The sequence below is a fragment of the Amycolatopsis sp. SB7-3 genome (assembly GCF_041021335.1).
Classification (GTDB): domain Bacteria; phylum Actinomycetota; class Actinomycetes; order Mycobacteriales; family Pseudonocardiaceae; genus Amycolatopsis; species Amycolatopsis japonica.
Map to the genome: position 1 here is coordinate 399,414 of NZ_JBFPJQ010000005.1, position 114,201 is coordinate 513,614.

At 68.7% G+C, this 114,201-nt stretch carries 105 protein-coding genes and 1 pseudogene (2 of these 106 running past the window's edge); 48 read left to right on the forward strand and 58 right to left on the reverse strand.

Going from position 1 to position 114,201, the window contains the following annotated elements:
• Positions 1–436, forward strand: the 3' portion of a protein-coding gene (locus AB8M46_RS32080) for an alpha/beta fold hydrolase (protein WP_394362649.1). 377 nt of this gene lie to the left of the window's left edge; only the last 436 of its 813 coding nucleotides appear in the window; its start codon lies off the left edge, out of view; its stop codon occupies positions 434–436.
• Here AB8M46_RS32080 and AB8M46_RS32085 read toward each other — a convergent pair.
• Positions 402–1,370 (reverse strand): LysR family transcriptional regulator, encoded by a 969-nt coding sequence (locus AB8M46_RS32085; RefSeq protein WP_394362650.1) that lies wholly within the window; start codon positions 1,368–1,370, stop codon positions 402–404. The genes AB8M46_RS32080 and AB8M46_RS32085 overlap by 35 nt on opposite strands.
• 161 nt (positions 1,371–1,531) lie before the next feature.
• Positions 1,532–1,960, reverse strand: a complete 429-nt coding sequence (locus AB8M46_RS32090) for a PaaI family thioesterase (RefSeq protein WP_037345470.1) — start codon at positions 1,958–1,960, stop codon at positions 1,532–1,534.
• Positions 1,961–2,022: 62 nt separating this feature from the next.
• Here AB8M46_RS32090 and polA point away from each other — a divergent pair, with 62 nt between their 5' ends.
• The 7 genes from polA (at position 2,023) to AB8M46_RS32125 (ending at position 12,806) form a co-directional block, all read left to right on the forward strand.
• On the forward strand, positions 2,023–4,764 hold the full coding sequence (polA, locus tag AB8M46_RS32095) for a DNA polymerase I (protein ID WP_394362651.1): 2,742 nt from the start codon (positions 2,023–2,025) through the stop codon (positions 4,762–4,764).
• A 70-nt stretch (positions 4,765–4,834) separates the two neighbouring features.
• The gene (locus AB8M46_RS32100) at positions 4,835–6,439 is read left to right on the forward strand and encodes a serine protease (protein WP_394362652.1); all 1,605 of its coding nucleotides are present in this window, start codon (positions 4,835–4,837) and stop codon (positions 6,437–6,439) included.
• Positions 6,436–8,673 carry a tetratricopeptide repeat protein gene (locus AB8M46_RS32105; RefSeq protein ID WP_394362653.1) on the forward strand — a complete coding sequence of 746 codons (2,238 nt, stop codon included), beginning with the start codon at positions 6,436–6,438 and terminating at the stop codon, positions 8,671–8,673. Before AB8M46_RS32100 ends, AB8M46_RS32105 begins: the two co-directional genes overlap by 4 nt.
• A 10-nt stretch (positions 8,674–8,683) precedes the next feature.
• The gene (locus AB8M46_RS32110; RefSeq protein WP_394362654.1) at positions 8,684–10,099 is read left to right on the forward strand and encodes a VWA domain-containing protein; all 1,416 of its coding nucleotides are present in this window, start codon (positions 8,684–8,686) and stop codon (positions 10,097–10,099) included.
• Positions 10,096–11,184: a hypothetical protein gene (locus AB8M46_RS32115; RefSeq protein WP_394362655.1), complete on the forward strand. Its 1,089-nt coding sequence runs from the start codon at positions 10,096–10,098 to the stop codon at positions 11,182–11,184. The genes AB8M46_RS32110 and AB8M46_RS32115 overlap by 4 nt, the downstream gene beginning before the upstream one ends.
• On the forward strand, positions 11,181–12,470 hold the full coding sequence (locus AB8M46_RS32120) for an ABC transporter substrate-binding protein (RefSeq protein WP_394362656.1): 1,290 nt from the start codon (positions 11,181–11,183) through the stop codon (positions 12,468–12,470). Before AB8M46_RS32115 ends, AB8M46_RS32120 begins: the two co-directional genes overlap by 4 nt.
• Before the next feature lie 9 nt (positions 12,471–12,479).
• Positions 12,480–12,806, forward strand: coding sequence for a CU044_2847 family protein (locus tag AB8M46_RS32125; protein WP_394362657.1), 327 nt, complete (start codon positions 12,480–12,482; stop codon positions 12,804–12,806).
• Positions 12,807–12,927: 121 nt separating this feature from the next.
• On the opposite strand, the gene AB8M46_RS32130 is transcribed toward AB8M46_RS32125, so the two are convergent.
• From AB8M46_RS32130 to AB8M46_RS32155, 6 genes are all read right to left on the reverse strand, one after another.
• Positions 12,928–13,506 carry a TetR/AcrR family transcriptional regulator gene (locus tag AB8M46_RS32130; RefSeq protein ID WP_037345486.1) on the reverse strand — a complete coding sequence of 193 codons (579 nt, stop codon included), beginning with the start codon at positions 13,504–13,506 and terminating at the stop codon, positions 12,928–12,930.
• Positions 13,503–15,398: a YhgE/Pip domain-containing protein gene (locus AB8M46_RS32135; protein ID WP_037345487.1), complete on the reverse strand. Its 1,896-nt coding sequence runs from the start codon at positions 15,396–15,398 to the stop codon at positions 13,503–13,505. Before AB8M46_RS32135 ends, AB8M46_RS32130 begins: the two co-directional genes overlap by 4 nt.
• Positions 15,395–16,069 carry an ABC transporter ATP-binding protein gene (locus AB8M46_RS32140; protein WP_394362658.1) on the reverse strand — a complete coding sequence of 225 codons (675 nt, stop codon included), beginning with the start codon at positions 16,067–16,069 and terminating at the stop codon, positions 15,395–15,397. Before AB8M46_RS32140 ends, AB8M46_RS32135 begins: the two co-directional genes overlap by 4 nt.
• A 139-nt stretch (positions 16,070–16,208) precedes the next feature.
• Entirely contained in the window at positions 16,209–17,138 is a 930-nt protein-coding gene (locus tag AB8M46_RS32145; RefSeq protein ID WP_394362718.1) for a GNAT family N-acetyltransferase, read from the reverse strand.
• Positions 17,139–17,170: 32 nt separating this feature from the next.
• Positions 17,171–18,073 (reverse strand): GNAT family N-acetyltransferase, encoded by a 903-nt coding sequence (locus AB8M46_RS32150; RefSeq protein ID WP_394362659.1) that lies wholly within the window; start codon positions 18,071–18,073, stop codon positions 17,171–17,173.
• Positions 18,070–18,921: a class I SAM-dependent methyltransferase gene (locus AB8M46_RS32155; RefSeq protein ID WP_394362661.1), complete on the reverse strand. Its 852-nt coding sequence runs from the start codon at positions 18,919–18,921 to the stop codon at positions 18,070–18,072. Before AB8M46_RS32155 ends, AB8M46_RS32150 begins: the two co-directional genes overlap by 4 nt.
• Before the next feature lie 302 nt (positions 18,922–19,223).
• Between AB8M46_RS32155 and rpsA the strand changes: the two genes are divergently transcribed.
• Positions 19,224–20,723 carry a 30S ribosomal protein S1 gene (rpsA, locus tag AB8M46_RS32160; protein ID WP_037345493.1) on the forward strand — a complete coding sequence of 500 codons (1,500 nt, stop codon included), beginning with the start codon at positions 19,224–19,226 and terminating at the stop codon, positions 20,721–20,723.
• Positions 20,724–20,876: 153 nt separating this feature from the next.
• Here rpsA and AB8M46_RS32165 read toward each other — a convergent pair whose 3' ends face one another.
• On the reverse strand, positions 20,877–21,101 hold the full coding sequence (locus AB8M46_RS32165; protein WP_037345494.1) for a hypothetical protein: 225 nt from the start codon (positions 21,099–21,101) through the stop codon (positions 20,877–20,879).
• A 207-nt stretch (positions 21,102–21,308) separates the two neighbouring features.
• Here AB8M46_RS32165 and AB8M46_RS32170 point away from each other — a divergent pair, with 207 nt between their 5' ends.
• Genes AB8M46_RS32170 through coaE form a run of 3 tightly spaced genes read left to right on the forward strand, consistent with a single transcriptional unit; the run spans position 21,309 to position 24,564 of the window.
• Positions 21,309–22,811, forward strand: a complete 1,503-nt coding sequence (locus tag AB8M46_RS32170; RefSeq protein WP_378423500.1) for an FAD-dependent monooxygenase — start codon at positions 21,309–21,311, stop codon at positions 22,809–22,811.
• A complete protein-coding gene (locus AB8M46_RS32175) occupies positions 22,781–23,374 on the forward strand; it encodes a TetR/AcrR family transcriptional regulator (RefSeq protein WP_350593340.1) in 594 nt (197 codons plus the stop codon). Before AB8M46_RS32170 ends, AB8M46_RS32175 begins: the two co-directional genes overlap by 31 nt.
• Before the next feature lie 5 nt (positions 23,375–23,379).
• The gene (gene coaE / locus AB8M46_RS32180; RefSeq protein ID WP_394362662.1) at positions 23,380–24,564 is read left to right on the forward strand and encodes a dephospho-CoA kinase; all 1,185 of its coding nucleotides are present in this window, start codon (positions 23,380–23,382) and stop codon (positions 24,562–24,564) included.
• A 12-nt stretch (positions 24,565–24,576) separates the two neighbouring features.
• On the opposite strand, the gene AB8M46_RS32185 is transcribed toward coaE, so the two are convergent.
• The 3 genes from AB8M46_RS32185 to AB8M46_RS32195 all read right to left on the reverse strand — a co-directional run bounded on the left by AB8M46_RS32185 (position 24,577) and on the right by AB8M46_RS32195 (position 28,357).
• Positions 24,577–26,097, reverse strand: a complete 1,521-nt coding sequence (locus AB8M46_RS32185; RefSeq protein WP_394362663.1) for an ArnT family glycosyltransferase — start codon at positions 26,095–26,097, stop codon at positions 24,577–24,579.
• 90 nt (positions 26,098–26,187) lie between these two features.
• Positions 26,188–27,702 carry an ArnT family glycosyltransferase gene (locus tag AB8M46_RS32190; protein WP_394362664.1) on the reverse strand — a complete coding sequence of 505 codons (1,515 nt, stop codon included), beginning with the start codon at positions 27,700–27,702 and terminating at the stop codon, positions 26,188–26,190.
• Between the two features lie 139 nt (positions 27,703–27,841).
• On the reverse strand, positions 27,842–28,357 hold the full coding sequence (locus AB8M46_RS32195) for a DUF402 domain-containing protein (protein ID WP_394362665.1): 516 nt from the start codon (positions 28,355–28,357) through the stop codon (positions 27,842–27,844).
• A gap of 144 nt (positions 28,358–28,501) precedes the next feature.
• Here AB8M46_RS32195 and AB8M46_RS32200 point away from each other — a divergent pair, with 144 nt between their 5' ends.
• Together AB8M46_RS32200 and uvrB are read left to right on the forward strand one after the other, a co-directional pair.
• Positions 28,502–29,812 (forward strand): DUF5685 family protein, encoded by a 1,311-nt coding sequence (locus AB8M46_RS32200; protein WP_394362666.1) that lies wholly within the window; start codon positions 28,502–28,504, stop codon positions 29,810–29,812.
• Positions 29,813–29,864: 52 nt separating this feature from the next.
• On the forward strand, positions 29,865–32,021 hold the full coding sequence (gene uvrB, locus AB8M46_RS32205) for an excinuclease ABC subunit UvrB (protein ID WP_037345502.1): 2,157 nt from the start codon (positions 29,865–29,867) through the stop codon (positions 32,019–32,021).
• 75 nt (positions 32,022–32,096) lie between these two features.
• On the opposite strand, the gene AB8M46_RS32210 is transcribed toward uvrB, so the two are convergent.
• From AB8M46_RS32210 to AB8M46_RS32230, 5 genes are all read right to left on the reverse strand, one after another.
• Entirely contained in the window at positions 32,097–33,506 is a 1,410-nt protein-coding gene (locus tag AB8M46_RS32210) for a S28 family serine protease (RefSeq protein WP_037345505.1), read from the reverse strand.
• Between the two features lie 69 nt (positions 33,507–33,575).
• Positions 33,576–34,349: an enoyl-CoA hydratase/isomerase family protein gene (locus AB8M46_RS32215; RefSeq protein WP_378423513.1), complete on the reverse strand. Its 774-nt coding sequence runs from the start codon at positions 34,347–34,349 to the stop codon at positions 33,576–33,578.
• A 42-nt stretch (positions 34,350–34,391) separates the two neighbouring features.
• The gene (locus AB8M46_RS32220; RefSeq protein ID WP_037345510.1) at positions 34,392–34,814 is read right to left on the reverse strand and encodes a hypothetical protein; all 423 of its coding nucleotides are present in this window, start codon (positions 34,812–34,814) and stop codon (positions 34,392–34,394) included.
• 259 nt (positions 34,815–35,073) lie between these two features.
• Positions 35,074–36,033, reverse strand: a complete 960-nt coding sequence (locus AB8M46_RS32225; protein WP_052121043.1) for an ABC transporter permease — start codon at positions 36,031–36,033, stop codon at positions 35,074–35,076.
• Positions 36,026–38,935, reverse strand: a complete 2,910-nt coding sequence (locus tag AB8M46_RS32230) for an alpha/beta fold hydrolase (RefSeq protein WP_394362667.1) — start codon at positions 38,933–38,935, stop codon at positions 36,026–36,028. The genes AB8M46_RS32225 and AB8M46_RS32230 overlap by 8 nt, the downstream gene beginning before the upstream one ends.
• A 274-nt stretch (positions 38,936–39,209) precedes the next feature.
• Between AB8M46_RS32230 and AB8M46_RS32235 the strand changes: the two genes are divergently transcribed.
• Positions 39,210–40,184 (forward strand): TerC/Alx family metal homeostasis membrane protein, encoded by a 975-nt coding sequence (locus AB8M46_RS32235; protein WP_037345515.1) that lies wholly within the window; start codon positions 39,210–39,212, stop codon positions 40,182–40,184.
• 30 nt (positions 40,185–40,214) lie between these two features.
• Entirely contained in the window at positions 40,215–42,176 is a 1,962-nt protein-coding gene (locus AB8M46_RS32240; protein ID WP_394362668.1) for a S9 family peptidase, read from the forward strand.
• Between the two features lie 78 nt (positions 42,177–42,254).
• Here the strand turns inward: AB8M46_RS32240 and AB8M46_RS32245 are convergent, their stop codons facing one another.
• The 3 genes from AB8M46_RS32245 to AB8M46_RS32255 all read right to left on the reverse strand — a co-directional run bounded on the left by AB8M46_RS32245 (position 42,255) and on the right by AB8M46_RS32255 (position 44,893).
• A complete protein-coding gene (locus tag AB8M46_RS32245) occupies positions 42,255–42,911 on the reverse strand; it encodes an RES family NAD+ phosphorylase (RefSeq protein WP_007028108.1) in 657 nt (218 codons plus the stop codon).
• 95 nt (positions 42,912–43,006) lie between these two features.
• Positions 43,007–43,588 carry a hypothetical protein gene (locus AB8M46_RS32250; protein ID WP_037345518.1) on the reverse strand — a complete coding sequence of 194 codons (582 nt, stop codon included), beginning with the start codon at positions 43,586–43,588 and terminating at the stop codon, positions 43,007–43,009.
• A gap of 324 nt (positions 43,589–43,912) precedes the next feature.
• Positions 43,913–44,893, reverse strand: coding sequence for a LacI family DNA-binding transcriptional regulator (locus AB8M46_RS32255; protein WP_037345520.1), 981 nt, complete (start codon positions 44,891–44,893; stop codon positions 43,913–43,915).
• A gap of 114 nt (positions 44,894–45,007) precedes the next feature.
• Between AB8M46_RS32255 and AB8M46_RS32260 the strand changes: the two genes are divergently transcribed.
• Positions 45,008–46,531, forward strand: coding sequence for an FGGY-family carbohydrate kinase (locus AB8M46_RS32260; protein ID WP_394362669.1), 1,524 nt, complete (start codon positions 45,008–45,010; stop codon positions 46,529–46,531).
• On the opposite strand, the gene AB8M46_RS32265 is transcribed toward AB8M46_RS32260, so the two are convergent.
• Complete coding sequence (locus tag AB8M46_RS32265) at positions 46,462–47,145, reverse strand: helix-turn-helix domain-containing protein (protein WP_394362670.1); 684 nt, start codon at positions 47,143–47,145, stop codon at positions 46,462–46,464. The genes AB8M46_RS32260 and AB8M46_RS32265 overlap by 70 nt on opposite strands.
• A gap of 258 nt (positions 47,146–47,403) precedes the next feature.
• Between AB8M46_RS32265 and AB8M46_RS32270 the strand changes: the two genes are divergently transcribed.
• Both AB8M46_RS32270 and AB8M46_RS32275 read left to right on the forward strand, forming a co-directional pair.
• Complete coding sequence (locus tag AB8M46_RS32270) at positions 47,404–47,889, forward strand: MmpS family transport accessory protein (RefSeq protein WP_394362671.1); 486 nt, start codon at positions 47,404–47,406, stop codon at positions 47,887–47,889.
• 15 nt (positions 47,890–47,904) lie between these two features.
• Positions 47,905–48,672, forward strand: a complete 768-nt coding sequence (locus AB8M46_RS32275) for an ABC transporter permease (RefSeq protein ID WP_394362672.1) — start codon at positions 47,905–47,907, stop codon at positions 48,670–48,672.
• On the opposite strand, the gene AB8M46_RS32280 is transcribed toward AB8M46_RS32275, so the two are convergent.
• From AB8M46_RS32280 to AB8M46_RS32325, 10 genes are all read right to left on the reverse strand, one after another.
• Positions 48,635–49,321: a histidine phosphatase family protein gene (locus AB8M46_RS32280; RefSeq protein ID WP_394362673.1), complete on the reverse strand. Its 687-nt coding sequence runs from the start codon at positions 49,319–49,321 to the stop codon at positions 48,635–48,637. The genes AB8M46_RS32275 and AB8M46_RS32280 overlap by 38 nt on opposite strands.
• Positions 49,322–49,339: 18 nt before the next feature.
• On the reverse strand, positions 49,340–51,208 hold the full coding sequence (locus AB8M46_RS32285) for a Na+/H+ antiporter (protein WP_394362719.1): 1,869 nt from the start codon (positions 51,206–51,208) through the stop codon (positions 49,340–49,342).
• Between the two features lie 40 nt (positions 51,209–51,248).
• A complete protein-coding gene (locus AB8M46_RS32290) occupies positions 51,249–51,644 on the reverse strand; it encodes a VOC family protein (RefSeq protein WP_037345529.1) in 396 nt (131 codons plus the stop codon).
• A 5-nt stretch (positions 51,645–51,649) separates the two neighbouring features.
• A complete protein-coding gene (locus AB8M46_RS32295; RefSeq protein WP_198941864.1) occupies positions 51,650–52,054 on the reverse strand; it encodes a helix-turn-helix transcriptional regulator in 405 nt (134 codons plus the stop codon).
• Between the two features lie 120 nt (positions 52,055–52,174).
• On the reverse strand, positions 52,175–55,264 hold the full coding sequence (locus AB8M46_RS32300; protein ID WP_394362674.1) for a glycosyl hydrolase 2 galactose-binding domain-containing protein: 3,090 nt from the start codon (positions 55,262–55,264) through the stop codon (positions 52,175–52,177).
• A 122-nt stretch (positions 55,265–55,386) separates the two neighbouring features.
• Positions 55,387–55,773, reverse strand: a complete 387-nt coding sequence (locus tag AB8M46_RS32305; RefSeq protein ID WP_394362720.1) for a YchJ family protein — start codon at positions 55,771–55,773, stop codon at positions 55,387–55,389.
• Positions 55,774–55,792: 19 nt separating this feature from the next.
• On the reverse strand, positions 55,793–56,170 hold the full coding sequence (locus AB8M46_RS32310; protein ID WP_394362675.1) for a DUF1801 domain-containing protein: 378 nt from the start codon (positions 56,168–56,170) through the stop codon (positions 55,793–55,795).
• 72 nt (positions 56,171–56,242) lie between these two features.
• Entirely contained in the window at positions 56,243–56,446 is a 204-nt protein-coding gene (locus AB8M46_RS32315) for a DNA-binding protein (RefSeq protein ID WP_038511380.1), read from the reverse strand.
• A gap of 60 nt (positions 56,447–56,506) precedes the next feature.
• Entirely contained in the window at positions 56,507–57,136 is a 630-nt protein-coding gene (locus AB8M46_RS32320) for a hypothetical protein (protein ID WP_394362676.1), read from the reverse strand.
• 217 nt (positions 57,137–57,353) lie between these two features.
• Positions 57,354–58,607, reverse strand: a complete 1,254-nt coding sequence (locus AB8M46_RS32325; protein WP_394362677.1) for a DUF222 domain-containing protein — start codon at positions 58,605–58,607, stop codon at positions 57,354–57,356.
• 206 nt (positions 58,608–58,813) lie between these two features.
• On the opposite strand from AB8M46_RS32325, the gene AB8M46_RS32330 reads away from it, so the two are divergent.
• On the forward strand, positions 58,814–59,155 hold the full coding sequence (locus AB8M46_RS32330; RefSeq protein WP_394362678.1) for an antibiotic biosynthesis monooxygenase family protein: 342 nt from the start codon (positions 58,814–58,816) through the stop codon (positions 59,153–59,155).
• Between the two features lie 37 nt (positions 59,156–59,192).
• Positions 59,193–59,990 carry a DUF1684 domain-containing protein gene (locus AB8M46_RS32335; RefSeq protein ID WP_394362679.1) on the forward strand — a complete coding sequence of 266 codons (798 nt, stop codon included), beginning with the start codon at positions 59,193–59,195 and terminating at the stop codon, positions 59,988–59,990.
• Here AB8M46_RS32335 and AB8M46_RS32340 read toward each other — a convergent pair.
• From AB8M46_RS32340 to AB8M46_RS32375, 8 genes and pseudogenes are all read right to left on the reverse strand, one after another.
• Entirely contained in the window at positions 59,972–60,967 is a 996-nt protein-coding gene (locus tag AB8M46_RS32340) for a BtrH N-terminal domain-containing protein (RefSeq protein WP_394362680.1), read from the reverse strand. The genes AB8M46_RS32335 and AB8M46_RS32340 overlap by 19 nt on opposite strands.
• Complete coding sequence (locus AB8M46_RS32345) at positions 60,964–61,767, reverse strand: MerR family transcriptional regulator (protein ID WP_394362681.1); 804 nt, start codon at positions 61,765–61,767, stop codon at positions 60,964–60,966. The genes AB8M46_RS32340 and AB8M46_RS32345 overlap by 4 nt, the downstream gene beginning before the upstream one ends.
• Positions 61,768–61,813: 46 nt before the next feature.
• A pseudogene (locus tag AB8M46_RS32350) lies at positions 61,814–64,713 on the reverse strand (alpha-L-fucosidase).
• A 155-nt stretch (positions 64,714–64,868) separates the two neighbouring features.
• Entirely contained in the window at positions 64,869–65,555 is a 687-nt protein-coding gene (locus AB8M46_RS32355; protein WP_007028085.1) for a hypothetical protein, read from the reverse strand.
• Between the two features lie 37 nt (positions 65,556–65,592).
• Positions 65,593–66,318: a HEAT repeat domain-containing protein gene (locus AB8M46_RS32360; RefSeq protein ID WP_037345557.1), complete on the reverse strand. Its 726-nt coding sequence runs from the start codon at positions 66,316–66,318 to the stop codon at positions 65,593–65,595.
• A 190-nt stretch (positions 66,319–66,508) separates the two neighbouring features.
• Positions 66,509–67,003 (reverse strand): hypothetical protein, encoded by a 495-nt coding sequence (locus AB8M46_RS32365; RefSeq protein ID WP_394362682.1) that lies wholly within the window; start codon positions 67,001–67,003, stop codon positions 66,509–66,511.
• Between the two features lie 79 nt (positions 67,004–67,082).
• Positions 67,083–68,102: a DUF6734 family protein gene (locus AB8M46_RS32370; RefSeq protein WP_394362683.1), complete on the reverse strand. Its 1,020-nt coding sequence runs from the start codon at positions 68,100–68,102 to the stop codon at positions 67,083–67,085.
• Positions 68,103–68,134: 32 nt separating this feature from the next.
• The gene (locus tag AB8M46_RS32375) at positions 68,135–68,308 is read right to left on the reverse strand and encodes a hypothetical protein (RefSeq protein ID WP_199755044.1); all 174 of its coding nucleotides are present in this window, start codon (positions 68,306–68,308) and stop codon (positions 68,135–68,137) included.
• Between the two features lie 176 nt (positions 68,309–68,484).
• Between AB8M46_RS32375 and AB8M46_RS32380 the strand changes: the two genes are divergently transcribed.
• From AB8M46_RS32380 to AB8M46_RS32395, 4 genes are all read left to right on the forward strand, one after another.
• Complete coding sequence (locus AB8M46_RS32380) at positions 68,485–69,678, forward strand: hypothetical protein (protein WP_394362684.1); 1,194 nt, start codon at positions 68,485–68,487, stop codon at positions 69,676–69,678.
• Between the two features lie 251 nt (positions 69,679–69,929).
• Positions 69,930–70,277: a hypothetical protein gene (locus AB8M46_RS32385; protein WP_394362685.1), complete on the forward strand. Its 348-nt coding sequence runs from the start codon at positions 69,930–69,932 to the stop codon at positions 70,275–70,277.
• A 33-nt stretch (positions 70,278–70,310) separates the two neighbouring features.
• Positions 70,311–70,589 (forward strand): type II toxin-antitoxin system Phd/YefM family antitoxin, encoded by a 279-nt coding sequence (locus AB8M46_RS32390; protein WP_038511408.1) that lies wholly within the window; start codon positions 70,311–70,313, stop codon positions 70,587–70,589.
• A gap of 16 nt (positions 70,590–70,605) precedes the next feature.
• Positions 70,606–70,986, forward strand: coding sequence for a type II toxin-antitoxin system VapC family toxin (locus AB8M46_RS32395; protein WP_394362686.1), 381 nt, complete (start codon positions 70,606–70,608; stop codon positions 70,984–70,986).
• Positions 70,987–71,037: 51 nt separating this feature from the next.
• On the opposite strand, the gene AB8M46_RS32400 is transcribed toward AB8M46_RS32395, so the two are convergent.
• On the reverse strand, positions 71,038–71,277 hold the full coding sequence (locus AB8M46_RS32400; RefSeq protein WP_394362687.1) for a DUF3892 domain-containing protein: 240 nt from the start codon (positions 71,275–71,277) through the stop codon (positions 71,038–71,040).
• Positions 71,278–71,425: 148 nt separating this feature from the next.
• On the reverse strand, positions 71,426–72,103 hold the full coding sequence (locus AB8M46_RS32405) for an MBL fold metallo-hydrolase (protein WP_360087676.1): 678 nt from the start codon (positions 72,101–72,103) through the stop codon (positions 71,426–71,428).
• A gap of 107 nt (positions 72,104–72,210) precedes the next feature.
• Here AB8M46_RS32405 and AB8M46_RS32410 point away from each other — a divergent pair, with 107 nt between their 5' ends.
• Entirely contained in the window at positions 72,211–73,434 is a 1,224-nt protein-coding gene (locus AB8M46_RS32410) for an acyltransferase family protein (protein WP_394362688.1), read from the forward strand.
• Positions 73,435–73,511: 77 nt separating this feature from the next.
• Positions 73,512–76,367: an excinuclease ABC subunit UvrA gene (gene uvrA, locus AB8M46_RS32415; RefSeq protein ID WP_394362689.1), complete on the forward strand. Its 2,856-nt coding sequence runs from the start codon at positions 73,512–73,514 to the stop codon at positions 76,365–76,367.
• A 24-nt stretch (positions 76,368–76,391) separates the two neighbouring features.
• Here uvrA and AB8M46_RS32420 read toward each other — a convergent pair whose 3' ends face one another.
• Complete coding sequence (locus tag AB8M46_RS32420; protein WP_394362690.1) at positions 76,392–77,030, reverse strand: fibronectin type III domain-containing protein; 639 nt, start codon at positions 77,028–77,030, stop codon at positions 76,392–76,394.
• A gap of 260 nt (positions 77,031–77,290) precedes the next feature.
• Here AB8M46_RS32420 and AB8M46_RS32425 point away from each other — a divergent pair, with 260 nt between their 5' ends.
• Genes AB8M46_RS32425 through AB8M46_RS32440 form a run of 4 tightly spaced genes read left to right on the forward strand, consistent with a single transcriptional unit; the run spans position 77,291 to position 79,724 of the window.
• Complete coding sequence (locus tag AB8M46_RS32425) at positions 77,291–77,842, forward strand: sigma-70 family RNA polymerase sigma factor (protein WP_161791131.1); 552 nt, start codon at positions 77,291–77,293, stop codon at positions 77,840–77,842.
• Positions 77,839–78,549 carry an anti-sigma factor family protein gene (locus tag AB8M46_RS32430; protein ID WP_394362691.1) on the forward strand — a complete coding sequence of 237 codons (711 nt, stop codon included), beginning with the start codon at positions 77,839–77,841 and terminating at the stop codon, positions 78,547–78,549. The genes AB8M46_RS32425 and AB8M46_RS32430 overlap by 4 nt, the downstream gene beginning before the upstream one ends.
• On the forward strand, positions 78,546–79,010 hold the full coding sequence (locus tag AB8M46_RS32435; protein ID WP_037345581.1) for an SRPBCC family protein: 465 nt from the start codon (positions 78,546–78,548) through the stop codon (positions 79,008–79,010). The genes AB8M46_RS32430 and AB8M46_RS32435 overlap by 4 nt, the downstream gene beginning before the upstream one ends.
• 9 nt (positions 79,011–79,019) lie before the next feature.
• The gene (locus tag AB8M46_RS32440) at positions 79,020–79,724 is read left to right on the forward strand and encodes a carbon-nitrogen hydrolase family protein (protein WP_394362692.1); all 705 of its coding nucleotides are present in this window, start codon (positions 79,020–79,022) and stop codon (positions 79,722–79,724) included.
• Here the strand turns inward: AB8M46_RS32440 and AB8M46_RS32445 are convergent.
• Positions 79,703–81,112: an MFS transporter gene (locus AB8M46_RS32445; protein WP_394362693.1), complete on the reverse strand. Its 1,410-nt coding sequence runs from the start codon at positions 81,110–81,112 to the stop codon at positions 79,703–79,705. The two genes, AB8M46_RS32440 and AB8M46_RS32445, sit on opposite strands and share 22 nt — an antisense overlap.
• A gap of 95 nt (positions 81,113–81,207) precedes the next feature.
• On the opposite strand from AB8M46_RS32445, the gene AB8M46_RS32450 reads away from it, so the two are divergent.
• Positions 81,208–81,609, forward strand: a complete 402-nt coding sequence (locus tag AB8M46_RS32450) for a helix-turn-helix domain-containing protein (RefSeq protein WP_016335422.1) — start codon at positions 81,208–81,210, stop codon at positions 81,607–81,609.
• Here AB8M46_RS32450 and AB8M46_RS32455 read toward each other — a convergent pair.
• Complete coding sequence (locus tag AB8M46_RS32455) at positions 81,599–82,180, reverse strand: DUF6000 family protein (protein WP_125734884.1); 582 nt, start codon at positions 82,178–82,180, stop codon at positions 81,599–81,601. The two genes, AB8M46_RS32450 and AB8M46_RS32455, sit on opposite strands and share 11 nt — an antisense overlap.
• Positions 82,181–82,262: 82 nt before the next feature.
• Entirely contained in the window at positions 82,263–83,582 is a 1,320-nt protein-coding gene (locus AB8M46_RS32460; RefSeq protein WP_394362721.1) for a cation:dicarboxylate symporter family transporter, read from the reverse strand.
• A 204-nt stretch (positions 83,583–83,786) separates the two neighbouring features.
• Between AB8M46_RS32460 and AB8M46_RS32465 the strand changes: the two genes are divergently transcribed.
• The 5 genes from AB8M46_RS32465 to AB8M46_RS32485 all read left to right on the forward strand — a co-directional run bounded on the left by AB8M46_RS32465 (position 83,787) and on the right by AB8M46_RS32485 (position 88,126).
• Positions 83,787–85,391: an ATP-binding protein gene (locus AB8M46_RS32465; protein ID WP_394362722.1), complete on the forward strand. Its 1,605-nt coding sequence runs from the start codon at positions 83,787–83,789 to the stop codon at positions 85,389–85,391.
• On the forward strand, positions 85,388–86,056 hold the full coding sequence (locus tag AB8M46_RS32470; RefSeq protein WP_394362694.1) for a response regulator: 669 nt from the start codon (positions 85,388–85,390) through the stop codon (positions 86,054–86,056). Before AB8M46_RS32465 ends, AB8M46_RS32470 begins: the two co-directional genes overlap by 4 nt.
• 36 nt (positions 86,057–86,092) lie before the next feature.
• Positions 86,093–86,458: a MerR family transcriptional regulator gene (locus AB8M46_RS32475; RefSeq protein WP_037345593.1), complete on the forward strand. Its 366-nt coding sequence runs from the start codon at positions 86,093–86,095 to the stop codon at positions 86,456–86,458.
• 18 nt (positions 86,459–86,476) lie between these two features.
• A complete protein-coding gene (locus AB8M46_RS32480) occupies positions 86,477–87,424 on the forward strand; it encodes an alcohol dehydrogenase catalytic domain-containing protein (protein ID WP_394362695.1) in 948 nt (315 codons plus the stop codon).
• A gap of 153 nt (positions 87,425–87,577) precedes the next feature.
• Positions 87,578–88,126: a snapalysin family zinc-dependent metalloprotease gene (locus tag AB8M46_RS32485; RefSeq protein ID WP_016335415.1), complete on the forward strand. Its 549-nt coding sequence runs from the start codon at positions 87,578–87,580 to the stop codon at positions 88,124–88,126.
• Positions 88,127–88,192: 66 nt separating this feature from the next.
• On the opposite strand, the gene AB8M46_RS32490 is transcribed toward AB8M46_RS32485, so the two are convergent.
• Positions 88,193–89,446 (reverse strand): choice-of-anchor Q domain-containing protein, encoded by a 1,254-nt coding sequence (locus AB8M46_RS32490; protein ID WP_394362696.1) that lies wholly within the window; start codon positions 89,444–89,446, stop codon positions 88,193–88,195.
• Between the two features lie 67 nt (positions 89,447–89,513).
• On the opposite strand from AB8M46_RS32490, the gene AB8M46_RS32495 reads away from it, so the two are divergent.
• Entirely contained in the window at positions 89,514–90,587 is a 1,074-nt protein-coding gene (locus AB8M46_RS32495; RefSeq protein WP_394362697.1) for a DUF5005 domain-containing protein, read from the forward strand.
• Between the two features lie 8 nt (positions 90,588–90,595).
• Here AB8M46_RS32495 and AB8M46_RS32500 read toward each other — a convergent pair whose 3' ends face one another.
• The 9 genes from AB8M46_RS32500 to AB8M46_RS32540 are packed head-to-tail and all read right to left on the reverse strand — an operon-like array spanning position 90,596 to position 101,198.
• The gene (locus AB8M46_RS32500; RefSeq protein ID WP_394362698.1) at positions 90,596–91,171 is read right to left on the reverse strand and encodes a hypothetical protein; all 576 of its coding nucleotides are present in this window, start codon (positions 91,169–91,171) and stop codon (positions 90,596–90,598) included.
• A 21-nt stretch (positions 91,172–91,192) separates the two neighbouring features.
• Entirely contained in the window at positions 91,193–92,599 is a 1,407-nt protein-coding gene (locus AB8M46_RS32505) for a beta-N-acetylhexosaminidase (RefSeq protein ID WP_394362699.1), read from the reverse strand.
• Between the two features lies 1 nt (position 92,600).
• Complete coding sequence (locus tag AB8M46_RS32510; protein ID WP_037345608.1) at positions 92,601–93,476, reverse strand: carbohydrate ABC transporter permease; 876 nt, start codon at positions 93,474–93,476, stop codon at positions 92,601–92,603.
• The gene (locus tag AB8M46_RS32515) at positions 93,467–94,426 is read right to left on the reverse strand and encodes a carbohydrate ABC transporter permease (RefSeq protein ID WP_073849265.1); all 960 of its coding nucleotides are present in this window, start codon (positions 94,424–94,426) and stop codon (positions 93,467–93,469) included. The genes AB8M46_RS32510 and AB8M46_RS32515 overlap by 10 nt, the downstream gene beginning before the upstream one ends.
• Positions 94,427–95,710 (reverse strand): extracellular solute-binding protein, encoded by a 1,284-nt coding sequence (locus AB8M46_RS32520; protein WP_037345614.1) that lies wholly within the window; start codon positions 95,708–95,710, stop codon positions 94,427–94,429.
• Between the two features lie 11 nt (positions 95,711–95,721).
• A complete protein-coding gene (locus tag AB8M46_RS32525) occupies positions 95,722–96,852 on the reverse strand; it encodes a lactonase family protein (RefSeq protein ID WP_037345616.1) in 1,131 nt (376 codons plus the stop codon).
• Positions 96,853–96,879: 27 nt separating this feature from the next.
• Complete coding sequence (locus tag AB8M46_RS32530; RefSeq protein WP_038511464.1) at positions 96,880–98,268, reverse strand: GntP family permease; 1,389 nt, start codon at positions 98,266–98,268, stop codon at positions 96,880–96,882.
• Complete coding sequence (locus AB8M46_RS32535; protein ID WP_394362700.1) at positions 98,265–99,860, reverse strand: amidohydrolase family protein; 1,596 nt, start codon at positions 99,858–99,860, stop codon at positions 98,265–98,267. The genes AB8M46_RS32530 and AB8M46_RS32535 overlap by 4 nt, the downstream gene beginning before the upstream one ends.
• 33 nt (positions 99,861–99,893) lie before the next feature.
• Entirely contained in the window at positions 99,894–101,198 is a 1,305-nt protein-coding gene (locus AB8M46_RS32540) for an amino acid deaminase (protein WP_394362701.1), read from the reverse strand.
• A gap of 150 nt (positions 101,199–101,348) precedes the next feature.
• Here AB8M46_RS32540 and AB8M46_RS32545 point away from each other — a divergent pair, with 150 nt between their 5' ends.
• Genes AB8M46_RS32545 through AB8M46_RS32555 form a run of 3 tightly spaced genes read left to right on the forward strand, consistent with a single transcriptional unit; the run spans position 101,349 to position 103,431 of the window.
• Positions 101,349–102,290, forward strand: coding sequence for a sugar kinase (locus AB8M46_RS32545; RefSeq protein ID WP_394362723.1), 942 nt, complete (start codon positions 101,349–101,351; stop codon positions 102,288–102,290).
• Complete coding sequence (locus AB8M46_RS32550) at positions 102,287–103,051, forward strand: IclR family transcriptional regulator (protein ID WP_394362702.1); 765 nt, start codon at positions 102,287–102,289, stop codon at positions 103,049–103,051. Before AB8M46_RS32545 ends, AB8M46_RS32550 begins: the two co-directional genes overlap by 4 nt.
• A complete protein-coding gene (locus AB8M46_RS32555) occupies positions 103,048–103,431 on the forward strand; it encodes a RidA family protein (protein WP_007028047.1) in 384 nt (127 codons plus the stop codon). The genes AB8M46_RS32550 and AB8M46_RS32555 overlap by 4 nt, the downstream gene beginning before the upstream one ends.
• Positions 103,432–103,500: 69 nt before the next feature.
• Here AB8M46_RS32555 and AB8M46_RS32560 read toward each other — a convergent pair whose 3' ends face one another.
• From AB8M46_RS32560 to AB8M46_RS32570, 3 genes are all read right to left on the reverse strand, one after another.
• Positions 103,501–104,496: a 1-aminocyclopropane-1-carboxylate deaminase gene (locus tag AB8M46_RS32560; RefSeq protein WP_394362703.1), complete on the reverse strand. Its 996-nt coding sequence runs from the start codon at positions 104,494–104,496 to the stop codon at positions 103,501–103,503.
• Positions 104,493–105,140: a GntR family transcriptional regulator gene (locus AB8M46_RS32565; protein ID WP_394362704.1), complete on the reverse strand. Its 648-nt coding sequence runs from the start codon at positions 105,138–105,140 to the stop codon at positions 104,493–104,495. The genes AB8M46_RS32560 and AB8M46_RS32565 overlap by 4 nt, the downstream gene beginning before the upstream one ends.
• Before the next feature lie 117 nt (positions 105,141–105,257).
• Positions 105,258–105,617: a DUF1844 domain-containing protein gene (locus AB8M46_RS32570; RefSeq protein WP_005163289.1), complete on the reverse strand. Its 360-nt coding sequence runs from the start codon at positions 105,615–105,617 to the stop codon at positions 105,258–105,260.
• Positions 105,618–105,885: 268 nt separating this feature from the next.
• On the opposite strand from AB8M46_RS32570, the gene infC reads away from it, so the two are divergent.
• The 7 genes from infC to AB8M46_RS32605 form a co-directional block, all read left to right on the forward strand.
• A complete protein-coding gene (infC, locus tag AB8M46_RS32575) occupies positions 105,886–106,461 on the forward strand; it encodes a translation initiation factor IF-3 (protein WP_051071860.1) in 576 nt (191 codons plus the stop codon).
• 70 nt (positions 106,462–106,531) lie between these two features.
• Positions 106,532–106,726 (forward strand): 50S ribosomal protein L35, encoded by a 195-nt coding sequence (gene rpmI, locus AB8M46_RS32580; protein ID WP_007028043.1) that lies wholly within the window; start codon positions 106,532–106,534, stop codon positions 106,724–106,726.
• 62 nt (positions 106,727–106,788) lie between these two features.
• Complete coding sequence (rplT, locus tag AB8M46_RS32585) at positions 106,789–107,166, forward strand: 50S ribosomal protein L20 (RefSeq protein WP_005163284.1); 378 nt, start codon at positions 106,789–106,791, stop codon at positions 107,164–107,166.
• A complete protein-coding gene (locus AB8M46_RS32590) occupies positions 107,163–107,996 on the forward strand; it encodes a TrmH family RNA methyltransferase (RefSeq protein WP_394362724.1) in 834 nt (277 codons plus the stop codon). The genes rplT and AB8M46_RS32590 overlap by 4 nt, the downstream gene beginning before the upstream one ends.
• 236 nt (positions 107,997–108,232) lie before the next feature.
• Positions 108,233–109,297: a phenylalanine--tRNA ligase subunit alpha gene (gene pheS / locus AB8M46_RS32595; RefSeq protein ID WP_037345633.1), complete on the forward strand. Its 1,065-nt coding sequence runs from the start codon at positions 108,233–108,235 to the stop codon at positions 109,295–109,297.
• Positions 109,298–111,868, forward strand: a complete 2,571-nt coding sequence (gene pheT, locus AB8M46_RS32600) for a phenylalanine--tRNA ligase subunit beta (RefSeq protein ID WP_350593292.1) — start codon at positions 109,298–109,300, stop codon at positions 111,866–111,868.
• A gap of 88 nt (positions 111,869–111,956) precedes the next feature.
• Positions 111,957–114,201 carry the 5' portion of a tetratricopeptide repeat protein gene (locus AB8M46_RS32605; protein ID WP_394362705.1) on the forward strand. The gene runs 1,142 nt beyond the window's last position, so the window shows 2,245 of its 3,387 coding nt (coding positions 1–2,245); it begins with the start codon at positions 111,957–111,959; the stop codon falls past the right edge of the window.

Below are 114,201 nucleotides of genomic sequence, written 5' to 3' on the forward strand. Positions count from 1 at the left end.
CGGTTCGCAGGGCGGCGGGGTCGCGCTGCAGATGCTGACCCATCCCGAGATCGCGGTGGCGGCCGCCGCGCTGGTGAACCCGGTGACCCAGCTGGCGCCGGTGATCGCGGCGAACGAGCGGGTCTACGACGTGACTTATCCCTGGTCGGACCGGTCCCGCGCGGTCGCGAACGAGTACGACTACGTGCGGCGGGCGGACGAACTGACCGCGCCGGTCCTGCTCGTCATCGGCGAGGAGGACGACGTGTCGATCACCGAACCGGCCGAAGCCCTGCACAAGGCGCTGGGGGAGCGGCGATCCGAGCTCGTCACGATCCCGGGGATGGCGCACGAATTCGCCGAGGCCCCTGGTCTCGAACCCGCTCCGCAGACCGAACACGCGAAGCTGGTCGACGCCGAGCTCACGCGCTGGTTCGCCCGGCACCTAGCTGTTTGAGGTCGTCGTCCGGCAGCCACGATCGGTCGGGATCGTAGGCGCACCAACCTTCTTCGTGGCTGGTCCGGCCCGCGAGCGCCAGCAGGCGCCGCAGGGCCGGGCCTTCGCCGCGGCGCCACACCACCGACCACGGGAACAGCGGCGACGGCTCGAACGGCAGAACCCGCAGATTCAGGTCGGACGCGAGGTCCATGTCCGCGCCGGCGAGAGTGACCCGCTGCTTTCCGTAGCGCGTCTGTTCCAGTGTGTGCCGGAGGTCGTAGCTGACCCCGGAGTCGTCGATCGGGACGTCGAATTCTTTGCATAGGCGTTGCAAATAAGAAAGCCATTCGACCGGGCCGCCCAATTGCGGAATCCAGATGCCCTCGTGCCGGAGATCGGACAATTTCAGGACATCGTTGTCCGCGAGCGGGTGTTCGGGCGCGAGAAGGGCGACCAGTGGTTCGAGCCGGACGAGCCGGTGTTCGAGTTCGGCGGGCACTTCGCGGCCGAGGTCCGCGACGCGGCCGAACGCGAGGTCGATCTCGCCGCGGACCAGCGGGTCGAGGGCGTTGGCCAGCCCCCGTCCGGCGACGCGCTCGACCGCCAGCGCCGGATCCCGCTGCGCGATGCGGCGCAACATGTACATGGGGGAGAGGCGCGGATCGATGACGTCGAGGCGGGGCGGACGGTCCTGCAGGCCCATCGCGGCGACGGCGGCGTCGGCCGCGCGGATCAGCTCGCGCGCGTGCGGGAGGAAACGGTCGCCGTCGACGGTGAGCTCGACGGATCGGTTGGTGCGCCGGAAGAGCTGGACCGACAGGGCGTCCTCGAGCTTCCGGACCCGCTTCGACAGCGCTTGCTGGGTGAGGAACAGGGATTCTGCCGCGCGACCGAAATGGCCGTGGTCGGCGGTCGCGACGAACGCGCGCACCTGGGCAGTGTCGAGATCCACGTCCCTGAAGGTACGTGAAGGCCCCCTTAACTACCCTCAAGGTAGTGAAGGGGGCCTTCACGGACTTCCGGTGTCCACCCGCGGCGGTCGCCTATGTCATGAAAGGGCCGTTCAGGACGTTTTTCGTCCTGAACGGCCCTTTCATGACACTTCGGGACGGGTCAGGCGCCCGGCGGCCGCTCCCGCACCACACAGGTCAGCCGCGCCGTGCACGACCGGCGCCCCTGGTCGTCGGTCAGCACGATCTCGGCGGTCACCGTCCCGCGTCCGACGTGCACCGGCGTCGCGACACCGGTCACCCGCCCGGACCGGACCGCCCGGTGGTGCGTGCACGAAAGCTCCAGCCCCATCGTCGCCTTGTCGGTGCCGGCGTTGAGCGCGCAGACCATCGAACCGAGCGCTTCCGCGACGACGGCGTTCGCGCCGCCGTGGAGGAGGCCGTAGGGCTGGAGGTTGCCCTCTACCGGGATGCTGCCCACGACGCGTTCGGGACCGAATTCGCTGATCTCGAGCCCGAGCTTGTCGTTGAGCTGCTGTCCGGCGAAGGCCGGGTCGATCCCGGCGAAGGTTTCGAGGGCTTGTTCGGTCACGCAGAGCTCCTTAAACGACACGACAGGTAGGACTGTCAGACCCTCACCCTAGACTCGCTCCCGTGAGCCCGAGTGAGAACACGACCGTTGCCAACGCCACACCCGCCACCGCACAGGCCGAGCGGCCCAAACTGCTGCTGATCGACGGCCATTCGATGGCGTATCGCGCCTTCTTCGCGCTGCCCGCGGAGAACTTCAAGACGAAGACCGGGCAGACGACGAACGCGGTCTTCGGGTTCACCTCGATGCTCATCAACCTGCTGCGCGACGAGGCGCCGACCCATCTGGCGGTGGCGTTCGACCTCTCCCGCAAGACGTTCCGGTCGGAGACGTTCGCGGAGTACAAGGCCAACCGCAGCAGCACCCCGGACGAGTTCAAGGGCCAGGTCGGGCTGGTCGAGGACGTGCTCAAGGTCCTCGGCATCCCGGCGCTGACCAAGGAGAACTACGAAGCCGACGACATCATCGCCACGCTCACGACACAGGCGACCGCCGAAGGTTTCGACGTCCTCATCTGTACGGGCGACCGTGACGCGCTCCAGCTGGTGACCGACCAGGTCACCGTGCTGTACCCGAAGCGCGGCGTGTCGGAGATGACCCGGTTCACCCCGGAGGCGGTCGAGGAGAAGTACGGCCTCACGCCGGCGCAGTACCCGGACTTCGCCGCGCTGCGTGGCGACCCCTCGGACAACCTGCCCAGCATCCCCGGGGTGGGGGAGAAGACGGCCGCGAAGTGGATCCGGCAGTTCGGCTCCTTCAACGAGCTGATCGACCGGGTCGACGAGGTCAAGGGCAAGGTCGGCGACGCGCTGCGCGAGCACCTCGGCGCGGTCATGCTGAACCGCCAGCTCACCGAGCTGATCCGCGACGTCGAGCTGGAGCTCGGCCCGACGATGCTCGAGCTGCGCCCGTGGGATCGTGAGGCCGTGCACGCGCTGTTCGACGAGCTCGAGTTCCGCGTCCTGCGAGACCGGCTCTTCGCCACCCTGCAGAGCGCCGAACCCGAGGCCGAGGAAGGGTTCGAGGTCAGCGGCTCCAAGCTCGCGCCGGGCGCCCTCACGGAATGGCTGTCCACGCACACCGGCACGGACAAGCCGGTCGGCCTGGCGTTCCGCACCACCGGCGCCTCGGTCCGCTCGGACCTGAAGGCCATCACCTTCGCTGCCGCGGACGGCGAAGGCGCGTACGTCGACGTCACCGCGATGGACGCCGAGGACGACAAGGCGCTCACGGCGTGGCTCGCCGACGAGAAGATCCAGAAGATCGGCCACGAGCTCAAGGTCCCCCTGCACGCCGTCAAGGCACGCGGCTGGACCTTCGCCGGGCTCGTCATGGACACCGCGCTCGCGGCGTACCTCGTCCGCCCCGGCCAGCGCACCTTCGAACTCGACGACCTCGCCCTGCGGTACCTGCACCGTGAGCTGCGGTCCGAGGCCGACACCGGGGACGGGCAGCTTTCGCTGCTCGACGGTGGCGCCGAGGACATGGAGCAGAAGGAGATCCAGGCCGAGCTGGTCAAGGCCCGCGCGGTCGCCGAGCTCGCCGGCGCGCTGACCAAGGAGCTCGAAGAACTGGGCGGCGCGCAGCTGCTCGCCGAGCTCGAACTGCCGTTGCTGCAGGTGATCACCGGGCTCGAAGCGGCGGGTATCGCGGTCGACATCGAGCACCTGACCGACCTGGAAGCGCATTACCTCAGCCGGGTGACGCAGGCCGCGGAGGAGGCGTACGCGGTCATCGGCAAGCAGGTCAACCTCGGCTCGCCGAAGCAGCTGCAGGTCATCCTGTTCGACGAGCTCGGCATGCCGAAGACCAAACGCACCAAGACCGGCTACACCACCGACGCCGAGGCGCTGCAGAGCCTCTTCGAGAAGACCGAGCACCCGTTCCTGCAGCATCTGCTGGAGCACCGGGACGCGACCCGTCTGCGCACCACGGTCGAGGGCCTGATCAAGTCGGTCGCCGACGACGGCCGTATCCACACCACGCTGCTGCAGACGATCGCCGCCACCGGACGGCTCTCGTCGGTCGACCCGAACCTCCAGAACATCCCGATCCGCACCGAAGAAGGACGCCGCATCCGCGACGCGTTCGTCGTCGGCGACGGGTACGCCGAGCTGATGACGGCGGACTACAGCCAGATCGAAATGCGGATCATGGCGCACCTTTCGCAGGACGAGGGCCTGATCCAGGCCTTCAACAGCGGCGAGGATCTGCACACTTTCGTGGCGTCGCGGGCGTTCTCGCTGCCGCCGGAGGAGATCACGCCGGAGCTGCGGTTCCGGGTCAAGGCCATGTCGTACGGCCTGGCGTACGGGCTTTCGGCGTACGGCCTTTCGCAGCAGCTGCGGATCTCCACCGAAGAAGCCAAAGAGCAGATGGAGGCGTACTTCTCCCGTTTCGGCGGCGTGCGCGATTACCTCCATTCGGTCGTGGGCGACGCGGCGAAAGTCGGCTACACCGAGACGATCTTCGGCCGCCGCCGTTATCTGCCGGACCTCAACAGCGACAACCGGCAGCGCCGGGAAATGGCCGAACGGATGGCGCTCAACGCGCCCATCCAGGGCAGCGCGGCCGACATCATCAAGGTCGCCATGCTCAACGTGCACAAGGCGCTGACCGAGGCGAAATTGAAGAGCCGCGTGCTGCTGCAGGTCCACGACGAGCTCGTCCTCGAGGTCGCCGACGGCGAACGCGAGCAGCTGGAAGCGTTGGTGCGCCAGGGAATGGGTTCGGCGTACGAGCTGGCCGTCCCGCTCGAGGTCTCCGTCGGATACGGGCGGTCCTGGAACGACGCCGCGCATTAGCATTACGCCTCGTGAGTGGTAATGACGGTTCCGACCGTCATTACCACTCACGATCGGTAGGGTCTTTCGCGTGACTTCCGAGCGCAGACGCTGGCGGGTGCGGCTGCGCGATCGTCGTGGGCGGATCCTGGGCGCCGGGACCATGCTCGACGGTGAACACCTCCTCACCTGCGCTCACGTGATCGAAGGCCTCGACGGTGTCACGGTGGATTTCGTGGCGCTTCCCGGTGTGGAGTCCGGAATCGCCACGATCGTCGCGCAGGCGGCGCCCATCGGCGACGACGGCGGGGATATCGCGTTGCTCCGGTTGCGTGAACCCGAGGAACAGATCTCCGGCGCCCCGCTTCACCGGACAGCCCTCGAAGACGACCAGCGCGTCCGGGCGTACGGCTTCCCCTGCGGTTCGGACGGCATGTGGTCGCTGGCGACCGTCGTCGGCGACGGGGGCCACGGCCTCGAACGCGTCCAGTTGCACCGCGATCCCGACGCCGAGCCGATCACCCACGGCTTCAGCGGTTCGGCGGTGATCGCCGACGAGACCGGCCATGTCGTCGGCATGGTCGCGACCCGGTACGCGACCGAGGCCGCCCGTGTCTCCTGGATGATCCCGGTCGAGACCATGCTCGGTTACCTGCCGGAACTGCGCCGCTGGGCCGAAGGCAGCCCCGCCATCGACCCGGGTTTCGTGAGGTATCCGGAGCCGCCCGCACTCGATCCTCGGTTCGCGCGCGAATTCGCCCGCTGGCTCGGCGGGCACGGCCGGGCCGACGTCCGGGTGATCATCATGGGGCAGGACGATTCCGCCGTCGCCGCCTCGTTGCGGCGCGCCGTCGTGCTCGCCGACCGGGAACGCGGCGCCGGCCGGACCGCGACGGGACCGACGGTGCCGCCGGTGGGAAGTGTCGCGCTCGCCGTGGACGCGATCGGCAAGACCGCCGACGAAGTGCGCCGCCGCATCTCCGACCGGCTCGACGTCGCCGCGGATTCGCCGGCCGGCCGTCACGGTTCCGGCCGCACCGTGGTCGTCTACGGGGTCGACGAAGCCGCCGAACCCGACGAACTCGTCGGTGAGGTACTCGTGCCGCTGGCCCAGCGCGCGCACGAACTCGGGCTGCGGCTCGCGCTGGCGTTCCGCGAGGCGACCTCACCGGGGGTGAGCGTGGTCCGGTCGAGCACGGACGTGCTGCCCGCGGACGAGGACGACATCGAGGGCCGGCTAGCCCTCCTGGAAACCCGGTTGGGTGAACTCGCCAAGCTGGAGAAGGACAATGCGAGCGACGCGCCCCGCTTCTCCGCCGCCCCGCACGTTCATCCGAAGGAGCGGCGGCTGCGCGGCGCGTTGACGCAACTGCGTTCGGCGGAGCGCGACGGTGACACGGAGTGGGTGAAACGGCAGCTTCCGGTCTGTGAGCGTGCCGTGGCCAAGACCGTCGACCGTGCTCGCGACCTGCGCCGCCTCCTCGACGAAAACCTCGCCCGGCGCGCGGAACTGCGTGCCCGGCTCGACGCGTACGGGGAGATGGCCCGTAACGGCGGGCTCGTCGAGGACGTCGAACTGGATGCCGCCTACGCCCCCGCTTGGCGGATGCTCTTCGAAGGACCGTGCGACCTGACGGCCGCGGCGGCCGCCGTCGAGCGGTACGCGGACACCGTACGGAAACGGATCGACGGATGACGGCCTGCGGACAGGACGGCTGCCCCGGTGTGCTCGGCAAGACCGGCTTCTGCAAGATCTGCGGATTGCCGCCCGGCACTCCGGAAGAGCCACGGGAGAAACCCACCCTGGTGATCCCCGGCCCCGGTGAGCTGCCGACCAGGATCACCAGCACGGTGGTCACGCGCGCCCAGCGGATCGCGGGTCACGCCGCCGCGGACGATCGGGTGCCGCTGCCGGTCGTCGAACTCCCGGAGGTCGCGGGCCGCCTGCTCACCGAGCCGCATGTCCCGGAGGAGGAACGGTTCTGCGGCAAGCACGGGTGCACGTCCACCCCGGTCGGCCGTTCGGTCGGTGGCGGGCCCGCGCCCGCCGAGGGGTTCTGCCCGGTCTGCCGGACGCCGTTCTCCTTCTCGCCCAAGCTCGCGGCGGGCGACGTGGTCGACGGCCGCTATCACGTGCTCGGCTGTGTCGCCCGCGGCGGGCTCGGGTTCGTCTATCTGGCAACGGATTCCGGGCTCGGCGACCGGTACGTCGCGCTCAAGGGCCTGATCAACACGAACAACACCGCCGCCGTCCGGATCGCGGAGACCGAGAGCCAGGTGCTCACCGCGCTGGACCATCCGAACATCGTCCGGATCCTCGACGTCGTGGAGCACGACGACTTCCGCTACATCGTGATGGAGTTCGTCGACGGCCTTTCCCTGCGGGAGGTCAAGAACCGCGGCCGGGCCGGGCTGGACTCCAGCGAGGGACGGCTGCTGGTCGAGCACGTCGTGGCGTACGGGCGCGAGATCCTGACCGCGCTCGACTACCTGCACGGCGAAGGCCTGCTGTACTGCGACATGAAGCCGGACAACGTGATCCACGGCGAGAAGCGGATCAAGCTCATCGATTTCGGCGCCATCCGCAAGATCGACGACGACGAAAGCCCGATCGTCGGCACCGAGCACTATCAGGTGACCCCGCGGGAACGGGCGACCCACGGTCTCACCGTCCGGTCCGACATCCACACCGTCGGCGTGACCTTGCGGGAACTCTTCCAGGCCAGCGACGGCTGGTCGGTCACCACCGACGCGCGCGGCGTCCGGTTCGGTATCGAGTCGTTCCTCCGCGTCCTCGACCGGGCGACCGCGCCGTTCGAACAGCGGTTCGCGACCGCGCGCGAAATGCTGGTCCAGCTCGACGGCGTACTCGGTGAGATCCTTTCCTTGCGGGACAAGCAGTCCCGGCCCGGAGCGTCGACGTTGTTCGCCGAAGGGGCGGTGCTTCTCGACGCTGGACTCGGTCAGGCGCCGCCGCTGGAGCACTGGACGCGGGGCACCCCCGTCTCGCTCGGCGCGCGGCCGTCCGCCGAGGAGATCGCCCTCGGGCTGCCGGTGCCGCGTGAGGATCCGGACGACCCGCAGGCGAACTTCCTCCGTGCCGTCCGCGCGCCCGACGCGGCGCGGCTGCTGAAGAAACTCGACAAGGTGCCCGGTTCGCCGGAGGTCGGCTTCCGCCGGTGCCGGGCACAGCTGGAACTCGGCGCCGTCATCGAGGGCACGCTGGCGGTGGCGGAGGCCGAACGGCTGCTGGGGGAGCGCGCCGCCCACGACTGGCGGGTGGCGTGGCATCGAGGTCTGCTCGCGCTCGGCGAGGGCGATTTCGCCGCGGCCAAGGAGAAGTTCACCGCCGTGTACCGCGACATCCCCGGCGAGGAGCCGCCGAAACTCGCACTGGGGCTCTGCGAGGAGCACCTCAACGGCGCGGCCGCCGCCGAGCGGTACTACGACGCTCTGTGGGTGCGGGACCGGGCGCAGGTCAGCGCGGCGTTCGGGCTCGCGCGGGTCCGCCTGTCACGAGGCAACCGTGCGGCCGCCGTCGGGATTCTCGACCAGGTCCCGGAATTCTCGCGCTACGACGAGGCGGCGCGGATCGCCGGCGTGCGGGTGCTGTCCGCGCCGATGCCGGGAACGGGTGACCTCCCGTCATCCGCGGAACTCGACGACGCGGTCGTGCGGCTGACCGCGTTGGACCTCGACGGCGACGCACTCGACCGGCTCGTGACGGCGGTGCGGGAAACCGGGCTGGCGGGGGTGCTGCTCGGGCAGGACGGGATCACCGACGGCGAGATCCTGCGCGCGGACGAGACGGGCGCCCGCACCGTGCTGGACAGGTCGTACCGGCGGCTCGCCCATCACGCGCCCTCGCCGGAAGCGCACGACGTGCTGATCGATCTCGCGAACTCGGTGAGACCGGTGACCTTGGTGTGAAAGGGGAGAGATGAGCGGGGAGCCGGGTCTGGGCCTCGAAGTGCACCAGAACAAGTTCCTGGCCGAGGGGGACCGGGCGATGACCGCGATCGTCCGGGTCGTCTCCCGCGGCGGTGAAGCGTCCGCCGCCAGGACGGCCGCCGAGGTCCTGATGATCGACTGCTCCAGTTCGATGCGCTTTCCCAGCACCAAGATCGGCGAGGCCCGGCGCGCGGCCGCGGCGGCCATCGACGTCCTCCCCGACGGCGTGCGGTTCGCCGTCATCCAAGGAACCGACCGCGCGAAGATGATCTACCCGGCCGAGGACGGCCTGGTGACCGCTTCCGACCGGACCAGGGCGGAGGCGCGTGCCGCCGTCGAGCATCTCGCGGCCGTCGGCGGTACCGCGATGGGTGCCTGGCTGGCCAAGGCACGCGACCTCTTCGACGGCGTGCCCGACGCCGTCCGCCACGCGATCCTCCTCACCGACGGCCGCAACGATTCCCAGACCAGGGCCGATCTGATGACCGTGCTGAACAGCTGCGAAGGCCGCTTCGTCTGTGACGCCAGGGGGATCGGCGACGGCTGGGAGCCCGCCGAACTCACCCAGATCGGCAGGGTCCTGCGCGGGAACGTCGATTCCGTCGTCGAGGACGACAAACTGGCCGACGATTTCCGGCAGCTGGTCGAGAGCGCGATGACGAAGGTGCTGCCCGAGGTGCGGCTGCGGATCGGCACCATGCCGTTCAGCAGGCTGCGGTCGATCAAGCAGGTGTTCCCCGACGAGTACGACCTCACCGACCGGTGCCGGGAGGTCGGCGTCCGCGAGCAGGAGCTGTCGCTCGGTTCGTTCGCGAGCGACGAGACGCGCGACTACCAGCTGATCCTGGATCTCGACCCGGACCTCGAACCCAGCCACGGTCAGGACCGCCAGCTGGCGTGGACGGAACTCGTCCCGGTGCCGGGAGCCGCGGTCGAGGAGGACGCGCTGGCCATCGCGGGGCGGTGGACACGCGATCCGATCCCGCCGACCCTGATTCACCCGATGGTCTCGAAGTACGCCGCGCAGGCCGATCTCGGCGAGGCGCTGACCGCGGGCGGCGACGCCTACGCGGCGGGCGACCGGGCCGGAGCCGAACGGGGCTGGGGGCGCGCGGTCGCCCTGGCCACCGCGGCGGGTGACGAAGAGACCCTCAGCCGTCTCTCCGGGGTCGTGGAGATCGTCGACGCGGAGAAAGGCGTGGTGCGGTTGCGCCCCGACGCGACCCGCAGCCACGCGTTGCACGTCGTCATCCCGTCGAGGGTTTCGGAAATCGCCCTTCCGCAGGAAGATCGGCCGATGCCCGACGGAACACCGGTCGCCTGCCCGGCCTGCCCCGCGCTCTCACCCGCCGGGGCGAACTTCTGCGTCGGCTGTGGAAGACCGTTCGGCGAGGTCGTTTCGTGACGGCCACCCGGGTACGGCTGGTCCGGCTCCGCACCGCGTTGCTGGCGCTCACCCTCGCGGTACTGGTGGTCTCGCTGTGGGCTTTTCAGAACGTCCAGAACACGGCGGAGACCGTCCGCGACCGCACCGCGCAGGCGGTGCTCGAAGTGACCGCCGCACGGGCCGCGCTGGTGGCCGCCGACGCCGCCGCGATCGCGAGTTTCGCCTCCGGTGAGGCGAAACTCGCCGGGCCGGGGCAGGAGTACGCGAACCAGTTGGCGCTGGCGAGCCAGAGCCTCGCGCGGGTCGCGGAGTTCAACCAGGCGGGTGAGGCGGGCGGCAACGCGCTGCAGGTGATCGAAAGCCAGGTCGCGGCCTACTCGGGCTCCATCGGACAGGCCGACGTGCACTTCCGCCAGCCGGACGCCGCCGTGCTGGGCGCGGTCGATCTCTGGCACGCCTCGCGGCTGCTGCACGCTTCGGGCGGGGTCCTGGAAGAGCTGGAACTGTTGCAGGGCAGGCAACGTGAGGCGCTGGACCGGCAGCTGTCGGACACCGGGATGAGCCTCGCGATGCTCCCGCTGTGGCTGCTGCCGGTGCTGGCCCTGCTGGTGCTGCTGGTCTTCACCCAGCTGTACCTGCGGAAGCGTTTCCGGCGGGTGGCGAACCTCCCGCTGCTCGCGGCGACCGTGCTGATCGCCGCCATCGGCGTCGCCCTGGTGCTCACCCTGATCAGCCGCGACAGGCTGGATTCGGTCGGGGAGCGGCTCGACGGTGTCGCCGCCGCGCGGTCTCAGCAGATCAAGGCGGCCGACGACGCCGGTCAGCGGCAGCTCGCCGACCTGCTGACCGGGTACTGCGACGAGGGGCAGGGATGCGGGGTGACCGTCGACGAGTTCCGCGTGCGGGCACGGCAGTCCACGACGGTGGCGACGGACAACACCCGGGTGGCCACGGCGGGCGCGAAGGCGGTGGCGGCCGACGCCTCCGCCGCGGCCGAATCCGGCGGACGGGAGTTCCTGATCCCGGCGGGCACCCTGCTCGCGGGCGGGCTCGTTCTGCTCGGGCTGCACGCCCGGATCGACGAATACCGGTACCGCCCGTGAAGCGCCTGATCGCCGTGCTGACGGCGCTGTCACTGGTCGCGGGCGGCTGTTCGGCGTCGGCGGAGGACGAACCGGTCGTCGTCCTCGCGTCCTGGACCGGCGGCGAGGAAACGGCCTTCCGCCAGGTGCTGGACGCGTTCAAGGCCGACACCGGGATCGGATACCTCTACGAAGGCACCCGGGCCGTCGATCAGGTGCTCGCTTCGGACGTCCAGCGCGGCACGCCGCCGGACGTGGCCGTCCTGCCGAACGCCGGGGTGCTGGCGAAATACCGGAAGTCGGGCGACCTGCTGCCGCTCGACGACGACCTTTCCGCCGCCGTGACGCGGTCTTTCAGCTCGCAGTGGGTCACCCTGCAGAAAATCGGCACCGAGAAGCTGTACGCGGTCGCGGTGAAGGCCGATCTCAAGAGCCTGATCTGGTACGACCCGGCGCGGATGACCGGGATCCGCCCGACGACGTTCGCCGCGCTCCGCGAATACTCCGCCGGGGTGACGGCGGCCGGCGGCACGCCGTGGTGTGTCGGGATGGGTGCGCCGCCCACCTCGGGCTGGCCGGGAACCGACTGGATCGAAGACATCCTGCTGCATTCGGCGGGGCCGGAGAAGTACCGGCAGTGGGCGTCCGGCGGGCTGCCGTGGACCTCACCCGAGGTCAAACAGGCTTGGCTGGACTGGGGTTCCGTGCTCGAACCCACCGCGATCCGCGGCGGTACCGCGGCCGCGCTGCTGACCGATTTCGGCGACGCGGGCAAGGCCATGTTCACCGACCCGCCGGGCTGCGCGCTCGAACACCAGGCGTCGTTCATCATGAGCCGCTACCAGAACTTCAAACGCCCCGACGGGACCTTTCCCAAGCCGGGCACCGATTTCGACTTCCTCTCCTTCCCCGGCCGCGACGTTTCCGAGGTCGCGGCCGACCTCGCCGGGATGTTCCAGGACACCCCGCAGGCGCGCAAGCTGATGGAGTTCCTCGCTTCGGAGAAGGCACAGCGGATCTGGCCGTCGATCCCGCGCGCGAACGCCTTTTCCGCCAACCGGAAGCTCGGTCTCGACGTCTATCCGGATCAGGTGAGCCGGAGGGTCGCGGACACGATCACTTCGGCGTCCGCGCTGTGCTTCGACGCCTCGGACCTGATGCCCGCGACGATGACCGGCGCGTTCCACCGTGCCGTCCTGGAATACCTGAGCAACCGGGACCGGCTGGAAATCCTGCTGAAACAACTCGACGACGTCCGGGAAAACATCCAGCAGGGCGAATGGTTCGAAATCCCCTGTGGACAGTGAGGAGTATCGGTGAACGACCTGGCACGATTCCCGCTCGAAGGCGGTGGTTCGGTGATCGTCGAGATCGACCCGGTCCCCGGCACCGCCCGGGTCTCCCGGCGTGACGACCTGATCGAGGACACCAAGGGGTCCTTCGAAGCGGCACTCGCGAACGTCAAGGACGCGGCCGCGGCGGCACTGGACACGTTCCGGTCGATGACCAGGGGACCGGACGAGGTCGAACTCAAGTTCGGCGTCAAGCTGACCGCGCAAGCGGGTGCCGTCATCGCGAAAACGGGACTGGAGGGGAACTTCGAGGTCAAGCTGAAGTGGGTCCGGGAGACGGAAGACGCGTGATCGGGGCCGGAACTCGCGTGATCGGAGCCGGAACACGCTCCGTCACGCGAGATCCGCCTTCAATCACGCGAAATCCGCCTTCAATCACGCGAAGTCCGGGTTCAATCACGCGAGATCCGGATTAACGCCCGAGGCCCCGGATCAGCACCATCACCGATTCCCGCACATCGGCCCTGGTCCGTTTCGGCTGGAAGACCTGCCAGTCGAGCGCGACCACCAGCATCGTGCCGAACAGCCCCGCCGCGGCGGTCTGGATCTGGACGCCGTCGGGCAGCCGCCCGGCGGCGTCCAGCCGGTGGAGTTGTTCGCGCACGATCGAAATGATCTCCTCGCGCAGCAGCGTCAGCGTCTCGTGCCAGGTGCCGGGCGTACGCCACATCTCGCTCACCAGGATCTGCGAGAAACCGGGGTATTCGGCGATGAACTCCAGCGCACCGTCCACTTGCGACTCGATGACGTCCATCGGGTCGCCGTCGCCGGTCGCCGCGCGCAGCCGGTCCGCGAGCACGCCGACGCCGTAGCGCAGCAGTGCGTCGACAAGACCGTCCTTGCTGCCGAAGTTGTAGTAGACGGTGCCCTTCGCGACCTTCGCCTCGGCCGCGATGTCGTCCACCGTCAGCCCCACGAGGCCACGGCTGGCGGACAACCGCAGCGTCGCTTCGAACAGCTTCTGCTTCGTCGCCTCACCCCGGGGACTCACAACGCCAGCTCGGGTTTCAGCGCCGAAACCGTCCAGGTGCGCCGTTTCCGCGCCGCCAGTGTCGAGACCAGGATCCCGCCGACGAGATACGCGACAAGGACACCGATGTCACCGAGGATCTCCATCGAGGCGCCACTGTAGAGCAGGTGCCGGAATCCGTCGATCGCGTAACCCATCGGCAGCACGATGTGCAACGGGTACAACGCGTCCGGGATCGTCTGCCACGGGAACGTGCCGCCCGCGCTCACCAGCTGGAGCACCAGCAACACCAGGCCGAGGAACTTCCCGACGGCGCCGAAGAACGCGTTGAGCGCGTGCACCACCGACGTGAAGGTCAGCGACACCAGCACCGCGAACCCGATCGCGCCGAGCGGATGCGCGACGTCGATGCCCACCAGCCAGGTCACCGCGCCGAACAGCACGATCACCTGCGCGATCCCGAGCAGCGCCGAGGACAGCCAGCCGCCGAGCGCGACCTTGAACGGTGACGCGCCGGCGGTCAGCGCGCGGGTCGAGAGCGGGCGCAGCAACAGGAACAGCACGAACGCGCCGATCCAGGTCGCGAGCGAGATGAAGAACGGGGCGAGACCCGCGCCGTAGGTCCCGGCCGAGGCGACGCCGGACGAGTTGACCGCCACCGGATCCGCGATGGTGTTGGCGGTCGCCGCCCGGGTGGGGTCGTCCGGGTTCGGGATCTCCTTGAGGCCGGCCGCGAGCCCGTCGCGCAGCTGCACCGCGCCGTCGGCGAGCTGGTTCGTGCCGTTGACCGCGGTCTTCTCGCCGTCGTTCAGCTTCGCGGCGCCGTCGCGGATCTGCGCCGACGCGTCGGCCGCCTGCGCGATGCCGCTGGTGAGCTGAGGGGTGGCCGAGGCCAGCTGGTGCGCGCCGTCGGACACCTGCCGGGCGCCGGACGCGAGCTGGATCAGCTGGCTGTTCGCGCCCTGGATCTTCGTGTTCGCCTGGTCGACCGGCGACCGGAGGGTGTCGAGGCGGCTCAGGATCTCCTGCACCTTCGCCTCGGGGACTTCGGCGGCACGCAGATCCTGCGCGAGCTGGGTGCGGTAACCGTCGAGTTTGGTCTGGATGTCGCCGGAAGCCGTCGCCGCGAGCGAGGCGGCGTCGGCGACCTTCTGGTTCCCGTCGGCGACCTGACCGGCGCCGTCGGCGAGCTTCTGGGTCTGCGCGGGGAGCTGGGCGGTACTGGATTTCAGGGTGCCGAGGCCGGTCGCCAGCTGGGAGCTGCCCGACGCGAGCTGGTTGGCGCCGTCGGCCAGCTGCTGCTGTCCGGTCTTGAGTTTGCCGGCGCCGTCGGCGAGCTGCGAAGCACCCGTCGAAGCCTCCTGGATCTTGCCGTAGATCGTGGAGAAGCCGACCAGGAACTTGTCCGCCGCCTCGCTGCCGACCTTCTCCGCGATCGTCTTGCGGACCTGCTCGGCGACCTGTTTCGCGATGGTGCCGGACAGATAGTTGTTCGCGTCGTTGGTGGTCAGCGTGATCGTTGCCTGCTGGGGCTGGAAGTTGCCCGAGGACAGCAGCGCCGTGGAGAAGTCGCGCGGGATGCCGATCGCGAACGAGTACTTGTCGTCGCGGACGCCCTTCGCGGCCTCGTCCTGGGATACCTCGTGCCACTGGAACGTGCCGGATTTGACCAGTTCGTCGGTGACCTCACGGCCGACGTTGCGTTCCACGCCGGCCGAGTCCTTCGCGCCGGTGTCGGAGGTGAAGACGGCGGCGGGCAGCTTGTCCAGGCGCGAGTACGGGTCGTAGTTCGCGTAGAGGTAGAAGGACGCGTAGAGCAGCGGCACCAGGACGAGCGCGGCCATGGCGAGCTTCGGCAGGGTGCCACTGCTCAGCCGGCGCAGCTCGTTGGCGGCGATCCGGACGGGATTCATTCCTGGTCTCCTGAAGTCTCTTCGATCTCAGCGGTTTCGACCGGCGCGCAGCGCACAGGGTCGGGCTGCTCGAGGGCACCGCAGCGCGCGGGCTTCTCCGGCAGGGCCGAAACCGGGGTGGTGGCGGTCAGCACGATGACGGCGAGGCCGCGCTCGGCGTGCTCGCGGGCGAGCCGCGCCCAGCTGTCGACGTCGCTGGTGTGCCGGTCCGGGGTGTCGAGCACGAGGACGCCGACGCCCTCACGGCTCGCGGCGAGCGCGGTGAGCAGCCGGGTGCGCATCACGGGTTCGATGTTCTCGAAGCGGGTGGTGGCGAAGGCGGCGGCGTCGTGCTCGGCCAGCCAGCTCGCGACGGCGGCCTTGTTCGCCGGGCGCTTCGCGAGTTCGAGTTCCTCCCCGACGACGACCTGCAGTGACAACGCGCCGTCCGGCTCGCTCACGCCGGGGGAGTCGACGATCGCCACGACCTTGTGCGGATCCCCGCCCTCGACGGTCACCGTCCCGGTGGCGGGCTTCAGCCTGCCTGCCAGCGCCAGCCCGAAGGCGGTGACGCCGACCCCTGGCTCGCCGTGCACTATCGCCAGCTCACCACCCGAAACGGTGAGCGAAGTGGGCGACAGCAACGTGCCGTGGGGTCCGGTCACGGACACCCTGTCGGCTTGAACCCGCACGAAGAACTCCCAGGTCGGTGACTCGCGGAACTTTTAAACTGACTGGTCAGTTCAAAAGTTAGCCCTGACCTGGGAGGTGCACAACCTTGGGGGGCTCACGTCACACACAAGAGTGACGAAACCTCCGCAAACCGGACGTCTATCGCAGGGCCGACGCCGGATGGACCTCCCAGGACGTCCACAGTGGACGATAACCCTGCCGGTGCCAGAACACCGAGGAGAGCGGGTTGGTCGGGTTGTAGTAGAGGTAGGTGCCGTCCGCGCCGTCGGCGGCGAACTCCTTGTGCACCACCGACATCAGTGTGCGGCCGAGCCCGCTTCCGCGCAGGCCGGGCCGGGTGACGACGTTGTTGACGTAGCCCCAGCGGCCGTGGGGGAGCAGTTCGGCTTCGGCCGAACCGGGTGAGGAGGTGATCCACGCGCCGTGTGCGAACGCCGCGATGCGGGCGTCCCGTTCGGCCAGCCACAGCAGCGGGAGATCCTTGTCGAGCGCGCGTTCCAGCGCGGGGGCGAGCAGTTCCGCGGCATTCGGGCGGTGCCGGGTGGCGACCTGGCCGATGTAGTCGTGGGTCGACACGGCCATCGCGAGCACGGTGTCGAAGTCGTCGCGCCGGGCCCGGCGGACGGCGACACCCTCGGCGTCCGGGGTGTCCCGGTGGCGTCCCGTGCGCACCGCGAGCGCGGACATCGGCACCAGTCCGTGGTCGAGGAAGGCGCGGATCGCCTCGGCGTCGCGGCTCGGCCAGTTGACCACGCAGGACGAGTCCTCGCCGGGGGATTCGGCGTCCATCCACGTCCGCCACGCGCGCAGGAGCACGTCCATGCCCTCGGTGCCGGTGTCCCCGATGAACGGGAACAGCTGGCGCACGTCGGCGGCCGACCACAGCAGGGGGACGTCGTCCGGACCGTGCAGCTGACGTTGCACCACTCCGGTGACCTGGACGCCGGCCGCGGTGGCCGCGTCCACGCGTTCGCCGACGACCGGGGCCGGTGCCGCCTCGGGCAGGAACCCGTCGATCGACGCGAACCGGGCGCGGTGCGCGTCGAACAAGGTCTTCTCGATTTCCATCCCGTCCCCAGGGTCGGCCGCGCCGGGATCCGCTACCGAAGGGCCGCGGCCGGGGCGGCCGCCCACGTCGTCCACAGAGGACGATAACCCTGCCGGTGCCAGAACACCGGGGACAGCGGATTCGCCGGATTGTACGAGACGAAGGTACCGCGCAGCGACGGCGAGAACAGCTCGTCGTGCACGACGGCGGTCAGCGCGCGCCCGATCCCGCGTCCCCGCGCGGCCGCGGTGACCGCGAGCGTTCCGACGTAGCCCCATTCGCCCGGCGGCAAGCGTCCGGCGAGCGCGTCTCCGGGGATCGGGGAGCGCTTTCCGCCGGTCACCATCCCGACCGTGAGACCTTCCTCCTCGGCGATCCAGACCCGGCCGCCGAACTGCAGGCCGCGCCGGACCTCTTCGGCGAGTAGGGCTTTGGCGCCGGGCCGGACGACACCGTGGCCGACGAGCGAGGTGTAGCGAAGTTCTTCGAACCGAAGCCCGACGATCTCCTCCAGATCGCCCCGCGTCGACGCGCGGATGGTGACGCCGGGTACGGAATGGGCTTCCCCCGCCGCGGGTGCGCGGACGGCCAGCGCCAGTTGCGGCGCGAGCCCGTGGTCGAGCAGGGCCCGTGAGACCGCGACGTCACGGCTGGGCCAGGTGACCGTGCACGACGAATCCGGTTCGGCGTCGGCGAGCGCGATTCGTTCGCGCCAGGCGGAAAGCAACGCGCTCATGCCCGCGACGGCGTCGAGGGGGAGGACGGCGGAGAGGATCTGCAGATGCGCGGGGCTCCAGAGCCGTTGCCAGGAACCCGCCGCGAACCGCACGTGCGTGATCGTCCCGCTGGCGCCGCCTGCTTCGAGCGGATCGCCCGGTGGGAGCGGGGGAGGCGGCGGAAGCAACGGGTCGAGCGCGGCGAACCGCGCCCGCTGTCGTTCCGCCGCCGGGGTCATCCCCGTTGGGTGCAGAAGATCGCGGTGCCGGGGAAGAGCTTGCCGCGCAACGGGCTCCACTGTCCCCAGGTGCGGGTGTGCCCTTCCGGCCAAGCGGGCTCGATGAGATCAGTGAGCGCGAAGCCGGCGTCGGAGAGCGCGCGGACGTAGTCGCCGAGGGTGCGGTGGTACTCGACGTACGTCGCGACGCCCTCTTCGTCGACCTCGACGTAAGGCGTGCGGTCGAAATACGGCTGGGTGACCGTGAGGCCCTGCGGGCCGGGGTCGTCGGGGAAGATCCAGCGCATCGGATGGGTCACCGAGAACACCCAGCGGGCACCCGGCCGGAGCACCCGGCGCACTTCGGCGAAGACGACGTCCACCGACGCCACGAACGGCACCGCGCCGAAGGCGGAACAGGCCGCGTCGAAACTCGCGTCGGCGAACGGGAGCGACTCGGCCGTCGCCTGCACGAGTGGGACGGGGGTGCCGGTCCGCTCGTTGCCTTCCCGCGCGTGCCGCAGCATGCCGGCCGACAGATCGGTCGCCACCGCCTCGGCGCCCTGCGCGGCGAGCCAGCGCGAGCAGGCGGCCTGCCCGCAGCCGACTTCGAGGATCCGCTTGCCGTCGACTTCACCCAGAAGCGCGACGTCGGCCTCGCGGACGCCTTCCGGGCACCAGACGAAGTCCGCGTCGCCGAGGAACCCGCCGTGGGTCGCCTGATAGTCGTCGGCGTCGGCGTCCCACCACGCCAGGTTCGCGGCGGTCGCTTCCGGCGCCGAGACCGCCCGGTAGGCGACCCCCGCGGTGCCGAGCCGCTCCTCGGCCTGTGCGTGCCGATCGGGCTCGGTGACGGACTGCTGGCTCAAACCGATATCCTTTCCCCAGGTCAGGGCTTCACGGCACAGCTTATCCGCCCGCCGTGATCGTGGGGGCGACCCTGATTGTGCCGTGTACAGGGGGCCGCGTAGGATATCTGTTAGCGCAGTGGGTTCGCGCTACTCTTTCCCCCGGTTCGCTCAGCGTCCGGGTCAGGGGGTCGCGTACCGGATGCGGTGATGCTCGCGGTCGTTCCCTGTGGACGTTTGCTTATGCGGTCGCCTCATGTCGGAAGCCCATGGTGCCCTAACTGCAAACCCACTACTTCCCATCCACCGGAGCAACCCGCCTAATGACGACCGACACCGCCACCGCCCCGACCGCCCCCACCGGGCCCCAGCAAGTCGCTATCAACGACATCGGGTCGGAGGAAGACTTCCTCGCTGCGATCGACAAGACGATCAAGTACTTCAACGATGGCGACATCGTCGAAGGAACCATCGTCAAGGTCGACCGTGACGAGGTCCTGCTCGACATCGGCTACAAGACCGAGGGTGTCATCCCCTCGCGCGAGCTCTCCATCAAGCACGATGTCGACCCGGCTGAGGTTGTCACCGTCGGCGATGAGGTCGAAGCCCTGGTTCTCCAGAAGGAGGACAAGGAAGGCCGTCTGATCCTGTCCAAGAAGCGTGCGCAGTACGAGCGCGCCTGGGGCACGATCGAGGAGCTCAAGGAGAAGGACGAGCCCGTCAAGGGCACCGTCATCGAGGTCGTCAAGGGCGGCCTCATCCTGGACATCGGCCTCCGCGGCTTCCTGCCCGCGTCGCTGGTCGAGATGCGCCGCGTGCGCGACCTGCAGCCGTACGTCGGCCGCGAGCTCGAGGCGAAGATCATCGAGCTGGACAAGAACCGCAACAACGTGGTCCTGTCCCGCCGCGCCTACCTGGAGCAGACCCAGTCCGAGGTGCGCAGCGAGTTCCTCAACGCGCTCGCCAAGGGCCAGGTCCGCAAGGGCGTCGTGTCGTCCATCGTCAACTTCGGTGCCTTCGTGGACCTGGGTGGCGTCGACGGCCTGGTGCACGTCTCCGAGCTGTCCTGGAAGCACATCGACCACCCGTCCGAGGTCGTCGAGGTCGGCCAGGAGGTCACGGTCGAGGTTCTGGACGTCGACATGGACCGCGAGCGCGTCTCGCTGTCGCTGAAGGCGACCCAGGAAGACCCGTGGCGTCAGTTCGCCCGCACCCACGCGATCGGCCAGATCGTGCCGGGCAAGGTCACCAAGCTCGTCCCGTTCGGTGCGTTCGTGCGCGTCGAGGAGGGCATCGAGGGCCTGGTGCACATCTCCGAGCTGGCCGAGCGCCACGTGGAGATCCCGGAGCAGGTCGTCCAGGTCAACGGCGACGTGATGGTCAAGGTCATCGACATCGACCTCGAGCGTCGTCGCATCTCGCTGTCGCTGAAGCAGGCGAACGAGGGCGTCACGCCGGAGACCGAGTTCGACCCGACTCAGTACGGCATGGCCGCCGAGTACGACGCCGAGGGCAACTACATCTACCCCGAAGGCTTCGACCCGGACACCCAGGAGTGGCAGGAAGGCTTCGACAAGCAGCGTGAGGAGTGGGAGCGTCAGTACGCCGAGGCTCACACCCGCTACGAGGCTCACATGAAGCAGGTCGTCAAGGCCGCCGAGGCCGACGCGGAAGCCGCGGCCGACGCCGCGACCGGTGTCACCTCCGGCGACTCGGGCGAGCAGAGCTACACCTCCGCTCCGGCCGAGGCCAAGAGCGGTGGCACGCTCGCCAGCGACGAGCAGCTCGCGGCTCTCCGCGAGAAGCTGTCGGGCGGCGCGTGATCCAGGCGCTCAGCCAGTAGCTGACAGACAGCGGCCCCGGTCCACACGGACCGGGGCCGCTTTCTTTTGCCCGCGTTTCGTCCTCTGGATGCGATCCTTGCACGCGCAACTACCGCATCCAGAGGACTGAATGCGGTAGGGGGAGAAGAAACGTCAGGAAGTGGCGGGCCGGACGGCCGGCACCCAGATGCGTTCGAGCGCCGCGGCGCGGGCCTTGCGGCGGAGGCCGGCGAAGCTGTGCTTGGCCGGGACCAGGAGCGCGCTCAGCCACGTGCGCCGATATTCGGCGAGGGCCTCGGCCACGGGACGATGGAGGACACAGTGCACCAGGCCCGGCGTACCGAGCCGGTGCCTTCCGACGTGCTTGCCGTCTGCCATCTTTCCTCCGTGTGGGCGACCTTCGCCGCGCACGGTACGCAATCAGGCGCCTGATGCGGCGTAACCGCGCGGCGTGTCACCCATAAAGGTTGAGTCTCGCGTCACTATCAACTTGCCTTTTGCACCCTTCTGTGCCGGATGTGCCTCTCTCGTCACCCTGTGCGAAGTGTGGACAGGTTAGTAAACGAGACGGTATCGTTTACAAACATGAGCGAACCTCTTGTCATCGTGGGAGCGGGCCCGACCGGCCTCGCGCTCGCCGTTCATCTGTTCATGCATGACGTCGACGTCCGGCTGGTGGACGCCGCCCCCGGGCCGGTCACCACGTCCCGCGCCCTCGGCCTGCAGCCCCGTGGCGTCGAAGTGCTGGAACGGATCGGCGCGCTGGGCGATCTGCGCAGCCGGTCCCGGTCGCTGCTCAACATGTACTACAACGACGGCCCGCGCACAGTGCTGAAACTGCAGGTCGGCAAGGCCGCCGCGATGCTGCCGAAACCCACGTTGCTGATCTCCCAGGCCGAGGTCGAAGGCGCGTTGCGGGCGCGGCTCGCCGAGGTGGGCGGCAAGGTCGAATGGGGCACCAAGGTGACCGGCGCCCGGCAGCGCGCGGACGGGGTGACCGTCGTCGTGGACACCGACGAGCGCGAGATCGAAGCCTCGTGGCTCATCGGCTGTGACGGCGCGCACAGCGCGGTCCGCCGGATCGCCGGTATCGGCTTCTCCGGGCGAAAACTGATCGAGCGGCTGCTGATGGCCGATGTACGCGCGAACTGGCCCTTCGACCACGACGGCAGCGTCACCTGGATGGACACCGGGAGGATGTTGTCGGTGACCGCGTTGCCGGACAACGCCTGGCGGGTGTTCACCGAGCCGCTTCCCGGCCTGCCGGAAGGGCTCTCGACCGACCAGATCGGCGAGGAGGTGCTGAGCGAGTTCTGCCGCCGGAGCGGGCTGTCGCGGGACACCGTCACCGAGGTGCGGTGGAGTTCTGAGTTCCGCATCCACCGCAGGCTCGCGGACCGGTACCGGCAAGGCAGGCTTCTGCTCGCGGGCGACGCGGCGCATATCCAGAGCCCGACCGGCGGGCAGGGGCAGAACACCGGTCTGGGGGACGCGGAGAACCTGGCCTGGAAGCTCACCCTGGTCGCTCGCGGTCTGGCTGGGGAGGAACTGATCGACACCTACGAGGGCGAGCGGCGGCCCCTCGCCCGCAAGGTGCTGGCCGCGACCAGCGGCGCGGTGGACATCATGCTGCCCGACCGGCCGTGGAAACGACTGGTGCGCGACCGGCTGGTGATGCCGGCGATCCGGTCGACCGCGGTGCAGCGCCGGCTGTGGCTGGTCGCGTCCCAGTTGGACACCACCTACCGAGGCGGGCCGCTGGCGCCGGGCGCGAGCCGGTGGGCCCGCAAACCCCGGCCGGGGGACCGGGTGCCGGACCTGAGGTGCCGACGGACGGACGGCGTCGAGACGACGTTGCACGCGGCGATATCCGGGCGCTGGACGGTCGTGGCAGGCGACGCCGGACAGGCGGCCCGGCACACCGAGGCGGTCGCCGGGCAACTCGGTGCCGATCTGGTCGGCACCTTGGTGTGCAAGGGATCGCGCGACGTGCTGCTGGTCAGGCCGGACGGGCACCTGGCTTGGCGCGGGCTTCCGGCACCGGACAAGATGGCCGCGTGGCTGAACGACATGCGGTGGACAGGGTAGGCGGGCGCCCCCGTGATCCGGGCAACGACGTGGCGATCTTGGACGCCGCGCTGGATCTGCTGATCGAGGACGGGTTCGGCGGCGCCAGCATCGAGGCGATCGCCAAACGGGCCGGTGTCGCGAAGATGACCGTGTACCGGCGGTGGAAGTCCAAGGAGGACTTGTTCCTGGCGGCACTGGAGCACGCGCGTCCACCCGAGGGCGCGAACGCGGAGTCGATCGGCGAACTCGTCGTCACGGTCGCGCGCTTGTTGAGCCAGAACAGGTTCCGGATGTTGATGGCCAGGGTCGTCGGCGCGTCGGTGGATCATCCGAACCTGGTCGGCGCCTACGTCGAGCGGTACCTCCGGCCGCGGTTGTCCGGTCTCGCCGAGCTCGCCAGGGACGCGGTCGGGAAGGGCGAGTTCCCCGAGGGCACCGATCCGGCCGTGATCGAGGACGTGTTCGCCGGGGCGATCGGATTCGTGCTGCTGCGCGGGGAAGTGGCCGAAGCCGAGATCGCCGGCAGGCTGCGGGGCATGTTGCGGCACCTCGGCCGCCGGGAGGACCTTCATCTAGGCTGATCGACATGCTGCGTGTGGGCCTGACCGGCGGGATCGGCGCCGGAAAATCGACGGTGGCGAACCGGCTTTCCGAGCACGGCGCCGTCCTCATCGACTCCGACAAGATCGCCAGGGAGGTCGTCGAACCGGGGACGCCGGGGCTCGCCGAACTCGTGGAGGCGTTCGGGGAAGACATCCTGGCCTCCGACGGTGCGCTCGATCGGCCCGCGCTCGCCGCGAAGGCGTTCGCCGACGAGGACTCGCGCAAGCGGCTGAACTCGATCGTCCATCCGAGGGTCGGCGCCAGGACGGCCGAGCTGATGGCGGCCGCCGCGCCGGACGCGATCATCGTCCACGACATCCCGCTGCTGGTCGAAGGCGGGCTGGCGCCGATGTACCACCTCGTCGTCATGGTCGACGCGCCGGAGGAGGTCCGGGTCCGCCGCCTGGTCGAGGCACGGGGCATGGCCGAACCGGACGCGCGCGCCAGGATCAAGGCGCAGGCCACGACCGATCAGCGCCGGGCGGTGGCCGACGTGTGGTTCGACAACAGCGGAGCGCCGGACATCGTGCTCGCCGAAGTCGACGCACTGTGGGCGGACCGGCTGACCCCGTTCGAGGCGAATGTGCGGCTCCGCAAGCCGCGGGCGCCGATGTCGCCGAAGATCGCGCCGTACGACGAGACGTGGCCCGTGCAGGCCGAGCGGGCGCTCGCGCGGATCCGCGTGGTGGCGGGCGACAACGCCGTGCGGATCGATCACATCGGCTCGACGTCCGTGCCGGGGCTGCCCGCCAAGGACATCCTCGATCTGCAGCTGACCGTGTCCACTTTGGACAAGGCCGACGAGCTGGCCCAGGCACTTTCCGACGCGGGGTTCCCGCGCGCGGAAGGGGAGTGGTACGACGACGCGCACGGTGAAGAGGGCACCTGGCCCAAGCGGTTCCACTTCGGCGGCGATCCCCGGCGCCCGGTCAACCTGCACGTCCGCTCGCAGGAGACCCCGGCCTGGCGGCTCGCGCTGCTGTTCCCGGAATGGCTCCGGCAGAACCCCGACGAACGCGACGCCTATGCGGCCGTCAAGAACGCCATGGCCGCGAAGCACGCCGGCGACGGGACCGTCGAGCAGTACACCGACGAGAAGCAGGTCTGGGTCGATGCCGCCTTCACTCGCGCCGACGCCTGGGCGAAGTCGACCGGCTGGACCCCGTAGGCGCCGGCTCGGTCAGACCCGGAATTCCCGTAGCGCGGGCCAGGCCTCGGCCCAGGTTGCGGTGTGATCGGTGACCAGCCAGATCGGCATCCCTCGGCTCACGTTGCGCACACCGGTCGCGTTGTCCACGCGCGAGACGATCCTGGCGTCGGTGAAGGACCGGAGCAGCCGCGCCGGATCCGGCCCGACGAACAGGACGCTGTCCGCGGTCTCGGGTGGATGCCCGAAGTACCAGAACCCGCGGCTCGGGCTGTACACGGCGGGCAGCCCGTAGTCGGCGCCGTACCGGTCCAGCGCTCCGGCCTGCCAATAGCCGGCCGTGACGAGGGTGGTGCGCTCCCGCTGGTCCGGCGGGAGCCGGTGATAGGCGTCGGCGACCGAACGGGCGAGGTCCGGCCAGCCGATCTCCTCCAGCGCGTACGCCGGGCGCGGTACGTCACGCCCTTCCGCGAGCCAGGCGGACGGCCACACCGGCAGCGCGTACGGGAGGGTGTACAACGCGGAAAGCAGGAACACCGGCCAGGTCGGGATCCAGCGGGACCACAGCGACGGTTTCAACTGTCCGAAGTGGACGGCAGCACCAGCCCACAGGACGCCGAACATACCCGCCGCGTAGTAGTACCGGCCGTTGGACAGGATGAACAGCGCGATCACGCCGACGGCCGTCCAGCCGAGGAATCGGTAGGGGCGCAGCCTGGACGAGAACAGCAGGACCCAGAGTCCGTAAAGGACGCCGACGACACCGATGCCGAGCCCGGCCCCCGTGAGCAGGGCGGGCAGGAACCCGGCCCGCCCGCTCCAGCCGCCGGTGGTCTCGTGCGCGATGACGTCGCCCATCTCCAGCTGCGGCCAGCCGTTCGCGGCCTGCCACCAGAGCGTCGGCACCATCGACAGCGCGGCGATCCCCGCGCCTGCCCAGAGTTTGGGCCTGCGCAAGAGATCTCGCGGCCCGAAGAGCAGGATCGCGATCCCGGCGGCGACCCAGAACGTCGCGATGAGGAGCTTGACGTTCAGCGCGACGGCGGTCGCCACGCCCAGCCACAGCAGCAGGTTGTCGTCACGCGTCCGCATCCACCGGACGAGCAGCCACGCGATGAGCGTCCACAGCGCCGGGTCGATCGTCGACGTGGCCAGGTAGTGCCCGCTGCCGAGGAACTGCCCGCAGATCGCGTACGCGGCGGCGGCGCGGGTCTGCGCCCGGCGGTCCCCGCCCATCTCGTAGGCGATGAGCCCGGTGAACACGACACCGGCGGCCGTCGCGAGGACGGCGGGCAGGCGGAACACGAAGACGTTGCCCGGCGCGAGCGTGTCCATCGCCAGCGCCAGGAAGGGCAGCACCGGCGGCTGATCCGCGTAACCCCAGGCCAGCCGCTTGCCCGCGGAGAGGAAGTACAGTTCGTCGCCGAAGTAGCCGTAGCGCCACGCCGTCGCCAGCAGGACCGCCGCGGCCGCGGCGGCGAGCAGCGCCACCGGGAGCCGGGCGAACGCCGCACTGGACACGGTCGGTGTTTCGGCCGCGTGGGCGGCTTCCATCCATTCCTCGCAGATCTTTCGGGTGCCGGTCCTCTCGCACCTTACGTGCCGACGGCGTGGCGCGTCGGTCGTGAGAGGACCGCTGGAGCATCAGAACCCCCAGTCCGTGAGTTTCGGCCATACCGTGTCCCAGCTCCCGTTCCGGCCGGTGGCCAACCAGATCTTCATGCCCTGACTCGTGTTCGTGATCCCGGCCCGGTTGTCGAGCACACCGACCTCACGGATCCGCGTGAAGTACGGCACAAGCCCCGAAGGGTCGTTCCCGACGAACAGGACGTCCCGTGCCGATTCCGAGGGTCTCGGCAGCGTGGCGTAGCCGCGGTTGGGACTGGACGGCGACGGGAGCCCGAGCTCCGGTCCGTAGTGGTCGATCGCGCTCGCCTGCCAGTACTTCGCCGCCACGATCCCGGTCCGGGCCGGATCGGGCACGGTCCGGTACGCCCTCGCCACCGACTCCGTGATCTCCCGCCAGCCGATCTCTTCGACGGCGAACACCGGACGGGCCCACTCCGGGGCACTCGCCAGCTCCGCCCTCGGGAGGACCGGGAGCGATTGCGGGATCGCGATCAGCGCGGCGACGACGTACACCGGCCACGTGGCCAGCCAACGCCAGTACTTTGACGCCTGCCCCGCCTCGATCTCCACCGCCGCGGCCGCGAACAGCGGGGCGAACATCCCCGCCGCGTAGTAGTAGCGCCCGTTCGCCAGCAGGAACAGGGCGAGCACGCCGAGCGCGGTCCAGCCGAGGAAACGGTACGGCCGCAGCCGTTCGGACCGCAGCAGCCGCCACAGGCCGTAGCCGAGCAGGATCATCCCCACCGGAACCCCGGCGCTGAGCACCAGTGTCGGGATGAACGTGGCCCGCCCACCCCAGCCCGCCGAGACCTCTTGGGAGATCGCCGCGCCCATGGTCAGTTGCGGCCATCCGTTCGCCGCCTGCCAGACGAGCGTCGGCGCGATCATCGCGGCGGCGATCAACGCGCCGAACCACAGTGCCGGACGGCGGACGAGGTCTCGGGGGCCGAATATCGCCGCGGCGACCAGCGCGACGGCCCAGAAGCCCCCGATGAGGAACTTCGTGTTCAGCGCGAATCCGGTGACCACCCCGCTCCAGAGCAGAAGCCCGTCCTCGCGGGTCCACGTCCACCGGACGAGCAGCCACACCAGGAGTGTCCACAGGAACGGGTCGATCGTGCTGGTCGCCAGGTAATGCCCGCTGCCCAGCATCTGGAGGGATACCGCGAAGGTCGCCGCCGCGATCGTCTGCGCTTTGCGGCCACCGCCCAGTTCCCTGGCGATGAGTGCGGTCAGCACGACACCGGCGACCATCGCCAGCATCGCCGGGATCCGCAGGACGAACGGCGAATCGGCGCCGAACCCGTCCATCAGCCGGGCCAGCAGCGGCAACAACGGCGGCTGGTCGGCATACCCCCAGTCCAGATGCCGACCGGCCGCCAGGAAGTACAACTCGTCGCCGAAATAGCCGTAGCGACCGGCCGTCGCCGCGAGCACCGCCCCCATCGCCCCGGCGACCGCCAGCACCGGTGCCCTCGCGAACGGCGCGACTTCCGCGTGTGCTCGGAGCCCCTCGGTCTTGATGACCACGGGTATCCGCCCCCTCTCGATCGGTTACTCCGTGATCGAGAGTTCCGCAAAGGCGCCCTTCCGGGTATCCATCAGCCGGTCGGAATCCGCCTCGCCCAAGGGATGAGTGAAGATCAATCGAACGATGGATGCCGGCCGCTCAGTGCCGCCGCCAGCCGAGTGTGATGTCCTTTGTGGACAGCCATCCGCGCAGGTCGTGGCCGTGGGTGGCCAGTCCGTCGACGGTCGTGTGACTGACATCGAGCGCGCGTTCGCCGTCGGCGGGGGAGAGCAGCCCGGCGGTGACCGCGGCGAGGAGTTCGTCGGTGTCGATCACCTGGACGGACTTCTTGTCCCGCAGCACGAGATCGAGATAGAGGTCGGTGGCCACCCAGACGCCGCCCTCGCGGCGGATGTCGACGACGTCGAGGTAGAAGTCCTGATCGCGTTCGTGACCGGGGTTGAACCAGAAATCGGTGATCCGCAGGCCGAGATCCGGCAACAGCCAGGACTCGAGGTAGTGGAACTGCGCCCGCCCCGGCGTCGGCCGCGCCATGTAGAGGCCGAAGGGCTCTTCGCGGTATTCGTCGACGTCCCTCACGACGCCTTTGGGGTCGGTGTTGGTCTTCGCGGCCGGGTCGAAGTACTCGACCTTCGGCGGATGCAGCGCGGTCATGCGCCCATCTTGGAAGGAGCCGACCCCCCGCGAACACCGCCCAACCGGGTGGACGATCACCGGTTTCGCGGTTCCGGGGGAGTGGAGCCGCCTGGCCGGATAAGGTGCGCTGGTTCCGCCATAAGGGTGAGTGGGAGTCGACGTATGTTCGGGATCATCAGGCCGTGCCGCCACCGGCTTTCCGCGGGTCTGCACGCGGATTGGCTCGCCCATCTCTGCGGTCTTTGCCTGGCGCTGCGCGACGAACACGGACATCTCGCCCGAATGGTGACGAACTACGACGGTCTGATCATCTCGGCACTCGTCGAAGCGCAGTCACCCCGTGCGGAGGGGCGGCGCGACGCCGGCCCTTGCCCGCTTCGGGCGATGAAGGGGACGTCGGTCGCGAAGGGCGGCGGAGCCCAGCTCGCGGCCGCTGTCTCCTTGGTGCTCGCGTCGGCCAAGATCAGCGACCACGTCGAGGACCGCGACGGCGCCTTCGCGCGGCGTTCCGTCGCTCTCGCCGCGAGGCGGGTCGCGACGCGCTGGGCGGACCAGGGGAGCCGCACGGGCAGCCGGATCGGCTTCGACACGGCGGTCTTGACCGAGGCCGTCGACCGGCAGGGCGAGATCGAACGTGCCCTCCACCTGGGCGATTCGGCCGTGCTCGCGACCGAACCGGCCGAATTGGCGACGGCGGCCGCGTTCGCGCACACCGCGGTCATCGCGGGCCGTCCGGAGAACGCCGCGCCGCTGGCCGAGGCCGGGCGCCTGTTCGGCAGGGCCGCTCACCTGCTCGACGCCGTCGAAGACCTCGCCGAGGACGAGGCCGCCGGCGCGTGGAACCCGCTGACCGCCACCGGCACCGACCTCGCCGAAGCACGACGGTTGTGCGACGACGCCGTGCTCGGTGTCGAACTCGCCCTTCGCGAAGTGAAGTTCGACCAGCCGAAGCTGGTTCACGCCCTGCTGGTGCACGAACTGCGGCAGGCGGTGCGCCGGTCCTTCGGGCACAACCTCACCGGTCACGGGCACGGCCCCCAGCAGCCGCCGCCGGGCTGGATCGGCCCCGGGCCCCGGCCGCAACAGCATCCCCACCAGCCGTACCAGCAGCAGCCCTATCCCCAGCCGCCCTACCCGCAGGGTGGGCACCAGGCGCCGCCACCGAGGCCGGTCCCGCCGCAGGGCGCGCCCGGTGGCGGAGGGCCGCCGCAGGAGCCGCCGAAGAAGAAGCGGAAGCACGGCGACGGGCCTGTCGATGGCCAGGGTGGTTGCTGCTGGACGCCGAAGTTCCGGGTGCCCGCCCAGCCGAGGGGGTTCTTCCTCGGTTGCACGGTGGCCACCTACATGTGCTGTTCGTGCCAGTTCTGCTGCCGGGACCCGTTCCCCGGGGCGTGGAGCGGGAAGCCGCACGAGGCAGTGTGCAACAACTGTGACGGTTGTGACTGCTGTAACTGTTGTGACTGCTCCTGCTGATCCCGACCAGGCGAAACGGAAACTGTCGGACCCTGCGCCTACTCTGGTTCACGTGGCTTTCGCATCCGAACACCCCGTGCTCGCCCAGTCGGACTTCCGCCCCGTCACGGACATCCCCCGGACGGGCGGCCGGTTCGAGGTGGTCAGCGAGTACAAGCCCGCCGGTGACCAGCCGGCGGCCATCGACGAGCTCGAACGCCGGATCAACGCGGGCGAGAAGGACGTCGTGCTGCTCGGTGCCACGGGTACCGGCAAGTCGGCGACGACGGCTTGGCTGATCGAGCGCGTCCAGCGCCCGACGCTGGTGATGGCGCCGAACAAGACGCTCGCCGCGCAGCTGGCGAACGAGCTGAGGGAGCTGTTCCCGAACAACGCGGTCGAATACTTCGTCAGCTACTACGACTACTACCAGCCCGAGGCGTACATCGCGCAGACGGACACCTACATCGAGAAGGACTCGTCGATCAACGACGACGTCGAGCGGCTGCGGCACTCGGCGACGATGAACCTGCTGTCCCGGCGCGACGTCATCGTGGTCGCGAGTGTCTCGTGCATCTACGGCCTCGGCACGCCGCAGTCGTACCTGGACCGGTCGACGAAGCTGAAGGTCGGCGAGCAGCTCGATCGTGACGTCTTCCTCCGCGCGCTGGTGGACGTGCAGTACACCCGCAATGACATCGCCTTCGCGCGCGGCACCTTCCGCGCCCGCGGCGACACGGTCGAGATCATCCCGGCGTACGAAGAGCTGGCGATCCGCGTCGAGTTCTTCGGCGACGAGATCGAGAAGCTGTACTACCTGCACCCGCTCACCGGCGACATCGTGAAAGAGGTCGACGAGGTCCGCATCTTCCCGGCCACGCACTACGTCGCGGGCCCGGAGCGGATGGAGAAGGCCATCCGCGGTATCGAGGCCGAGCTGGAGGAGCGGCTGGCCGAGCTGGAGAAGCAGGGCAAGCTGCTCGAGGCACAGCGGCTGCGGATGCGCACCGCGTACGACATCGAGATGATGCGCCAGGTCGGGTTCTGCTCCGGTATCGAGAACTACTCGCGGCATATCGACGGCCGTTCCGCGGGCTCCGCGCCCGCCACGCTCATCGACTACTTCCCGGACGACTTCCTGCTGGTCATCGACGAGTCGCACCAGACCGTCCCGCAGATCGGCGGCATGTTCGAAGGCGACATGTCGCGGAAGCGGAACCTGGTCGACTTCGGGTTCCGGCTGCCCAGCGCGGTCGACAACCGGCCGCTGACCTGGGAGGAGTTCAGCGACCGGATCGGGCAGACGGTGTACCTGTCGGCGACGCCGGGGCCGTACGAGATGGGGCAGGCGGGCGGCGAGTTCGTCGAGCAGGTCATCCGGCCCACCGGCCTGGTCGACCCGAAGGTCGTCGTGAAGCCGACCGAGGGCCAGATCGACGACCTGGTGCACGAGATCCGCGAGCGGGCCGAGAAGGACGAGCGCGTCCTGGTCACCACGCTGACCAAGAAGATGGCCGAGGACCTCACCGACTATCTGCTGGAGCTGGGCATCCGGGTGCGGTACCTGCACTCCGAGGTGGACACGCTGCGCCGGGTCGAGCTGCTGCGGCAGCTGCGTGCGGGCGATTTCGACGTACTGGTCGGCATCAACCTGCTCCGTGAGGGTCTCGACCTGCCCGAGGTTTCGCTGGTCGCGATCCTCGACGCGGACAAGGAGGGCTTCCTCCGCAGTGGCACGTCGCTGATCCAGACGATCGGCCGCGCGGCGCGAAACGTGTCGGGCGAGGTGCACATGTACGCGGACAAGATCACGGACTCGATGCAGCACGCCATCGACGAGACCGATCGCCGCCGCGCCAAGCAGGTCGCCTACAACGAGGAGCGGGGCGTCGATCCGCAGCCGCTGCGGAAGAAGATCGCCGACATCCTGGACCGCGTCTACAGCGAGGCCGAGGACACGGAGTCCGTCGCCGTCGGTGGTTCGGGCCGGAACTCCTCGCGGGGCAAGAAGCCCGAGCAGGGCGACCGCGTCCGCAGCTCCGGGATGCTCGCGGACAAGGACGTCGCCGGGATGCCGCGCGCCGAACTGGCCGACCTCATCCAGCAGATGACCGACCAGATGATGCAGGCCGCGCGCGACCTGCAGTTCGAGCTGGCGGCCCGGCTGCGCGACGAGGTGTCGGACCTCAAGAAGGAGCTCCGGGGAATGGACGCGGCCGGTATCAAGTAACCCCGCGTTTCGTCCTCTGAACGCGATCCTTGCGTATGCAAGTACCGCATTCAGAGGACGAAACGCGTGACGGGGTCAGAGGCGACGGCGTTCGAGCATGGTCAGGTCGGCGTCGAAGTCCGGGAAACCGGCGGGCACCGAACGTGTGCTGACACCCGGTGAGACCGGCGGCAGGCCGGCCCATCGCCGCACGGTGTTCGTCGCTTCGGCGGCCTGCTCCGGGGGAAGCTGCGCGATCCGGGCGCCGTGGTTACCGCCCGGCACCGTGTAGCTGTAGGAGTCCTTCGTGCCGAAGCCGAGCTTGAACGGCTCGGCACCCCACGGGTCGTTGCCGCCGTAGACGAACATCAGCCGCTTCCCGCGCGACTTCACCCAGAAGTCGATGTCCGGCATCGCGAGATGGTCGAACCGCGGGATGTCGACCGACTTCGGCACGAACGTCCGTGACACGTTGGAGCCCGGGTAGCGGAGCAGATCCCGGAGATAGCCTTCGTAGGACTCGGGCGCGCCAAGCTGGTAGGCGGCCTGGAAGTAGTACGGGACGTAGACCTCGAGGTTCTGGTCGGAGTAGGTGTTGAGGCTCTCGACGCGTTCGAACCAGGCGTAGACCTCGGACGCGGGGGCGCCCGCCTTCGGGATCGTCGCGCAGTCCGACTGCCGCTGGTACTGCCAGAAGGCGAAGTACGAGTCGATCACCGAGATCTCCAGCGACACGTCGGCCGAGCCGACGGTCTTGAACGTGTAGCCGTTCTTGGCCGCGTCGGCGGCGGCGAGCGCCGCGAACTCGGAACGCCGGGTCAGCACGTCACGCTGGATCGCCTTCAAGGCCGAACGGCAGGCCGGATCGTTGCCGACGTTCGCCAGGAACCGGTTGTAGCGGTCGTGCTCGTTGATGACGTCGTTGGGCGCGACGTACGGGATCGTCGCGTCGACGTCGTCCGGGAAAAACCTACGGAAGTAGGTCGCCGTCATACCGCCCTTGCTGCCGCCGGTGGCGAGCCACTTGCCCGGGTAGAGCCGCTTGAACGCCTCGACGGCGCGGTGCTGATCGGCGGCGGCCTGCCAGATCGTCAGCTGCTTGCCCCAGTTCGGTTGCTCCGGTCGAGACGGGGTGAAGAAGCGGTATTCCATCGACAGCTGGTTGCCGTCGACGATCTGTGTCGGCTCCGAGCGGTTGGGCGATTGCGACACGTTGTACCCGCTCGTGTACACCACGGTCGGCGAGCGGAATTCCTTGTGCAGCAACGTGAAACGCTGCTGGAAGGTGCCGCCCTCCGGCCTGCGGTGGTCGACGGGCTGGGTGTAGGTGAGTTTGAAGAACCGGTAGCCGGTCGGCGCCGGATTCTCCGAGACGACGGTCAGCCCGGGGATCCGCCCGAGCGCCTCCTTGATGTCTTCGGGTGCCGCCTGCGCGGCCGGGGTCAGCCCGGCCAGTGCGAGAACGGTGATCGCCAGAACCGACCACGCGGCCGTGAGCTTCCGCATCCATGCCCTCCCCATCGGGACCTGTTGAGCGGTCGGATACTCACAGAGTCACCGCCGGTGGGCAATCGCCTATCCGGTCGAGCCGCGCAGCACCCGGTCGACATAGGCCTTGATGGCCGCGCGGGCTTCGGGCGAGCTCCACAGTTCGAGGACGTGGGCGTCGTCGCCGGTGCGGTGTTCGGCGATCCGCTCGTGGAACGGCCGGTGCAGCTGCGCCTTCGTGTGCGCGTACGCGGCCGCCGGGATCTCGGCGAGTTTCCCGGCGACCTCCAGCGCCCGCTCGACGACGTCCCCGGGCGCGGTCACCTCGTTCACCAGGCCGAGCCGGAGCGCGTCCGCCGGAAGATGGGTCTCGCCGAGGAACGCGAGTTCGGCCAAGACGTCCGCGCCGAACCCGGACCGCAGGATCTCCAACGCCGCCAACGGGAACGGCACGCCGACGAGCAGTTCGGTGATCCCGATCCGGCCGGGGCCGTCGGCGAGGACACGGCGGTCGCAGGCGGCGGCGAGTACCGCCCCGCCGGCGATCGCGTGTCCGTTGACGGCCGCGACCACCGGACCGGGGAAACCGAACACCGAGAGGAACGCGTCCGACAGCGCGGGCAGGAAGTCCTCGAGATAGCCCGTGCCGCCGTCGTGCACCCGCCGCAGGTCGACACCCGCGGAGAAGATGCCGCCGGTGCCGGTCAGCACGACCCCGCGATAGCCGCCGAGCTGCACGTCTTCGAGCCGGAGGGTCAGTTCCTGGCAGAACTCCGTGTCGAGGGTGTTCGCCTTGCCGTGCTGCAGGGTGACGACGGCGATCCCGCCTTCGTCGTCCACGCGGATCGAGGAGGTGGCCATGGGCCGACCGTACCGGAGCCCGCGGGGATCTACAGTGGACCTTCAGTCCTTGAGGCGCACGGTGACCGTCGGGCTGAAGGACCGTTTGCGGTTCCAGCCGGTCTCGGCGCCGATGCTCAGCTGGATGGCGCGGTCGGCGGGCGCCCAGTAGCCGGTGCGGACGAAGTAGGCGTCCATCGAGCACAGCCTGCTGCACGACTTGCGGTTGCAGATGGTCTCCCAGCCCCACTGCCTGCCGCTCTCCTCGACGCCGTTGCGCCGGACGAACAGATGCGGATTGCCGATCTCGCGGCAGTAGGCGCTGCCTTCGGAGATGTAGAGGACCCCGTCGATCTTGTAGAACCGATTGTTGTCGAGAAGTGTCACCTGGCCCGAGACGGCGAATCCGACCCGGCCGCCCTTGCCGGCGTTCATGGTCCAATCGAGAGCGAATTCTTGGACCGGAGTCTCGACTGACTGGGTCATGGTGACGTCCCCGCTTTCTTCTCGCGTCGGCACCTTCGCACTGAAGATAAGGATTTCCCGAAGGTCCGGCGAAGGTGAATGGAAACTTTTCACCCAATGAGTCGATGATCGGAAAACCGATGTTCTCATGCGCATGAAACACCGGTTACCGGCGCTAATGGGTGAAGGTCGCCACGGCCAGTGAAAACCGGGGTCCACCAGGGACGAGGATTTCGTCTTCCCGGTGGACCCCGGTCGTTTGTTCAGTGCGAAAACGCTCTCAGCTGGTGATGTCCTTCGTCGCGAACCGGCGGCCGGCGAGAAGGAAGAACACCGTGCCGTACAACGCCGCCGACAACATGCCGTTGGCCATGTTCGTCCAGTCGATGTCGGTCGAGATCAGATCCATCCACGAGAACGCGAAATGCGTCGGCAGATAGTCCCGCAGCCCTTCGAGCGCGGTGATCTGGTCGAGGATCTGCGAGACGATCGCGACGATCACCGCACCGCCGACGGCACCCAGCGGGGCGTCGGTGGCGACCGAGAGCAGCATCGCCAGCCCGGCCACCCACGCCAGCTGCAGGATGATGTAGATCGTCGCCAGCCCCATCGCGACGAGGCTGTCGCCGAACGACACCGCGTCCCCGGTCGGGCTGATCGCGTCGCCCGCGCCGTACCAGATGACGCCGACCACCAGCGACACCAGTGGCAACAGGATCAGCGCGACCGCGGAGAGGATGCCGGAGACGATCGCCTTCTGCCGCAGCACCCGATGCCGGGGGACCGGCATCGCGAGCAGGTATTTCAGGCTCGACCACGACGCCTCGCTCGCGATCGTGTCGCCGTAGAACAACGCCACGATCATCGGCAGCAGGAACGTCCCGGACACGAACAGCGCGAGCACCACGAAGTTCGGCGCGCTCGCGGTGGCGAGGTCGACGAACCCGCCGCTGCGGCGGTTCGGGTTGGCCTGCCCGATCTCGAACGCGATCACCAGGATGAACGGCAGCAGCGCGACGAACCCCAGCATCAGCTGGGTCCGCCGCCGTTTGAGCTGCCGCTTCAGTTCGACGCCCAGCCGCAGCGTCCGGTCGGCGCGGTAGCCCGCCACCGCCCCGTCCGGGCCGACCTCGGTCGGTTCGTGCGACGCGACCTCGGTCAGCTCCAGCAGTGCCGCCGGATCGGTGTGCACGCCGTGATCCGCCCGGGTCGCCGGGCCGGAACCATTGGTCTTACTCACCCTTCGAGTCCTCTCCGACCAGCTGCAGGAACGCGTCTTCCAGCCGCCGCCGCGGCCCGGCCTGCTCGACCGCGACCCCGGCACGCACCAGGACGGCGACCGCCTCGGCGCGCGCGAGACCGTCGAGATCCGCGTGGACCAGTTCCCCGTCGATGTCGACGCCGGAAACGCCGCCGACCTTTCGCAGCGCTTCGGCCGCTTCGGCGGGCTTGTCGACGCGGAACGTCGCCTCGCCGCTGGACGCGGCCAGTTCGCCGACCTCACCCGAGGCGACCAGCATGCCGCGGTGCATCACGACCACGTGCGTACAGGTCTGCTCGACCTCGGCCAGCAGATGGCTCGACACCACCACGGTGCGCCCGGTCGCCGCATAGCGCTGGAGCACCTCGCGCATCTGGTGGATCTGTGGCGGGTCGAGCCCGTTGGTCGGTTCGTCGAGCACCATGAGCTCCGGCAGGCCGAGCATCGCCTGGGCGATCGCGAGCCGCTGCCGCATGCCCTGGCTGTAGGTGCGGACCCGCCGGTTCACCGCATCGCCGAGCCCGGCGATCTCCAGTGCTTCGGCGAAATGCGCCTTGTCCTTCGGGCGGCCCGTGCTCGCCCAGTACAGCTCCAGGTTCTCCTTGCCGGACAGATGCGGAAGGAAGCCCGAACCCTCCACAAAGGACCCGATCCGGGACAGCACCGGCGCGCCCGGTGCGATCAGATGGCCGAACACACGGATGGTGCCCGCGGTCGGTGTGATGAGCCCCATCAGCATGCGCAGGGTCGTCGTCTTGCCCGCGCCGTTCGGTCCGAGCAGGCCGAGCACCTGGCCGGGTTCGACCCGGAACGACAGATCCTTCACCGCGACGAACCCACCCGCGTAGGCCTTTCGCAGCCCTTCGATCACCAGCGGCGTCTTCGCCAGGCTCTCGTCGACGTCGTGCGCGCGACGGCGGCGGAACGCGGCGATCACCGTGATCGCGATACCGGCGAGCAGTGTCCCGGCGATCCCGAGCAGCTGCGCGGTGGGCGCGCCCGCGCCGACGGAGTTGCCGTGGACGACCGGGACGGCGAGCCGTCCACCGTCGGCCAGTCCGATGCGGAACACCGCGGGTTCGACCGGCGTCGCGAACGCCTGGTCCGTCGTGCCGACGACCAGCCGCAGCGTGTGCCCGGCCTCCAGCGGCCGCACGATGCCCGGCAGGGTCACCGTCACCTCGACCGGGCTGCCGTCGGCGGGCAGGCCGGAGACGCGGAACGGGGCGACGGCGTTGGCCGGAAGCGTGCGGACACCTTCCGAGTTGACGTCGTAGAGCTTCGCGAACAGGACCGCTTCCTTCTGCGGAGCGGCGGCGGACGGATCCGCGGAGACCTGCAGCCGGACCGTCGAGGAACCGGCCGCGATCGTCTGCGCGTCGAGCGGCGGCGTCGCGAACTGCGCGGCCTGCCCCGGCGGGTCCAGGCTGAACAGCCCGGAAAGCCGCGACGAGCCTGCCACCGCGCCGTTCAATCCGGGGATCCCGCTCACCGCGGCGGGGTTGCCGCCCGCGGGCCGGACGACTGGCTGCGCCGGGCCGGCCAAAGTGAACTGCCGTCGCTCGGTGGCGTCGCCGGTCGCTCCCGGGTACGCCGGGGCGCTGACGGTCCGGACCGAAGGGGCGCCGTTGGCTCGCAGAGTGCCTTGGATGTCGTAGCTGAACCCGGTGCCGGGGTCGGTGCCCTGCCCGGTGAGGGAGAACTTGAGGAAGTCCGCGATCTGCGCGCGCAGTTTCTGCCCGGGCTTCCCGCCGTCGTGGCCGCCGGTGTACCAGATCGTGCGGACCTTGCCGCCCGCGGCGGAGATCTGCCGGGCGGTCGCGTCGGACTGGTCCAAGCCGAACAGAGTGTCGCTTTCGCCCTGCACGAGCAGCGTCGGCACGGTGATCTTGTCCGTCACGGACGCGGGGGAGACCCGGCGGAGCAGGTCCACGGTCTTCTGACTCGCCTTCCCGGTGGTGGCGAGTTCGGTGTAGGCCTGGCAGACCTCGGCGGTGAACCGTCCACAAGGGTCGGCGGGGCCGGACGGCGGGCGTTGTCCGTTCGGGCCGCCGAGCGGCAGCGACTGCGCCGCGGCCCCTGCCGCGCCCGTTCCCTGTGCCGCACCGGATTCGCTCGTCTCGTCACCGGCCTCGGGCGCGTCGTTGGCGGGGGAGCCGGTCTGCGCCGCGCCGGAACCCGCCGAGAAGAAGATGCCGGCCCAGGACTTCTTGAAGACGCCGTCCGCGGTGAACGCGCCGGCGGCCGGGGTCGTGGCGGTCGGCGCGGCCGGGGCGGCGGCGTTCGGGAAGAGACCCTGGGCGAGGTCGTTGTAGGTGATCACCGGCGCGATCGCGTCGACCCGCTTGTCCGTCCCGGCGAGCAGGAGGGAAAGCGCGCCGCCGTACGAAGCACCGGAGACGGCCACCTTCGGGTCGCCGTTCTCGCTGAGGACCTCGGGCCGCGCGGCCAGGGTGTCGATCAGCTTCCGGGCGTCGGCGACCTCGCGGTCGGGGTCGTTCAGCGCGATCTTCCCGGTGCTGCGGCCGAAACCGCGCGCGGACCAGGTCAGCACGACGAAGCCCTTGTCGGCGAGTTCGCGGGCTTCGGTGGCGACGCTGTTCTTGTCGCCGCCGAAACCGTGGGCGAGCAGCACGGCCGGGGCCGGGGTCCGCTCGGGCAGATACGTGGTCGTGTCGATCTTGACGACCTCGGACGAGCCGGGGGTTTCGGGCAGATCGAGGGTCGCGTCCTGGGTTTCGACAGCGGACGGGGCGGGTTCGCTGTTCGTCCACACGACGGCCGCGGCGGCCAGGACCACCACGACCGCGGCGAGCGCGGTGAGTTTCGCGCCTCGCGTGCGAGGGAGCGGGATTCGGGGCACGGAATGACCGTATTTCACCGAACCTGAGAGTCGCTCTTCCGGCACACACGGACCACACAAGTGAGCGGGGTGTGACGGGAGTTACGCCATCATCTTGGTGACAAGGGCAACCTTAACTGGCGTCATGCGTACAGACAGGTCAAACTGGACCAGCTGTGAGGGGAGTATTCCTTCGCGGCGGTGTCGTCAGCACGGTGGCCTTCGCGGGCCCCCGGCACCGTCGGCCGGTTTCGCACCGGCGGAAGAGACCTCCGGTTAGTTGCTGCTGTGCACTATCCGGAGGGTTGGTTACATGTCTGTTCCCCTGTGGCTATGGATCGCCACGGTCGGCGGTCTGCTCGCGCTGATCGCACTCGACCTGGTCATCGTCGATCGCAAGCCACATGAGGTCACCACCGGCGAAGCCGCCAGGTGGGTCGTCTTCTACGTCGCGGTGGCCGTCGCCTTCGGCATCGGCGTCTGGGTCTTCGCCGGACACGACCCCGGGGTCCAGTTCTTCACCGGGTACATCACCGAGTACTCGCTGAGCGTGGACAACCTGTTCATCTTCATGATCATCATGACGTCGTTCAAGGTGCCCGCGATCCACCAGCACCGCGTGCTGCTGATCGGCATCCTGCTCGCGCTCGCCATGCGCAGCGTGTTCATCGCCGTGGGCGCCGCGCTGATCGCGCAGTTCGTCTGGGTCTTCTTCCTCTTCGGCGCCGTCCTCATCTGGACCGCGATCAGCATGGTCCGCAACAAGGACGAAGAAGAGGAGTACGAGGAGAACGCCCTCACCCGCTGGGTGCGCAAGCTCTTCCCGGTCACCGAGGAGTGGCACGGCCACAAGTCCTTCGTGAAGAAGGACGGCAAGCGCTGGATCACCCCGATGTTCCTGGTGATCGTCGCCATCGGCAGCGCGGACCTGCTGTTCGCCGTCGACTCGATCCCCGCCATCTTCGGTATCACGCAGGAGGCCTTCCTGGTCTTCACCGCCAACGCGTTCGCGCTGATGGGCCTGCGCCAGCTGTACTTCCTGCTCGGTGGCCTGGTCACCAAGCTGGTGTACCTGTCCTACGGCCTCGCGGTGATCCTCGCCTTCATCGGCGCCAAGCTGTTCCTGCACGCGCTGCACGAGTACCACGTCGTCCCGGACTGGCTGGACATCAACAACTGGGTCTCCCTGGGTGTCATCGTCGTGGTCCTGACCGTGACGACGCTGGCCAGCCTCGCGAAGGCGAAGAAGCTGGAAGCCGCTGAGCAGGAGTCTTCAATCAGTAGTTAGAGCTGCTAAGGATCGGGTACCGTCGGGGCCGTGCGTCCCGTTGACATCGAAGCCCTGACGGTCCCCGGCATCCTCGCGCTGCACGGCGACCTGCTGCTCACCGCGGTGAGCAGGCCTGATCTGAAGACGAACAGCTACCGCTCCGGCCTGCGCAGGGTCGACCTGGGTGGTGGCGGGGAAGGGCCCTGGACCCACGGGGCCAAGGACTCCGCACCCGCCGTCTCGCCGGACGGCCGGTGGGTCGCGTTCCTCCGGGCGGGAGAGGGCTCCGGGCGTGCGGCCAAACCGCAGCTGCACGTGATGCCCGCGGCCGGCGGCGACGCGAAGCGGATCACCGATCTCCCCCTCGGCGCGGGCGCGCCGGTCTGGGCGCCGGACTCCCGCCGCGTCGCCTTCGTCGCCCGAGTGCCGGAAGCCGGCCGCTACGGCACCGAGAACGCGGACGGCGAAACGCCGGAGCCGGGTGAAGAAGCGCCGCGGCACATCAAGAACCTCTTCTACCGCGTCGACGACGCCGGTTTCCTCAACGACCGTCCACAACGTCTGTTCGTCGTGGACACCGCGGCCGCGCTGGACGAGGAAACGCCCGCCGAGCTCACGCCGCTGACCGACGACCGGGCCGACGTCGACCATCCTTCGTGGACGGACGACGGCGAGCACGTCCTGTTCACCGCCCCGCGTGACTGGGCCGCCGAAGACACCGTCCGCTCGGACGTCTACGCCGTACCCGCGGGCGGTGGCGAACCCCGGCTGCTGGTCCGGTCGCTGGGCACGGCGGACCGCCCGGTCGTCGCGCCGGACGGTTCGATCCTCTTCTACGGCACCGAGTTCTCCGGCCAGGAGGAGATCGCCCGCAACACCGGGCTGTGGCAGGCGCCGTGGCCCTCCGGTGCCGAGCCGTCGGCCCCGCGGCGGCTGACCGACGTCGAGACGGTGGACTGCGACAACGCGGCGAGCGCTCCGGTCGTCGTCGGCGACGAGGTCCTCGTCGTGGTCCGCACCCGCGGCGCCGCCGAACTGCGCGCCGTCCCCCTCGACGCCGAACTGGCCGAGCTGAAGTCGTTGCGGCACCTGGCGGGCGAGCGCACCGTGGTGAAGACCTTCGCCGTCGACGGCGACCGGATCGTCGCGGTGATCGGCACGCCCGAGAGTTCCGGCGACGTCGTCCTGTTGTCGGACGGCGAGCCGCGTGTGCTCACCGACTACTCGAAGGCGTTGCGGGACACCGGGATCCTGCCGCTGGAGGAGCTGGAAACGACCGCTCCCGACGGCTATCCGGTCCACGGCTGGATCGTCCGGCCCGAGGGCGACGGGCCGCATCCGGTGGTCCTGATGATCCACGGTGGACCGTTCGCGCCGTACGAATGGAAGGTCTTCGACGAAGCGCAGGTGCTCGCCGCCGCGGGCTACGCCGTCGTACTGGGGAACCCGCGCGGTTCCGCCGGCTACGGCGAAAGCCACGGCCGGAGCATCGTCCACGGTTTCGGCACGGTGGACGCGGACGATCTGCTGGCCTTGCTGGACGAAGCGCTCAAACTGCCCAATCTGGACAGTGATCGCGTCGGCGTCATGGGCGGCTCGTACGGCGGCTTCATGACCAGCTGGCTCGCCGCGCACCACGGCGGCCGGTTCCGTGCCGCGTGGAGCGAGCGCGCGGTCAACGCCTGGGACTCGTTCGTCGGCAGTTCCGACATCGGCTGGTTCTTCGCCGGTGGTTACGTCGGTGACGACCCCGAGGAGCAGCGCAAGCGCAGCCCGTTGACCTACGCGGGGAAGATCGACATCCCGTTCATGGTCGTGCACTCCGAGCAGGACTGGCGCTGCCCGCTGGAGCAGGCGCAGCGGATGTACGTGGCCTTGCGGCAGAACGGCGTCGCGGCCGAGTTCCTGCTGTTCCCCGGCGAGGGACACGAACTCACGCGGTCGGGGCTGCCCCGGCACCGGGTGCAGCGGTTCGACGCCGTACTTGAGTGGTGGGGCCGCCACCTCTGATCTCTCGGGTGACCGGATGCTATGAACGGTCCGTTCCTTGCAAAATTTGCAAGGAACGGACCGTTCATAGCATCGGTGTCAGCTCAGGAGCGTGTAGTTCAGCTCTTCGCAGACTCGGCCCAGCGGGACGTCCAGCCCAGGATGGTCCAGAGGGAGCAGCACGTCGGGCGCGACCGGCAGCGAGTTCCCGGCGGGCGGGTCCCACAGCGCGAGCGCGGGGCCGCCGGAGTCCATGGACGACCGGTACCAGACACCGTCGAGGTCGCCGAACGCGGCGCGGATGGCGCGGGCCCAGGCCTGGGTGATCTTCTTCGGGCCGCTGGAGATCTCCTGCGAGGCGCCGACGCGGGTCGGCCACAGGCCGGCGAGGTCGAGCAGCCGCAGCGTGCGGGTCGGCCGGACGACCACCAGCCGAGGGCCGCGGGATTTGCGGTCGACCGTCGACGTGGTCTGGAAGACCTCCGCGATGCTGGTGCGCACGGTGAGCCCGAAGTACAGGACGCCGTTGCCGGGGTCGGTGACCGGGCGACCGCCGCGACCGGGGGTCTGCGGGTCGAAGCGGCCGTGCGGGAGCGGGCCGCTGTAGCGGAACGAATTCCACTGCTGGGGGTGGTTGCCGTGCGCGGTGAAGATCCTGACCAGCCTGGTGCCGGGGTGCACCGTCACCACGTCGTTGGTGCGGTGCAGCTCCTTGACCAGGACAGAGCGTGCGGGCGGCAGGGGGAGCCGGGCCATACCTCGGGAGTCGTCCGTCCTTGTCGGGTGATCTTGCTCGGTGGGGTCAGCCTACGGCCTACCCCCGACTGAAATTCCGTCGTCGGGCAAGGATCTCAGAACGGCGAGCCCAGCGTGGCCACCAGTCTCGCGACGTGCTCGGGATCGCCGCCGGAGAGAAGCCATTGACGCGGGGTGGCGGGATGCTCGTTGATCACCAAGTCGGCCTGCGGGGTGCTCATGAACGCGGCGACGACGAGGGCGGGCTGGTCCTCGGGGACGGCACGTAGCACGACCTCCAGACCGGGCAGCACCCCGGAACCGGCGAACTGCCAGGCGGGCAACCGCCAGCCCTGGTCCTTCCAGCCGGTGAGCCTGCCCTCCTTCAGGCGGTGCCGGATACGGCTGTCGTCCACGCCCAGCGTTTTCGCCGCTTCCAGCACGCTGAGCGCCGAATCGGCGAGCACGGCGTGCGCGGCGACCGTCCGGGCACGGAAGTCCGGCTCGTCCTCGCCACGAGGGGAGAGGTCCAGGCCGACATCGGTGAGTGCGGCCCGCTGGTCTGCCGAGAAGTAGTGCGACGGGTCGGGGTTCGGTGGGGTCAGCCTCCGCGCCGCGTCCTCGACGAGGTTCAGGAACTCGTTGGCGTCGACCTTCAGGCCCGCCTTGGCGAGAACGTTCTCGAGCGCTATCGACATAGCGCCCAGGGTAACGCGTCTGTGCGGGTTCGTGCGGTCTCATCTCGATTTCGTGGGTGAATTCACCAGAGATGAACACAGAGCGCACGGAATCAAACACGTGCAGTAGGGAATATCGCCATAGTGTGCCCGGAACGGGCGAGCTTGTCCAGGACTTCGGCTTGACAGGTCGTAAGCGGGAATTTACCGTCCGAAAGGTAAACGATTTCTTCCCACCGCTTCGGAGAACCCGGCTGGTGTGGGGCCGGCTTGGGGGAACAAGGGGGTGGGGCGTTCCTGGGCGGCCGGTGCGAACCGGTCGCCCAGGCACGTCGTGTACTCGGGTCAGTCGCGACGTGAGCTCCGGCGCACGATCAGCTTCGCCTGCAGTGTGGTCGTCGTGGCCTTCCGCGTGCTGTCGCCGATGCGGGCGAGCAGCAGTTCGGCGGCGACCCGGCCCACCTCGTTCGCGGGCTGCGCGACCACCGTCAGCGGGGGATCGATCAGCGTCGTCCACGGCGCGTCGTCGAACGACACGATCCCGATGTCCTGTCCCGATCGCAGACCGCGTGAGGCCAGTGCCTCCAGGACGCCGATCGCCATCGTGCTGTTGCCGATCAGCAGTGCGTCCGGCGGTTCGGGCTCGTCGAGCAGGCTGAGTGCGGCGAGCCTGCCGCCCTCGGCGCGGAACTCGGCCCGCCGGGTGAGCGCGTTCCCCTCGCCGACGGCGTCGGTGTAGCCGGCCAGCCGGTCCTCGGCCGTGCGCACCCCGGGCGGCCCGCTGACGCAGGCGACCCGCCGGTAGCCGCCGTCGAGCAGGTGCCGGGTCGCGTCGCGGGCGGCGAGCCGGGTGTCGACCAGCACCTGGTCGCCGGTGTTCTCCAGCAGCGGCCGGTCGACGGCGACCACGGGCGTGCCGCGTTCGGTCAGCCGGTCGACGTTGGTGGCCCGGCCGGTGGGGGAGAGCACCACGCCGGCGACCCGCTCCTGGAGGGCGACGTCGATGTAGCGCCGCTCCTTCTCCTCGTTGTCGTCGGCGTTGCACAACACCACCGAGTAGCCCGCGGTCTGCGCGATGTCCTCCACGCCCCGGGCGATCGCGGTGAAGAAGGGGTTCTCCACGTCGGAGATGATGAGCGCGAGGACCGCGGTCTCCTGACGGCGCAGATTCCTCGCGAGACCGTTCGGGTGATAGCCCAATTCCGCGGCGGCGGCCTGCACCCGTGCCGCGAGTACCGGGTCCACAGTGGACTTCCCGTTCAGCGTCCTCGACACGGTCGCCGTCGAGACCCCGGCCTTCGCCGCCACGTCGTTGATGGTGGCCACCGTGACCTCCCCTTCTGCAGGTGTATTGACACCTTCGCACGGGAAGAATAGCTTGACCGACAATCGTTACCATCCGCTGATCGCGCTACTCGCGCTGAGGAGTTCGGAGGGGTCGTGGGGGAACCGGGCCTGGTGCTCGGCATCGACATCGGCACTTCGAGTTCCAAAGGTGTCCTCGTCGATTCCCGGGGCGCCGTGGTGGCGCGGACTTCCCGGCCGCACGAGACCTCCAGGCCCCGTCCCGGCTGGTTCGAACACGACGCGGAAACCGTGTGGTGGCAAGACTTCCTCTCGCTGGCGAGAGAGCTTTCGGCGGGCGCGGAGGATCATCCCATCATCGGGGTGTCGGTCAGCGGGATCGGGCCGGTGCTGCTGCCCGCCGACGCTTCCGGGAAACCGTTGCGCCCCGCGATCCTTTACGGCGTCGACACCCGCGCATTCGACGAAATCCGCGAATTGAACCGGGAATTCGGCGAAGAATCCATTGTGGAACGCGGCGGGAGCGCGCTCGGCTCGCAGGCCGTCGGGCCGAAATGGCGCTGGCTGGCCAAGAACGAGCCGGACGTGTTCGAACGGGCGAAGCTCTTCTTGATGGCGAGTTCGTTCCTCGTCCTGCGCCTGACCGGCGAGTACGTCCTCGACCATCATTCCGCGAGCCAATGCGATCCGATGTACGACCTGCGCGAGGCCCGCTGGGCGGCCGACCGGGTCGCCGCGATCGCCCCCGGCATCGACCTGCCCAGGCTCGCGTGGCCGACCGAGGTGGTCGGCTCGGTCACCGCCGAGGCGGCGGCGGAAACCGGCCTGCCGCAAGGGATCCCGGTGACGGCGGGCACGGTGGACGCCTGGGCCGAGGCGACCAGCGTCGGGGTCACCGCGCCCGGCGACACGATGCTCATGTACGGCACCACGATGTTCCTGGTCCAGATGCTCTCCGATCCGCGCCCCGGCCAGGGGTTGTGGACGACCCGCGGCGCTTTCCCCGGTACCTATTCGCTCGCGGCGGGGATGGCGACGTCCGGCGCGATCACCGACTGGCTGCGAGAGCTCTTCGGCGGCGAGTTCGGCGAACTGGCCGCGGCGGCGGGCGAGGTCCCGGCGGGCAGTCGCGGATTGCTGATGCTGCCGTACTTCGCGGGAGAACGGACACCGGTGCCGGATCCGGACGCGAGGGGCGTTATCGCCGGGCTCACCACTTCCCACGATCGTGCCGAGCTGTACCGCGCGGCGCTGGAAGGAACGGCATACGGGGTGCGGCACAACCTCGAAGCGATGCGGGAGGCCGGTGGCGGCGCGGGCCGCTTCGTCGCCGTCGGCGGTGGGACACAAGGCGGTGTGTGGACCCGGATCGTCAGCGATGTCGCGCGGATCGACCAGGAGATCCCCGCGGAGACCATCGGTGCCGCGTTCGGGAACGCCGTTCTCGCGTCCGTCGCCCTGGGCCGGGAACCGGATGTCGAAGCCTGGAACCCCGTCGCCGGAATCGTCCGTCCGGGCGCGGACGCCGACGTCTACGACGAGTTCTATCCGCATTACCGCGCGCTGTACGAGTCCACAGTGGACATCGCTCACTTCTTGGCGCGGAAGAACTCGCTCGCCTTCAGCCCGGAGAACTCCCGGCAATCCCGGCTCAAGTGAGCTTGGTCGGCGTAGCCCGCCGAGAACGCCAGCGAGGCGAGATCCGGGGCTGATCCCGCGAGACCGATGGCGCGCTGGAACCGGCTGACCCGCAGGTAGGTCGCCGGACCGTAGCCCACCGCGAGGGTGAACCGCCGCCGCAGCTGCCGCTCCCCGGTGGTGAACGGCGCCAACGCGGCGGACACCCTGGGCGGCCCGTCGTCCAGCCTGGCGATCAGCTCCGAGACCTCCCGGTCGGCCCGTCCGGCACGGCGCCGCGCGACGACGTCGGTCAGCGAAGCGGCGCCGGAGAGCACCTGCTCGGCCAGCAGTGCGCCTTCCTTGCCCCAGAGCTCGGCGAGGGGGACACGCTGATCACGCAACTCGTCGGCGCCGAGCCCCAGGACCTCGCCGGCCCTGCCCGGGACGAACCGAACGCCGCGTGCCCGTTCGCCGGTCTCCCAGGTCCAGGGCGCCGTGTCCGGCCCGGCGACGAAGACCTCGCCGCCGCATTCCACGAGGTCCACGCAGCAGTCGGGCACGATCCGTTTCGGCGCTTCGCCCGCTTCCTCCCACAGGCAGCGCACCACGTCGTCCAGGCCGGGCGCCGTCGTCTCCCGATACACGGTTGTCATGATGCCCCGGGGCCACGACAGAATCAGGCCGCGTCCGACACGGGGCTCGTCGATTGAGGCGGTGTCACTCAAAGTGAGCTATTCGGCTCACTGTGTTTACGCCGATCGCTCCACGACCAGGCACTCTCCACTCACTGGGACACCCAAAAGGGTGAATATCGGGTTTCTTCCCGATAACGGCTAACGCGGAGTCACCTTCGAGCGAGAAGTAGTCGACGCACTCGACGGAAGTGCGCTCGGACGAGAGAAGACCTCTCCATGGGTGTTCCCACCGCGACCCCTCCGGCATCGGCGCCGGAGCAGGGTGCCCCCGGCAGGCTGAAGCCGCTGGGGACCGTCGTGGTCGTGCTCGGGGTGGTGGCCGTCGCCGTCACGCTGACCAGTTACATGGTGCCGAAGGCCTCGCGCCCGGTGCAGAGCCCGCCCGCGCCGCGGGTCGAGCAGGCCGCGGCCGCCGTGCGTACCGTGATCCACTCGGTCGTCTACGAACTTTCCGGTGCGAAGGGCGCCCAGAACGTCACCTATGTCGCGCAGGGTTCCGAACTCCTGCAGAAGACCGACGTGCTGACGCCGTGGAGCACCACCTTCGAGCGCGAGAGCCAGGAAGGCCGCGACGAGTTCTACAGCCTCTCCGCGCAGGGTTCGGGCAGCGGCGCGTTGCGGTGCCGGATCCTCGTCGACGGCGAGGTCGTCAGCGACCGCACCGCCCCCGCTCCTGGTGCACCGGTGACCTGCACGTCCTAAGGCAGGATCATCCGGGTGACGGATGGTGCGATCGAGTTCGGCCCGGTGCTCGCCGTGGTCTTGGCCGTGCTGGCGATCTTCGGCGCGGCGGTGGTGCAATTCGGGCGGCTGGGACAGGGCAAGGCGGTGTTGTTCGCGGCCGCGCGCGCCGTCGTCCAGCTCGCCGCCGTGTCGCTGGTGATCGTCGGGATCCTGAAATCGGGCTGGCTGACCGGCGGTTTCGTGCTGCTGATGTTCACCATCGCGGCGGTCACCTCCGCACGGAGGATCGGCGTGGCGAAGGACCTCGCGTGGGTCGCGCTCGCCATCGCGTCCGGGGTGGTCCCGGTGCTGACGCTCGTGCTCGCGACCGGGGTGGTCCCGTGGCGGCCCATCGCCGTCGTGCCGATCGCCGGGATCGTCATCGGCGGCGCCATGTCCGCGACCTCGCAGGCGGCGAGGCGGGCCCTGGACGAACTCGTGGCCCGGCACGGCGAGTACGAAGCCGCGCTGGCACTGGGTTTCCTTCCCCGTCCGGCCGCGCTGGAGATCTGCCGTCCCTCGGCGGGGCACGCGCTGATCCCCGCGCTCGACCAGACCCGGACCGTCGGCCTGGTGACCCTGCCCGGCGCCTACGTCGGTGTCCTCCTCGGTGGCGCCGGGCCGGTGCAGGCCGGGGTGACGCAGGTGCTCGTGCTGATCGGGCTGCTGGCCGCCGAGGCGGTCGCGGTCCTGGTCGTCGTGCACCTGGTCGCGGCGGGCCGGATCAGCCGAAAGGCGACTGAAGATGCGACGTGTCGTTGAACCGCCGCACCATCCAGTTCTCACCCGACACCACCAGATGGGAGATCGAGCCGTTGTCCGCGCCGAGGAAGGCGAACCGGTTCGTCGCGCCGCTCGCCTGAGCGAAGACCTCGCCGATGACACCGCCGTGGGTGAACACGGCGATCCTCCGATCCGGGTTGGCCGCCGCGAGCCTGCCGATGGCCGCCTTGATCCGCCCGCCGAACGACTCCATCGTCTCCGCGCCGGGGATGACGTCCCAGCGCTGTTCGCGCCACAGCTCTTCGACGATCGGATGACCTTCGTGGGTGTAGCGCCGGAAGAGGCCGTTCTCCCAGTCTCCGAGGTGGATCTCCCGCAGGTCCGGCTCGACTTTCGGGGTGAGCCCGAGCTTCGCCGCCAGCGGTGCCGCGGTCTGCGGCGTCCGGCGCAGCGTCGTCACGTACAGCGCGGAGATCCGTTCGTCCGCGAGGCGGCGGCCCACCCGCTCGGCGTGGTCCCTGCCCTCCGGCGCGAGATCCGGATCGGCCTGCCCGTCGACGAGTTCGAACGGGTTGTCGCCCTTCGCCGGAGCGGATTCACCGTGGCGGACGAGGAAGATCTCGGTCGCGCCCGGCGGAGGTGAGAACCGGTGCTGGCGGTATTCGACTTCCTGCTCAGGGGTACTCATACCCCGGACCCTACCGAGCTAGCCGAGCTGTTTGTCCACGAAACACCAGCGCCAGGTCTCGCCGGGCTCGTGGCTGCGCATCACCGGATGCAGGGTGTCGTGGAAATGTTCGGTCGCGTGTTTGCCCGGCGACGAATCGCAGCAGGCGACGTTCCCGCATTTGACGCATTCACGCAGGTGCACCCAGGTCATCCCGTTCTCGACGCAGACGGCGCACACGTCGGGGGAGCTGGGCTCGACCGGCGGCCAGTTCTTGGTCAGATGTTTGCAGGATCCCGCCGTCGCGGCGGGGGTGCGCAGTTCCCGATCGGAGTCCGGCACGGTCTCCTCCTCCCTGTCCAGCATGGATTCCTCGATGTCGAGGCGTTCGAGGATCCGGCGCAGGACATCATCATCGGCCATTCCGGAGTCGCGCGCCTCCAGGAACTTCTCCCGTTCGACTTCGAGCAGCCTCAGCCGCAGCCGCCGGTACGCGTCGCTCGGTGTTTCGGTCAGCGCGCTCTGCCTGCCGAGTTCCTCCCACGCCGAGTCCGAACGGTGCTGGAGCCGGCTGCGCAGCCGCTCGACGATGTCCTCCGGATCCTCGGGGGTCCGGATCTTCTCCAGCTCTTCGAGCGCGGCCCTCGTCATGTCGTGGAGCACGGCCGCCTCCTGCAGCGCGTCCTCGGCCGGGTCGGGCGGCGGCAGTTTCAGCCGGCGGACCAGCACCGGCAGCGTCGTCCCGTGCAGCAGCAGTGTTCCCGCCACCACCACGAACGCGACCAGCACCAGCACGGCCCGCTGCGGGGTGTCCGCCGGCAGCACGAACGCCGCCGCGAGGGTGACGACGCCGCGCATCCCCGCCCAGGCGATCACGGCCGAGTACCGCCACGGCCAGGCGTGACGGCGGAACACCCGGCGCGCCAGGCCGATCCCCGCCATCCAGGCGATCCGGGTGACGATCGTGGCGGCCAGCGTGGCGGCGCAGATCAGGATCAGTTCCAGCGCGGTCAGCCCGCTGTCGCCGACCTCGGTCATGATCCGGCGGACCTGCAGCCCGATCAGCAGGAAGACGATGTTCTCCAGCAGGAACTGGATGGTCTGCCAGTTCAGCCTGCTGGCCAGCCGCGAGCGGCCCGAAAGCATGCTCGGCGCCTTGTGCCCGAGGATCAGCCCCGCGACGACCACGGAGATCACGCCGGAACCGTGGATCGCCTCGGCGGCCAGATAGGCGACGAACGGCACCACCAGCGAAAGGGCGGTGTCGGTGACCGGATCCTCGAGCCGGGTGCGGATCAGCGCCGCGAGCGCGCCGACGGCGAACCCGATCACCAGGCCGCCGCCCGCGGCCAGCAGGAAGTCCCCGCCGACCTGCAGCAGGCTCACCGAACCCGCGATGGCCGCGATGGCGGTCCGCAACGCGACCAGCGCGGCCGCGTCGTTGAACAGGCTTTCGCCCTCCAGCAGCCGGGTCAGCTTGCGCGGCATCCCGACCTTGCGGGCGACGGCGGTGGCCGCGACCGCGTCCGGCGGCGCGACCACCGCGCCGATCGCGAGCCCGGCGGCCAGCGGCAGGCCGGGGATCACCAGCCACGCCACGACCCCGACCGCGGCCGTGGTGAAGATGACGAGCCCCACCGACAACAGCAGGATCGGCCCGCGGTTGCGGCGGAAGTCGATGAGCGACGTGCGGATCGCGGTGGCGTACAGCAGCGGGGGCAGCAACCCCAGCAGCACGACCTCCGGGTCCAGTTCGTACTCCGGGACGCCCGGCACGTACGAGGCGACGACCCCGACCGCGATCAGGCAAAGCGGCGCCGACCAGTCGAGTTTCCGCGCCGCGGCGGTGACCAGGAGGACGGCCACCACCAGTGCCACGAGTTCTACCGCGATCTCCACGCCGCTCATCATCACCCGGGAGGCTCAGGGCGCGCGCACCGAGGCCCGGCTACCGCTCTTCGAAACGCACCAGATTGCCCGCCGGATCGCGGAAAGAGCAGTCGAAGGCGCCGTAGGACTGCCGGACCGGTTCCTGGACGACGTCGGCACCCGTCGCCTGGATCCGGTCGAAGGTGTCGATCAGATCCGGGGTGGACAGCACGATGATCCCGTGGACGCCCTTGGCCATCAGTTCGGCGATCGTCGCTCGCTCCTCGTCGGTGAGCTCCTGATCGGCCGCGAGCGGCCGGAGCACGAGCGACGTCCCCGGCTGCCCCGGCGGGCCGACCGTGGCCTGGAGCGGGCCCTCGTCCCGCACTTCGAAGCCCAGGATGTCGCGATAGAAGGAAACCGAAGCCCCGAGATCGTCCGCGGGGAGGTAGGACGCCTGAATCGAGAGGGTCATACGACTCAAGGTAGGTCGGCGCGCGGCGGCGTCGCTTCTCGATTCCTGATCGGTCGCATGACCTGTTTGACGACGCAGCCGGGCATGCCCCGGCCGTCTTCCGCTGCCTGCTTGCGGTACGCGCTCGGCGAGATGCCGACCAGTTCGGAGAACCGCGTGCTGAACGTGCCCAGCGACGAGAAACCGACGTCGAAGCAGACCTCGGTGACCGACATGTCCCCGCGCCGCAGCAGCATCATGGCCCGCTCGATCCGGCGGGTCATCAGGTAGCTGTAGGGCGATTCGCCGTACGCGGCCCGGAACTCGCGGCTCAGATGCCCGGCGGAGACGTGCACGCCGCGCGCCAGGGCTTCGACGTCCAGTGGCTGCGCGTAGTCGCGATCGATCCGGTCGCGGACGCGGCGCAGCATCGCGAGATCCCGCAGGCGCGGGTCGGGTTTGCCGGTCACCCGGAAAGCGTAACCCACGCCAGACGCCGAAAGGCCCCCTTCGCCGGGCGGCGAAGGGGGCCTTCTCAGGCGACTCCCGGACTAGAGGGTGATCTTGTCGACGTTGGGACCGCCGTTCGGCGTGGTGGCGACGGCCTTGATCTTGTTGACTCCCGCCGCCAACGTCACCTTGACGGTTCTCGTCGTCCAGTTCGGCCAGGCCCCGGTGCCGCCGAAGCCGACGCCGGACGCGCTGATCGAGCCGTTGACGGAGAAGTCGAGCGGCCGGTTCGCCGTCGTGCCGTTGGCGTACCGGACGACGACGTCGTAGGTGCCCGCGGCGGGCACGTTCACCGTCCACTCGACCGAGCTGCCCGCCACGTTGTCGTAGTTGACGAACCCGGTGCCGGTGAACCCGGCGTGGTTGGACTCCACCGCGCCCTGGTCGATCGTGGCGTCCTCCGCCTGGTAATCGACCGGGTCGCTCGGGGCAGAGCCGTCGGCCGGAACGGTCTGCGTCCCGGTGTTCCAGCCCGTGACCCGCACCGAAGGCTTGGAGCCCTTGAGGTCGGCCGTGCGGTACTTCGCGGTCAGCGTGGTCGTTTCACCCGGCCAGAGGCTCACCGCGTTGTCGTTCCACTCCACCGGCAGCACCGGCTTGCCCGCGGCGTCCACGACCTTCGAGTCGACGTAGAACGCCGGGAGCTTGCCGCCCGAGGTGTTCTTCAGCGTCACGGTGGTCGTGGTGGTGCCGTCGGCGCCGGCGACCGACTTCGCCGTCGCGCTGACGGCGGACTGGCCGAGGTTCTTCAGCCCGGTCAGATCCGCGTAGCCCGACTGGGGCGTGTAGTACCAGTCGCTGCCGCCCCAGTTCAGCGTGTCGGCCTTGGTGGAGAGCCAGTACACGTTGCGGCTGACCTCCTTGCCGGACGAGTCGGTGAGCACCAGCTTCGCGAGGTAGGTGCTCGACAGCCCGCTCACCGCCGGGACGGTGACCGCGGTGGCCTTGGCGCCCAGCGCGCCGACCGACAGCCCGGTCTTGGTGTTGCTGTACTTCTCGGTGCCGTCGAGGTTGTACAGCTTCGTGGTCGCCGTCAGCCCGCTCACCGCGTTCGACGTCTGGTTGATCACCACGACCGAGCGATTGTCGTGCGAGTACTGGATGTGCAGCGGCTCGTTGGCCTTCTTCGCCCCGTAGTAGGCGCCGTTCTGGTCCATGTAGGCGTCGAACAGCTGCCAGTGCAGCGAGGTCCACGGGCTGTTGAGCATCCAGTAGATCAACCCGGTCGACGGGTTGGTCGAGTCGGTGTAGTTGCGCGAGTGCGACTCGAATTCGGCGCGGACGTTCTCGTACTGCGCGAGCTGCGCCTTCCGCACGAAGTCGTTCAGGTCGGCGGGTGCGCCGTAGCGCTTGGTGAGCGCGTTCCCGAACAGCTTCAGGTTCCCGAAGGTGTCCGAGGACGAGCGGTGGTACTGCGCGGCCGACGGATCCTTCCACATCGTTTCCAGCTCACCGGCCGACATCATCCGCTTCAACGTGTCCATCGTCGGGATGTCGACGCCCGCGCTGGTCTCGGAGTTGAAGCTCCACGCGCCGCCGCGCTCCTTTTGCGACTTGTCGTACCAGTAGACCGGCGGCACGTAGTCGTACGGACCGTTCATCTTCATCCCCGAAGCACCCGTGATCGGGGACGGCCGCTTCGACGCGGACGGGATGACCGGCGGCAGGAAGTCGGCGGCCTTCATCGCGTCGAGGTAGCCCTGCTCGATCCGCTTGTCCGGCGCGAAGTCGGAGCCGATGTGGAACGAGATGACGCTCGGGTGGTCACGCAGGCGCTCGGCCTCGGAGAACATCGACGCCTTGGCGATCGGGTAGTCCGACTCGACCCACGGCTCGCCCTTCTCCTCGCCGTTGACCTGGCCTTCCCACTTGTCGCAGCATTCCCAGCCGGGCATGGTCAGCACGCCGAGGTCGTCGGCGAGGTCGAAGAACTCGTCCGGTTCGATATGGCCTTCCAGCCGGACGGTGTTGAGCCCGAGGTTCAGGACGTACTTGAGCTTGTCGGCCGCCGCGGTCTCGTTCCAGCGCAGGAACAGGTCCGGCGTGTAGCCGCCACCGCGGATCAGCAGCGGTTTGCCGTTGACGCTGTACTGTCGCGCGCCGCTGGAGTTCAGCGGCGCCTTGACGTCGCGGACACCGAACTTCGACTTCGAGGTGTCCGACGGCGTGCCGCCGACACTCGCGGTGAGGTCGAGTTCGTATCGGTGCTGTCCGCCCATCCCGGCGGGCCACCACAGGTTGGGCTTGTCGAGACCGACGATGGGGAAGGTGACGGTCTTGCGCTCCTTCGCGGCCAGCGAGACGGTCTGGCTGACCGGCTTGCCCGCGACCGTGCCGGCGACGGTGGTCTGCACCGCGCCCGCCGAGTCGTTGCGGACGTCGGCCTTCACCGTGAGGTCGGCGTGGTCGAGCGACGAGTTCAGCTTCTGGACGACGTGGGCGCTGCGCAGCGCGACCGGGCCGCCGCGCCGGACGAGGACGTCGCGCACGATGCCCATGTTCTGGTCCGGCGGGGTCTGCGCCCAGTCGATCCAGCCCATCGAGAGGTCGTTGTTGGGGTCGTTGGGGTAGACCTTGAACGCGACACTGTTGACGCCCTGGCGCACGTGCTCGGTGATATCCAGGTCGTGGCGGGTGTAGGCGCCGTTGACCTGGTCCTTCGTCGCGACCCGGGTGCCGTTGACCCAGACGTCGGCCTTGGAGAGCACGCCGCTGAAGTCGAGGTACGTGCGCTTCGAGGTGTCCTCGACGTTCAGATCCGTGCGGTACCACCACGGCACCGCGAACTGCGCGGTCGGGACGTTCTTCATGTTCGTCGAATAGAACGGGTCGGCGTACTTGCCGTTCTGCAGCAATCCGGCGTAGACCGTCGAACGCGACGACACCGGGTACCAGCCTGCGGTGGGGAAGCCCGGCTTCGACACCGCCGAATCATCGCTGACCTGCGCCGAAGACTGGATCACGAAGCCGGGGATCGGGGTGGCGTCGCCCGCGGCACCGACGGACAGCGGGGCGGTCACCTCCGCGCCGGTGGCGACGGGGGCGGTGGTCACCCCGCAGACCGCGGCGGCCAGCGCGGTGACGGTCATGGCCAGTAACGGGATCCGGGTTCTCTTCTGCCGAAAACTCACGAGCGCGCCTCCTCGGGCACACGGCGGCGGACCTGGGCGGAAATCGTTAAGAAAGTTCCCTAACAATGTTGGGGGAGATAGTAGCCGTCACTTCGCGCGGGGAACAGACCCTTGCACCGGACTCAGCCGACGGGCGCCACGTACAGCCACTGCCCGTCGACGCGGACGAAGTGGCTGTTCTCGTGCATGCTGTCCGCCCGGCGATCCTGGCGATAGTGGGCCCGGAACTCCACGGTGCCCTCGTTCTCCAGTAGTCCGCCGCCGGACTTGCCGAGGATCTCCAGGAACGTCCAGCGCTGCCCCGGGTCGAGTTCGAGATCCGCGGGCCGCGTCTTCGGATGCCAGGTCTTCGTGAGGTACGCGGTGTCGCCGACGGCGAACGCGCTGAACCGCGACCGCATCAGGAGTTCGGCGGTCGGCGCGGTCGCGGCGCCCCGGTGGAAGCGGCCGCAGCAAACGCCGTAGGGCTCGCCAAGACCGCAGGGGCAACGGGAATCGTCGGTGATCACAGGCACGCCGCCGATTGTGTCATCGTGCTGTCGCGGCGCTTTCGAGGTTTCGGGCCTGCTTGAGCCACCCGGCGAAGAGGTCGGCGTCGATGTCGTCGACCGAGCGAAGCTTGACGTGCGCCATCTCCCGCGCGCTCGGCTCCAGCCTGCCGGACTCGTCGTCGACGAGCTGTCCCTTCCAGAGCGCGAAGGTGACGTACGACGAGTACGCCTTCATCAGGCAGACGAGGTTCTTGCCGACGGCTTCGCCGGCGCTCCAGGTGGGGGAGGCGTGGTACATCGCCTCGATGGAGCCCGACAGGGCGGCATTGACGATCGGGCGCAGCGCGACGGCGACTTCACGCAGGTTCTCGGGCAGAGCGGCGATGTAGTCGTCGACGTTCGCGAACTTGGCCATGACTGGATCCCTTCGGTCGGTGTGCTGCGCTCAGCAAACCGTCCGAAGGGTCAAGTTGTCAAGACAAAAAAATTAGTCGGTGGGTTTGAACGTCTGACCTCGTGTTTCCAGGGCTTCGCGGATGATGCGGAGCGCTTTGGGGCCGACGCCGTGCAGGCTCGCGAGCTCGGCTTCGGTGGCGCGGGTGAAGTGCTCCAGCCGGGTGTAGCCGGCGCCGGTGAAGGCGCGCGTCGCCGGTTTGCCGATGCCGGACGGCAGATCGGTCTGTTCGTCCATGTGCCCTCTTCGATCAGTGGCCGGTCCTGGTCGCCTCCATTGTGGATCGCCGGTAGCGGGTCAAGGCGAGGGGAACTCGACGGCGACCTCGACCGCGGTCTCCAGCGTCGTTTCGCTCGGCCGCCCGGACGCGGGGGCTGCTTCGGCGATCACGACGAGCCTCTTGGCCAGACGGGAGTCGTAGTTCTCGCCGGTGAAGCGGCTACCGGGTGAAGCTTCGCCGAAGAGGAGGACGTTGCCGGTGCCGTCCTTGTCGATGAGCCGCTTCAGGTCGCTCGCCTCGCCCGCCTTCGGCATCTTCACCCACGCGACGGAGACGTCGATGGTGTTGCCGGCGCCGTCGTCGAGGGTGACCAGCATGCGGTCGAGATCGACGCAAGGGTGGTGCAGGAAGAAACGCTGGACCTCGCCGAAGGAATGCGGTCCGCATTTGAGTTCCCGCTTGGCTTGCTTTTTGAGCCTGCGCCAGCCCAGTCGTTGCCAGGCTTCGGAATGGCGCCCCTTTTGCGCGGACTTCTTGCTGGAGCTTTTGCCTTTGAGGGCTTGGCTCGCGGCGGAATCGAGAGAGGTGGCGGTGCCTCCGCCGATGCCGTTGGTGGCGGCCACGACCACTCCCGTCGCGACCAGTGCGCCCGCACCGTACTTGTATTTGATCCAACGGCCGTCCGGGCCCCGCGGTTGATTCACCATGACGCGTTCCGTTCCCTCCCAAGTCCGGAATGGACGATCTTGCTCCAGGCTCTGCGGAAGAGCCGAGAAGTGTTGAGCCAATACGCCCGAATGGCGCAGTCGGGCGTCGGGTTTTCGCCGGTACCGAACAGTTTCAGGCGTGATGACGGCGATGTAGGGTGTCGGTGGGCATGCCGAGGGACCCGTCGCCTTGGGTGGCTGGCGGGCTACTCGGTGCTCAGATGTGGTGCAGGGTGTTGCGCCTGGGTTGTCGGAGTGGGTCCCGGTATTGGGGTGGGATGAACTCCGGTAGCCCATCGGCGGCCATCCGTACTTGCCAGTCGCCGTGGTGAATCAACCGATGATGGAACCCGCAGAGCAACACGAGATTCCGAAGATCCGTCGGCCCGCCGTCTGCCCAGTGATGAACGTGGTGGGCGTGGCAGTTCTTGGGTTTCCGGTGACACCCAGGGAATGCGCAGCCACCGTCGCGGATGTTGAGTGCACGTCGCTGCCCTGGGGTGACGAACCGTCTCAGGCGTCCCATATCCAGAGGTTCACCCGAGGCACTCATGACGACCGGCAGCATGAGGCAGTCGCAAGCGGCGAGCCGGGCTTCGCGGGCGGTCATCGTCCCGACGAAGTCGAGGCAGGCGGTGCCGAGGCCGGATTTGAGTTCCTCGAGTCCGATGGTGACGTGGACGAGGGTCCGGTAGCCGCTGGTGCCGGGCTGGTCGGGGCAGGCGACCGCCAGGTCGAGGAGTTCGGCCCAGGCGTCTCCCAGGCGTTCGCATTTCATCCGCAGATCAGCCTGACCGAACTCGTCCACCGGGCGTGGCTGGGCGTGTGCCTCCAAAGCGGCGGCGGTGCGGGCCCCGGTCTCGTCGTCGAGGAGGCCGGTGAGTTTCCAGAACCCGTCTTTGCGGCGTTCCAGGGTGATTTCGCGGCGTGGTTCTTTGGGTTCGGGGTCTTTGGGTTCGTTGCCGTCGGGGTTGAGCCAGTCCTGCAGTTTCGCTTCGGCGCCGGCGAGCTGGCGGGGCCCGGCATTCGGGGCAAGCTCGGCCAGGATCTTCTCAGCACTCGCCCGATCCTCAGCGGAGGTGTCGGCGGGGAGCCGTTTCAAGATCTCCAGGATCTGATCAATCCGCTCATCCCCGACCAATCCCTGAGCCGCGACCGCGGCAGTCGCGGGAGCAACGGGCGGAACCTCGGTTCCATCCAAAGCCCGGGTGGAATTCAGGGCGATCGCCCGCTTCACCACCGCGCCCGCCTCACCCCGAGACAACCCTGCAATCTCCGCGAACCAACTGGCCGTACTCCCATGCCCATACAAGTCTTTGACACCACGAGACTCGATCTCCGCCAGAAACCGCCCCAAACACGCGGTCGCCATCCGGATCACCTGCAACGACTGCAGCACGCCATGAGCAAGCTCCAGCTTGCCAGCGCGCCACAACTCCTGCGGCAACTCGGGAAGGAAGGTCTCGGACACAACTCCATAATACCCGAAAAATCGAACACGTGTTCGTAATTTTAAGCGACAAGCCAACTCGCACCGATAACACGGAAGGGTGAAATGGCCACCAATGCCGAATCACCCTGCGAAGCCAACCTGCGCATTTAGTCGACTAAATGCGGGGCATCGAGCAAAGCGAGTAGCCGACCGAACGCGAACAGCAGTCGCCTAACATCCACACCATGACGACAAGCACCACGACCACAGTGGAACTGACCCGCTTCAAGGTCCCCGCCGACCGCGCGGACGAGCTCCTCCAGGCCCGTCCCGCGATGATCGCCGACTTCCGGGCCGACAGGGAGGGCTTCCTGGACGCCCAGCTGATCCGGGTCGACGACGAGACCTGGCTCGACGTCGTGTGGTGGCGTTCCTCCGAGGACTTCGCCGCGTCCCGGGAGAAGGGCGCCAACCTGCCCGGGATCAAGGCCTTCTTCGCGCCGATCGCCGAGCTGGTCTCGGCCGAGGAGGGTGTCACGGGCGACCACATTCCGGGACGGGAAATATCGCCGCCACCAGTCCGTTGACCAGGGGGAACGAGCAAGGTCACGGAAGGGATCGGCGATGAGCACAAGCTTGGACACGTTCACGCGGGACTGGCAGAGCTGGAAGACCCAGCGCGAGCGCGATCTCGCCGATCCGCTCGGCTGGCTCGCCCTGGTCTCGCTCGACTGGCTGGAGGACAAGCCGCGCGCGTACGAGGGGCTGCCCGGGTTGTGGTGGCAGGACGCCGACGCCGCGTACCTCGACCCGCAGGGCGCGGGCCTCTCGCACGACGGCGAACGCGTCACCGGTGTTCGTCGCTTCGAGCTGGTCAACAGCGGCGCGACCACCCGGGTCGTCGCCGGCGACATCGAGATCGAAGTGGCGCGTCGTGGCGGGTATCTGATCCGGACGCACGACCCGAAGGCACCGGTGCTCAACGCTTTCCGCGGTGTCCCGGCGTACGAGCCCGACGAGTCCTGGGTGCTCTCCGGAACCTTCGAGCCCTTCGACGAACCGCGGCCGACGACGGTCGGAGCGGTCGTCGAAGGGCTCAGTCACGTCTACGTCTCCCCGGGCATCGTGCGTTTCGAGCACGACGGCGCGGAGCACACGCTCACCGCGTTCAACGGCAAGAAGGACGGCCTGCTCATCCTGTTCACCGACGCCACGAGCGGCGTCACCACCTACGCGGCGAACCGGTCGCTCGCGGTCCCCGGGCCCGCCGAGGACGGATCGGTCGTCCTCGATTTCACCCGAGCGACGAATCTGCCCTGCGCGTTCACGGATTTCGCCACGTGCCCGTTGCCGCCGGCGGGCAACGATCTGCCGTTCGCGGTGGAAGCGGGGGAGAAGCTGCCCTACGAACGCTCACACTGAACCGTCGCGAGCGCCGTCATCGCCTCCTGTTCGCGCTGAGCCAGCTCGGACAGGACGGCGGACGCCTCGTCGAGCGGTCGGGCGTCGCCGGTTTCCCCTGCCTGTGTGCACAAGCGCGCGACTTCGGTCCACAGTGGAACGATCTCGCGGTACTTCTCATACGCGCTGAGGAGACCGGCGTCGTCGACGAGGGTCGTGCACTCTTCGAGGAAGTCGCGGTAGATCCGGCGGAAGAGCGCGCCGCCGGTGCCCGCCCGCTCCATCAGGACCGCGGCCTGCGGCAGGTCGCGGGCCGGATCGTCGCTGCGGTCCAGCCATTTCCGCACCTGGACGGCGGCCTTGCCGATGCCGCGATACCCGAGGTTCGCGATGGGCGGGTTGAGGAATTCCGCCGCGTTCGCCCGCACCGCGGCCCGGATCGCATCCGGAAGTGGCCTGACAGGCGCATCGGCGGCGATGGTGAACGAACGATTCTTCGCGGTCATCGGGCCCTTCTCCGCGCGAGCGCGTTCCAGGCTCTCCAAGGATGTCGACACCGATCCACCCTGCTGTGCCGTGTCGACGACGAAGGCTCGCTCGTCGTCATAGCCGTACAAGGCGACGAAGTGCCCTCCGAAGTGGACCTTCGAGGTGAAGTACTCCAAGTGGTACGAGTCGAGCTGCAGGCCGACAGGCACCCCGCCGTCGATCTCTTCGACCACGTTCCGCCACGCCGTGCGCACCGACGACGTTTCCTTGACCCGCAAGGCCAGTCCGAGCCGGTCGGTCAGCCTCCGGGTGATCTCGGCGGGTTTGGCACGCCCGCCGAGGAAGGGGAACGGCAGGTTCTTCCCGTCCCAATAGATGAACCCCAGGCCTTCGCCGAGTCCGAACAGCATCGGCTCGGACAGTTCGATCCCGGCGTGCCGCAGGAGGACGTCGAGTGTGCTGGTCTCGCAGTGCTCCCCGCCCGTGGTCTTGATTCCGTCGAGGATCACGAGGCCACCGGCCAGGCGATTTCGGTGCGGTACGCCTCGGGCGCGACCGACGGTCCGGGTGCCACCAGGTACAACTCCTCGGCGGGCCCCGCGGGGACGCGGTCGCGTTCGGCGATCCAGCGGCCGAGTGATCGGTATGCGGTCTCGACGTCTTCGTAACGACCCTCGTGAATCGTCGCCACGAGCAGGCCGCCGGGAAGCTCGGCGGCGCCGATGTCGCCGTCGTCCCGAACCGGCCCGTCCACGGGTACGAACAGTTCGATCGTCAACTCGTCGGGATCAGTAGCGAGGTAACGGGTTCCGGGCGGGCCGGACGGTCTGACCCCCTGAGCGTCGAGCGCCGCGAACAGCCGCGTGTACGCGGGGCCGATCAGCTCGGCCAGGCCGTTCAGCGGAGTCCGGATCGCCAGGCGGGCGATCTGCTGCGGTGCGCGCACGCGTTCGTAGACGTGCAACCACCGCGTCGGTTCGGCGAGCACGGAGTCGAGTTCGTCGCTGATCGCCGCGAGTTCCGCGGCCCGCGCCGCCACCCGGTCGTGATGCCGTTTGATCGCGGCCCGCACCTCGTGCGGGTCGCCCGCGTCCAGGATCTCGGCGATCTCGGCCAGCGGCACTTCCAGTTCCCGAAGCCGCCGGATCAGGCCCGCGCGGGCGAACTGGTCGAGCGAATACCGGCGGTACCCGGTGGCGGGATCGATGACGGCGGGCACCAGCAGCCCGATCCGGTCGTAGTTCCGCAGCGCGCGGACCGACAGCCTGGTGGCGTGCGCGAACACGCCGATCGGCATCAAGGTCGTCATGGGACCAGCCTGAACCCTCTCCCGGGGAGAGGGTCAAGCCGGTACCTCACCCCAGTGACAGCCGATCGAGATCCGGGGCGGACGCGTGGTCGTTGCCCAGTTCGATCGTATTCGCCCCCGCCTTCAGTTCGACCGGCAAAGACGTCGTGAGCTGGGTGTTGTTGCCGGCACCGTCGACCTTGACCTCGATCGGCGTGCCGCCGTTGACCGTGACGAAGTACGAGCGCGGCCCGTTGACGGTGAAGTCGAGGTAGAGGGTGTAGCGCCGGGTCTCGGGCACGGTGACGCCGTCGAAGCGCACGGACGAGGCCGGGTCGCCGCCGATGTTGCGCACCTTCTGACCACCGGAGCACACGCCGCAGTTCGTGACGCCCGCGTCGCCGACGTCGTTCGCCGAGTCCTCGGCCTCGCGCATGAAGACCCGGTCCGCCGGCCGTGGGCTCACCCGGACCGGTTTGCTCACTGTTTTCGCCCGTCCGAGCAGGTCGAACGACGCGGTGACCGGGATGTCGGCCGCGGTGACGCCTTCGGGCGAGACGAGCGTCCAGGAGGCTTGCAGTTCGTCGCCGACGCGCATGGACTCCGCCGTCGCCGGAGCGCCCCGCAAGGTCCAGCCCGCCGGGACGACCGGTGCCAGGGAGACCTTCCCGATCGCGTCGTCGGCGTCGAGCCGCAGCTTCGCGGTCACCTGCAAGGACTGCTGCCCTGGCGAGAGCCATTGGATGCCACCGGGTTCGACGGTCAGAGTCGTCTTCGGCGTGTAGGACGACGGCGGCAGGGGAGCGATCGCGATCCGGTCGAGGCCAGGTCCCGAGCGTGCGTTGCTGAACACCTTGACCGTGTTGGCGCCGGCGTTCAGCGCGACGGGGATCGCCGTCGACGCCACGACTCCCGGCGTTCCGGCGCCGATCGCGGTCTCGACGGGGGCACCGCCGTTGACGCTCACCGCCACGGATGTCGCGGGGCCGCCCGTGGTGTCGAGCTGAAGCCGGTGGGTTCCGGCTTCAGCGGCCATCACGTCCGGATAGGTGACCGAGCTGCGCGGGCCGCCGCCGAGGCCGGTGACCTGGAACGATCCGGAGCAGGACGAGCAGTGGCCCAGGTGGGCGCGGCCGTCGTGATCGTTGCGGAAGGCCTCGGCCTCCAGCGGAACCTGCGCGCCCGATGCCGAACTCGGGTAGCCGTACGCCACGTTGATCTCGTCGATGGCCAACTGCCGGTAGAACGGTTTCGCCTGCGGTCCCGACCAGGTGTTCAGCACCTCGAGTTTGATGAACCGGGTCTGCCGTTCGCCGAAGTCGATGAACTGCACGCCGCGGGCGCTCGGCATCGCGCCGGTGCGGACCGGCTCACCCCAGTTCCGCCCGTCGTCGCTGACGTAGAGGCGATAGTCCTGGATCCGGGCCGAGTCCTCCGGCCTGCCGAACGATTCGCGCGCGTGGGTCGGCGACATCTCGCGCTGATTCACCGCGAGGTAGGCCGCGGTCCGCCGCCTGCCGAGGTCCAAGGTCACCGAGACCGGCTGCTTGCCGTCGGCGTCCCAGTAGTTCTCGAAGTTCCCGTCGACGAGGTTCGACGCCGGATGCCCGGCGCGCGAGGACGAAGCGGTCGCCTTGATCGTGCGGGAGTCGTGGAAGTACCGCTGCCCGGCCGTCTCCACCTTGAACACCGTGTCGTAGGTGTCCCAGTCCTTGATGTCCACAATGGTCAGATAACCGCCGGATTGACTGAACCGCAGCTGCTTCCCGGTGCGCACGTCGGACACCCTGGTCACTTTGTAACCGTTGTCGCGCAGGCGGAGCAGGTCGGTGCGGGGCCGGGTGACGACGTGGAGGTACTGCGTTCCGGCGCCGGGCTCGACGGTGATCACACCGTGCGCGCCGTCGTTCCAGAACCCGGGTTGCATCCCGCCGTACATGTATCCGCCGCCCTCTTTGCCCTGCAGGGAGGACTTGATCGGCGGCACCCAGCTCGCCATGAAGTTGTTGTACGCCTCCTGCTGTGGCGGGAACTTCCCGTTCACCATCGGGTTTCGGCCATCAGCGACTTCATCGACGAACCCGCGTTGGTGATGTAGCGCCCGGTGGACAGCCGGAAGTCGACGGCCTGGTCGGTGCCGTCGTACCACCAGCCACCGTTGGTCGGCAGTTTGTAGTCGGCTTCGGTGAGCCTTGGCATCGGGGTGAACGCGGCCTGCGGATAGTCGTACGGCGGCGTGATGCCCGTCTTCTGTTCGTTGCTGACCGTGTCCATGATCGGGGTGTCCTCGTTGTTGTTGCTCAGCAACCAGGACGGGCGCTTCTCGCGGATCTGTTCGTAGAGCTTGTTCTTTTCCCAGTACTCGTTGTCGTTGTCGATCCAGAACCCGGCGAGGTCCGCGTAGCGGTCCATGACCTCGTGGAAGAGGTCGTAGCTGTACTCGCCGAAGCCCGGGCGGGTGGTGAGGTCGACCTGTTTGCCCTTGTAGGCGGAGTACGCGGCGGAATCCAGTGACTCGACACCGGTCTCCTTGTGCCACTGGGGATCGTCGGTCATGTAGAGGATCGTCCGGACGCCCTTCGCGTTGCCTGCCTTGACGAGTTCGCCGAGGAGGTCGCGACGGGTGGAGCAGCTGCCCGGGATCGCCGACGGCCATGGCCGCGCGTAGCCCAGCCTGCTGTGGAAGGTGGCCAGCACGATGTAGGAGGCGCCGAGTTTGCGGGCCTCGTCCACCCAGTAGTCGGCGCTCCAGCCGCCGTCGGTGACGGCGCGTTCCCAAGCGGCGCAGTCGGTCTGGCGTGGCGCGGTGAACATGCCCCAGTGGAGGAAGAGTCCGGCGGTGGCCTCGCGCAACCACTTCTGGCGGGGATGATGCACTTCCGCGCTCGCCGCGGTCGTGGTGAGCAGGCTCGCCAGCAGGGCGAGGACCAGGGCGAGCCAGGCGGTGCGGTGAACTCTCATGACCATCCGCTCTCATCCAGGGCATGGTTACCGAGAGATCCGATGATTGCGTCAGAAAACGCGGTGGTCAAGCCCCGATGAGCGGTACATTGGTGAAGTCATCAGAGGTATTTCACGAACAGGGCCCTCCCGCCTGCAGTACGAGAGGGCCCTGTCGGTACTCAGATGTTGAAGCCCGGATGGGTCGCGAAGGCGTTGTCGATCACGAGGTTCCCGCGCTGGCGGGCTCGTTCACGCAACGCCGACGTCGTGCGGGCGCCCTGGGCGTAGAACCACCACAGGTAGAGCGCGCCGTACATCCAGGCGCCCTCGTAACCCCAGGTGGAGTCGGCCCCGCTCTTGCCGGCGCCGAACACCGAACCCGCCGGGAAGTTCGCGTTGTGCGGCTTCCCGCCCTGATGGCGCGATTCGTGGATCAGCGTCTCGGCGCGGCCGGGAACGTCCTTGGAGTACCAGAAACCCAGGTACAACTCGATCCGGTCGTCGACGAACGCCCCTTTGAACGAGCGTGCGATGGCGCTGCCGTCGCCGCAAAGCGAGCGGAGGTCGTCGCAGTTGTCGCGGACGTAGCGGCGTGCCCAGTTCAGCATCGCGCCGGAATAGGCGTCGTTCTGGTAGTCCTGTGCCGAATAGGTCAGGAGGTAGCACGCGTTGAACGTCCGGGCCAGCGGCTTGTCGGTGTTGCACGCGTCTTCCCAGCCGAAGCCGTCATCCCAGTAGTCCTTGTTGCCCGCGAAACCGTAGGTGTTCCAGAAATAGTCGATGTAGGTCTGATTGCAGATCGAGGCACCGTAGAAATTGTCCCCGGTCACGTTCTTGTCAGGCACGGTGTAGCTGCAAGTGGCCATCGGAGATCACCTGTCTGTAGAAGGAATTCGTTCTTGTTCAGGAGCGCGGCGGCTCGGGCGGTGGCACGTCGTCGGTCCGCGAGTCCTTCACGTACCGGCCGCCGACGGCCTGCGGGACACCGCGGACGTCGACCCGCCGGATGTTCAGCAGCCGCTCGTCCTCGGTGCCGCTGAGCTCCTCGCGCACCCGCGCGGTGAGTTCGGTGTCCCCGGTCTCGGCGATGGCCTGGACCGCCGCGCGCCGCACCGTGAACACCTCGTGCCGGACCTGCCGCAGCAGCAGCTCCTTCGCCGCGCTGTCCCCGGCGGATGCCAAGCGCGCCAACGCTTCCACGGCGGTGGTGCGGATGATCACCTCTTCGCCGACCGTGCTGATCCCGTGTGCGGGGTCGTCGGAACGCTCCGGCGGGATCGGCTGGCGCAGCACGTTTTCGAGCGCCGGGACGGCGGCGGCGTGCCGGAGATCGGTGAGCAACTGGACCAGGCCCCACCGCTCGAGGTACTGCTCCTCGGACAGGGCGTCGTACTGCGCGCCGAGCGCCGGGACGACGTCGTCCGCCCGCTCGCGAAGCCGGTCGAGGCTTCGCTGGTAATTGCGCTCGGCGTCTTCGCCGGACGCGGCCATGGTTTCGGCGGCCTGGGTGACCAGTTCGCCGATTTCGCTGTTCGAGAAGCTTCCCAGGCCCGAACTGCCAGGGCCCGCTTCGAGGTTGTCGCCACCCGGGCCCAAGGACGGGGTGTCGGGATTGCGTGGGGTCGGCATGAGGTTCTCCTTCGCAGCGGCGGTGATGCTGACGGAAGGAAGGAACGCGATCCCCGGCGGCAGATACCTGGATTTCCGAAAAATCGCCCGATGGGGCAGATCGGGATTTTCACCGCAGGAATCCGAAAAGGATTTTGCTCACCAAAAATGCGGCGGACGGCGAAAAGCCTTCACGGATTCCCGCTCGTGGTCAATGACGGACGTCGATGACGACCCGGTTCGGAGAGGTCAGCGTGAACACGGTGACCGCGGTCCTCGACCGGACACCGAGACCGATGGACAAGGTGCCTTCGTAGTCGCCGGTGACCGCGACCGCCATGACGTTGCGCAGATTCCGGGTCCTGAATTTCTGCGGACCGGGATAGGTGGGATTCCCGGCGTCGTCGTGCGCGGCGGCCGGGGTCGCGGTGACCGCGATGAAGAATTCCCCGGTCAGCCAGACGATCTCGCCCGAGCCGTCGGCGATCAACTCGTCGACGAGGTCGTAGCGGACGGCGGGTGCCGGGCCTGCGGTCAGGTCGAGCACGATCCGGTCGAACCCGGTGTTCTGGCCGGTGCGGATCCCCGTCATCGTGGGGATCGCCTGGGCCGCGACGGAAGCGGGCGCGGCCGCGGCGATGGTGCCGGTCAGCATGAGGGAGGTGGCGGCGAGCGCTCCGAGCGCGCGCCGGAGGTTGATGGCCATGGCGATGACCTCCTGCCGGAGAGCTGATTTCGAAAAGACGCCTGGATCGCCGGGTCGGTTGGCATTCTTGGCCTTATCGTTACTGATCGCCGTATAGTCGTCGAGCGATCTCGAAGTCGGCGGGGAAATGGTTTTTCACTCGCTCCGCGAGTAGGTTGAGATAACGGAGATCGCTTTTCGCGGAGGCGATGAGATGCGTGAATCTCCGATCGTCCTCTCGATAGCAGTCCTCCTGAGAACCGAAGACGCACTGCACGTCGGTGGTGCGCCCGCCCCAGCACAGCGCGCCGAGAAGGTACTGCTCGACAACGAGGTTGAAGTCCTCGAGCGGTGCGAGCCGTTGCCAGGCCGCCTGATTCTCGGCCGACTCCACCATGCGGACGGCGAGGTCGGCGTAGCGGCGGAGAAGGGGAACCGCCGTGCCGCCGACGATTCCGGTGCACAGCGCGGCTTCCCCGGTGTAGTCGCGGAATTCCTCCGGCAGGAAGCCGCCGGTGCTCCGGATTGCCGCGGCGACGGCCGACGGCCGGTAGTAGCCGGCATCGGAAGCCGGTGCGTGCTCGGGATTCTGCGCGACGATCTCCCCGTCGAGCCCGTCCGCGGGGAAACCCGGCCAGAGGAACACGTCGTTGTCGATGTGCAGGAACGGTTCGCGCTGCTCCCGGTACGCGTGCAACTTCCCGAGCGCCCACCAGGACGGGTCCTGCCCGGCGAGTCCGTTCAACGACAGGGAAACGTCGTCGAAGGGCAGCCGCAGCCGGGTGACGAGCAGTTCGTATCCCCGGTCGTCGGTCACCAACGCGGTCGTGGGGAAGAGGCGGGACGCGAGGCGGAACGACAAGATCCAGGACAGCGCGTGGAAGAAGTCGCTGGGCCAATGCCTGCCGTGCCGGCGCCGGTACGGAGTACTCCAAAACGACCAGACCGCCCGGCGGATCGGGTGCGCGGCCTTGTCACCCGGACGGACCACGCGGACCGGTGGGGGACGCCAGCCCGGCTCGACGACCTCGCCGTATGCGGCGTTCCGGGGAATCCCGGGCGCGAGCAGACGGCCGCCGATGGCGACCGCTGTGCCGGAGTCGTATCCGTAGTACGGCATCGCGGAGTGGTTCGGGCCGGGGTGCTCGAACGTTACGGTCGGCGACGGAAACCGCTGAGGTAGAGCACGGCGACCACGGTTGTCGTGCCGAGAGTCGTCACGACAAAGGATCCGGTGACCAGATAGAGGCCGCCCACGCCGGTAAGTGAAGCTTTGATCAGCTTCACGATTACGTCGTGCTCGTTGTCAGAGGCTTTCTTGACCATTTGTCGAACCCTCCGCATGTGGTGTACTAGTACACCGTAGGGCGCGACGACCGGCGAAACCTTCGCCGGTTCTGATCTTTCACGGTCAGGAGGAGTTTCTTGTCGTCGAGGGTGGGCTCTCCGATCGTCGGCCGTTGTCCTGCCGCGTCGCGAATTGTCGATCATCGCCGTGATTCATGGAGGGCGTAGTGACAATCCAGCTGGAGGGCGAGTGTCTTGGCGGCACGAGTCCGGTCGCCGCGGTCGAGGCCGCGCTGCGCTGGCTCGCGGTCCGTAAGGACGGCCGACCGCTCAGATTCCTGCGGTACGCGATCGAAGACCCGGCGAGTGAGTCGGCCGCCGTCCTCGGTTGCCTGGTCCGGCCGACGGCGTCGATGACCACGGCTGCCCCGGAAGAGCGGGCACTCGCGGTCTGGGGACTGATCCTCGATGAGGTCGCGAGGATCGGGTCGGCCACCGAGTCCCGGCGCCGCAACACTTTGAGTGCCGCGTTCCGGATAGGGGAGCGTGAGTGGAAGTCGACGCTGGATGACCGCTTCGGTCAATTGAGGGACCTGCGCGGTGTCTTCGGGGATCCGCCGCCGACCACGACGACGCCGATGCACAAGGCCTGGCGGCGGGCAGTGAGCGACAAGCTCGCCCCTTGTCTGGCGACGAATCTCGCGGTACTCGCGGTCGATGGCGAAGCCTGGCGGCCTTATGTGGAGATCGCTCGGGCCGCCTCGTCGGAGCCTCGATCCGGTGGCAGGACGCCCTCGGGTGGAGCGCAGCCTGTATTCCTGGAACGCCTGCTGGTGGCCGTGGAAATGCGACGCCGGACGGCCCATCGCCGGTTGACGGTGAGAAACGTCGTCGCTCGTGAGGATGGAGTGGATGGCTATATGGCGCGGGCTCTGACGGGGTGGACCGGTGATCTGGCGTCCATTCCCGTCAAAGCGATCTTCGGTTGCCATGTCGAGACTTCACCGGGGGGCCAGCCGGGAGATCCGATGATCGTGGACCTTCGCTTTCCGAGACCACTGCGCAAAGGGGAGCGGCACGAGTTCATTTCGCTCGCTTGTGAAGAGGACCCGGACGAAGAGCGGTATTGGATCAATGTCGACGTCGACCATCATGGGATCGCGCCGGGCGTCGTCGATGAAGAGGGCAAGGTGACAGGAGGTCTGAGCATCAGCATCACGTTCGACGACTGCGTTCCGGAGGCCTGTTGGTGGTACGCGGAGCAGACCGACTACGAACGTCTGGTCCGGCCTCCCGTCGGTGATCGGCACCTGCTTGAGATTCGGCGAGGCGTCGTCGAGCACACGTTTCTGGAACCTTGTCACCCGCGGGAGGAATACGGCATCGCTTTCCGCTGGCCTCAGTCCTGAGCGAAGCGGGCCGCGAATCGACGAGGCCCGCTCCGGCCGCTGGTGGCTAATTGCCGGTGTTGCCGCCGCCGCTGCCCTTGCCGTCGTCGCCGTGGATCGTCATCGAAACCTCCTTGGTGCGTTGAGTACGCGGCGTAACTTATCGGCACTGTGGGTGACAGTTGGGGAAGGGGGCGCTCGGCGCGGAGATCCACTCCCACTAGAGTGGCGGTGGCTTTTCCCTGGAGCGCCTACGGTTCAGGGAGTCGAACATGTCCGATGAAGAGGATCTACAGCCTCTGCTCAAGTACGCCCGGGAAGGCTGCGTCGGCCTCTCGGTCGTGGTCGTCGTGGCAGAGATGAAGGCCGGCCGGGGCGCGACCTTCAGCGAGATGACCACGGCGCTGCTGTCCGTGGTCGGCGAGCTGATCGACCGCGGCGCGGTTCCCGGTGATCTGATCGACCGGGAACCCTCCTTCGTGGCCTGGTCGGGGTCGAAGAGCGAGATTCTCGGGCGGCTGGCCTGCGAGATCAAGACGTTGGGAGAGATACCGGCGACCGGGGAGGTCTGCTGGATCCACGACCCTGCCGCGAGCGAGTTCGACAGTAGCCACCTGTAGCTCAATGCGCTACAGGTGGCTACACTTGCTCTCATGAAGGTGATCACCCAGCGCGAGTTTCGCAACAACTCCGCTGCAGTCATGGATGCCGTCGAGGCCGGCGAGGTCTACCACGTCACTCGCAACGGTGTCGAAGTGGCTGAGCTACGGCCGATACCTCGTAGGCGGCGTCTGACCGCCGAGGAGCTCGTCCAGAAGCATCGAGGGTTGCCCAAGGTCGCGGCGGCCCAGATGCGACAAGAAGCTGACGAGTTCTTCGGTACCGAGGATCGCGTCGATTCCGGCGATGTGTGGGAGAGCGGTCGTGGTTGAGCGTCACGAGGCGGGTGTGCTCGACACCTGCACCTACATCGACCTCGGTCTCCTCGAGCCCTCGGCTTTGCCTCGTATGCCGGAACTCACGGCGATCACCATGGCCGAGCTTCATCAAGGGGTGGCGATGGCGAAGGATCCCGCGGTTCGCGCGGCGCGCACCGAGAAGCTCGGCGCTGCGATCGTCGACTTCACTCCGCTGCCGTTCGATGGCGATGCCGCTGCCCGTTATGGAACGCTGGTCGCGCTGGTTCTCGCGGCGAACCGGGATCCGAAGCCCCGGCGGATGGACCTGATGATCGCCGCCATCGCGTCCTCTCGGGAACTGCCGCTCTACACGCGTAACGAGGACGACTTCAAGGGGTTGGACAACCTGGTCGAGGTCGTTGCCATCTGAACTGCGCTCAGGCCCATCCGTCGATGGATTGTCCGCGTAAGAGTTGATGAGCTACTTCCAGCGGCAGATTCTCAGGTTGTCCAAGTTGTTCGCCGTAGTCGAGTCCGCACTTGATCTCAGTGTGCCAGCACCGCATCCACAGTTCCATTTATGAACGTTGACTCGTTGCCCTGCGCCGTAGGTGTGGAACGTGTTTCCGCTGTCCATGAGGTCGTATACCTGCTGAACGGTGTAGCGTTGGCTTGCGGAGTTTGTATCCGTACCTGTTCTGACTGCCGTGATAGGTCGCAAGCCAATGAGGCGACGTTACGGGCATGACAGAAAACCGTTTTGGGTGCGATTATCCAGGTGTGAACAGCTGGTCAACCCTCTCGGAGATGTCGAACTGGGTCGCCTGGTTTCTTGGGCGACCCAGTTCGCTCAGTGTGTCTCTTGAGTGTCACCAGCCGCGTTCGCGCCATTCGGCCAGCTGCCCCCGCTGCTCACCCAGCGTCGAGTCGTCCCCGTGCCCCGGGTAGAACCACGTCTCGTCCGGCAGCTCGCCGAAGATCCGCGTCTCGACGTCGTCCAGCAGCGACGTGAAATCCGAAGGCGAGCCCGTCTTCCCGACACCGCCGGGGAACAGCGAGTCGCCGGTGAACAGGTGCGGGTGTCCGTTCGGGTCGCGGTACAGCAGCGCGATGGAGCCGGGCGTGTGGCCGCGCAGGTGGATCACCTCAAGGGTGATCTGCCCGACCTTGATGGTGTCGCCGTGTTCGACGAGGAAGTCCGGCGGGATCGGCAGCGGTTCGGCGTCCAGCGGGTGGGCGGCGGTGTTCGAGCCGTTCGCGCCGGCGACGGCGCCGAGGGCCTGCCAGTGGTCCTGGTGCTGGTGGGTGGTCACGACGGTCCTCAGCGCGGGCCGGTCGGGGCCGTGGCCGATCAGGTCGGAGATCCGTTCCGGGTCGTTCGCCGCGTCGATCAGCAGCGCCTCGTTCTCGGCGCGGCAGACCAGGAGATACGCGTTGTTGTCCATCGGGCCGACCGACAGCTTCGTGATGGTGAGCGCGTCCAGGGTGCGACGGGCGGCGTCGCCGCCGGGGTCGACGTGCCCGGTGTAGGTCTCGACGATGTTCACACCGCACACGGTAGTCGTTCGCCTGCAATCGGTTCCACCCGCACAGGCGGCGCACAGGCGCACGACGTAGGCTCGCGTCGCCCCGCCATCCGAACCACAGGACGCTCGTGCCCGACGCCTCGCCGCGCGCCCCGCGCAAGATCAGCTGGGACGTCCTTCGCGTTGTCGCCGTCTTCGCGGTCATGCTCGGACACGTCACCCATCAGGGGGCGCTTCTGCATCCGGAACTGGTGGGTTACCCCTTTCGGGTAACGGCTCAGTTCGGTGCGGCCATCCTTCTGGTGATCTCCGCCTTCTTCGTGTGCGCGAGCCTGCGCAAGGGACGCCCTGGGCGGTGGCTGTGGAGCCGGGTCGCGCGGCTGGTGCCCGCGTACCTGGTGGCGGTCACCGTCACCTACGTCGTCGCCCGGTACGCGACGATCCGGTTCAGCGGCCTGCCGTTCCCGCCGGGCCTGACCGGATTCCTGTTCGGCGTTCCGCAGGGCCCGCCGACCGACCAGTCGCCCTGGTACATCCCCACCGGCGCCGATCTGCTCGGCAACCTGGGCATGGTCCAGGAATGGGGCTGGCGTTACGAGCTCTTCTACTACCTCGACGGGGCCTACTGGACGCTGCCGGTCCAGCTCATCGCGTTCAGCGCCGCGGCCCTGCTGTGGCCACGCCGGTGGCGTACGCACCGGCTCACGGTCGCGCTGCTCTGGGCGCTGATCCTGGTCCCGCTCTTCCTCCGGTTCGTCGTGTTCGACCCGGCTTCCACGCCGAAGCTCGTGGAGACCTTCTACTACGGCCTCGGCCTGCACCGCGTGCACGTCTTCGCCATCGGCATCGCGATCTGGCTGTGGGCGAAACGACGGCTGGCGCACTGGCATCTCGCGCTGTTCGTGCTCGCCGCCTGCGCCGCGCAGGACCTGCAGGTCTTCCCGTTCCACCAAGCCCTGCCGAACGATCCGGAGCGCTGGCCCTCGGCCATCGGGTTCGCGATCATGTTGCTGCTGGTGTGCCTGGCCGCGCGCGGGCCGGACTGGCGGTTCCCCGGGCTCGCCAGGATCGCCCCGGCTGTCACCTGGCTCGCGGGCATCTCGTATGGTCTTTATCTGGTGCACCAGGAACTCGGTTACATCCTGGCCCGTGCCCTGCTGAACGTCGGCGTCCCCGGCTGGCTGCGGCTCCCCATCGTGCTGGCCGCCGCCGTCCTCGGGGGCTGGGCGATCACCGCTGGCGTGGAACGGCCGGTCCACCGGTGGCTCACCGCTCGCCGGGATCGACGCGATAAGCCTGGAAAACCGCAGGTCAAGGACTCGGAACCAGTTTCTGTCGGTGGTGCCTCGTAGCATGGAAGCGGCCGCCCGTGCAGCTATCGACCGGGCCGGCGACCGCAGCTGAGAATGAAACCTGAAGGGACCCTGGCGTGGCTGATCGCCTCGTTGTTCGCGGCGCCCGCGAGCACAACCTCCGCGGTGTGGATCTCGACCTGCCCCGCGACAGCCTGATCGTGTTCACCGGTCTGTCCGGGTCCGGGAAGTCGAGTCTCGCCTTCGACACCATCTTCGCCGAAGGCCAGCGCCGCTACGTCGAGTCGCTGTCGGCGTACGCGCGCCAGTTCCTCGGCCAGATGGACAAGCCGGACGTCGACTTCATCGAGGGCCTGTCGCCCGCGGTGTCGATCGATCAGAAGTCCACCTCGCGCAACCCGCGTTCGACCGTCGGCACCATCACCGAGGTCTACGACTACCTGCGCCTGCTCTACGCCCGCGCCGGCAAGGCGCACTGCCCGCAGTGCGGCGAGGCGATCAGCAAGCAGACCCCGCAGCAGATCGTCGACCAGGTGCTCGCGATGGAGGAGGGCACCCGCTTCCAGGTGCTCGCGCCGGTCGTGCGCGGGCGCAAGGGGGAGTACCTCGACCTCTTCGAGAACCTGCAGCAGCAGGGCTACGCGCGCGTCGTGGTCGACGGGACGATCCACCCGCTCACCGAGCCGCCAAAGCTGAAGAAGCAGGAAAAGCACCAGATCGCCGTCATCATCGACAGGCTTTCGGTGAAGACGAGCTCGCGGCAGCGCCTCACCGACTCGGTCGAGACGGCGCTCCGGCTGGCCGACGGCCTGATCGAGCTGGAGTTCGTCGACCTGCCGGAGAACGACCCGCATCGCGTACGCGGTTTCTCCGAGAACCTGGCCTGCCCCAACGGCCACCCGCTGGCGATCGAAGACCTCGAGCCGCGGTCGTTCTCGTTCAACGCCCCGTACGGCGCCTGCCCCGACTGCACCGGTATCGGCGTCCGCAAGGAGGTCGACCCGGAGCTCGTGGTCCCGGACGACGAGCTGTCCCTCGGCGAGGGCGCCATCGCGCCGTGGGCGGGCGGCCAGAGCGCGGACTACTTCATCCGCCTGCTCGAATCGCTGTCCGAGACCATCGGCTTCCGGATGGACACGCCTTGGCGCAAGCTGCCCGCGAAGGTGCAGAAGGCCGTCCTGCACGGCGTCGACGAGCAGGTCCACGTCCGCTACAAGAACCGCTACGGCCGTCAGCGTTCGTACTACGCGAGCTTCGAGGGTGTCATCCCGTTCCTCGAGCGGCGCCAAGAGCAGACCGAGTCCGAGTACATGCGCGAGCGGTACGAGGGCTACATGCGCGAGGTGCCGTGCCCGGCCTGCCAGGGCACGCGGCTCAAGCCGGAGATCCTCGCCGTCACCCTGGAGCACAAGACCCAGGGCGACCGGTCGATCGCCGAGGTCTGCGCCCTCTCGATCGCCGAGGCGTCGCAGTTCCTGGACGAGCTGGAGCTCGGCAAACGCGAGCAGGTCATCGCCGGCGCGGTGCTCAAGGAGATCCAGGCGCGGCTGCGCTTCCTCCTCGACGTCGGCCTCAACTACCTCTCCCTCGACCGCGCCTCCGGGACGCTGTCCGGTGGCGAGGCGCAGCGCATCCGGCTCGCCACGCAGATCGGTTCCGGTCTGGTCGGCGTGCTGTACGTGCTGGACGAGCCGTCGATCGGGCTGCACCAGCGGGACAACCACCGCTTGATCGAGACGCTGGTCCGCCTGCGCGACCTGGGCAACACGCTGATCGTCGTCGAGCACGACGAGGACACCATCCGCTCCAGCGACTGGGTGGTCGACATCGGCCCCGGCGCCGGCGAGCACGGTGGCCACATCGTCCACAGTGGACCGTACAAGAAGATCCTGCGGAACAAGGAATCGATCACCGGCGCGTACCTTTCGGGCCGCACCAAGATCGAGGTCCCGGCCATCCGGCGCCCGATCGACAAGAAGCGTCAGCTGACCGTCGTCGGCGCGCGCGAGCACAACCTGCGCGGGCTCGACGTGTCGTTCCCGCTCGGCTGCCTCGTGTCGGTCACCGGTGTCTCGGGTTCCGGGAAGTCCACGCTGGTCAACGACATCCTCGCGACCGTGCTGGCGAACAAGCTCAACGGCGCGCGTCAGGTCCCCGGCCGGCACACCCGCGTGAACGGGCTGGCCAACGTGGACAAGCTGGTCCGCGTCGACCAGTCGCCGATCGGCCGCACCCCGCGGTCCAACCCGGCGACGTACACCGGCGTCTGGGACCACGTGCGCAAGCTGTTCGCCGCCACCACCGAGGCGAAGGTGCGCGGTTACCAGCAGGGCCGGTTCTCGTTCAACGTCAAGGGCGGCCGGTGCGAGGCCTGCGCCGGTGACGGCACGATCAAGATCGAGATGAACTTCCTGCCGGACGTCTACGTCCCGTGCGAGGTCTGCAAGGGCGACCGGTACAACCGCGAGACCCTCGAAGTGCACTACAAGGGCAAGACCGTCTCCGACGTGCTGAACATGCCGATCGAGGAGGCGGCCGAGTTCTTCGAGCCGATCAAGGCGATCCACCGGCACCTGGCCACCCTCGTCGACGTCGGTCTCGGCTACGTCCGGCTCGGGCAGCCCGCGCCGACCCTGTCCGGCGGTGAGGCGCAGCGCGTCAAGCTCGCCAGCGAGCTGCAGAAGCGGTCCACCGGCAAGACGGTCTACATCCTCGACGAGCCGACCACCGGTCTGCACTTCGAGGACATCAGCAAGCTGATCGGCGTGATCAACGGGCTGGTGGATAAGGGCAACACGGTGATCGTCATCGAGCACAACCTCGACGTCATCAAGACCTCGGACTGGATCATCGACATGGGTCCCGAGGGCGGTTCGGGCGGTGGCACCGTGATCGCGGAGGGCACGCCGGAGCACGTCGCTTCGGTTGAGGAGAGCTACACCGGTCAGTTCCTGAAGACCGTTCTCGCGTAGGGCTCGTGAGTGGCAAGGACGGTTCTAACCGTCCTTGCCACTCACGAGGTCCAGAACGGGCGAAGCGGGGCCGTAGTAGAAGGCGCGCAGCCGATACGAGGCGCCCTCTTCGCCCGGCATGGTGGCGAGCCCGGCCGACGTCGTCCCCGGATCGGACACCTCGATCGGCACGAACCCGTCCGCACCGGGTTTCCTGATCTCCACCAGGAAGCCGTCCTCGTCGCTGGAGCGATCGGCCCAGCTGAACCGCACCATCGCCTCCGGCGCGGGCTCGGCCCGGAACGAAGCTGGGGCGGCCGATCGATCGCCGGCCCGCAGCGGCACGGCGGGGCCGGAAGCGGCGGGGGTCGCGGGTCCGGAAACCGTCACGGCGTCCGAAACGGCGCCGTAGAACGGCCGGATCCGGTAGTAGAACCGCGTTTCCGGCATCAGGTCCGGATGCCGGAAGGTCGTCTGCCGTGGCGGCACGAACTGCAGGATCGTGTATTCGCCGTGCGGATCGGTCGTGTATTCGACGATCCGCCCCGCGGCGGCCGGGTCGTCGTCGGGCCAGCTCAGGTCGACGTTCACCGGATCCGTCAGCGTCGCGGTGAAACCGGGCTCCTCGCCACATCCCGACACGAAAGCGATCGCCAGCAGAACGGCCGCGAGTTTCCTTGGCACGCCGAGACCCTCCCGGGAATCAGGCGGCGGCGGAATCCGGAGGCGCCAGCATACGAGCGCCTCCGGTGATCGACAAGACCTCGGTTGAACCACTTCCGCCGGTCATCCGTGTGGGAGGCAAGAGGAGGCGGCCATGGAGAACCGAGGAGAGGCCGGTGCCGATGCACAGTTCGATCGCGGCGCGCGCCGAACGATCCACTCTGCCCCTGCGGGTTGCAGTACTGTCCTCGCCGACCCAGAAGACCGTCGGGAGGACGCGAGTGGCGATCGGAGGCTGGCGGCCCAAAAAGGCCAAAGGCGAGGACTTGGTCAGGCACTTGTACGCCGAACACGGGCGAAGCCTGCTGGCGTACGCGACGAGGCTGACCGGGGACCGCGCGGCCGCGGAGGACGTCGTGCAGGAGACCTTGGTCCGGGCTTGGAAACATGCCGAAGACCTGGAGAACGACGCGAAGGGATCGGTGCGGGGCTGGCTGCTCACGGTCGCCCGGAACATCATCACCGACCGCGCGCGGGCCAGGGCGGCGCGGCCACCGGAAGTGGCGGAGCCGGCGGAAGGCGTGCCCACCCCGGCGGTGGAGCGGGACCACGCGCAAGGCGTCGTGGACTCGATGGCCGTGCTCGGAGCCATGGACGGCTTGTCCACGGAACATCGTGAGGTACTGGTGGAGATCTATTACCGGGGCCGGACGGTGGCCGAAGCGGCGAAATCCCTGGGCGTGGCGCCGGGTACCGTTAAGTCGAGATCTTATTACGCGTTACGGGCGCTCAGAGCCGTGATGTCCGGACCAGGGAAGGAGGTAGCGCGATGAGTGCGGTGGGACACGACCAGGGCCAGCTCGCCGCCTACGTCCTCGGCGGCCTGACTCAGGCGGAAGCGGCCACGTTCGAAACACATTTGGCGAACTGCCCGACGTGCCGTCGTGAGGTGCGCGAGCTGTCGGAGCTGCGCCACCACCTCGACGAGGTGCCGCCGGAGGCGTTCCTCGACGGACCGCCCGACGGCGGAGATCTGCTGCTGCAGCGTACGCTGCGTCAGGTTCGCGAAGAAGAGGGCACCCAGGAGCGCAAACCGCGGCGGCTCCTCGCCGTGGCCGGTGCGGCCGTGCTGGTCGTGGTGGCGCTCGGCGCGGGTGTGCTGGTCGGACGGCAGACGTCGCCCGAACCGTCGACGGTGGCCTTGCCGGTGCCGACGGCGACCGCCCCGGTGCCCGGCACCCGCGACCTCGCGGCGACCAACCGGGACACGGGTGTGCAACTGGCGGTCCGGGTGGTTCCGGCCGCGGGCTGGGTGCGGCTGCACGCCAAGGCGACAGGTGTCCGCGAAGGCGAGAAGTGCGCGCTCATCGTGGTGACGAAGAGCGGAGAGCGGGTCAACGCCGGCAGCTGGCTCGTTTCGGAGAAGGGACAGCGTGAGGGCACCGGTGTCGACGGTTCCGCGTTGGTCGCCCCCGGCGACGTGGCCTCGGTCGACGTCGTGACGCTGGACGGCCGGAACCTGGTGTCGGCGCAGGTATGACGGGTTCGCACACGGGTCGCGGAGGCGGTTGGTACCGCTTCCGCGACACGTGGGTGCTGCCCGCCTCGCCCAAGGCGGTCTTCGACGCGGTCGTCGACTTGGCCGCGTACCCGCTGTGGTGGCGCGACGTGCGTTCGGTCAGCCGGGTCGACGAGGACACCGCCGAACTCGTCTGCCGCTCCAGGCTGCCGTACGCGCTGACCGTGCGGATGCACCGAGACCGTCAGGACGAGCGTGAGGGACGGCTGCGGGTGCTGCTCAGCGGCGACCTCGAAGGGACGCTGGCCGGTGCCCTGATCGCGGTGGGAAGCGGTACGAGACTGGAGATCACGCAGGAGGTCGAGGCGCGGAAACCGTTGCTGCGCAAGCTCGATCGGGTCGCCAGGCCGGTCTTCCGGATCAACCACGCGCTCATGATGCGGCGGGGGCAACACGGTCTGCGGGGATATCTGGGGCGCTAGGCTCACGCCATGCGTGTCGCCACCGTGCAGCCGTTCACCGTCCCCGCCGACCTCGCCGCGAACATCACCGAACACGCCAGGCTCCTCCGGAGCGCGGACGCCGATCTCTGCGTGTTCCCCGAACTCTCCCTGACCGGGCTGGAATTCGAGGCGCTCGCCGCCGACCCGGGGCTCTGGCTGACTCCTGACGACCCACGCCTCGAACCGCTCCGGGAGGCTTGCCGGGCGAGCGCCGTCCACGCCGTCATCGGACTGCCCTTGGTGGAGGACGGCCGCCGGCACATCGGTTCGCTCGTCCTCGGCCCCGGCGGGGAAACCGTTGCCACCTATGCGAAACGGAACCTGCACGACAGCGAGGACGAGCTCTTCGAACGGGGCACGCGGCAGGTGATCGTCGAGGTTGGCGGCAGGCGCCTCGGCCTGGCGATCTGCCTCGACGCCGCGAACCCGGACCACGCGCGGGAACTCGCCGAGGCGGGCGCCGAGGTCTACGTTCTCAGCGCGCTCTTCAGCGAGGGCCAGGAAGACCGGTTGCTCGATCAGGTCGGCGTCGCGGCCGGATACGGGATGTGGGTGGTGCTTTCCCAGTACTCCGGCAAGACCGGCGGCATGGCCGCGTTCGGCGGCAGCGGGGTCTGGAAACCCGGAGGCGCCGCCGAGGTGCGTCTCGGCGGCGAGGTCTCCGAGTGGGCTTACGCGACGATCGCTTCCTGAACCTTCCGGGCGCGAAGGAGCACTGTCGCAGCGAAGACAGCGAGAGCGAGCAGTCCGGCGCTCAACGCGTACGCGGCTCGATAGCCGCTAGTCAGCGCTTCGGGCATCGCGGCTCCCTCGGCCAGCAGTGATCCGGTGCGCGAGGCGGCGGTGGTCGCGAGCACGGCCGTCCCGATCGCCGCGCCGATCTGCTGCGTGGTGTTGATCAGCCCCGAGGCGACCCCGGCGTCGGCGGGGGAGACGTCGGACATCGCCTGGCCCATCAGCGCCGGCATCGCCGCGCCGAACCCGACGCCCATCAGCGCGAGCGCGGGCAGGACGTCCGTCGCGTAGTCGCCGTCGGCCTGGACGGTGGCGAGGAAACCGAGCGCCAGCGCGACCAGCGAGAGCCCGCCCACGAGAACCGCCCGTGCCCCGAAGCGGTGGTTCAGCCGCTCGGCGAAGACCAGCGACATCACCGCGATCGAAAGCGGGGCGGGCAGGAACGCGAACCCGGTGCTCAACGCGTCGAGCCGCAGCACGCGCTGCAGGTAGAGCGCGGTGATGAACTGGAAGCCGAACAATCCGGCCACCATCAGGACCATCACCGTGTTCGCCCCGGACACCGCGCGGAGGCGGAAGATCCGCAGCGGCAGCAACGGCCGGCGCGCTTTCGCCTGCCGGAGCACGAACCCGGCGAGCAGGACCAGCGACACCGCGAGCAGGCCGAGTGTGCGGACGTCGGCCCAGGTGTACTCCTCGGCCTTGACGATCGTGTAGACCAGCAGCATGAGGCCGCCGGTGACCAGCCCGGCGCCGGTCACGTCCGTGCCGTCGCGCAGGCCGGGGCCTCGATCGTCCGCGAGCAGCCGCACGGCGAGCGCCAGCGCGATCGCGCCGATCGGGAGATTGACGAAGAACGTCCAGTGCCAGTCGAGCAGCTGGGTGAGCGTCCCGCCCGCGATGAGCCCGATCGACGATCCGGCGGCCTGGGTGAAGCTGTAGACGCCGATGGCCTTCGCCCGTGCCCGCGGTTCCGGGTAGAGCGTGGTGATCATGCCGAGTACGACGGCCGACGCCAGCGCGCCACCGGCGCCCTGCAGGAAGCGGAATCCGATGAGCTGCGCCTGGTCCTGCGCGATCCCGCAGAGCAGCGAGGCGAGCGTGAACAAGCCGAGCCCGGCGAGGAAGACCCGTTTCCGGCCGATCAGGTCGCCCAATCTGCCGGACAACAGGAGCAGCCCGGCGAAGGCGATCAGGTAGGCGTTGACGACCCAGGCCAACGTCGAGGGCGTGAAGCCGAGGTCGTTCTGGATCGCGGGCAACGCGACGGCGACGATCGAACCGTCGAGGACGACCATCAGCGAGACGGCGCAAAGCACGGCCAGTGCGAGGGCGCGCTGAGACACAGATAACCCCTTTTTCCCAGGTGATACCTTGGTGCATCACTTGTAACAGCGCCCATCTTGTGTGACTCTGTTCCTCGCCGGAAGGAGGCACTTTCATGTCCCAGGGGAACACCGATGTGACCGCGCAGGCCAGGGTCGTCGATCCCGAAAAACTCGAGGTGTGCACCGTGCTCGAGGTGATCAACCGGATCAGCGGCAAGTGGGCGATCGGCATCCTGCTGGAGGCCACCCGCGGCCCCGTGCGGTTCACCGAGCTGGAGCGTTCGGTGGAGGGGATCAGCAGGCGGATGCTCACCCTGACGTTGCGGAACCTCGAACGCGACGGCCTGCTCGAGCGCACCGTGTACCCGACGGTGCCGCCGAAGGTGGAGTACGAGGCCACGCCGATGGCGAAGGAGCTGTACGCGTCGCTGAGCGGCTTGCTGACCTGGGCTGAGCGTCACCGCGACTCGATCGCCGCGTCCCGTGTGGTCTACGACGAGAAGGTCAGCGCCTGACGTCCGCCGCGTGCACGGCACGCTGGACGTGCGAGCACAGCATGGCGAAGTACATCTTGTGGAACGGCAGGTCCGTGCTGTTCTTCGCGGACCAGCTCTCCCAGAGCCCGCCCGGCCGCAGGTAGCGTGACGTGTACGCGGTCGTGAGGTCGGAATCGATGTGGTGCAGGGCCGCGAGCGCCCATTCCTGGTCGTAGCGCAGATCCGGCCGCGCGAGGTAATGGTCCAAATAGGACACGAGGATCTCGGCGTCGGCGATCGTGCCGAACCGGGCGAGCGCGAAACAGTAGCCCTGCCCGGCGAAGACCAGCCCGCTTTCCAGGAACAGTTCCCGGATACGGCCGCGCCACGCGGTGCGGCGGTCGACGCCGATCAGCCAGGCCGCGGTGATCCGCGGCCGCCAGTCCGCCGCGAGCAGTTCGCCGAGTTCGTCGTCGGTGATGGTGCGCGCGTCCTCCACGAGGTCGCGCAGGAACCGCTCGCGTTCGGGGTCGGTCATCATCCCGTCGAAGTTGCCGTGCAGCAGCTTCGAATACCGCGAGAGCACGTAGCGGTCGATGGCGTCCGGCATGCCGTTCAGCTTCCCAGAAAAGAGGAAACGCGGTGCGAGGACGGGGGCCCCTCGCACCGCGGTTCCGGTCGGTCACCGGGCGCTACGCGTGCGCCCCGGCCTTCTCCCGGTCGCCGTCGGGATCCTTCGGCGTGTCGGAATGGTCGTCGATCAGGGTGGCTTCGTCGAACGGGGCCTGTCCGCTGAAGACCCGGTTGGCCTGATCCCGGTCGAACTCCTTGGTCCACGTTCCGACCAGGACGGTCGCGACGGCGTTGCCCGCGAAGTTGGTCAGCGCGCGGGCCTCGGACATGAACCGGTCGATGCCGAGGATGAACCCGACGCCGTCGACCAGTTCGGGCCGGTGCGACTGGAGACCGCCCGCGAGGGTGGCGATCCCGGCGCCGCTGACGCCCGCCGCGCCCTTCGACGCGATGATCATGAAAAGCAGCAAGGAGATCTGCTCGCCGACGCCCAGCGGCTGGTCCTGCGCGCTGGCGATGAACAGCGTCGCCATCGTCAGGTAGATGGCCGTGCCGTCGAGGTTGAACGAGTAGCCGGTGGGCACGGTGATGCCGACGACCGGTTTGGACACCCCGAGGTGCTCCATCTTCGCGATCAGGCGGGGCAGCGCCGATTCGGACGACGACGTCGACAGGATCAGCAGGAACTCACGGCCGAGATAACGCAACAGCGTGAAGATGTTGATCCGCGCGCCGAGCCACAGGACCGTGCCGAGCACGCCGAACACGAACACCAGGCAGGTGAGGTAGAAGCCGATCATGATGACGGCGAGGCTGCGCAGCGCGCCCCAGCCGGTTTCGCCGACCACCGCGGCGATCGCGCCGAACGCGCCGACCGGGGCGGCCCACATGATCATGGCGAGGATGCGGAACACGAGCCGCTGGATGTGCTCGATGCCGCGGCGGATCGGCTCGCCCTTGGTGCCCAGCTTCTGCACGGCGAAGCCGGCGAGGAGCGCGACCAGGAGCGTCTGGAGCACCTGGCCTTCGGTGAAGGCGGAACCGAAGCTGGTGGGGATGATGCCCATCAGGAAGTCGACGGTGCCTTCGCCGCCTTCGGCCTGCTTGTGCGCCTTCGCGGCGGCCGCGGGGTCGAGGTGCAGGCCCTCACCCGGGTGCAGGAGGTTGCCCACGACGAGACCGATCGCGAGCGCGAACGTCGACATCATCAGGAAGTAGCCGAGTGACAGCAACCCGACCTTGCCGACCTTCGCGGCCTTCGCCACCGATCCGATGCCGAGCACGATGGTGCAGAAGATGATGGGGGAGATCATCATCTTGATCAGGTTGACGAAGCCCGTGCCGAGCGGCTTGAGCTCCTTGGCCAGACCTGGCGCCGCGAACCCGACGATGACGCCGAGGACGACCGCCGCGATCACGGCCAGGTACAGGTAGTGCATCTTGTCGCGGCGTCGTGGCGCCGCTTCCGGCGTTGTAGGCACCTTTGCCTCCAGCTCAGGGGGTGTCCGTGGGATTGCCGGTCACTATCACCCGTGCTGGTGAGCTGGGTCACGGTTGTGTTCATTGAGTTCGCACGAGTGGTTTCCGGGGAATTCCGGCCGGGCGCGCCGCACGGCCCGGCGACGGTGTGCTGGTATGGGCGGGTGCCCTCGACGACGCGGATCCGGACCAGGCGCGGCAGTCTCGCCCGCCAGCTGCTGATTCTGCAGCTCGTGGTGCTTTTCGTGCTCGTCGCGGCCGGGGTGACCTTCGCGTACCTCGATTCGGTCAGGGCCACCGAAGACCGGGCGCGGGACAAGGTGACCGCGGTCGCCGAAGCGGTGGCGGACGCCCCCGGCGTGCTGGCCGCACTGTCCACATCGGAGCCGACCCGGACACTGCAGCCGTTCGCGCAGAGTGTCCGCGCGGACACGGACGTGGATTTCGTGACCATCATGGACAAGAACGGCATCCGCTACACGCACCCGAATCCGGCGCTGATCGGGCAGCCGTTCATCGGCAACATCGGCGAGGCGCAACGCGGCGGCAAGGTCGTCGAGACCTACGCCGGTTCGCTCGGCCCGTCCGAACGCGTCGTGGTCCCGGTGCGCGGCGCCGCCGGGCAGGTGGTCGCACTGGTGTCGGTCGGCATCACTGTCGAAGCGATCGACGCGGAACTGCGGGAACGCCTGTGGCCCTTGATCGGGGTCGCGATGGCGGTATTGGTGGTCGGCGGGATCGGCAGTTATCTCGTCAGTGCCCGGCTCCGGCGGCAGACGAGGGGGATCGCGCCGGAGGAACTGAGCAACCTGTTCGAGTACCACGAAGCCGTGCTGCATTCCGTGCGCGAGGGGCTGTTGCTCGTCGACGGAGACGGGCGAGTGGTGCTGTGCAACGACGGAGCACGGGCGCTGCTGGGCGTCGCCGAGGACGCCGTCGGCCGTGAACTGTCCGCATTGGACATTCCCGAAGACCTCGTCGAAGCGTTCACCTCGGGGGAGGAGCGCACCGACGAACTGCATCTCACCGAGGCCAGGGTGCTCGTGGTCAGCACGTCGCCGGTGCGCTCGCGCGGGAAGGCGATGGGCACCGTCGTGATCCTGCGCGACCACACGGAACTCCAGGCACTGACCGGGGAACTCACCACGGTGCGCGGACTGGCCGAGGCGCTGCGGTCGCAGGCGCACGAAGCGGCGAACCGGCTCCACACCGTCGTTTCCCTGGTTGAGATCGGGCGCCCCGAACAGGCCGTCGAGTTCGCGACCGAAGAACTCGCGCTGGCGCAGGAACTCACCGACCGCGTGGTCGGCGCGGTCGCCGAACCCGTGCTCGCGGCGCTGCTGCTGGGCAAGGCGGCGGAGGCGAGCGAACGCGGCGTCGAGTTCACGATCACGCCCGACACCGTCATGGAGGATTCGGACACCGGCGTCCCGCCTCGGGATCTGGTGACCATCCTCGGGAATCTGATCGACAACGGTATCGACGCGGCCGCGGGCAACGCCGGCCACGGCGGACGGCCCGGGGTCGAGGTGACCGTCCGCGCGGATGCCGACGGGTTGCTGCTGCGGGTCGCCGACACCGGGCCGGGCGTCGAGGACGTCGAAGAGGTGTTCCGGCGCGGGTGGTCCACCAAACCCGAGGACGGGCACGGACTCGGCTTGGCACTGGTGGGTCAGGCGGTGCGGCGGCACGGTGGGACGATCGACGTCGGCCGCGACGAGGGCGCGGTGTTCACCGTTCGTCTGCCGCCGAAGGAGCCCGCGCGATGATCAAGGTGCTGGTCGTCGAGGACGAACCGGTGGCCGCCGACGCGCATCGGGTGTACGTCGAGCGGATGCCAGGCTTCACCGTGGCCGGGGTCGTGCACTCCGGCGGCGACGCGCTGCGCTTCTGCGAACGCGAACCGGTCGACCTGGTACTGCTGGACTTCTACCTCCCGGACACGCACGGCCTCGCCGTCTGCCGGTCGCTGCGCGCGGCCGGTCTCCCGATCGACGTCATCGCCGTGACCTCGGCGCGGGATCTGGCGCTGGTGAAGGCCGCCGTGTCGGTCGGCGTGGTGCAGTACCTGCTGAAACCGTTCACTTTCGCCTCACTGCGGGAAAAACTGGAGCGCTACGCGGAGTTCCACGGCGCTTCGGGCGAAGTCACCGGACAGGCCGAGATCGACCGCGCGCTCGGCACCCTGCGCACCACCGAGCGGCAGGCGCTGCCGAAGGGGATGAGCGGGCAGACCCTGGAGGCGATCACCGAAGTCCTCGCCTCGGCCTCCGACGGCCTCTCCGCCGGAGCGGCCGCTACCGCCATCGGCGCTTCCCGCGTCACCGCGCGCCGCTACCTCGAATACCTCGCCGACAACGGCCTCGCCCAGCGCGAGCCCCGCTACGGCCAGGTCGGCCGCCCCGAGGTCTGGTACAAGCCGAAAACCGTATAACGACCTATACCGCCGCCCGCGGGCTACCTTGGGATCGTGAAGATCGGCGAACTCGCGCGGAAGACCGGGGTCAGCGTCCGCGCGCTGCGCTATTACGAGGAAGAGGGCTTGATCAGCCCGGGTCGCGAAGGCAACGGCTATCGCGACTTCTGCGAAGGCTCGGTCGAGGCGGTCCTGCAGATCCGCGGGATGCTCGACGCCGGATTGCCGGTGCGGCTGATCCGTGAGGTCCTGCCGTACCTCGACGGACCGGACGAGGTCCGGCCGAAGGTGCCGTGCGAGTACATGATCGGCGAGGTCGCGCGGCAGCGGGAGGTGCTCGACCGCCGGATCGCGCTCATGACCCGCAATCGCGACGCCCTCGACGCGTACCTGCGCGACTTGACCCTGACACAAACGTGAGGGTTTTAGCGTGCGGGCATGACTTCGATGCGCGCGCTGCGACAGGACTCCGCGAACGGTCCTGAAGATCTCCACCTCGCCCCCGACGCCCCCGTCCCGGTGCCGGGACCAGGTGAAATCCTCCTGAAGGTCACCGCGGCGGGCGTCAACTTCGCCGACGTCATGCAGACGCGGGGGACGTACGAGGACGGTCCGGAAGCCCCGTACATCGCCGGGTTCGAGGCGGCAGGCGAGGTCGTGGCCATGGGGGAAGGGGTGACCGCGCCCGCGGTCGGCGATCACGTCGTCGGGACCGGTGGCGGGGCGTTCGCCGAGTACATGGTCATGCCCGCGGCCGGCGCGGTCCCGGTGCCGTCGGGCTGGTCGGACGAGCAGGCGATCGGGCTGATCCTGAACTGGGTCACGGCGCTCGCCGCGCTCAAGCTGGGCCGGCTGGCCGCCGGTGAGACCGTGCTGGTCCAGGCGGCGGCGGGCGGGGTCGGCCAGGCCGCGGTCCGGCTGGCCAAGCACTACGGCGCCACCGTCGTCGGCACCGCGTCGCCGGGCAAACACGACGTCGTGCGGAGCTTGGGCGCCGATCGTGTCCTCGACTACGGGGCCGATCCGGGGGCGGCCGACCTGGTGCTCGAATCGGTCGGCGGGACCGCCTTCGCCGTCAGTCTCGCCGCCGCCAGGCGGGTCACCGGGCGGGTCGTGGTCTACGGCGTCGCCGGGGGAGAGGCCGCGATCACCAACCGGGACTTGAACTTCCGGCAGCAGATCCACGTGATCGGGCTGCATCTCGGCGTTCTGATCGAGCACGCGCCCGCGATTTTCGCGGAGCTGATGGACGAACTGCGCGCGCTGATCGCGGCCGGTATCTGCGTGCCGGGGACGCCGACCGCGTACGACCTCGCGGACGGGCCCAAGGCGCTGGCGGAACTGGAGGCGCGGGCGACGTCGGGAAAGCTAGTTCTACTGCCTTGAGCGGAGCATGATCGTATGCGGACATGCGCATGTCAATAGGTCGAAAGTGTTGGTAAATCACCAGCTGGCGGACGCGACGAAAGTCGGTGCCGAGTCGCGGCCGGGGCTCCTAAATTCACGAACCATTCCGTTGTCCTCACAAGGAGTGGGTCCATGGCAAGGAAGTTCTTCGTCTCGGCGTCCGTGAGCTTGGCGCTGCTGGCCGTCCCGGTCACCGCGGGCCAGGCCACGGCGGCGGTCCAGCCTGCTCAGAAGGCCGCGGCGGCGACCACGGTCTACTACGACGCCTCGGGGGCGCCCAGCTTCCGGGCCGCCATCCAGGCGGGCGTGGCGAACTGGAACAACTCGGTGTCGAACGTGAAGCTGCAGGAGAGCTCCTCGGGCGCCACCCTGCGCTACACCGAGGGCAACGACCCCTCGGGTTCGTACGCCGAGACCGACGGCCACGGCCGCGGCACCATCTTCATCGACTACACGCAGGCGCAGCAGTACAACCAGACGCGGATCGCCGCGCACGAGACCGGCCACGCGCTCGGCCTGCCGGACAACTACCAGGGCCCGTGCTCCGAACTGATGTCCGGCGGCGGCCCCGGCCCGTCCTGCACCAATGCGACGCCGAACGCCCAGGAGATCTCGCGGGTGAACTCGCTGTGGGCCAACGGGCTCGTCGCGGCGGGCGCCATCCAGCGCATCTACAACTGACGCTCGGAAGTCCGTGAAGGCCTCCTTCCCTACTCTCAAGGTAGGGAAGGAGGCCTCCACGGCGTCCTACCTCTGGAATTCGTAGGCGCCCGCGTCCACCGCCGCACCCGAGTACACGGTGTTCCCGTCGACGTCGCGGTCGTCGTACTTCGTGGTGCCGAGGTCGATCGCCGGGCTGCCCGCTTGCAGGATCAGGTTCGTGGCCGAGGTGAACCTCGGATCCGCGACCTTGTCCGTCGCGCCCGGCGTGAACTGCCGGAGCCCGCCGAAGTACACGTTGTGGTCGGTCGCGGTGAAGGTCGCGTCCGCGTAGCCGACCTTGTACGCCGCCTGGACGACGTTCTGCGTCATCGTCAGCATCTGGTTCGTGCAGCCGCCGTAGCAGACGAAACCCTCCGCCTCGGCGTTCGGGAGCCGGAGCGAGTTGTTGCGGAACACCGTGCCGAGCACCGGCCCGTTGCCGTCCTCTGCGCCGCGCGTGATGATCCCGCCACGCGTCTTGGCGCCGAAGACCGCGTTGTACTCGAAGACGTTGCCGGTCGAGACGCCGTCCGGGTCCTGCGCGTCGGTTCCGAGTTCGGTGAAGGTCTCGTTGTCCTCGGAGATGTTGTGGTGGATGACGTTCCGGGAACCGTAGAAGATCTCGACCGCGGCGCCGTCGAGGCCACCGAAGTCGTCGGCCTTCGCGATCGACCCGCTGATCCGGTTCCAGCCGATATCGGAGCCGTTGCCCTGGACCAGCACGGCGAACGCGCCGGAGTCGTCGTTGCCGCCCGGCGTCACCACGGTCATGTGGTTGTTGTCGACGAGGTCGTTCTGCGTGACCTCGGTGCCGTCCGCCGACGGTGCGATGTACACGCCCGCACCGGCACCGGTGATCAGGTTCGACAGGACCTTGTTGCGGTCGCCGGACACCTTCACCCCGGCCCACGAACAGCGTCCCGCGTCAGCGGCGACGCCGATCTGCAGGTCCTTCACCACGTTGTCGTCGCCGGGAAGGTCGACACATGCTTCCGCGTTGCCCTTGACGATCGGCCGCGCGCCGGTGCCGTACGCGCCGACCGTGACGCCCGACCCCTTGACCGTGAGACCGCCGGACCAGTTCCCGCCGCGACGCAGCAGGATGGTGTCGCCCGTCGCGAACGTCGTCGCCGAAACCTTGGCCAGGGATTTCCACGGTGTCTGCTGAGAGGTGCCGCTCGCGGTGTCACTGCCGGAGGCCTGGTCGACGTAGTAAGTCTTCGAAGCGGCTTCGGCCGTCGTGAACCCGGTGCACGCGACGGCGGCGAGCACGGCCACGGAAAGCAGTTTCCAGGACATGCGGCGGACCGTAACCACCTGCCGCACAAGGGTCGTACAAAGACCTCGGCGGCTTTAGCATGATCGGATGCGTCGGGCGTCGCAGATTCTCGTACCGGCCGTGCTGCTGTTCAGCGCCATGGTGGCGAGCAGCGGGATCGCGTCCGCGCCGCCACCGCCGGTGGTTCCCGTCGCCGGGCTGAACGAGCTCTGGAACGCGTACGGCGATCAAGGCGGACACTGGACCGGCGGGGATCGCACGGTGTCGGTCCCGCTGCCGGACGGACGCACGGCGTGGCTGTTCTCGGACACGTTCCTGGGCACGGTGAACCCCGACCACAGCCGCCCGCGGGACAGCCCGATCGCGCGCAACACCCTGGTCGTCCAGCGGCCCGACGGCTCGCTGGGGGAGACGCTGCACGGCGGCACCGCCGACGATCCGGAGGCGCTGATCGGTCTCGCGGGTTCGGACGAGCACTACTGGGTCGGCGACGGTGTGGTGCAGGGCGACGTCCTGCGGGTGCTCTACAACCGGTACAAGACGACGGGGTCCGGTGGGCTCGACTTCCGGAACACCGGGACGTCCCTGGCGACCTTCCGGCTGCCCGCGCTGACGCCGTCCGAGCTGCTCGTGATCCCGGTGAGCGACAAGGTCGCGTGGGGATCGGAGCTGCTCGAAGACGGCGGATACACCTATATCTACGGCGCCGAACAAGGCCACCTCCGGCTCGCCAGGGTGCCTGTCGGTGGCCTTCGAGGACCTTGGCAGTTCTGGACCGGCGTCGGCTGGTCGCCCCACGAGGAGGACTCCGCCAGGATGCTGCCCGGCGTCGGGACGGCGTTCTCGGTGACCCGCGTCGGCGGCGAATACGTGCTGATCACCATGGACACCAGCCCCGGTTTCAGCCCGGTGATGCTCGCCTACACCGCTGGTTCGCCGACAGGCCCGTTCAGCGCTCCGGTCGTTCTGTATCGGGCACCCGAAGCGAGCGACCGGCGGATCGTCTACGACGCGACGGCGCATCCGCAGCTGAGCCGTCCCGGGAAGCTCACGGTGTCGTACAACGTGAACTCGCTCGACCACGGGGACAACATCGCGGACGTGCGGATCTACCGGCCGCGGTTCGTGGAGGTCGATTGGCCGCCGTCCCCGCCGTGGTGAGCCGCGAGTCATTCCAGGACGCGGTCGTCCCGCGGTGCTTCGATGGTCAGGGCAGCCGATGTGCCGTCGGTGAGCTGGTTCAGCTGCGTCATGGTCCGGTCCAGCTGCTCCGCCAGCCGCGGGATGGTGCTCGACGGGAGATAGGCCTCGGCGCCGGCGTCGAGGAGACGCCGGACCGGGCCTTCGTACTTGACGCCGAGTTCGGCGTCCTCGATCTCCGTGATCACGATCCGCGCCTTCGGGTACAGCGCGCGGAAGTTGCCGATCAGTTGGGGGCTGGCGGGCGGTACCAGCAGCACGTCGACGGTCGGAGGCGCCGAGTGCAGGTCTAGGACGAGGTACCCGGGGCCGAGCCGCTCGGACAACGCGTCCCGCGCCGACGCCGACAGCTTCATGGCGGTGGCCACGACCGTGATGTCCTCGGCCTCCGCGGACGAGAAGGATTCGGGACGGGAAACGCCGGAAATCGTCCCGATCGTCTCGCCGTTCCTGGTGATGGTCACCTCCTCGCCGGTGCGGAGGGTGTCGATGAGGGCGACGAGTTCTTCAGGAAGCTGGGAGGCCTCGACCCACTGATCACTCATCACCCCATCATGGCCCGACTTCTAGCGAGGCCGCCCGGGGACTCCGGGCCGGGTCTGCCACGGGTGCGGTCCGTCGAGCGGCCGGTATTCGACGCCCAGCGCGTCCAGCCGCGGGAGGTGGTGATCCCGCAGACGTGGCAGGAACTCCGCGTAATCCCGTCCGGCCGGGTCGCTCCACGCCACCTCGGCGAACGCGCACAGGCGCGGGAAGGCGACATAGTCCACGCGCCGCACGGTGTCGAGATGCTCGGACCACACCTGCGCCTGCGCGCCGAGGATCGCCTTCCCCTCGGGGTAGTCGGCGGGCACCGGCTCGTAACCGTAGAAGCTCTCCAGTGTGCTCAGGTAGCCGACGGGGATCGGTTCGTCGGGGTGGTCGGACTGCCGGTGGTCCAGGTACACGTGGTCCTCCGGGCACATGACGACGTCGTGCCCGGCGGCCGCCGCGCGGGCACCGGCCGCCTCGCTCTGCCACGATCCGATGACCATCGGCGGCAGATCGCCCGCTTCGAGCACCTCGTCCCAGCCGAGCGGACGACGTCCTCGATCGACGAGATGCCGCGCGATCTCGCGGACGAACCGGCCGTGCTCCTCGGTCGCGCCGGGCACCTCGTCGCCGCCGAGCGCGATGACCTCGGACGGGAAGATGTCCAGCACGTGGTCGAAGACGCGTTTGAAGAAGTCCACTGTGGACTTATCGGTGTTCAGCAAGGACGTGCTGATACCCCAGCTCGTCCAGACCTCCCACGGTTCGTCGGTCTCCGGCCCGAGTTCGGGATAGGCGGCGATGGCGGCCCTGGCGTGGCCGGGGATGTCGACCTCCGGGACGACCGTCACCGAACGCGCGGCGGCGTACGCGACGATCTCGCGGAGATCGTCGGCCGAGTAGAACCCGCCGTGCGGCCGTCCGTCACGCTCCGGCCCGTCGTGCCGTCCGACCATCGACGACTTCCGCCAGCCGCCGACCTCGGTCAGCCTGGGGAACTCGGGGATCTCGATCCGCCAGCCCTGGTCGTCGGTCAGGTGCAGGTTGAGCACGTTGAGCTTGTGCGCGGCGATCAGGTCGATGAACCGCAGCACCTCGGCCTTGGTGCGGAAATGCCGTGCCACGTCCAGTAGACAACCGCGCCAGCCGAACCGCGGATGGTCGGTGACCACGCCACACGGGATCGTCGCTTGTCCATTGTGGATGGAGGCGGCCCGGAACGCGTCCGGCCCGACGAGCTGCCGCAGGGTCTGGTGGCCGTAGAACTCGCCCGCCGCGTCGGCCGCGTGCAGGGTCACTCCGGACGGGTCGATCTCCAGCCGGTAGCCCTCGGCAGGCAGCGTGGCATCGCGGCGGACGTCCACTTCGGACGGTACGGAACAGGTCCCCGGCAAGGGTTCCACCGAGACGGGACGGGGGAGCAGAGTTTCGAAGCCAGGCATGTCAACCCTTCACCGCGCCGCCCATGACGGACACGAGTCGTCGTTGCACGAGGATGAAGAACACCAGCACCGGGATGGTCATCAGGGTCGAGCCCGCCATCACCGCGCCCCAGTCGGTGTCCTCCGGTTTGAAGAACACCAGGATCGCCAGCGGGAGCGTCTGGTTCTCGGTGTTGGAGATGATGAACGTCTTGGCGAACAGGAAGTCGTTCCACGCGTGGATGAACGCCAGCACGCTGATCGCCACCAGTCCGGGCGCCACCAGCGGGAAGAGGATCTGCCAGGTGAACCGCATGCGGCTCGCCCCGTCGATCTTCGAGGCCTCTTCCAGCTCCTGCGGCACCGCGGCGACGAAACCACGCAGCATCCAGATCGCGAACGGCAGGCTGAACGCCAGGTGCACCAGGATCAGCGAGCCGAGATGGTTGGTGCCGAACGCCGGCGCGACGTCGCCGACCGACCGCATCAGGAAGAACAGCGGAATGGTCAGCGCCTCGACCGGCACCATCTGCGCCACCAGCACCATCACCAGCAGCACGGTCCGGCCCTTGAAGTTGAACCGCGTCAGCGCGACCGCCGAGAGGAACGAGAGCAGTAGCGACAACGCCACCACCACGACGGCCACGATCACGCTGTTCAGGAAGAACAGCGCGAAACCCTCACCGCTGAGCACCCGTTCGAAATGCTCCAGGGTCGGCGTGAGCGTCCAGGGCCGGGGGTTTTCCGCCTGGATCTGCCCGGTGGGCTTGAACGCCGAAAGCACCATCCAGTACACGGGGAACGCGACCATTCCGGCGATCACCACGCAGACGATCTCCGCGATCAGCCTGCCCGGGCGTTTGACCCGGCGCGTCTTCGGGGCCGTCGTCACACCCATCCGGCGCTCCGGCGTTGCGACCGGACGTACAACCCGGTGATGGACAGCAGCAGCAAGGTCATCACGACTCCGAGCGCCGCGCCGAGACCGTATTCCTGTCCGGCGAAGGCCTGTTGATAGGCGAAGACGTTGAGCACGAGGTTGCGCCCGGCCACGCCGCCGCCGTTGGTCATCACGTAGATCTGGGTGAAGATCTTGAAGTCCCAGATGATCGACTGGATCGTGGCGATGGTCAGCAGCGGCCGCACCATCGGCAGCGTGATCGACCACGTGGTGCGCCAGGTCGACGCGCCGTCGAGGTACGCGGCCTCGATGACCTCTTCCGGCACGCCCTTGAGCCCCGCGTACATCGTCACCATGACGAACGGGAACGAGCACCAGATGACCTCGGCGGCCACCAGCCCGAACGTGCTGTAGGTGTCGAAGGTCCAGGAATGGTTCGCCATCCCGGTGAACCCGAGGCCCGACAGCACCTCGTTCACCAGGCCGAAGTCCGCGTCGAACAGGAACAGCCAGACGTACGAGCCCGCCATGGCCGGCGTCGCCCAGGCCGCCAGCGCCGCCAGGAACAGCGGAACACGCGCCCAGGCGCGGACCCGGGTCGCCAGCACGGCGAGCCCGGTCCCGAGGGCGAGGCTGCCGACGACGCAGACCGCGGTGAACCCGAGGGTCTTGGCCAGCACCTCCCAGAACTGGAGGTTCTCCAGCAGTTCGACGTAGTTGCCGAAACCGAGGAACACCAGCGGTGCGTTGCCGACCGCCTGCGGCTGGCCGTAGTCGTAGAACGAGATCAGGACGAGCTGGTAGATCGGGTACACCAGCATCGCGAGCAGCAGGATGCCACCGGGCGCCAGGTAGAGCAGGGCGGCCCGCCCGTCCCGGCGACGGCGGGGCGACCGCCGTGCCGGGACGGCCGGAGCCGTGGTGCGGGGGATTTCTTGCGTGACCACTTAGCCGAACGCCTTGTTCATCTCGGCGGCCGCGGCGGTCAGCGCGGTGGCCGGGTCCTTGCCGCCGGTCGCGATCTGCTGGATCGCGGTGGGCAGCACGTTCTGCGCGTCGATCTTCGACCACGCCGCGGTGGCGGGGACGAACTTCGTGCCCGCGGTGAGCGTGTCGACGAACGGCTTGACCGACGGGTCGCTCGCGGCGAGCTTCTGCTGGACACTGCCGAGCGTGGGCAGGTTGCCCATCGCGACGTACATCTTCTCCTGGTACTTGGCGCCACCGAGCAGCTCGGTGAACTCGACCGCGAGGCTCTTGCGCTTGGACGCGTTGAACACGCCGAGCAGGTTGCCGCCCGCGAACGCCGGGGCGATCTTGCCCGCCTCGGTACCCGGGAGCGGGATGATCGCGTACTTGCCCTTCACCTGACCGGCCTCGACGGCCTTACGGTTGAAGTCACCGCCGATCGACATCCCGGCCTTGCCGCCGGCGAACGCCGTGATGCTCTGCGTCCCGGTGAGGTTGGCGCACTGTTCGGGCGGGCAGATGTCCGCCTTGAGCAGGTTCGCGTACGCGGTCACGCCCGCCTTGGCCTGCTCCGAGTCCACAGTGGACTTCCACTTGCCGCCGTCCTGCTTGGCGATCTCACCGCCGTGCGCCCACAGGAACGGCAGCATCGCGTAGGTGTACTTGCCGCCGACGGAAATGCCGTACAGCTCCGGCTTCTTGGCGCGGATCGTCTTCGCGGTCTCGGTCAGTTCCGCCAGTGTCGTCGGCGGCTTGAGGCCGAGTTCGGCGAAGATGTCCGTCCGGTAGTACAACGCGCGGATGCCGGTGAACCAGGGAAGCCCGTAGGTCTTGCCGCCGGACTTCGCGGTCTCCAGTACCGCGGGCAGGATGTCGGCGCCTTCCTTCCACGACGACAGATCGCCGGTCAGGTCGGCCAGCGCGCCCGTGGCGGCGTAGCTGGAGACGTCGGTGTTGCCGAACTCGGCGACGTCCGGCGCGCTGGCCGGATCGTTGAAGGCGCCGGAGAACTTGTCGGCACGGCCTTCTACCGGGATCCACTGGACGTCGACCTCGACACCCGAATGCGCCGCCTTGAACTCGGCGATCGCCTCCTTGACGGCGGCCTCCTTGGGCGCGCGGTTGGCTTCGTCGAACAACCAGACGCGGACCGTGCCGGTCTTCTCGTCACCGCCGCCCGCGGCCGGGGTGTTCTGGGCCGGCGCGCAGGCCGCGACGAGGCCGACCGCCGCGAGGCCCGCGATGAGGACGCGAGTTCTCATGGGTTTTCTCCTTATGCGAAAAAGACGGAATTGACTTGGGGGAGCGCCAGCTTCCCGGCGACGGCCCCCGGAAGACCGGTGCCGGGATCGCGCGGCAGCCAGCTGAGCGTGCCGGACTTGTCGCTCGAGACGTAGAACCAGCGCTCGGTCGGGTCGAGGGTGAAATGGCGCGGGTACACGCCGCCGACGGGCGCGTTGTTCAGCAGCTTCAAGGACTTCCCGTCTTCGCTGACGCCGAACGACGCGATCGTGTCGGAGCCGCGCACGGAGGCGTACACGAACTTCCCGTCCTTGGACGTGGTGATCTCGCCCGGGTACTGCGCGCCGGGCGTGCCCGCCGGAACGGCCGGGACGACCTGCCCGGCGGTCAGTTTCCCGGTGGCCGGGTTCCACGCCGCGACGGTGACCTCGGCCCGCAGTTCGCCCAGGATGTACGCGTACTTACCGTTCGGGTGGAACGCCAGGTGCCGCGGCCCGGCGCCGGACGGGAGCTTCAGCTGCTGGTTCAGCTTCAGTTTCCCGGTGGAGACGTCGAGTTTGTAGACGTAGACCGAATCCGCGCCGAGGTCGACCGCGAGTACCCACTTGCCGGTGGGGTCGTTGACCACCTGGTGCGCGTGGGCGTCGCGTTCGGCGCCCTTGTGCTGCGCCAGATCGACGACGTCGCCGAGCTTCCCGCCCGCGAGGATCGGGAGGACGACGACACTGCCACTGCTGTAGTTCGCGGCCAGCACGTACTTCTGGCTCGAGTGGACGCTCAGGTGGGTCGGGTGCTGCCCCTTGGCCGATTTCTTGTTGAGCAGCTTGGGTTTGGTCGGATCGGCCAGGCTGAACGCGGAGATCTGGCCGTTCTCGTCCTCATTGGTCACGTAGAGCGTCTTGCGGTCGGCGCTGATGTCGAACCAGGAAGCGTTGCTCACTCCCGGAATCGTCCGGTCGACGACCACGGCGTTCGTGGTCGCGTCCCGGTGAGCGACATCGAGCCCGTGCCCGGAACTGGTGTAGCTGCTGACGTAGATGGCCCCGGTTCCCTTCGGTCCGCAGGTTTGTTCGGAAGCGTTCGCGAGGTGGGAACCGAGAACGGTGGTGAGTCCAGCCGCTCCGACGGCGCCGAGGAACGTGCGTCGATCGAGTCCGGTCATCGTGATCTCTCCCAGCTGTCGGGTGGTTTAAACCACTGCCATGAGCAATGCTGCCACGCCGAAACCGGAAACGGAAAGGACGGTTTCCAATACGGTCCAGGTTTTCAGGGTCTGCGGCACGGTCATGTTGAAGTACCGCGAGATGATCCAGAAACCGCCGTCGTTCACGTGGGAGGCGATGATCGAACCCGCCGAGATCGCGACGACCAGCAGCGCGAGCTGCATTTGCGAGTAGCCCAGCGTCGCCACCGTCGGCGCGACGATACCGCTCGTGGTCACGATGGCGACCGTCGCCGAACCCTGTGCGATACGCATTCCGCAGCTGATGACGTACGCCGCCAGGATGACCGGGAGACCGGCGTTGTCCAGCGAACCCGCGACGGCCTTGCCGATCCCGGTGGCGGACAGCACGGCGCCGAAGAACGCGCCCGCGCCGACCACCAGCAGGATCATCGCGACCGGGCGCAGCGACTTCGCCGAAAGCTCGCTCAAATCCTTGCCCGTCAAACCACGGCGCAGCCCCAGCAGCCAGGACGCGAGCAGCACCGAGACCGTCAGCGCGACCGCCGGGGTACCGATGAACGCGGCGACACCGGCGGCGGGGGAGGCCTTGGGAAGCCAGATGCTGCCGAAGGTACCGGCGAGGATCAGCACCAGCGGAACCGCGATGATCCCCAGCACCAGCCCGAGCGAAGGCGGGTTCGTCTCCTTTTCGCCTTCTTCCTCCGCGACCAGGAATTCCGCGGGAACGGGCACGTCGATCCGCTTGCCGATCCAGGTCGAATACAGCACACCGCCGACGAGGAACGCGGGGATACCGCAGACCAGGCCCATCAGGATGATCCAGCCGAGTTCCACGTGCAGCAGACCGGCCGCGGCCACCGGGCCGGGGTGCGGCGGGAGGAACGCGTGGGTGATGGAAAGCCCGGCGAGCAACGGCAACGCGTACAGCACGAGCGATCGGCCGCCCTGTTTGGCGGCGACGTACACCAGCGGCGCCAGCACGAAGATGCCGATGTCGAAGAAGACCGGGATGCCGAAGACGAAACCCGCGAGACCCATCGCCAACGGCGCCCGCTTCTCACCGATGGCGCGCAGCAGCGCGCTGGTGAGCACCTTCGCCCCGCCCGAACGTTCCAAAATGGACCCGAGGATCGTGCCGAGCCCGATGATCGCGGCGATATGGCCGAGGATCCCGCCGAAACCCTTCTCCAGCAGGGAATCCGAGGCCTTCTGTGCGGAGCCGACGATCTGGACGACCGGCAGGCCCGCGGCCAGCGCGGTCAGCAGGCCGACCACGATCAGCGCGATGAAGGGCTCGAGTTTGACCTTGATGATGAGGAACAACAACACCGCGATCGAGACGGCGGCGAGGGTCAGGAGACCTCCCGTCGAATGTTGGAGCCAGTCGATCATCGGGCACTCCCGGGGTTCCGCAGTGAATGGCCGGCGAGGGCGCCGGTCGGTTGACCATCGTCGATGGCGGCGACACCGTTGACGAAGACATAGGGGATTCCGGCGGCCTGTTGCCGCGGCTCGTCGAACGTGGCGGTGTCGGCGACGGTTTCCGGGTCGAACAGCACGAGGTCCGCCGCGTATCCGGCGCGGACGAGACCTCGATCGGTCAGCCGCAGGCGCTGTGCCGCGCGGCCGGTGAGATGGGCGACGCATTCGGCGAGTTCGAGGACGCCGAGTTCGCGGACGTAACGCGCGAGGTAACGCGGGAACGTGCCCCAGGCGCGGGGATGCGGCCGCGCGCCGACGAGCAGCCCGTCGCTGCCGCCGGTGTGCGTGCGGTGGCGCATGATCGCCTGGACGTTCTCCTCGTGCCCGACGTGCATCAGGCAGGACGTCCCGAGCTTTTCCGAGAGCAGGACGTCGAAGTACAGCTCCGCGGCCGGTTTCCCGGCCCGCTGTGCCGAAGCGGCGACGGAATGCCCGACGAGGTGGGCATTCTCGTCGCGGCGGACACCGTTGATCTCGATGGCCTCCCAGTCGATCGGCACCCCGTGGGCGCCGTCGGAACCGGTCTCCTCGATCTCGGCGCGGATCCGCTCGCGGGTGTCCACATCGGACAATCGTGCCAGCGTGGCGTCGAGCCCGCCTTCGGTCGCCCAGCTCGGCAGCAGCGCCGAAAGGTAGGTGGCGCCGGGGAGATAGGGATAGGTGTCCAGCGTGATGTCGCAGCCGTCGTCGAGCGCCTGGTCGAGCAGTTCCAGCAGATTCGACGCCTTGCCCTTGTTCACCGAGAAGTTCATCGTGGCGTGCGCGAGGTGCAGCGGGCAGCCGGAGCGGCGGGAGACGTCGACCATCTCGCCGAACGCCTCCAGCGCGCCCTTGCCGTAGCTGCGGTGGTGCGGGCTGTAGAAGCCGCCGTTCTCCCCGACGACCCGGCACAGCTCGACCAGCTCTTCGGTGGTCGCGTACATGCCCGGTGTGTAGGTGAGTCCGGACGACATGCCCATCGCGCCCTCGGCCAGCCCGGTCGCGATGAGTTCCTTCATCGCGTTCATCTCGGCTTCGGTGGCGGGCCGGTCTTCCCAGCCGACGGTGAGCATGCGGACGGTGCCCTGCGGCACCAGGTAGGCCGCGTTGACCGCGACCCCGGCGTCGAGCCGGTCGAGGTACTCGCCGACGGAACGCCAGTTCCAGTCGAACCCGGCCGGATCGTCGTTCCAGCCGGCGAGCTGTTGGCGCAGCGCGGTGAGGACGTCGTCGTTCACCGGAGCGTAGGAGAGCCCGTCCTGTCCGAGGACCTCGGTCGTGACGCCCTGGGAGAGCTTCGCGAGGTGATCCGGGTTGGCGAGCAACTGGAGGTCGGAATGCGAATGCATGTCGATGAACCCGGGCGCGAGCACGAGCCCTTCGGCGTCGATGGTGCGGCGGCCCGCGAGCGAGCCGGGTTCGGCGACACTGGCGATACGGCCGTCGGTGATGCCCACGTCGTGCCTGGTGAGCGGATCTCCGGTGCCGTCGGCGACCAGTGCCGAGCGGACGACGATGTCCATGGTGATTCTTCCTCTGCGGCGGTGGAGGACGGATCAGAAGTGGGTGCGGACGAAATCGAGCACGGTCTCGCCGTCGGGGCCGACGACCGGGATCAGGGGCCACTTGTCGAAGACGGTGCAGGGATGGGACAGCCCGAGGGCGATCCAGTCCCCGACCTCGACCGGTGACGACGCGGGCAGGGTGAGAAAGGCGTGCTGGTCGTTCATCTTCTGGATGGAGTGACCTTCGAGCGCGGACGGCGGCCCGTCGCCCTTGCGGATGAGGCGCGGTTCGGGCATGCCCTCGTCGAACGAGGCGTCCCGTTTGCCGATGGTGAGCAGCGCGAGTTCGTCCGTCGGCTTCGACGTCACCTGTGCCCAGGCGCGCAGTGCGGACCGGAACGAGGCGACTCCGTCGATACGCGGCTGCTCACCGAGCGGTGAGATCACCCGGTAGAAGCCGTCGTCGTGGGTCACGTAGGCGCCGCTGCGCAGGATCGGCAGGACGTCCAGGCCGCCCCAGTCCTTGGTGAGCTCGTCGGCGACGCGGTCGAAGTACGCGCTGCCGCCGCCGGTGACGATGATCTGGCCGGCGTCGTCGAGCAGACCCTTGGCGTGGAAGGCGAACACGAGTTCGCGCAGACCGTCCACATAGGAGCTGATCAGCTGGAGCGACTTTTCGTCCGTGTGGTGGGAAAGCGCGCCTTCGTAGCCGCCGGATCCGCGCAGCCGGAGAGCCGGGCTCGCGTGCGCGGCCTCGGCGACGGCGAGCGCGGTCTCGGTGTCGCGGACACCGGTGCGGCCGCCCTCGGCGCCGAGTTCGACGAGCACGTCCACCTTGCGGCGGGCCCCGCGCAGGGCTTCGGTCATGAGCTCGACACCGCGGACCGAGTCGACCCAGCAGACGAACTCGAAGTCGTCGTCGGCGTCGAGCTCGGCGGCCAGCCACTTCAGACCGGAGGGGTCGAGCAGCTGGTTCGCCAGCAGGATGCGGGAAACGCCGAACGCGCGGTATATCCGCAGGTGGCCGGCGTTCGCGCAGGTGATACCCCACGAGCCGTGCTGCAGCTGCCGCTCGAACAGCTGCGGCGCCATCGTCGTCTTGCCGTGCGGGGCCAGCGCGACCCCGCGTTCGGCGCACCAGGCCGCCATCGTGCGGAGGTTGTGCTCGACGGCTTCTTCGTCGAGGACGACGAACGGGCCGAGGAAGCCGTCTTCGAACAGCTTCGCGCCGCGGGCGGCGGCCTCGCCGATCGTGAGACCGGACAGCGAGGGCGCGACCGAGCGGAAGCGCCAGTCGACGCGCTCCTCCCGGACGGCCGCGACCGCGGCGGAATCGATGGTGCCGGCTTGGAACATGAGGTTCACCTCGGTTGCGTATGTTGCAACGGACGTTGCGCATATTGCGTGGGATAGGTGTAGCATCCGGTCCGCTGGAGGTCAACGGCATGACGACTAGGAGACGTGAAGGTGACAAGCGCGCCCGACGTGTTGTGCATCGGGGAGTCGATGGCCTTGTTCGTGCCGGCCGAACCCGGGCCGCCCGACGAGGTACGTAAGTGGGTGCGAAGCATCGGAGGCGCCGAATCGAACGTCGCCTGTCATCTCCCGGCGCTGGGATTCACCAGCGCGTGGGTGAGCGCCGTGGGCGACGATCCGTTCGGCCGCGCGCTGGTGCGCGAGATCGGTGCGGCCGGGGTGGACGTGAGCGCGGTCGTGGTCGACCCGACGCGGCCGACCGGGCTCTACGTCAAGGAGAGCGGCGCGGACGGCAGCCCCGTGCGCTACTACCGGAAAGGCTCGGCCGCGTCCGGAATGGACGCGGGATTGCTGGGGAAACTCGATCTCGACGGGGTGCGGGTCATCCACCTGTCCGGGATCACGCCCGCGCTGTCGGACGGCTGCCTCGACCTGGTGCGGGCGCTGATGGAACGACCGCGTGGGGACACGCTGGTGTCGTTCGACGTGAACTTCCGGCCCGCGTTGTGGACCGGGCGTGACCCGTCGGTGCTGGCGGGGCTGGCCGCCCGCGCCGACATCGTGCTGGCGGGCGAGGACGAGGCCGAACGGGTGTGGGGGACCGGTGACCCGGAACGGCTGCGCGCTGCGGTGCCGGGGCCGAAGACGCTGGTCGTCAAGCACGGGGCACGCGGGGTGACGTTGGTCGAGGGCGACGGGCCACCGCTGTTCTCGCCCGCGCTCCAGGTCGACGTCGTGGAACCGGTCGGCGCCGGTGACGCCTTCGCGGCCGGATTCCTCGCCGCCACCCTGCGCGGCGACGACCCCGCGACCCGGCTGCGACGTGGCCATCTGCAGGCCGCGGCCACTCTGCTGACCCACGACGACGTGGGCACGCCGCTGCCCGGATCCGTCGTCGAAGCACTCCTCGGTGCGGATGAGGCAGCATGGGCGGCGGCCAAGCTGACGGACAAGGGAGTGGTGGGCGGATGAGCCAGAGCCTGGACAGGGCGCTCACGCTGCTGGGCGGCCTCGCCCGCCAGCCGAAGACACTCGACCAGCTCGCCGAGGAGATCGGCGTGCACAAGTCGACCGTGCTGCGGCTGCTGCGCACCCTGGAGGCACATCACTTCGTCCGCCGGGAAGGGCAGCGGTACTACCGGCTGGGCAGCGCGCTCTTCGACCTCGCGCAGCAGGCGCTGGAGGATCGCGACGTCCGCCGCACCGCGCAATCGGCGCTCGCCGGGCTCAACGCGCGCACCGGCCACACCGTGCACCTCGCGTCCTATGAGGACGGAGAGGTCGTCTACATCGACAAGTTCGAGGGCAGGCATTCGGTGCGGATGTACTCCCGCATCGGGAAACGCGCGCCGCTGCACTGCACCGCCGTCGGCAAGGTGCTCGTCGCGGCGATGACGCCGGAGAAGCAGGCGGACGTGGTGTCGAGGATCGACTTCTTCGTCCGCACGCCGAACACGATCACCACGCCCGAGGCCTACGAGAAGGAACTCGCGCTCGTCGCCGACCGTGGCTACGCGGTGGACAACGCCGAGCACGAGGACTTCATCCACTGCGTCGCCGCGCCCGTCCGCGGTCCGGGCGGCGTGGTGCTCGCGGCCGCGTCGGTGTCGGTGCCGAAGGTGCTGCTCGACTACGACGGCCTGATGGCGCTCGTGCCGGAGCTGGTCGCCGCCACCGAAGAAGCTTCCGTCCACAGTGGATGGACGGGGAACCGAAAGGGGAAGTTGGAATGAGCAAGACCGCGATCAGCACGGAGAACGCGCCGAAGCCGGTGGCCGCGTTCTCGCAGGCGGTCCGCAAGGGCAACATCCTGCAGGTGGCCGGCCAGGTCGCCTTCGACCCGGCCACCGGCGCCATCGTCGGCGAGACCGTCGGCGAGCAGACCGAGCAGACCTTCAAGAACATCGAAGCGGTGCTCGAGGCCGCCGGTTCGAGCCTGGCCGACGCGCTGATGGTGCGTGTCTACCTGACCGACGTCGACCACTTCGGCGCGTTCAACGAGGTCTACAACAAGCTGATCGGCGAGGCGCCGCACCCGGCCCGCACCACCGTGTACGTCGGCCTGCCCGCCGGCCTGCTGGTGGAGATCGACGTCCTGGCCGTCACGGACTGACCCTCGCGCGTGCCATGAACGGGCCGTTCCTTGCAAATTTCGCTAGGAACGGCCCGTTCCTAGCAGCCGTCAGAGGACGCTCGTGTACCCGTTGAGGGCGGGCTGCCCGCCCAGATGCGCGAAGAGCACGTTCGAATCCCGCGAGATCTCGCCGCGGGAAACGAGGTCGATCAGCCCGGCCATGGACTTGCCCTCGTACACCGGATCGGTGAGCACCCCCTCCAGTCGCGCCAGCGTCCGGATCGCGTCCAAAGTGGACTCGTCCGGGATGCCGTAGATCCCGGCGTGATAGCGCTCGTCCAGTTCGACTTCGCGGATCTCGCCCGCGCCGATGAGCTCCGCGGTCGCCCGGGCGATGCGGGTGATCTGGTCGCGCGTCTCCGCCGGTTTCGCCGAGCCGTCGATGCCGAGGATCCGCCGCGGCTTCCCGGAAAGCGCGGCACCGGCGACCATCCCCGCCTGCGTGCTGCCGGTGACCGAGCAGACGACCACCGTGTCGAAGAAGACGCCGAGTTCGGCCTCCTGCGCTTCGAGCTCGACGATCCAGTTCGCGAAGCCGAGCCCGCCGAGGCGGTGGTCCGAACCGCCCGCCGGGATCGCGTACGGCTTCCCGCCGTCGGCCTCGATCTCCTTGACCGCGTTCTCCCAGCTCTCCTTGAACCCGACGCCGAACCCGGCCTCGACCATCCGGATGTCCGCCCCGAGGATGCGAGAGAGCTGGATGTTGCCGACCTTGTCGTACAGCGGATCGGTCCAGTCGACCCAGCTCTCCTGCACCAGCACGGCCTTGAGCCCGGCCCGCGCGGCGGCCGCGGCGACCTGGCGGGTGTGGTTCGACTGCACGCCGCCGATCGAGATCAGCGTGTCCGCGCCCTGGGCCAGTGCGTCGGCGACCAGGTATTCGAGCTTCCGCGTCTTGTTGCCGCCGAACGCGATCCCGGAGTTGACGTCCTCGCGTTTCGCCCAGACCTTCGCGCCGCCGAGATGAGCGGTGAGCCGTTCGAGCGGGTGGACGGGGGAGGGGCCGAACAGCAGCGGGTAGCGGGGGAAGTCGGCGAGGGTCATGGCGTCTCCAGGAGGGCTTCGAGTTCGGTCCAGATGGTGGCGGTGATCGCGCAGGCCGCGTCGACGTCGCCTGCTTCGATGGCGTCGGCCAGTTCCGCGTGGCGCTGGACCGACCGGTGGGCGGGCAGGGAGCCGAAGCGGGCGTATTCGAGACGTCGCAACAGCGGGGTGTGGCGGGCCAGCGTCGCGGCGATCGCCCGGTTGCGCGCGGCGGCCACCGGGACGTCGTGGAGTTCGTCGTCGGCGGCGATCGCGGCCGCGATGTCCCCGGCGGCGATCGCGTCGGCGAACCGGGCGTTGGCCGCCCGCATCGCGGCGACCTCCGCCGGTCCCATCCGCGGCGCGCCCGCCCGGACGGCGAACTCGTGCAGCGCGCGCACGAGCTGCAGGGCGTCACGGACGTCGTCGGGGACGAACCCCGCCACCCGCGTGTAGCTCTGTGGCTTCGACTCGACGAGACCGTCCTCGATCAGCCGCAGCAGGGCCTGGCGCACCGGCGCGCGGGAAAGCCCCAGCTGCTCGGCGAGGTCGCCGTCGCGCAGGTTCGTGCCCGGCGGCAGCGTCCCGTCGATGATCGCCCGCCGGATGCTTTCGTAAGCCTCGTCCCTGAGGAGGGACCTCGGGACCTTCGCTAACCCACTCACATCTGAAATGTTAGTTCATTCGCGCTTCAGATCGGTAGTCCGGATGTCATGAAAGGGCCGTTCCTGACGAAAAACGTCCTGAACGGCCCTTTCATGACACTTGAGGATCGGGAGGGACTAGTAGACCGGTCCCGTGTACTTCTCGCCCGGGCCCTGCCCGGGCGCGTCCGGCACGGCCGAAGCCTCGCGGAACGCCTTCTGCAGTGACTGCAGGCCGTCGCGCAACGGGCCGGCGTGCAGGCCGAGGTACTCTGCCGAAGCGGTCACCAGTCCGGCGAGGGCGGTGATCAGGCGACGGGCTTCGTCGAGGTCGCGGTGCGGTGAGCTGGCCGGGTCCTCGTCCGCGAGGCCGAGACGTTCGGCGCCGGCGGAGAGCAGCATGACGGCCGCCCTGCTGATCACCTCGACGCTCGGGATGTCCTCCAGGTCGCGGACGTCCGGGGAATACGGGGGTTGCTGAACGGGTTCATCTGACACGTCTGGTACCCTTCCACGAGCGACCAGCCCCCGAGCGATCGGGGGCGGCAAGTGGAGCCCCGCTCCCACCCGTGTCACCGCCGCAACACCAGGTGTCCGGGTCCGGTCTCGCCAAGACGATTTCGGGCGTCGAGGCGGTGTGTTCGGTTCTGGAGATCGAACACGATCGGAAAGAGTGGGCCCCGCGTACCGCACGGTACCGGGGCCTTAGGTATGTGGGCACCAGGTCGAAACGGTAGAAGAATTTACCTCGAACCAGGGAGGCCCCATCAGCTCCGAGACACGCATCAACGACCGAATCCGGGTTCCGGAGGTCCGCCTCGTCGGGCCGGCCGGTGAACAGGTCGGCATCGTCCGGATCGAAGATGCGCTGCGGCTGGCACAGGAGAACGATCTCGATCTCGTCGAGGTCGCCCCGCAGGCACGCCCGCCCGTATGCAAGCTCATGGACTTCGGCAAGTTCAAGTACGAGAGCGCGCAGAAGGCCCGCGAGTCCCGCCGCAACCAGCAGCTCACCGTCATCAAAGAGCAGAAGCTGCGGCCGAAGATCGACCAGCACGACTACGAGACCAAGAAGGGTCACGTGTCGCGCTTCCTTGCGGCAGGCAACAAGGTCAAGGTCACGATCATGTTCCGCGGTCGCGAGCAGTCCCGGCCGGAACTCGGGTTCCGTCTGCTGCAGAAGCTCGCCGACGAGGTGACCGAGCTCGGCTTCGTCGAGTCGTCGCCGAAGCAGGACGGTCGCAACATGATCATGGTGTTGGCCCCGCACAAGAACGTGAAGCCGCAGAAGGCCGCGAAGGCAGCCAAGGACGAGTCGTCCGAGCCGCCCGCCGACGCGTAGCGCCGACCAGCACATGTCAGCGGCACACCGGGCAACACCGGTGTGCCGCCGCACGGAAGAGGACAACGTAATGCCGAAGATGAAGACGCACAGCGGGACGTCCAAGCGTGTCCGCGTCACGGGCTCGGGCAAGCTGCGCCGCCAGAAGGCCGGCCGCCGCCACCTGATGGAGAAGAAGTCCAACAGGCTCACCCGTCGCCTCGAAGGCACGACCGAGATCGCCAAGAACGACGTCGGCCGCGTCAAGCGCCTTCTCGGCCGCTGACACCCCGCACTTTGTAAACGCCGGGCGCCCAGCGCGCCCCCAGATCGACAGGATGGACCCCAGTGGCACGCGTCAAGAGGGCTGTCAACGCCCAGAAGAAGCGTCGCGCGACTCTCGAGCTCGCCAGCGGCTACCGCGGCCAGCGTTCGCGGCTGTACCGCAAGGCGAAGGAGCAGACGCTTCACTCGCTGAACTACGCCTACCGGGACCGTCGCGCCCGCAAGGGTGACTTCCGCCAGCTGTGGATCACCCGCATCAACGCGGCCGCCCGCGCCAACGGCGTGACCTACAACCGCTTCATCCAGGGCCTCAAGGCCGCGGGTGTCGAGGTCGACCGCAAGATCCTCGCGGACCTCGCCGTCAACGACGCCGCCGCGTTCACCGCGCTGGCCGAGCTGGCCAAGGCGAACGTGAACACCGAAGAGAAGAAGTCGGCCTGACCGGCCACAGCGCTCTTCCGCAACCCGGGGCGGCTCCGTTCACCGAACGGACGCCCCGGGTTGTTGCTGCGCGCAAGCTCACCCGCCGGGCCGAGCGTGAAAAGACCGGCCGGTTCCTCGCCGAGGGCGCGAACGCCGTCGAGGCCGCGCTCGAAAACGGCGGCAAGGTGTACGAGCTGTTCGTGACCGAACGCGCCGCCGCGCAGCACGAGCGGCTGCTCGCCGTCGCGCGCGAGGCGGGCGTCCCCGTCTCGCCGATCACCGATCGCGCCGCCGACGGATTGTCCGAGACCGTGACACCGCAAGGCATCGTCGCGGTCTGCGCGCTCGTCGACCGTCCACAGGAGACCGTCCTGAAGCCGGGCGCGAAGCTCGTCGTCGTCCTCGTCGACGTCGCCGACCCCGGCAACGCGGGAACCGTGATCCGGGTCGCGGACGCCGCCGGCGCCGACGCGGTCGTCCTCGCCGGGGACAGCGTCGACCCGCACAACGGCAAATGCGTACGCGCGGCCGCCGGCAGTCTGTTCCACCCCGCCATCACCCGGATCCGGGACGTCGACGCGGCCTTGAAGGCCTGCTCCGCCGCCGGACTCCGCACCCTCGGCGCGCACGGTTACGCCGACACCGAACTCGATCAGGTGACCTTCGACGAGCCCACGGCGTGGGTGTTCGGCAACGAGGCACACGGATTGCCGCGCGAAGTCCTGGAGACGGTCGACCTCGCGGTCAAGATCCCGATGTACGGCAAGGCGGAGAGCCTGAACCTGGCGACGGCCGCCGCCATCTGCGTGTACACAAATGCGATGGCTTCGCGGGCCGCGGCCACGTAGAGTCGCGGGCATCACGCCGTCGCACCACGACACCAAGGGAGCTCTCATGGAACGCACTGTTCGTTCCAGCACCTTGTTTACGGCGTAGAGCGCGTTTTTCGCACTCCCGAGTGACGGTGTGCCCAGCCCGAGGGTGATCGGGGGCCGCCGTTCGCTGTCCCATAGAATTCAGCAGCTGCTAAACCCATGTGTGCGCTCGCGTGCACCGGACCAGTCCCAGCGGACGCCGAGGAGTTATGTCCGAAGCCAACGACAAGCAGGACCCCCAGGCGGGGGCGCTCGCGCCGGAAACGTTGACGGCCGCCGTCAAACAGGCCGAGACGGATTTCGCGGCCGCGGCGGATCTCGACGCGCTGGCCGCGGTCAAACCCGCCCACCTCGGGGACCAGTCTCCGCTGCTGCTCGCCCGCCGCGAGATCGGCGCCCTGCCGAAGCAGGAGAAGGCCGAGGCAGGCAAGCGGGTCAACGAAGCGCGCCAGGGCATCCAGTCCGCGTTCGACGCCCGCCGCGCGGTGCTCCAGGCGGAACGTGACGAGAGGGTGCTCCGCGAGGAGGCCGTCGACGTCACGCTGCCGTGGGACCGGGTGCCCCGCGGCGCCCGGCACCCGATCGCGACCCTCTCGGAGCGGATCGCCGACGCGTTCGTCGCGATGGGCTACGAGGTCGCCGACGGCCCGGAACTCGAAGCCGAGTGGTTCAACTTCGACGCGCTGAACTTCGGCAAGGACCACCCCGCGCGCCAGCTGCAGGACACGTTCTACCTCGGCGAGGAGGACTCCGGCCTGGTGCTGCGGACGCACACCTCGCCGGTGCAGGCCCGCACGCTGCTGCACCGGGACCTGCCCGTGTACGTCGTCTGCCCCGGCCGCACCTACCGGACCGACGAACTCGACGCCACGCACACGCCGGTGTTCTCGCAGGTCGAAGGGCTCGCGGTGGACAAGGGCCTGACGATGGCGCACCTCAAGGGCACCCTCGACGCCTTCGCCCGCGCGATGTTCGGCGGGACCTCGAAGACGCGCCTGCGTCCGCACTTCTTCCCGTTCACCGAGCCGTCGGCCGAGGTCGACGTCTGGTTCGAGGAGAAGAAGGGCGGCCCCGGCTGGGTCGAATGGGGCGGCTGCGGCATGGTCAACCCCAACGTCTTGCGTGCCTGCGGCGTCGATCCCGAGGTCTACTCGGGCTTCGCCTTCGGCATGGGTATCGAGCGCACCCTGCAGTTCCGCAACGGAATTCCGGACATGCGCGACATGGTGGAGGGCGACATCAGGTTCACCCTGCCCTTCGGAACGGAGGCCTGAGTGAAGGTCCCAGCCAGCTGGCTGATCGAACACCTCGACGTCGACGAAGAGGTCACGGCCCAGGATCTGGCCGACGCCTTCGTGCGGATCGGCATCGAGGTCGACGACGTCCGGAAACTCGAACCGGTCACCGGCCCGCTCGTGGTCGGCCGCGTCGCCGAGATCGAGGAGCTCACCGAGTTCAAGAAGCCGGTCCGGTTCTGCCGGGTCGACGTCGGCGAGTCGGAGGACGAGGACGCCGACAAGCCGGACGAGAACCTCGACGACGACGAGGACGACGACGAAGGTCCCTTCGAGGACGAAGGCCCCACGGGGATCAAGACCCGCGGGATCATCTGCGGTGCCACGAACTTCGCCGAGGGCGACCTGGTCGTCGTCGCGCTTCCCGGCACCGTGCTGCCCGGTGGTTTCGAGATCGGTTCGCGCAAGACCTACGGCCGCCTCAGCGACGGCATGATCTGCTCCGCGAGCGAACTCGGCATCGGCGACGACCACTCCGGCATCCTGGTGCTGCCGCCGAGCACGGCCAGCCCCGGCGAAGACGCGACCAAGCTGCTCGGCCTCGACGACACCGTCCTCGAGGTCACGCCGACCCCGGACCGCGGGTACACGCTGTCGGTCCGCGGCCTGGCCCGCGAGCTGTCCAACGCGCTCGACGTCCCGTTCGGCGACCCGGCGTCCATCGAGGTCCCCGAGGCCGAGAGCGACGTCTGGCCGGTGCACCTCGAAGACACCGAGGGCTGCAAGCGGTTCGTCCTGCGCCGGGTCAAGAACCTCGACGCGACCGCGCCGACGCCGTGGTGGATGCGCCGCCGCCTGATGCTGGCGGGGATCCGGTCGATCTCGCTCGCCGTCGACGTGACCAACTACGTCATGCTCGAACTCGGGCACCCGCTGCACGCGTTCGCGACCGGTTCGGTCAAGGGCGATCTGGTGGTGCGCAAGGCGAAGCCGGGCGAGAAACTGACCACTTTGGACGATGTCGAGCGCACGCTCGACGCGGACGACGTGGTGATCGCCGACGACAGCGGGGTCATCTCGCTGGCGGGCACGATGGGCGGCGCGTCGACCGAGATCACGCCGGAGAGCACCGACGTGCTGCTCGAAGCGGCGCACTGGGATCCGTCGTCGATCAGCCGGACGGCCCGCCGTCACAAGCTGTTCTCCGAGGCGGCCAAGCGGTTCGAGCGCTACACCGACCCGCAGTTGTGCGCGGTGGCCGTCGAATTCGCGGCGCGCCTGCTGCGTCAGTACGGCGAGGGCTCGATCCTGCCCGGCCGCACCGACGAGGGCGGCGTCGAGCCGAACCCGCCGGTGACCATGCCGATCAGCCTGCCCGACCAGGTGGCCGGGGTGCGTTACGAACGTGGTGTCACGGTCAAACGGCTTTCTCAGATCGGGTGCAAGGTCAACGTGGGCACGTCGGAGGACGGCACCGCACTGGTGACGGCGGTCCCGCCGAGCTGGCGTGGCGACCTCGTGCAGCCCGCCGACCTGGTCGAGGAGGTGCTCCGGCTGGAGGGCTACGACAGCATCCCGTCGGTGCTGCCCGACGCCCCGGCCGGCCGCGGGCTCACCGACGTGCAGCGCCGCCGTCGCTCGGTCGCCCGCGCGCTGGCGGAGAACGGCTACGTCGAGGTGCTGCCCTTCCCGTTCATCTCGGACTCGGTCTGGGACGCGTTCGGGCTGCCCGAGGACGACGTCCGCCGCAGCACCGTCAAGGTCCGCAACCCGCTGGAGGCGGACAAGGACCGGATGGCGAGTACCTTGCTGCCGGGGCTGCTGGAGACCTTGCAGCGCAACATCTCCCGCGGTTTCAAGGATGTCTCGCTGTTCCACATCGGGCAGGTCGTGCTGCCCGGGCCGAATCCGATCCCGATGCCTTCGCTCGGAGTCGACCGGCGGCCGACCGACGAGGAGCTCGCGGTGCTGGAGGCGGCCGTGCCGCCGCAGCCGCTGCACGTCGCCGTCGTGCTCGCCGGTCAGCGCGCTCGCGCCGGCTGGTGGGGCGAGGGTGAGCAGGCGAACTGGGCCGACGCGGTCCAGGCCGCCCGGCTGGTGGCGCAGGCGGCCGGTGTCGAGCTGACCACGGCCGCGGCGGATCAGCCGCCGTGGCACCCCGGCCGCTGCGCGCAGCTGCGGGTGGGGCAGTGGCCGGTCGGTTACGCCGGTGAGCTGCACCCGAAGGTCGTCGAGGCGCTCGGGCTGCCGCCGCGCACCGTCGCGATGGAGCTGGACCTGGACGCCATCCCGATCCCGGACGACCGTCCGGCGCCGCGGATCTCGGCGTACCCGCCGGTGCTGCTCGATGTCGCCCTCGTCGCCGACGCGGGTGTGCCGTCGGCGGACTTGGCCGAGGCGCTGCGCGAAGGCGCGGGCGAACTGCTCGAGGACATCACGCTGTTCGACTCCTACCAGGGCGAGCAGGTGGGCGAGGGCAAGCGTTCGGTGGCGTACAAGCTGCGGTTCCGTGCCGCGGACCGCACGCTGACCGTCGACGAGGCCACCAAGGCCCGCGACGCCGCCGTCGCGGTCGCCGGTGAACGCTTCGGCGCGAGCCTGCGGGCCTGACCCTGTAGTTCCGTGAAGGCCCCCTTCCCTCGGCTCAGCCGAGGAAAGGGGGCCTTCACGCGCTTCAGGTGTGGCAAAGTGAGGACTTGTGTCACGTCCAGACGGCCGGTCCAGCATCCAAGACATCGCCCGCGCCAGGCTGAGCGACGGTTTCGTCGGCAGGGTCGGGGAACGTGAGGACTTCCGGGACAATCTGGGGTTGTCCGGAGACGACCGGCGCCGCCGGTACCTCTACTCGGTGCACGGCCTCGCGGGCGTCGGCAAGTCGTTCCTGCTCGACCAGCTTCGCGGTATCGCCGAGGAAGCCCGCGCCGCCGTCGGGTTCGCCGACGACCGGCAGCAGGATTTGCCCGCGACGTTGGTCAAACTGGCGAAGGACCTCGCTCGCGGCGGGTACGAGATGCGCCGCTTCGAGAAGCGCTACGAGTCCTATCTCAAGGCGAGGGAACGGCTTCACAGCGATCCGCAGGCCCCCGCCGCGGGCCGCGCCCTCGTGACGAAGACCGTGGTCAAGGCCGGTCTCGGCGTCGCGAAGACCCTGCCAGGCGGAAGTATCGCCGCCGACGCGATCGACGCGGACGCGACGGCGAAACAGCTGGAGCAGCTTCAGGTCTACCTCGCGGCGAAGTTCAAGCGGAAAGCCGATGTCCAGCTGCTCCTCGAACCGGCGGAGGAGCTCACCAAACCGTTCGTCGAAGATCTGTGGCGTATTCCGGAGACGCGGCAGATCGCGCTGTTCTTCGACACCTTCGAGCGGACCGCGCCGGTCCTGGAGACCTGGCTGCTCGACCTGTTCGCCGGGCTGTACGGCGATCTGCCGCAGAACCTGGTGCTCACCGTCGCCGGTCAGTTCCCGCTGGACGAGGCGAACTGGAACCGGCACGCGCCGCTGATGCGCGAGATCGAACTCCGGCCGTTCACCGAGCCGGAGGCACGGCGCCTGCTCGCCGAACACGGGATCACCGACGAACAGGTCATCGAGATCGTGCTGCGGCTGACCGACGGCCTGCCCGTCCTGGTCGCCATGCTGGCCCGCGGGAACCCCGTCGGAGCGGACGCCGTCGGCGATCCCAGCGATGACGCGGTCAAGCGATTCCTGCACTGGGTCCCGGAAAAGGCCAGGAAGGACATCGCCGCCACCGCGTCGCTGCCCCGTTTCCTCGACGAGGACGTCATCGGCGTGCTGACCGGGAAGGAGACCGCGGGGGAGACCTTCCGCTGGCTGCGGGAACTGCCGTTCGTCGGCCGCCGCGAGCTTCCGGTGCGCTACCACCCGGTGGTCCGCGGCCCGATGGTGCGGCTGGAACGCGGGCGTTCGCCCGCCGAGTTCGCCGAACGCCACCTCCGCCTCGCCGAGTACTACGAAGGCCGCTGTGCCGAACTCGGCCTGAGCAGTCACCGCGACGCCTGGAGCGACGAGCGATGGCAGAAGAGGAAGCTCGAACAGACCTATCACCGGCTCTGCGGCGCCCCGGCCGACGCGTTGCCGGACGCGCTGCTCGGCGCGGCCGAGATGATCACCACCGGCATCGCTCCCGCACGCGCTTGGGCACGCATGATGGAGCAGGCGGGTGTCGACGCGGACGCGCCTTCGGTACTGGGCTGGGGACAACGGCTGACCGCCGCGATCGGCGACGGCGACGGCCCGCGGGAGATCCCGGTGCTCGACCTGCTCGCCGGCGCGGGTGAACTCGACGCCGCCCGGCTTTCGACGGTGATCCGGCGGCGCGCGTGGGCCCATGAAGGACAAGACGACATCGCCGCGGCGACACGCGACTTCGATCGGGCTCTCGATCTGAACCCCGCCGACCCCTACCCGTGGAGCGATCGGGGCAACCTGTTCCGCAACGAGGGTGACTGGGAACGGGCGTTGTCGGATCTGAACCGGGCGATCGAGCTCGATCCCGGTTACGCCTATTCGTGGCGTGGACGCGGTTCCGCCCGTGCCGAGCTCGGCGATCTCGACGGCGCGATGGCGGACCTCGACGAGGCCGTCCGCCTGCAGCCCGACCACACGTGGGCGTACTCCATCCGGAGCGAGGTGCATTTCAAACGTGGCGACGTCCGGAAGGCGATCGACGAGATCGACATCGCGATCCGGCTCGATCCCGACTACGCCTGGGCCGTCCACTACCGGGCCACGCTGTTCGCCGAGCTGGGAGACGACGAAGAAGCACTCGCCGGTCACCGTGCGGCGGCCGCTCTCCGCCCCAAAGACGTCTACTACCTGACCGAGCTGGCGTTGTTCCTGGAACGGACCGAAGACGGGGATGCCGCGTCGGCCGCCTTCGACGCGATCGTCGCGGCGGATCCCGGCAGCGCCAGGGCCCACG

Bases quoted from the DNA above. Each gene is read 5' to 3' on its own strand.
- AB8M46_RS32105 (WP_394362653.1), top strand. From the start codon at position 6,436: ATGACGGCCTGCGGACAGGACGGCTGCCCCGGTGTGCTCGGCAAGACC.
- AB8M46_RS32110 (WP_394362654.1), top strand. From the start codon at position 8,684: ATGAGCGGGGAGCCGGGTCTGGGCCTCGAAGTGCACCAGAACAAGTTC.
- AB8M46_RS32135 (WP_037345487.1), bottom strand. From the start codon at position 15,398: ATGAATCCCGTCCGGATCGCCGCCAACGAGCTGCGCCGGCTGAGCAGT.
- AB8M46_RS32145 (WP_394362718.1), bottom strand. From the start codon at position 17,138: ATGGAAATCGAGAAGACCTTGTTCGACGCGCACCGCGCCCGGTTCGCG.
- AB8M46_RS32150 (WP_394362659.1), bottom strand. From the start codon at position 18,073: ATGACCCCGGCGGCGGAACGACAGCGGGCGCGGTTCGCCGCGCTCGAC.
- rpsA (WP_037345493.1), top strand. From the start codon at position 19,224: ATGACGACCGACACCGCCACCGCCCCGACCGCCCCCACCGGGCCCCAG.
- AB8M46_RS32165 (WP_037345494.1), bottom strand. From the start codon at position 21,101: ATGGCAGACGGCAAGCACGTCGGAAGGCACCGGCTCGGTACGCCGGGC.
- AB8M46_RS32170 (WP_378423500.1), top strand. From the start codon at position 21,309: ATGAGCGAACCTCTTGTCATCGTGGGAGCGGGCCCGACCGGCCTCGCG.
- coaE (WP_394362662.1), top strand. From the start codon at position 23,380: ATGCTGCGTGTGGGCCTGACCGGCGGGATCGGCGCCGGAAAATCGACG.
- AB8M46_RS32185 (WP_394362663.1), bottom strand. From the start codon at position 26,097: ATGGAAGCCGCCCACGCGGCCGAAACACCGACCGTGTCCAGTGCGGCG.
- AB8M46_RS32195 (WP_394362665.1), bottom strand. From the start codon at position 28,357: ATGACCGCGCTGCATCCGCCGAAGGTCGAGTACTTCGACCCGGCCGCG.
- AB8M46_RS32200 (WP_394362666.1), top strand. From the start codon at position 28,502: ATGTTCGGGATCATCAGGCCGTGCCGCCACCGGCTTTCCGCGGGTCTG.
- AB8M46_RS32210 (WP_037345505.1), bottom strand. From the start codon at position 33,506: ATGCGGAAGCTCACGGCCGCGTGGTCGGTTCTGGCGATCACCGTTCTC.
- AB8M46_RS32215 (WP_378423513.1), bottom strand. From the start codon at position 34,349: ATGGCCACCTCCTCGATCCGCGTGGACGACGAAGGCGGGATCGCCGTC.
- AB8M46_RS32220 (WP_037345510.1), bottom strand. From the start codon at position 34,814: ATGACCCAGTCAGTCGAGACTCCGGTCCAAGAATTCGCTCTCGATTGG.
- AB8M46_RS32235 (WP_037345515.1), top strand. From the start codon at position 39,210: ATGTCTGTTCCCCTGTGGCTATGGATCGCCACGGTCGGCGGTCTGCTC.
- AB8M46_RS32245 (WP_007028108.1), bottom strand. From the start codon at position 42,911: ATGGCCCGGCTCCCCCTGCCGCCCGCACGCTCTGTCCTGGTCAAGGAG.
- AB8M46_RS32250 (WP_037345518.1), bottom strand. From the start codon at position 43,588: ATGTCGATAGCGCTCGAGAACGTTCTCGCCAAGGCGGGCCTGAAGGTC.
- AB8M46_RS32265 (WP_394362670.1), bottom strand. From the start codon at position 47,145: ATGACAACCGTGTATCGGGAGACGACGGCGCCCGGCCTGGACGACGTG.
- AB8M46_RS32270 (WP_394362671.1), top strand. From the start codon at position 47,404: ATGGGTGTTCCCACCGCGACCCCTCCGGCATCGGCGCCGGAGCAGGGT.
- AB8M46_RS32280 (WP_394362673.1), bottom strand. From the start codon at position 49,321: ATGAGTACCCCTGAGCAGGAAGTCGAATACCGCCAGCACCGGTTCTCA.
- AB8M46_RS32285 (WP_394362719.1), bottom strand. From the start codon at position 51,208: ATGAGCGGCGTGGAGATCGCGGTAGAACTCGTGGCACTGGTGGTGGCC.
- AB8M46_RS32290 (WP_037345529.1), bottom strand. From the start codon at position 51,644: ATGACCCTCTCGATTCAGGCGTCCTACCTCCCCGCGGACGATCTCGGG.
- AB8M46_RS32295 (WP_198941864.1), bottom strand. From the start codon at position 52,054: ATGCTGCGCCGCGTCCGCGACCGGATCGATCGCGACTACGCGCAGCCA.
- AB8M46_RS32310 (WP_394362675.1), bottom strand. From the start codon at position 56,170: ATGGCCAAGTTCGCGAACGTCGACGACTACATCGCCGCTCTGCCCGAG.
- AB8M46_RS32315 (WP_038511380.1), bottom strand. From the start codon at position 56,446: ATGGACGAACAGACCGATCTGCCGTCCGGCATCGGCAAACCGGCGACG.
- AB8M46_RS32320 (WP_394362676.1), bottom strand. From the start codon at position 57,136: ATGGTGAATCAACCGCGGGGCCCGGACGGCCGTTGGATCAAATACAAG.
- AB8M46_RS32330 (WP_394362678.1), top strand. From the start codon at position 58,814: ATGACGACAAGCACCACGACCACAGTGGAACTGACCCGCTTCAAGGTC.
- AB8M46_RS32335 (WP_394362679.1), top strand. From the start codon at position 59,193: ATGAGCACAAGCTTGGACACGTTCACGCGGGACTGGCAGAGCTGGAAG.
- AB8M46_RS32345 (WP_394362681.1), bottom strand. From the start codon at position 61,767: ATGACGACCTTGATGCCGATCGGCGTGTTCGCGCACGCCACCAGGCTG.
- AB8M46_RS32355 (WP_007028085.1), bottom strand. From the start codon at position 65,555: ATGGCCACTTGCAGCTACACCGTGCCTGACAAGAACGTGACCGGGGAC.
- AB8M46_RS32360 (WP_037345557.1), bottom strand. From the start codon at position 66,318: ATGCCGACCCCACGCAATCCCGACACCCCGTCCTTGGGCCCGGGTGGC.
- AB8M46_RS32365 (WP_394362682.1), bottom strand. From the start codon at position 67,003: ATGGCCATCAACCTCCGGCGCGCGCTCGGAGCGCTCGCCGCCACCTCC.
- AB8M46_RS32370 (WP_394362683.1), bottom strand. From the start codon at position 68,102: ATGCCGTACTACGGATACGACTCCGGCACAGCGGTCGCCATCGGCGGC.
- AB8M46_RS32375 (WP_199755044.1), bottom strand. From the start codon at position 68,308: ATGGTCAAGAAAGCCTCTGACAACGAGCACGACGTAATCGTGAAGCTG.
- AB8M46_RS32380 (WP_394362684.1), top strand. From the start codon at position 68,485: ATGGAGGGCGTAGTGACAATCCAGCTGGAGGGCGAGTGTCTTGGCGGC.
- AB8M46_RS32385 (WP_394362685.1), top strand. From the start codon at position 69,930: ATGTCCGATGAAGAGGATCTACAGCCTCTGCTCAAGTACGCCCGGGAA.
- AB8M46_RS32390 (WP_038511408.1), top strand. From the start codon at position 70,311: ATGAAGGTGATCACCCAGCGCGAGTTTCGCAACAACTCCGCTGCAGTC.
- AB8M46_RS32430 (WP_394362691.1), top strand. From the start codon at position 77,839: ATGAGTGCGGTGGGACACGACCAGGGCCAGCTCGCCGCCTACGTCCTC.
- AB8M46_RS32435 (WP_037345581.1), top strand. From the start codon at position 78,546: ATGACGGGTTCGCACACGGGTCGCGGAGGCGGTTGGTACCGCTTCCGC.
- AB8M46_RS32440 (WP_394362692.1), top strand. From the start codon at position 79,020: ATGCGTGTCGCCACCGTGCAGCCGTTCACCGTCCCCGCCGACCTCGCC.
- AB8M46_RS32450 (WP_016335422.1), top strand. From the start codon at position 81,208: ATGTCCCAGGGGAACACCGATGTGACCGCGCAGGCCAGGGTCGTCGAT.
- AB8M46_RS32455 (WP_125734884.1), bottom strand. From the start codon at position 82,180: ATGCCGGACGCCATCGACCGCTACGTGCTCTCGCGGTATTCGAAGCTG.
- AB8M46_RS32460 (WP_394362721.1), bottom strand. From the start codon at position 83,582: ATGCACTACCTGTACCTGGCCGTGATCGCGGCGGTCGTCCTCGGCGTC.
- AB8M46_RS32470 (WP_394362694.1), top strand. From the start codon at position 85,388: ATGATCAAGGTGCTGGTCGTCGAGGACGAACCGGTGGCCGCCGACGCG.
- AB8M46_RS32480 (WP_394362695.1), top strand. From the start codon at position 86,477: ATGACTTCGATGCGCGCGCTGCGACAGGACTCCGCGAACGGTCCTGAA.
- AB8M46_RS32485 (WP_016335415.1), top strand. From the start codon at position 87,578: ATGGCAAGGAAGTTCTTCGTCTCGGCGTCCGTGAGCTTGGCGCTGCTG.
- AB8M46_RS32490 (WP_394362696.1), bottom strand. From the start codon at position 89,446: ATGTCCTGGAAACTGCTTTCCGTGGCCGTGCTCGCCGCCGTCGCGTGC.
- AB8M46_RS32495 (WP_394362697.1), top strand. From the start codon at position 89,514: ATGCGTCGGGCGTCGCAGATTCTCGTACCGGCCGTGCTGCTGTTCAGC.
- AB8M46_RS32500 (WP_394362698.1), bottom strand. From the start codon at position 91,171: ATGAGTGATCAGTGGGTCGAGGCCTCCCAGCTTCCTGAAGAACTCGTC.
- AB8M46_RS32505 (WP_394362699.1), bottom strand. From the start codon at position 92,599: ATGCCTGGCTTCGAAACTCTGCTCCCCCGTCCCGTCTCGGTGGAACCC.
- AB8M46_RS32510 (WP_037345608.1), bottom strand. From the start codon at position 93,476: ATGGGTGTGACGACGGCCCCGAAGACGCGCCGGGTCAAACGCCCGGGC.
- AB8M46_RS32520 (WP_037345614.1), bottom strand. From the start codon at position 95,710: ATGAGAACTCGCGTCCTCATCGCGGGCCTCGCGGCGGTCGGCCTCGTC.
- AB8M46_RS32525 (WP_037345616.1), bottom strand. From the start codon at position 96,852: ATGACCGGACTCGATCGACGCACGTTCCTCGGCGCCGTCGGAGCGGCT.
- AB8M46_RS32530 (WP_038511464.1), bottom strand. From the start codon at position 98,268: ATGATCGACTGGCTCCAACATTCGACGGGAGGTCTCCTGACCCTCGCC.
- AB8M46_RS32535 (WP_394362700.1), bottom strand. From the start codon at position 99,860: ATGGACATCGTCGTCCGCTCGGCACTGGTCGCCGACGGCACCGGAGAT.
- AB8M46_RS32540 (WP_394362701.1), bottom strand. From the start codon at position 101,198: ATGTTCCAAGCCGGCACCATCGATTCCGCCGCGGTCGCGGCCGTCCGG.
- AB8M46_RS32545 (WP_394362723.1), top strand. From the start codon at position 101,349: ATGGCCTTGTTCGTGCCGGCCGAACCCGGGCCGCCCGACGAGGTACGT.
- AB8M46_RS32550 (WP_394362702.1), top strand. From the start codon at position 102,287: ATGAGCCAGAGCCTGGACAGGGCGCTCACGCTGCTGGGCGGCCTCGCC.
- AB8M46_RS32555 (WP_007028047.1), top strand. From the start codon at position 103,048: ATGAGCAAGACCGCGATCAGCACGGAGAACGCGCCGAAGCCGGTGGCC.
- AB8M46_RS32560 (WP_394362703.1), bottom strand. From the start codon at position 104,496: ATGACCCTCGCCGACTTCCCCCGCTACCCGCTGCTGTTCGGCCCCTCC.
- rpmI (WP_007028043.1), top strand. From the start codon at position 106,532: ATGCCGAAGATGAAGACGCACAGCGGGACGTCCAAGCGTGTCCGCGTC.
- pheS (WP_037345633.1), top strand. From the start codon at position 108,233: ATGTCCGAAGCCAACGACAAGCAGGACCCCCAGGCGGGGGCGCTCGCG.